General features: G+C 32.6%; 102 protein-coding genes, 1 other RNA gene, 10 pseudogenes and 2 riboswitches (2 of these 115 cut by a window edge). Of the genes and pseudogenes, 63 read left to right on the top strand and 50 right to left on the bottom strand.

Features of this window, described 5'->3' with window-relative positions; all coding sequences use genetic code 11:
• The 3 genes from FD18_RS07205 to FD18_RS07195 form a co-directional block, all read left to right on the top strand.
• A protein-coding gene (locus FD18_RS07205) for an amidohydrolase (RefSeq protein ID WP_057719259.1) crosses the window boundary here: on the top strand, positions 1-1,058 show its 3' portion. 130 nt of this gene lie to the left of the window's left edge; only the last 1,058 of its 1,188 coding nucleotides appear in the window; its start codon lies beyond the left edge, outside the window; the stop codon is at positions 1,056-1,058.
• Positions 1,059-1,163: 105 nt separating this feature from the next.
• Complete coding sequence (locus tag FD18_RS07200; protein WP_235499906.1) at positions 1,164-1,919, top strand: Fic family protein; 756 nt, start codon at positions 1,164-1,166, stop codon at positions 1,917-1,919.
• Positions 1,920-2,147: 228 nt separating this feature from the next.
• Positions 2,148-2,597, top strand: a complete 450-nt coding sequence (locus FD18_RS07195; RefSeq protein WP_057719257.1) for a hypothetical protein — start codon at positions 2,148-2,150, stop codon at positions 2,595-2,597.
• Between the two features lie 67 nt (positions 2,598-2,664).
• Here the strand turns inward: FD18_RS07195 and FD18_RS07190 are convergent, their stop codons facing one another.
• Positions 2,665-2,997 carry a putative quinol monooxygenase gene (locus tag FD18_RS07190; protein WP_057719256.1) on the bottom strand — a complete coding sequence of 111 codons (333 nt, stop codon included), beginning with the start codon at positions 2,995-2,997 and terminating at the stop codon, positions 2,665-2,667.
• Positions 2,998-3,135: 138 nt separating this feature from the next.
• Positions 3,136-3,630 carry a thiol peroxidase gene (tpx, locus tag FD18_RS07185; protein WP_057719255.1) on the bottom strand — a complete coding sequence of 165 codons (495 nt, stop codon included), beginning with the start codon at positions 3,628-3,630 and terminating at the stop codon, positions 3,136-3,138.
• 208 nt (positions 3,631-3,838) lie between these two features.
• Here tpx and FD18_RS07180 point away from each other — a divergent pair, with 208 nt between their 5' ends.
• The 6 genes and pseudogenes from FD18_RS07180 to FD18_RS10225 form a co-directional block, all read left to right on the top strand.
• On the top strand, positions 3,839-4,690 hold the full coding sequence (locus FD18_RS07180) for an ABC transporter ATP-binding protein (RefSeq protein WP_057719254.1): 852 nt from the start codon (positions 3,839-3,841) through the stop codon (positions 4,688-4,690).
• A complete protein-coding gene (locus FD18_RS07175; protein WP_057719253.1) occupies positions 4,690-5,544 on the top strand; it encodes an ABC transporter permease in 855 nt (284 codons plus the stop codon). The genes FD18_RS07180 and FD18_RS07175 overlap by 1 nt, the downstream gene beginning before the upstream one ends.
• 3 nt (positions 5,545-5,547) lie before the next feature.
• Positions 5,548-6,000 (top strand): LytTR family DNA-binding domain-containing protein, encoded by a 453-nt coding sequence (locus tag FD18_RS07170; RefSeq protein ID WP_057719252.1) that lies wholly within the window; start codon positions 5,548-5,550, stop codon positions 5,998-6,000.
• A gap of 1 nt (position 6,001) precedes the next feature.
• Positions 6,002-6,397 (top strand): DUF3021 domain-containing protein, encoded by a 396-nt coding sequence (locus FD18_RS07165; protein WP_057719251.1) that lies wholly within the window; start codon positions 6,002-6,004, stop codon positions 6,395-6,397.
• Positions 6,398-6,443: 46 nt separating this feature from the next.
• A complete protein-coding gene (locus tag FD18_RS07160) occupies positions 6,444-7,163 on the top strand; it encodes a Fic family protein (RefSeq protein ID WP_057719250.1) in 720 nt (239 codons plus the stop codon).
• 104 nt (positions 7,164-7,267) lie between these two features.
• Positions 7,268-7,540 (top strand): annotated as a pseudogene (locus FD18_RS10225) (cupin domain-containing protein); the annotation flags it as partial.
• A gap of 273 nt (positions 7,541-7,813) precedes the next feature.
• On the opposite strand, the gene uidA reads toward FD18_RS10225, so the two are convergent.
• Entirely contained in the window at positions 7,814-9,610 is a 1,797-nt protein-coding gene (uidA, locus tag FD18_RS07150; protein WP_057719249.1) for a beta-glucuronidase, read from the bottom strand.
• A 219-nt stretch (positions 9,611-9,829) separates the two neighbouring features.
• Here uidA and FD18_RS10440 point away from each other — a divergent pair, with 219 nt between their 5' ends.
• The 9 genes and pseudogenes from FD18_RS10440 to FD18_RS07110 all read left to right on the top strand — a co-directional run bounded on the left by FD18_RS10440 (position 9,830) and on the right by FD18_RS07110 (position 20,388).
• Positions 9,830-9,934 carry a MerR family transcriptional regulator gene (locus FD18_RS10440; RefSeq protein WP_347283687.1) on the top strand — a complete coding sequence of 35 codons (105 nt, stop codon included), beginning with the start codon at positions 9,830-9,832 and terminating at the stop codon, positions 9,932-9,934.
• 44 nt (positions 9,935-9,978) lie between these two features.
• Positions 9,979-10,482 (top strand): regulator, encoded by a 504-nt coding sequence (locus FD18_RS09470; protein ID WP_200953892.1) that lies wholly within the window; start codon positions 9,979-9,981, stop codon positions 10,480-10,482.
• 33 nt (positions 10,483-10,515) lie between these two features.
• A pseudogene (locus tag FD18_RS07140) lies at positions 10,516-13,027 on the top strand (ATP-binding cassette domain-containing protein).
• Positions 13,028-13,130: 103 nt separating this feature from the next.
• A riboswitch (M-box (ykoK) riboswitch) is annotated at positions 13,131-13,297 on the top strand.
• A gap of 75 nt (positions 13,298-13,372) precedes the next feature.
• Positions 13,373-16,051: a magnesium-translocating P-type ATPase gene (mgtA, locus tag FD18_RS07135; protein WP_057719248.1), complete on the top strand. Its 2,679-nt coding sequence runs from the start codon at positions 13,373-13,375 to the stop codon at positions 16,049-16,051.
• Between the two features lie 21 nt (positions 16,052-16,072).
• Positions 16,073-17,092: pseudogene (locus tag FD18_RS07130) on the top strand (ABC transporter ATP-binding protein); the annotation flags it as partial.
• A 260-nt stretch (positions 17,093-17,352) separates the two neighbouring features.
• A complete protein-coding gene (locus tag FD18_RS07125) occupies positions 17,353-18,174 on the top strand; it encodes an aldo/keto reductase (RefSeq protein ID WP_057719247.1) in 822 nt (273 codons plus the stop codon).
• Positions 18,175-18,326: 152 nt separating this feature from the next.
• Positions 18,327-19,304: a Gfo/Idh/MocA family protein gene (locus tag FD18_RS07120; RefSeq protein ID WP_057719246.1), complete on the top strand. Its 978-nt coding sequence runs from the start codon at positions 18,327-18,329 to the stop codon at positions 19,302-19,304.
• Between the two features lie 36 nt (positions 19,305-19,340).
• A complete protein-coding gene (locus tag FD18_RS07115) occupies positions 19,341-19,805 on the top strand; it encodes a VOC family protein (RefSeq protein ID WP_057719245.1) in 465 nt (154 codons plus the stop codon).
• A gap of 16 nt (positions 19,806-19,821) precedes the next feature.
• Entirely contained in the window at positions 19,822-20,388 is a 567-nt protein-coding gene (locus FD18_RS07110; protein WP_057719244.1) for a sugar O-acetyltransferase, read from the top strand.
• Here the strand turns inward: FD18_RS07110 and FD18_RS07105 are convergent.
• Positions 20,385-21,182: a MurR/RpiR family transcriptional regulator gene (locus FD18_RS07105; RefSeq protein ID WP_057719243.1), complete on the bottom strand. Its 798-nt coding sequence runs from the start codon at positions 21,180-21,182 to the stop codon at positions 20,385-20,387. The two genes, FD18_RS07110 and FD18_RS07105, sit on opposite strands and share 4 nt — an antisense overlap.
• Before the next feature lie 449 nt (positions 21,183-21,631).
• On the opposite strand from FD18_RS07105, the gene FD18_RS07100 reads away from it, so the two are divergent.
• From FD18_RS07100 to FD18_RS07090, 5 genes and pseudogenes are all read left to right on the top strand, one after another.
• Complete coding sequence (locus FD18_RS07100; RefSeq protein WP_057719242.1) at positions 21,632-21,976, top strand: hypothetical protein; 345 nt, start codon at positions 21,632-21,634, stop codon at positions 21,974-21,976.
• A gap of 313 nt (positions 21,977-22,289) precedes the next feature.
• Entirely contained in the window at positions 22,290-22,790 is a 501-nt protein-coding gene (locus FD18_RS10220) for an alpha/beta hydrolase (RefSeq protein ID WP_235499905.1), read from the top strand.
• A complete protein-coding gene (locus FD18_RS10215; protein WP_235499904.1) occupies positions 22,753-23,154 on the top strand; it encodes an alpha/beta hydrolase in 402 nt (133 codons plus the stop codon). The genes FD18_RS10220 and FD18_RS10215 overlap by 38 nt, the downstream gene beginning before the upstream one ends.
• A gap of 76 nt (positions 23,155-23,230) precedes the next feature.
• Positions 23,231-23,459: pseudogene (locus FD18_RS09465) on the top strand (alpha/beta hydrolase); the annotation flags it as partial.
• 275 nt (positions 23,460-23,734) lie between these two features.
• Positions 23,735-25,099: an FAD-dependent oxidoreductase gene (locus FD18_RS07090; RefSeq protein ID WP_057719241.1), complete on the top strand. Its 1,365-nt coding sequence runs from the start codon at positions 23,735-23,737 to the stop codon at positions 25,097-25,099.
• Between the two features lie 106 nt (positions 25,100-25,205).
• Here the strand turns inward: FD18_RS07090 and ribH are convergent.
• The 4 genes and pseudogenes from ribH to ribD all read right to left on the bottom strand — a co-directional run bounded on the left by ribH (position 25,206) and on the right by ribD (position 28,500).
• A pseudogene (gene ribH, locus FD18_RS07085) lies at positions 25,206-25,668 on the bottom strand (6,7-dimethyl-8-ribityllumazine synthase).
• Positions 25,668-26,855, bottom strand: coding sequence for a bifunctional 3,4-dihydroxy-2-butanone-4-phosphate synthase/GTP cyclohydrolase II (locus FD18_RS07080; protein WP_057719240.1), 1,188 nt, complete (start codon positions 26,853-26,855; stop codon positions 25,668-25,670). The pseudogene ribH and the gene FD18_RS07080 overlap by 1 nt, the downstream one beginning before the upstream one ends.
• A gap of 1 nt (position 26,856) precedes the next feature.
• Positions 26,857-27,453 carry a riboflavin synthase gene (locus FD18_RS07075; protein ID WP_057719239.1) on the bottom strand — a complete coding sequence of 199 codons (597 nt, stop codon included), beginning with the start codon at positions 27,451-27,453 and terminating at the stop codon, positions 26,857-26,859.
• Positions 27,446-28,500, bottom strand: a pseudogene (gene ribD / locus FD18_RS07070) (bifunctional diaminohydroxyphosphoribosylaminopyrimidine deaminase/5-amino-6-(5-phosphoribosylamino)uracil reductase RibD). The gene FD18_RS07075 and the pseudogene ribD overlap by 8 nt, the downstream one beginning before the upstream one ends.
• A 112-nt stretch (positions 28,501-28,612) precedes the next feature.
• Positions 28,613-28,726: riboswitch (FMN riboswitch) on the bottom strand.
• Between the two features lie 56 nt (positions 28,727-28,782).
• Between ribD and FD18_RS10210 the strand changes: the two are divergent.
• The 6 genes and pseudogenes from FD18_RS10210 to FD18_RS07045 all read left to right on the top strand — a co-directional run.
• A pseudogene (locus FD18_RS10210) lies at positions 28,783-28,899 on the top strand (ABC transporter permease); the annotation flags it as partial.
• A 372-nt stretch (positions 28,900-29,271) separates the two neighbouring features.
• A complete protein-coding gene (locus tag FD18_RS07065) occupies positions 29,272-30,204 on the top strand; it encodes a helix-turn-helix transcriptional regulator (protein ID WP_057719238.1) in 933 nt (310 codons plus the stop codon).
• 73 nt (positions 30,205-30,277) lie between these two features.
• On the top strand, positions 30,278-30,664 hold the full coding sequence (locus tag FD18_RS07060; protein ID WP_003648806.1) for a hypothetical protein: 387 nt from the start codon (positions 30,278-30,280) through the stop codon (positions 30,662-30,664).
• A 109-nt stretch (positions 30,665-30,773) separates the two neighbouring features.
• Entirely contained in the window at positions 30,774-31,427 is a 654-nt protein-coding gene (locus tag FD18_RS07055; RefSeq protein ID WP_057719237.1) for an ABC transporter ATP-binding protein, read from the top strand.
• On the top strand, positions 31,408-32,169 hold the full coding sequence (locus tag FD18_RS07050; RefSeq protein ID WP_057719236.1) for an ABC transporter permease: 762 nt from the start codon (positions 31,408-31,410) through the stop codon (positions 32,167-32,169). The genes FD18_RS07055 and FD18_RS07050 overlap by 20 nt, the downstream gene beginning before the upstream one ends.
• Before the next feature lie 177 nt (positions 32,170-32,346).
• Complete coding sequence (locus tag FD18_RS07045) at positions 32,347-32,868, top strand: methylated-DNA--[protein]-cysteine S-methyltransferase (protein WP_057719235.1); 522 nt, start codon at positions 32,347-32,349, stop codon at positions 32,866-32,868.
• 45 nt (positions 32,869-32,913) lie between these two features.
• On the opposite strand, the gene FD18_RS07040 is transcribed toward FD18_RS07045, so the two are convergent.
• The 3 genes from FD18_RS07040 to FD18_RS07030 form a co-directional block, all read right to left on the bottom strand.
• Positions 32,914-33,453 carry an NAD(P)H-dependent oxidoreductase gene (locus tag FD18_RS07040; protein WP_057719234.1) on the bottom strand — a complete coding sequence of 180 codons (540 nt, stop codon included), beginning with the start codon at positions 33,451-33,453 and terminating at the stop codon, positions 32,914-32,916.
• Between the two features lie 265 nt (positions 33,454-33,718).
• Complete coding sequence (locus FD18_RS07035) at positions 33,719-34,492, bottom strand: TIGR02452 family protein (protein WP_057719233.1); 774 nt, start codon at positions 34,490-34,492, stop codon at positions 33,719-33,721.
• 51 nt (positions 34,493-34,543) lie between these two features.
• The gene (locus FD18_RS07030) at positions 34,544-34,807 is read right to left on the bottom strand and encodes a DMT family transporter (RefSeq protein WP_094521239.1); all 264 of its coding nucleotides are present in this window, start codon (positions 34,805-34,807) and stop codon (positions 34,544-34,546) included.
• 425 nt (positions 34,808-35,232) lie between these two features.
• Between FD18_RS07030 and FD18_RS07025 the strand changes: the two genes are divergently transcribed.
• The 14 genes and pseudogenes from FD18_RS07025 to FD18_RS06955 all read left to right on the top strand — a co-directional run bounded on the left by FD18_RS07025 (position 35,233) and on the right by FD18_RS06955 (position 46,869).
• Positions 35,233-36,420, top strand: coding sequence for an ATP-binding protein (locus FD18_RS07025; protein WP_057719232.1), 1,188 nt, complete (start codon positions 35,233-35,235; stop codon positions 36,418-36,420).
• Between the two features lie 128 nt (positions 36,421-36,548).
• The gene (locus tag FD18_RS07020) at positions 36,549-37,637 is read left to right on the top strand and encodes an LLM class flavin-dependent oxidoreductase (protein ID WP_057719231.1); all 1,089 of its coding nucleotides are present in this window, start codon (positions 36,549-36,551) and stop codon (positions 37,635-37,637) included.
• A gap of 100 nt (positions 37,638-37,737) precedes the next feature.
• Positions 37,738-38,190 (top strand): GNAT family N-acetyltransferase, encoded by a 453-nt coding sequence (locus FD18_RS07015; RefSeq protein ID WP_186822401.1) that lies wholly within the window; start codon positions 37,738-37,740, stop codon positions 38,188-38,190.
• A 130-nt stretch (positions 38,191-38,320) separates the two neighbouring features.
• A complete protein-coding gene (locus FD18_RS07010; protein ID WP_057719230.1) occupies positions 38,321-38,812 on the top strand; it encodes a GNAT family N-acetyltransferase in 492 nt (163 codons plus the stop codon).
• A 1-nt stretch (position 38,813) separates the two neighbouring features.
• Positions 38,814-39,470 (top strand): annotated as a pseudogene (locus tag FD18_RS09450) (HI_0552 family protein).
• A 78-nt stretch (positions 39,471-39,548) separates the two neighbouring features.
• Positions 39,549-40,811 (top strand): replication-associated recombination protein A, encoded by a 1,263-nt coding sequence (locus FD18_RS06995; RefSeq protein ID WP_057719227.1) that lies wholly within the window; start codon positions 39,549-39,551, stop codon positions 40,809-40,811.
• 54 nt (positions 40,812-40,865) lie between these two features.
• Positions 40,866-41,777: an amidohydrolase family protein gene (locus tag FD18_RS06990; RefSeq protein WP_057719226.1), complete on the top strand. Its 912-nt coding sequence runs from the start codon at positions 40,866-40,868 to the stop codon at positions 41,775-41,777.
• Positions 41,778-41,794: 17 nt separating this feature from the next.
• The gene (locus FD18_RS06985) at positions 41,795-42,025 is read left to right on the top strand and encodes a hypothetical protein (protein ID WP_057719225.1); all 231 of its coding nucleotides are present in this window, start codon (positions 41,795-41,797) and stop codon (positions 42,023-42,025) included.
• 131 nt (positions 42,026-42,156) lie between these two features.
• The gene (locus FD18_RS06980) at positions 42,157-42,873 is read left to right on the top strand and encodes a Bax inhibitor-1/YccA family protein (RefSeq protein WP_057719224.1); all 717 of its coding nucleotides are present in this window, start codon (positions 42,157-42,159) and stop codon (positions 42,871-42,873) included.
• 277 nt (positions 42,874-43,150) lie between these two features.
• Positions 43,151-43,696: a hypothetical protein gene (locus tag FD18_RS10205; RefSeq protein WP_235499903.1), complete on the top strand. Its 546-nt coding sequence runs from the start codon at positions 43,151-43,153 to the stop codon at positions 43,694-43,696.
• A 25-nt stretch (positions 43,697-43,721) separates the two neighbouring features.
• Complete coding sequence (locus tag FD18_RS10200) at positions 43,722-44,252, top strand: hypothetical protein (protein ID WP_235499902.1); 531 nt, start codon at positions 43,722-43,724, stop codon at positions 44,250-44,252.
• A 6-nt stretch (positions 44,253-44,258) separates the two neighbouring features.
• A complete protein-coding gene (locus FD18_RS06965; protein WP_057719222.1) occupies positions 44,259-45,128 on the top strand; it encodes an ABC transporter ATP-binding protein in 870 nt (289 codons plus the stop codon).
• A 117-nt stretch (positions 45,129-45,245) separates the two neighbouring features.
• Positions 45,246-46,121: an aldo/keto reductase gene (locus FD18_RS06960; protein WP_057719221.1), complete on the top strand. Its 876-nt coding sequence runs from the start codon at positions 45,246-45,248 to the stop codon at positions 46,119-46,121.
• Between the two features lie 133 nt (positions 46,122-46,254).
• Positions 46,255-46,869 carry a sugar O-acetyltransferase gene (locus FD18_RS06955; protein ID WP_057719220.1) on the top strand — a complete coding sequence of 205 codons (615 nt, stop codon included), beginning with the start codon at positions 46,255-46,257 and terminating at the stop codon, positions 46,867-46,869.
• A 102-nt stretch (positions 46,870-46,971) separates the two neighbouring features.
• Here the strand turns inward: FD18_RS06955 and plsY are convergent, their stop codons facing one another.
• The gene (gene plsY / locus FD18_RS06950; protein WP_057719219.1) at positions 46,972-47,628 is read right to left on the bottom strand and encodes a glycerol-3-phosphate 1-O-acyltransferase PlsY; all 657 of its coding nucleotides are present in this window, start codon (positions 47,626-47,628) and stop codon (positions 46,972-46,974) included.
• Between the two features lie 99 nt (positions 47,629-47,727).
• On the opposite strand from plsY, the gene parE reads away from it, so the two are divergent.
• The 8 genes from parE (at position 47,728) to xerS (ending at position 59,906) form a co-directional block, all read left to right on the top strand.
• Positions 47,728-49,686, top strand: a complete 1,959-nt coding sequence (parE, locus tag FD18_RS06945) for a DNA topoisomerase IV subunit B (RefSeq protein WP_057719218.1) — start codon at positions 47,728-47,730, stop codon at positions 49,684-49,686.
• Between the two features lie 16 nt (positions 49,687-49,702).
• On the top strand, positions 49,703-52,183 hold the full coding sequence (gene parC, locus FD18_RS06940; RefSeq protein ID WP_057719217.1) for a DNA topoisomerase IV subunit A: 2,481 nt from the start codon (positions 49,703-49,705) through the stop codon (positions 52,181-52,183).
• A 238-nt stretch (positions 52,184-52,421) separates the two neighbouring features.
• Complete coding sequence (locus FD18_RS06935; RefSeq protein ID WP_057719216.1) at positions 52,422-53,375, top strand: LysR family transcriptional regulator; 954 nt, start codon at positions 52,422-52,424, stop codon at positions 53,373-53,375.
• A gap of 119 nt (positions 53,376-53,494) precedes the next feature.
• A complete protein-coding gene (locus FD18_RS06930; RefSeq protein ID WP_057719215.1) occupies positions 53,495-54,430 on the top strand; it encodes a manganese-dependent inorganic pyrophosphatase in 936 nt (311 codons plus the stop codon).
• A 72-nt stretch (positions 54,431-54,502) separates the two neighbouring features.
• On the top strand, positions 54,503-56,296 hold the full coding sequence (recQ, locus tag FD18_RS06925; protein WP_057719214.1) for a DNA helicase RecQ: 1,794 nt from the start codon (positions 54,503-54,505) through the stop codon (positions 56,294-56,296).
• A gap of 60 nt (positions 56,297-56,356) precedes the next feature.
• The gene (locus FD18_RS06920) at positions 56,357-56,944 is read left to right on the top strand and encodes a peptidylprolyl isomerase (RefSeq protein ID WP_057719213.1); all 588 of its coding nucleotides are present in this window, start codon (positions 56,357-56,359) and stop codon (positions 56,942-56,944) included.
• Positions 56,945-56,977: 33 nt separating this feature from the next.
• Positions 56,978-57,676: a YoaK family protein gene (locus FD18_RS06915; protein ID WP_057719212.1), complete on the top strand. Its 699-nt coding sequence runs from the start codon at positions 56,978-56,980 to the stop codon at positions 57,674-57,676.
• Positions 57,677-58,835: 1,159 nt separating this feature from the next.
• A complete protein-coding gene (xerS, locus tag FD18_RS06910; protein ID WP_057719211.1) occupies positions 58,836-59,906 on the top strand; it encodes a tyrosine recombinase XerS in 1,071 nt (356 codons plus the stop codon).
• Between the two features lie 175 nt (positions 59,907-60,081).
• Here xerS and FD18_RS06905 read toward each other — a convergent pair whose 3' ends face one another.
• The 3 genes from FD18_RS06905 to FD18_RS06895 all read right to left on the bottom strand — a co-directional run bounded on the left by FD18_RS06905 (position 60,082) and on the right by FD18_RS06895 (position 62,703).
• Entirely contained in the window at positions 60,082-61,194 is a 1,113-nt protein-coding gene (locus FD18_RS06905; protein ID WP_057719210.1) for a hypothetical protein, read from the bottom strand.
• A 94-nt stretch (positions 61,195-61,288) separates the two neighbouring features.
• A complete protein-coding gene (locus tag FD18_RS06900) occupies positions 61,289-62,176 on the bottom strand; it encodes a DegV family protein (RefSeq protein ID WP_057719209.1) in 888 nt (295 codons plus the stop codon).
• Positions 62,177-62,292: 116 nt separating this feature from the next.
• A complete protein-coding gene (locus tag FD18_RS06895; protein WP_057719208.1) occupies positions 62,293-62,703 on the bottom strand; it encodes a MarR family winged helix-turn-helix transcriptional regulator in 411 nt (136 codons plus the stop codon).
• A 184-nt stretch (positions 62,704-62,887) separates the two neighbouring features.
• Between FD18_RS06895 and FD18_RS06890 the strand changes: the two genes are divergently transcribed.
• Positions 62,888-64,579 (top strand): Rqc2 family fibronectin-binding protein, encoded by a 1,692-nt coding sequence (locus tag FD18_RS06890; RefSeq protein WP_057719207.1) that lies wholly within the window; start codon positions 62,888-62,890, stop codon positions 64,577-64,579.
• Between the two features lie 86 nt (positions 64,580-64,665).
• On the opposite strand, the gene FD18_RS06885 is transcribed toward FD18_RS06890, so the two are convergent.
• Genes FD18_RS06885 through FD18_RS06860 form a run of 6 tightly spaced genes read right to left on the bottom strand, consistent with a single transcriptional unit; the run spans position 64,666 to position 72,306 of the window.
• Positions 64,666-67,830, bottom strand: coding sequence for a carbamoyl phosphate synthase large subunit (locus FD18_RS06885; RefSeq protein ID WP_057719206.1), 3,165 nt, complete (start codon positions 67,828-67,830; stop codon positions 64,666-64,668).
• Positions 67,831-67,833: 3 nt separating this feature from the next.
• On the bottom strand, positions 67,834-68,889 hold the full coding sequence (locus FD18_RS06880; RefSeq protein ID WP_057719205.1) for a carbamoyl phosphate synthase small subunit: 1,056 nt from the start codon (positions 68,887-68,889) through the stop codon (positions 67,834-67,836).
• Between the two features lie 3 nt (positions 68,890-68,892).
• Complete coding sequence (locus FD18_RS06875; protein WP_057719204.1) at positions 68,893-69,807, bottom strand: RluA family pseudouridine synthase; 915 nt, start codon at positions 69,805-69,807, stop codon at positions 68,893-68,895.
• 14 nt (positions 69,808-69,821) lie between these two features.
• Positions 69,822-70,286, bottom strand: a complete 465-nt coding sequence (lspA, locus tag FD18_RS06870) for a signal peptidase II (RefSeq protein ID WP_057719203.1) — start codon at positions 70,284-70,286, stop codon at positions 69,822-69,824.
• A complete protein-coding gene (locus FD18_RS06865) occupies positions 70,286-71,965 on the bottom strand; it encodes a formate--tetrahydrofolate ligase (protein WP_057719202.1) in 1,680 nt (559 codons plus the stop codon). The genes lspA and FD18_RS06865 overlap by 1 nt, the downstream gene beginning before the upstream one ends.
• Entirely contained in the window at positions 71,962-72,306 is a 345-nt protein-coding gene (locus FD18_RS06860; RefSeq protein ID WP_057719201.1) for a hypothetical protein, read from the bottom strand. The genes FD18_RS06865 and FD18_RS06860 overlap by 4 nt, the downstream gene beginning before the upstream one ends.
• 133 nt (positions 72,307-72,439) lie before the next feature.
• On the opposite strand from FD18_RS06860, the gene FD18_RS06855 reads away from it, so the two are divergent.
• The gene (locus tag FD18_RS06855) at positions 72,440-73,363 is read left to right on the top strand and encodes a DegV family protein (protein WP_057719200.1); all 924 of its coding nucleotides are present in this window, start codon (positions 72,440-72,442) and stop codon (positions 73,361-73,363) included.
• A gap of 40 nt (positions 73,364-73,403) precedes the next feature.
• Here the strand turns inward: FD18_RS06855 and FD18_RS06850 are convergent, their stop codons facing one another.
• The 5 genes from FD18_RS06850 to FD18_RS06835 form a co-directional block, all read right to left on the bottom strand.
• Positions 73,404-74,636, bottom strand: a complete 1,233-nt coding sequence (locus FD18_RS06850) for a metallophosphoesterase (RefSeq protein WP_057719199.1) — start codon at positions 74,634-74,636, stop codon at positions 73,404-73,406.
• Positions 74,637-74,638: 2 nt separating this feature from the next.
• On the bottom strand, positions 74,639-75,763 hold the full coding sequence (locus FD18_RS06845; RefSeq protein WP_057719198.1) for a THUMP domain-containing class I SAM-dependent RNA methyltransferase: 1,125 nt from the start codon (positions 75,761-75,763) through the stop codon (positions 74,639-74,641).
• Positions 75,764-75,836: 73 nt separating this feature from the next.
• Positions 75,837-76,204: RNase P RNA component class B (gene rnpB / locus FD18_RS09445), an RNA gene on the bottom strand.
• Positions 76,205-76,228: 24 nt separating this feature from the next.
• Complete coding sequence (locus FD18_RS06840; protein ID WP_057719197.1) at positions 76,229-76,672, bottom strand: DivIVA domain-containing protein; 444 nt, start codon at positions 76,670-76,672, stop codon at positions 76,229-76,231.
• A 203-nt stretch (positions 76,673-76,875) separates the two neighbouring features.
• Positions 76,876-77,445: an SLOG family protein gene (locus FD18_RS06835; RefSeq protein WP_057719196.1), complete on the bottom strand. Its 570-nt coding sequence runs from the start codon at positions 77,443-77,445 to the stop codon at positions 76,876-76,878.
• Positions 77,446-77,512: 67 nt separating this feature from the next.
• On the opposite strand from FD18_RS06835, the gene recU reads away from it, so the two are divergent.
• Entirely contained in the window at positions 77,513-78,124 is a 612-nt protein-coding gene (gene recU, locus FD18_RS06830; RefSeq protein WP_057719195.1) for a Holliday junction resolvase RecU, read from the top strand.
• Between the two features lie 12 nt (positions 78,125-78,136).
• On the top strand, positions 78,137-80,521 hold the full coding sequence (locus FD18_RS06825) for a PBP1A family penicillin-binding protein (RefSeq protein ID WP_057719194.1): 2,385 nt from the start codon (positions 78,137-78,139) through the stop codon (positions 80,519-80,521).
• 75 nt (positions 80,522-80,596) lie between these two features.
• On the opposite strand, the gene nth is transcribed toward FD18_RS06825, so the two are convergent.
• From nth to FD18_RS06790, 7 genes are all read right to left on the bottom strand, one after another.
• Complete coding sequence (gene nth / locus FD18_RS06820; protein WP_057719193.1) at positions 80,597-81,226, bottom strand: endonuclease III; 630 nt, start codon at positions 81,224-81,226, stop codon at positions 80,597-80,599.
• Positions 81,227-81,234: 8 nt separating this feature from the next.
• Complete coding sequence (locus tag FD18_RS06815) at positions 81,235-81,879, bottom strand: DnaD domain protein (RefSeq protein WP_057719192.1); 645 nt, start codon at positions 81,877-81,879, stop codon at positions 81,235-81,237.
• A gap of 60 nt (positions 81,880-81,939) precedes the next feature.
• Positions 81,940-83,238, bottom strand: coding sequence for an asparagine--tRNA ligase (gene asnS, locus FD18_RS06810; protein WP_057719191.1), 1,299 nt, complete (start codon positions 83,236-83,238; stop codon positions 81,940-81,942).
• Positions 83,239-83,306: 68 nt separating this feature from the next.
• A complete protein-coding gene (locus FD18_RS06805) occupies positions 83,307-83,801 on the bottom strand; it encodes a PepSY domain-containing protein (RefSeq protein WP_057719190.1) in 495 nt (164 codons plus the stop codon).
• Entirely contained in the window at positions 83,794-86,610 is a 2,817-nt protein-coding gene (locus FD18_RS06800) for a helicase C-terminal domain-containing protein (RefSeq protein WP_057719189.1), read from the bottom strand. The genes FD18_RS06805 and FD18_RS06800 overlap by 8 nt, the downstream gene beginning before the upstream one ends.
• A 24-nt stretch (positions 86,611-86,634) precedes the next feature.
• Positions 86,635-90,249, bottom strand: a complete 3,615-nt coding sequence (addA, locus tag FD18_RS06795) for a helicase-exonuclease AddAB subunit AddA (RefSeq protein WP_057719188.1) — start codon at positions 90,247-90,249, stop codon at positions 86,635-86,637.
• A complete protein-coding gene (locus FD18_RS06790; RefSeq protein WP_057719187.1) occupies positions 90,250-93,726 on the bottom strand; it encodes a PD-(D/E)XK nuclease family protein in 3,477 nt (1,158 codons plus the stop codon). It lies immediately after the preceding gene.
• Between the two features lie 86 nt (positions 93,727-93,812).
• On the opposite strand from FD18_RS06790, the gene mvk reads away from it, so the two are divergent.
• From mvk to fni, 4 genes are read left to right on the top strand one after another with little or no spacing between them, the layout of a single operon-like run.
• A complete protein-coding gene (gene mvk / locus FD18_RS06785) occupies positions 93,813-94,730 on the top strand; it encodes a mevalonate kinase (protein ID WP_057719186.1) in 918 nt (305 codons plus the stop codon).
• Between the two features lie 11 nt (positions 94,731-94,741).
• Entirely contained in the window at positions 94,742-95,707 is a 966-nt protein-coding gene (gene mvaD / locus FD18_RS06780; protein ID WP_057719185.1) for a diphosphomevalonate decarboxylase, read from the top strand.
• A gap of 34 nt (positions 95,708-95,741) precedes the next feature.
• On the top strand, positions 95,742-96,815 hold the full coding sequence (locus FD18_RS06775; RefSeq protein WP_057719184.1) for a phosphomevalonate kinase: 1,074 nt from the start codon (positions 95,742-95,744) through the stop codon (positions 96,813-96,815).
• 26 nt (positions 96,816-96,841) lie between these two features.
• Complete coding sequence (fni, locus tag FD18_RS06770; RefSeq protein ID WP_057719183.1) at positions 96,842-97,867, top strand: type 2 isopentenyl-diphosphate Delta-isomerase; 1,026 nt, start codon at positions 96,842-96,844, stop codon at positions 97,865-97,867.
• A 133-nt stretch (positions 97,868-98,000) separates the two neighbouring features.
• Here fni and FD18_RS06765 read toward each other — a convergent pair whose 3' ends face one another.
• Together FD18_RS06765 and FD18_RS06760 are read right to left on the bottom strand one after the other, a co-directional pair.
• Positions 98,001-99,584: an ATP-binding cassette domain-containing protein gene (locus tag FD18_RS06765; RefSeq protein ID WP_057719182.1), complete on the bottom strand. Its 1,584-nt coding sequence runs from the start codon at positions 99,582-99,584 to the stop codon at positions 98,001-98,003.
• Positions 99,581-101,164, bottom strand: a complete 1,584-nt coding sequence (locus FD18_RS06760) for an ATP-binding cassette domain-containing protein (RefSeq protein WP_057719181.1) — start codon at positions 101,162-101,164, stop codon at positions 99,581-99,583. Before FD18_RS06760 ends, FD18_RS06765 begins: the two co-directional genes overlap by 4 nt.
• Positions 101,165-101,546: 382 nt before the next feature.
• Here FD18_RS06760 and FD18_RS10435 point away from each other — a divergent pair.
• Positions 101,547-101,920: pseudogene (locus FD18_RS10435) on the top strand (MFS transporter); the annotation flags it as partial.
• Positions 101,921-102,246: 326 nt separating this feature from the next.
• On the top strand, positions 102,247-103,056 hold the full coding sequence (locus FD18_RS06755; RefSeq protein WP_057719180.1) for an AAC(3) family N-acetyltransferase: 810 nt from the start codon (positions 102,247-102,249) through the stop codon (positions 103,054-103,056).
• Between the two features lie 53 nt (positions 103,057-103,109).
• Here the strand turns inward: FD18_RS06755 and FD18_RS06750 are convergent.
• From FD18_RS06750 to FD18_RS06720, 7 genes and pseudogenes are all read right to left on the bottom strand, one after another.
• Positions 103,110-103,625: pseudogene (locus tag FD18_RS06750) on the bottom strand (histidine phosphatase family protein); the annotation flags it as partial.
• Between the two features lie 80 nt (positions 103,626-103,705).
• The gene (locus tag FD18_RS06745) at positions 103,706-104,155 is read right to left on the bottom strand and encodes an ASCH domain-containing protein (protein WP_057719179.1); all 450 of its coding nucleotides are present in this window, start codon (positions 104,153-104,155) and stop codon (positions 103,706-103,708) included.
• 148 nt (positions 104,156-104,303) lie between these two features.
• Positions 104,304-105,068 carry a nucleoside phosphorylase gene (locus FD18_RS06740; protein WP_057719178.1) on the bottom strand — a complete coding sequence of 255 codons (765 nt, stop codon included), beginning with the start codon at positions 105,066-105,068 and terminating at the stop codon, positions 104,304-104,306.
• Between the two features lie 29 nt (positions 105,069-105,097).
• Entirely contained in the window at positions 105,098-105,859 is a 762-nt protein-coding gene (locus FD18_RS06735; RefSeq protein WP_057719177.1) for a nucleoside phosphorylase, read from the bottom strand.
• Between the two features lie 19 nt (positions 105,860-105,878).
• Positions 105,879-106,343, bottom strand: coding sequence for an NUDIX hydrolase (locus FD18_RS06730; RefSeq protein ID WP_057719176.1), 465 nt, complete (start codon positions 106,341-106,343; stop codon positions 105,879-105,881).
• Positions 106,344-106,345: 2 nt separating this feature from the next.
• Positions 106,346-107,161 carry a phosphotransferase gene (locus tag FD18_RS06725; protein WP_057719175.1) on the bottom strand — a complete coding sequence of 272 codons (816 nt, stop codon included), beginning with the start codon at positions 107,159-107,161 and terminating at the stop codon, positions 106,346-106,348.
• Positions 107,162-107,163: 2 nt separating this feature from the next.
• On the bottom strand, positions 107,164-107,664 hold the full coding sequence (locus tag FD18_RS06720; protein ID WP_057719174.1) for a kinase: 501 nt from the start codon (positions 107,662-107,664) through the stop codon (positions 107,164-107,166).
• Positions 107,665-107,748: 84 nt separating this feature from the next.
• Here FD18_RS06720 and FD18_RS10195 point away from each other — a divergent pair, with 84 nt between their 5' ends.
• Both FD18_RS10195 and FD18_RS06710 read left to right on the top strand, forming a co-directional pair.
• On the top strand, positions 107,749-108,018 hold the full coding sequence (locus FD18_RS10195; RefSeq protein ID WP_008470295.1) for a hypothetical protein: 270 nt from the start codon (positions 107,749-107,751) through the stop codon (positions 108,016-108,018).
• On the top strand, positions 108,015-108,362 hold the full coding sequence (locus FD18_RS06710; RefSeq protein WP_057719173.1) for a type II toxin-antitoxin system mRNA interferase toxin, RelE/StbE family: 348 nt from the start codon (positions 108,015-108,017) through the stop codon (positions 108,360-108,362). Before FD18_RS10195 ends, FD18_RS06710 begins: the two co-directional genes overlap by 4 nt.
• 46 nt (positions 108,363-108,408) lie before the next feature.
• Here FD18_RS06710 and FD18_RS06705 read toward each other — a convergent pair whose 3' ends face one another.
• From FD18_RS06705 to FD18_RS06665, 8 genes are all read right to left on the bottom strand, one after another.
• Positions 108,409-109,122, bottom strand: coding sequence for a coenzyme F420-0:L-glutamate ligase (locus tag FD18_RS06705; RefSeq protein WP_057719172.1), 714 nt, complete (start codon positions 109,120-109,122; stop codon positions 108,409-108,411).
• Between the two features lie 2 nt (positions 109,123-109,124).
• Entirely contained in the window at positions 109,125-109,520 is a 396-nt protein-coding gene (locus FD18_RS06700) for a cytidine deaminase family protein (RefSeq protein WP_200953891.1), read from the bottom strand.
• A complete protein-coding gene (locus FD18_RS10190; protein ID WP_057719171.1) occupies positions 109,510-110,703 on the bottom strand; it encodes an MFS transporter in 1,194 nt (397 codons plus the stop codon). Before FD18_RS10190 ends, FD18_RS06700 begins: the two co-directional genes overlap by 11 nt.
• Positions 110,704-110,728: 25 nt before the next feature.
• A complete protein-coding gene (locus tag FD18_RS06690) occupies positions 110,729-111,511 on the bottom strand; it encodes an alpha/beta hydrolase (protein WP_057719170.1) in 783 nt (260 codons plus the stop codon).
• Positions 111,512-111,523: 12 nt separating this feature from the next.
• On the bottom strand, positions 111,524-112,144 hold the full coding sequence (locus tag FD18_RS06685; protein WP_162257038.1) for an NUDIX hydrolase N-terminal domain-containing protein: 621 nt from the start codon (positions 112,142-112,144) through the stop codon (positions 111,524-111,526).
• 264 nt (positions 112,145-112,408) lie between these two features.
• Positions 112,409-112,891 (bottom strand): GNAT family N-acetyltransferase, encoded by a 483-nt coding sequence (locus FD18_RS06675; protein WP_057719168.1) that lies wholly within the window; start codon positions 112,889-112,891, stop codon positions 112,409-112,411.
• Complete coding sequence (locus FD18_RS06670) at positions 112,882-113,427, bottom strand: GNAT family N-acetyltransferase (RefSeq protein WP_057719167.1); 546 nt, start codon at positions 113,425-113,427, stop codon at positions 112,882-112,884. The genes FD18_RS06675 and FD18_RS06670 overlap by 10 nt, the downstream gene beginning before the upstream one ends.
• 141 nt (positions 113,428-113,568) lie before the next feature.
• A protein-coding gene (locus FD18_RS06665) for a phospholipase D family protein (RefSeq protein ID WP_057719166.1) crosses the window boundary here: on the bottom strand, positions 113,569-115,343 show its 3' portion. The gene runs 421 nt beyond the window's last position; only the last 1,775 of its 2,196 coding nucleotides appear in the window; its start codon lies beyond the right edge, outside the window; the stop codon is at positions 113,569-113,571.

Raw genomic sequence — 115,343 nt, 5'->3', positions numbered from 1 at the left:
TTAAGAACTACTATCGGGATTTAGATTGTAAAGTACATGATTGTGGTGACGGGTATGGCATTGTAGTAGATATTAATGTAGATAAACCAGGTAAAAAATTAGCCTGGCGTGCTGATTTTGATGCACTGCAGATACAAGAGGATAATGATTTACCCTTTAAATCACAGAATCCTGGTGTAATGCATGCTTGTGGGCATGATGGACATACTGCATATTTATTAGTTTTAGGGAAATGTCTAATTCAATTAAAAGACAAAATTAATGGTAGTATTCGCTTAATTCATCAACCGGCTGAAGAAGTGGCACCTGGTGGTGCTTTATCAATGATTAAAGACGGTGCCTTAGATGACGTTGATGATATTTGTGGTATTCACGTGATGAGCACGATGCCTACGGGAACAGTTCAGCTTCATGCAGGACCAACGCAAACTGGACGAGCAAACTTTGATCTTACTTTTACTGGTAAGGGTGGACATGCTTCAATGCCACAACTAAGCAATGACGCAATTGTAGCTGGTTCGTATTTTGTTACTCAATTACAGACAATTGTCTCAAGAAGATTAAATCCATTTGAAGTGGGAAGTATAACTATCGGTTCCTTTGATGGAGTAGGTAGTTACAACGCAATTAAAGGTCAAGTTAAACTCAAAGGTGACGTGCGAGTAATGAGCAAAGAAACTCGTAAAGTAATTAAAGAAAATATTGAGCAGATTGTTAAAGGAACTGACGTAACTTTTGGTGTGAAGTCAAAACTTGATTATGACGATAATTATCCTGTTTTAATTAATAATCGTGACCTAACTAAGGAAGTAGAGACTTGGATTAAGGAAAGCGATATTCCAGAAGTAAGGGCCGTTAAAGATAGCGGTGTAGTAAATGCCTCAGAAGATTTTGCTTATTTTGCTCAAAAAAAGCCAGCTTGCTTCTTTTATGTAGGTTGCCAGCCTAAAGATGGTGGAATTTATCCGCATCACAGTCCTAAGTTCATGATGAATGAAGATTGTCTAATTATTTGTGCAAAATCTGCAGCAAGTGTGATTTGTCATTATTTTGCCTAAATAATAAAAACCTCCAAAACGGTATGAATCATAGTTAATCGATTAACTATGAATTTTGTATCAATTTTTGTTATAACGAAATTCAGAGTATTTCATCTCAGACCTTTGACTAAAGACGAGATCAAATCAATTGAAAAGGAAAAGAAATTTGATCATGTGTGGTCTTCTAACGCTATAGAAGGCAGTTCTTTAACTAAATATGAAACTGCTGCATTGTTAGAAACTGGATTAACCGTTCATGGTAAACCATTAGCTGATCATTTGGCTGCTATAGATTTGAGTCGTGCATACGATTACGTTCAAGAATTAGCTACTGGTAAATTACCTCTGGATGAAATTGCAATTCGAGATATTAATCGTTTGGTTACATATTTTGATGATCCTACTAAACGACAAGCAGCAGGGCAGTACAGACAAATTGAAGTATGGTCCAATGGAGTGCCTGAAGTGCATTATGCAAAAACGGCTGAAGTACCGAATAAGATGCATGAACTTCTTGAATGGTATCACTCTATAGAAGATAAAGAACATCCCGTTAAAATAGCTGCCTTACTTCATTTGAAATTTGTGACCATTCATCCTTTTAGAGATGGCAATGGCAGAATTGCAAGACTGTTAATGAATTTTGAATTAGTCAAGCATGGCTATTTGATTATTAATATTCAACCAGATAAGGATAGTCGTACTGCTTATATGAAAGCATTACGGGTAGCACAAGTTAAGAAACAAAATGATGAATTTTTAAATCTAGTTGCTGATTATGAAGAGTTTGAGTTGAATGATCGTATTCAATTGCTAACTAGAATTGAAAAGGAAAGAAAGATTGCAGCAAAACAAACTAGGTTAGATGATTTTAAGTAAAAATAAAAGGTGAAGACTCAATCTATGAAGTGCCTCATGACATATTGTTTTACTACTATTTCCATCCTACGACTAGAATAAAAAATAGTGAATCAACTATCCCGTCGGATAACTAATTCACTATTTAGCTTAGAATGTTTTTCATCCTTGTTAATTAGTTAAAATTGTTAAATAATTTTGTATAATAAAGTGGCAATTCAGTAAAGTTTGAGAGGATGGAAGCATAGTATGGAAAAGATAAAAGCAATTCAATTTAATTTTGAAAATTGTGAGTCTGAGCAAATTCCAATTGAGTATATTCCTTATTTTAATTTTAAAAATGTATATACTAACTTCAGCCATCGCTGGGACCATGAAGAAGATAGTGATGTCCTTAAAACAGGCCTTGAATGTGATGGGTTTACTATGATTGCTGACTGGGATAGAGTAAATACCATTGAAACTTCGGAAGAATATAATTTAGCTGACCGGATTTCTAAATTCCATGATTTAGTTGATGTAGATTTGATTTTTAAATCTGGAAAAACTAAAAATATTTATATGCCTTGGGAAGATGCTAACTACGGTGAATCTAACGCTTTAATGATCGTCCTAAAATCTGATTCTAGTTCCTACGCTATTAATAGAAAGTTCAGCAATAGTACATTTTTAGAGGTTTATATAGAGAAAAAAGCGTAAGCCAATATCTTTTTTAGATGTTAGGCATACGCCTTTTTGTTAGTCTTTGAATATAGTTAAAACTCTATTATTTTCTAATAAATTTTTGATCACTACTTGGAACACCATTTTTATCAGAAATGTAACGCTCTACACGCATATGAAGATCATACTTATTACGTAGATCGGCTAATTCTTGCATTATTGGTGAAGCGTGGTGAGCATCAAGAGATTCTTGGTTTTTCCAGCTATCAATTAGAAGAATAGTTTCAGGATCATCTAATGGTATAAAGTACTCATATTTTTCATTTCTTGGTTCTTTTCGAATACGATCAGCTACACCACTACTTTCCATTTCTTCAGCAAATTTCCGTGCACTTCCATTTTTACCGGTATAGTAAAGATTAACCGTTAATGACATATTTAATCCTCCTTAATCATCCATCGTAGTTCCTTAGCACTTTTATATTAAAATTTAATAAAGAAAAAAAGAAGTGCTTATCGTTAAGATTTGAAAAAATCTGATAAGCACTTCTTTTATAAACTAATTTTGTTAATCTTAATGTAATTGTTTTAATTCATTTAATACTGCATCATAATTAGGTTCATGTGTAATTTCATCAACTAATTCACGGTATAAGATTTTACCATTCGGATCAAGGACCCAAACCGAGCGAGCAAGAATGCCAGATTCTGGAATCAATAATCCAGTGGCCTTACCAAATGACAAATTTTTATCCGACATCAATTGCATATTTTTAACATCTTCAGCTGCACACCAATTTTGTTGATCTTGGATAGTATTAGTTGAAATAGTTAAAAAATTAACATTTGGAAATTGATCCATTGTTTGGTTAAAAGTTTTAGTTTGAATGCTGCAGACAGGTGTGTTGATATCCGGTACAACACTGATTAAACTAACTTTACCTAATAAATTATCTTTAGTAACTTTATGCTTATCTTTATTTAAAACTGTAAAGTTTGGCATACTATCGCCAACTTCAGGTGGGATGCCGATTAATTTGACTTCTTTACCTTTAAAAGTAACTTTCATAAGATCACACTTTCTTTAATAGTTAATTCAAATATAGCAAATTAACTGTATTAACTTAAATATTATGCTTACTGATATTGATTTTAAAAAAATTTTGATTTTAAATTTATGCATCTTGTATTTTAAATTTAACCACTCATTTAAATAATGAATTATTTAAGTCTTTCTTTCTATATTCTAATAGTGAATTCAGAAAGGAAGACTTTTTATGTTAATTGAAACTTATAATTTAGCTAAGAAATATGGTAAGAAATTGGCTTTGAATAAAGTTGATTTGAAAGTTGATCGTGGTCAATTAGTGGCTTATCTGGGAACTAACGGAGCAGGAAAATCAACGACGATTAATATTTTAACTGGCTTGTTAAAACCAACCAGTGGCACGATAACTTATGCTAAGGATTTGAAAATTGGCGTTGTTTTTCAAAATAGTGTTCTTGATGATGTCTTAAGCGTAAAAGATAATCTAAATTTGAGAGCACAGATGTATCATGATATTTCTAAAAATTGGCTTGAGCAATTAATTGATTTAATTGGAATTCGAAAATTCCTTAATCAAAAGTATGGCACTCTTTCAGGCGGTCAAAAGAGAAGAGTAGATATTGCACGAGCTTTAATTGATCGTCCTAATATTTTGTTTTTGGATGAACCAACTACTGGGTTGGATTTACAGACTAGAATTGTAATCTGGAATCTCCTACAGAAACTTCAAAAAGAGCAGGGATTAACGATTTTTCTAACAACGCACTATTTAGAAGAAGCCGAAAATGCAGATCAAATGTATATTTTAGAAAATGGACAAGTGTTAGCTAATGGATCAGCTCATGAAATTAAGAATAAATATGCTCCAAGCAAATTAGTAATAAAGCTAAATGAAAATCAACAGTTAACGACTGCTTATACTGTTATTGCCAAAGATAAGCACATTGAACTTAATGGACTTGATAAAGATGAAGCGATTATGCTTCTTCATCAAAATCAAGCTAAGATAAAGTCTTTTGAATATCGACAAGGTTCAATTGATGACGCCTTTATTAATATTGCTGGAAAGGAGCTACAATAATGTTTGCTTTAATTAAAAGAAATACTAAAATTTACTTTGCTAATAAACCGGGAGTAATTATGTCATGCTTTGGAGCATTGATTTCATTTGTAATTTATATTGGGTTTTTACAGCAAAATCTTGTTAGCTCCTGGCAAAATGTTCATCATGCAAAACAGTTGTTAGATCTTTGGATGCTAGGTGGAATTGTATCAATTGCAGGCATTACCACGTCTTTTCAAGCACTAGGTCAAATGGTGAGAGATAAAGAAAGTCATGCAATTGATGATATGAAACTTACTGCCTTAACGCCGGTTAGTGAAAGTATGGCCTATGTTGTATCAGCTACTATTGTTAGCTTTTTAATGCAAATCATTACATTTGCTGTTATGGCAGTATATTTTTCAGTAGTTGATAAAGCAGATGTAGTGCATAGTGCATATTTACCTTGTTTAGGATTCATGCTTTTGGGAGCACTTAGCGCAACATTATTAAATTTGATCATTGTAATGTTTATTAATTCTTCGACTACTTTTAGCCGTTTATCAGCTGTGGTTGGTGCAGCAGCAGGATTTATGGTGGCAACTTATATGCCATATGGAACTTTATCAAAAACTGCTCAAAATATAGTAAAATTATTTCCAAGTAGTTATGAGGCAGCAAGTTTTAGAAGCTTGCTTTTGAATAAATTAAGTCAGCAAGATGTGCCAGCTAGAATGCGAGATCAATTAATTGAATATTTAGGAATTCATTTTAAATTTGGATCTTATCAACTAAATAATTTTGATAATGCTTTAGTGATTTTAGGGATGATTGTTATCTTAGCAATTGTTGGATCAATCTTGGCACTTTTGCTTAATAGAAAGAAGAAATAATACGTGGATGTTGAATTTCAGCTGAATCCTAATTTAGAAGATGATCAAATTGAGGTTAAAGTGGTTTCTGCAAGTCAAACGTCTAAGGTGAATAATCTTTTAGCATATATCAAAAACTTTGATAAAAAAGTAGATTCACTTTTACCTGTAAAAACTGAAGATCGAATTTTAACTATTAAGATAGAAGAGATTATCAAAGTAGAAGTTGAAAAGACAGAATTAAGTTTTTATACGACTAATGCTGTAATTAAGACTAATGGTCGTTTGTATCAGGTTTTAGAAAAGCTAAATAACGATTTTGTTCAAGTATCAAAGCATGGAATTATTAATTTGAATTATCTTGAATCGCTTGAAGCGGGTTTTACTGGTAATATGATTGCAAAGCTAGCTTGTAAACAGAAGACAGATGTTTCAAGAAGATACTTACCTAAGTTAGAAAAGAAGTTGGGATTATAAGATGAAAACATGGCAAAAAGCTTTAGATTATTTTGTGACAGGCATGGGATTTGGTGCAATTATCTATTTAGTAATTTTGGGAGTAACTTATGAAAATATCGGGGATCTAAGAGTCCCCTTAAACAGTGTATTCATAGTATTTGTATGTAGCGGATTAATTGGAGAATTGAGTTTCTTATTTGAAACAACTTTATCATATTTCTGGGCATTGATTTTACATCTGATAGGAACTTTTGTATTGTTTTCAATAATGATGCTTTTAAATCATTGGTTAATTAACTGGCAAACTTTACTTATTTTTGTTATTACATATGCGATTATTTGGCTAATAATTAGATTAATTCAAGAAAAAGACATTCGCCGGATTAATCGCCAAATTAAGAAGCGTAATGGTTGAGTGATAAAATATTATTAAATAATAGCTGATAGAAAGTGGCGTAGCAATGTATCCTGATAAATTTCATTTAACTCAAGAACAAAATCGACGTTTTGCAAAGAAAAATTTAGTAAGATTAGTTTTTACTACTTCACGTTTTGAAGGCTTAAATACTACATTACCACAGACTCAAACTATTATTGACGGTATGAGTGCAGCAGGAGTTTCAATTGACGATACTAACGTGATTGTTCAATTAAAACGTGGCTGGCAATATGTAATTAGGGAAGATAAGCCTTTGTCTTTAAATATTGAGCAAAATATTAATTTGCTAGTAGCACGCTATGATTCATTAGATCCTGGTAGTTTTCGTACTGGAAATGTAACAGTAGAATTAGGAAATGATAATGGAGAATGGCAGCCATCAGAAATTAATTTTGAACAAGAAAAGAAGTACTTTAATGAACTGATGCAAAAAGATACTTCTACTACTGATAAAGCTATGACTTTGATGTATCACAATATGAGAAATCAACTTTTTTGGGATGGAAATAAGAGAACTGCTACTTTAGCAGCTAATAAGTTAATGATTGACAATGGCGCTGGATTAATTAATGTGCCATTAAATAAATGGGATAAGTGGAATGAATTAATTAGTGAATTTTACTTAACTGGAAAAATGGATAAGTTAAAAGATTGGACTTATGAAAACGGAATTCAGGGAATTGAGTTTTCATTTGATCCTGGCTTACCTAGGCCAACTATTAATCCAGAAGATTATGAATAATCTGCATTCATGCCTTTAACGTATAATACAATATTACAAATAAATATTTTGCATGACATCATTTCTACTCTAAAATAAAAGCAAAGTTAGAAATGAAATAATAACATGTCAAAAATGAAGAAGAAGTAAAAAATAGTGTTTTTGATTTTGGTGATTCAAATAAAGCTTTTGCCAAATTCTTTAAGGGTATAAGGTATCTCAAGGCCTTAGAAGAGGGAAAGGCTGCACAAAAGATGCTTCTAGGCGATGTAGTAATTGCAAATCCTAATACTAAGTATTGGCATGGAGCTACTAAAGATTCATGGTTTGCTCATGTTGCTGTGAGGGTAGGTGATAGTAAGAACACATGGCTTGAACCTGTTTCTGATGAAGAATAGGATAAATTAGACTGATATTAACCAGAAAATCCAGTATATAAATTATAATTAAACAGAAAAAATCCTCCTGAAGTTAGATAAATATAGTTTTGTCTTCTTTAAGAGAATTTTTTTATTTTAATTAGTTTTATAAATTAATGGAATATTTTTTAGTTAGAAATTATCATTAAAATCAATAAAAAATCGTGCTCATAATTAAATAATCGATATCAACTGTACTAAAATGATATCGATTATTTTGATTGAGCACGATTTTTTGTAACAACTAAAATATTAATTTAGTTGTTGCCATCTCTTTTTCAATGTAAAGGCAATATCTTTAGGTTCACGATCACGAGTAAAAATTCCTTTATCGTTACCACCAACGCGCATGATTCCTTCACTCGTCTTAAAGTCAGCAAAATTCCAAACTAATTCACCGTAAATAAACGGATATTTTTTAAATATATCAAAATACATTTGATAATATTCATTTTGATATTCTTGGCTCCACATTTCGTCAGGAAGACGATGAGACGAAGATAAAGTGTCAGCACCAAACTCTGTAAATACAAATGGTTTATTTAGCTTTAAGTTTTGCCAGCCGTCTAGTTCATCTTCTAGCATCTTTTTAGCATTAACGATTTCAGGACCACCAGCAACGTACCAACCATAGTAACGGTTTAAGCAGACAAAGTCACAAAGTGGGTGAAGCTTATCGACTTTTGGACCGCTACCCATAACTAAAGTTCCAGTATATGGGCGATTTTGCGGATCTAATTTTCTGGCAAAAGCAAAAATGTCTTTGAAATAGTCATAAGATTCTTGAGTAGTTGATTCTGGTTCGTTGAATAAGCTCCAGGCAATCACTGAAGGATGACGTTGATCACGATCAATCATTTCCTTTATTTCTTGTTCATGAACCTTTTTTAATTCAGGCACAGTTTTCGAAGCAAAAAAATGCGATTGATTAGAATTAGTAACATTAAGAAAGTTGGTTATTGAGCGATTAAGACCAACGGCAGGAACCTCATCAATAATCAAAAAGCCATATCTATCGGCATATTGATACCATTCTTCGGCGTAAGGATAGTGACTGCTTCTAAAACAGTTAGCGCCAATCCATTTCATGCATTCGTAGTCGCGTTTGATGATGCTTTCGTTAACTGCTTTGCCTAAAACATTAAAATCTTCGTGCTTGCCAAAGCCTTTTAAATAAATTGGGTGATTATTGAACAAGATTTTATCATTCACAATTTTAATTGTACGAATACCAATTTGATCACTATATTCGTCAATTGTTTTTTCATCTTCCAGCATTTCAATCTTTATTTTATATAAATAAGGATCGTTTAAACTCCAAAGGTGTGGATTCTTAATTGTTAAACTACCAGTATTTTTAGAAGTAACACGTGCGACTTCTTTTTTATTGTCTAAAAGCGTAACTTTAAATTCAGCCTTATTATTTGCTTCGATATTGTACGTAATGGCTGCCTTATTATTTGCTAATTGATAATTTAGTTTAAAATTAATGATTTGATTTTGTGGAAGTGCCAATAACCAGACATTACGCATAATGCCAGAATAATTGAAGAAATCAAAGTATGGTTTAGCAAGTTTTTGTCCATTATCTAAAATTTCTTCGGTCCCACAAGGAATAGCTTTTTCCGATAATTCATTGTTGACTAAAACAGTAATTCGATTTGCTTGATCATATTGAATATAGTCAGAAATTTTTACTTGAAATGGCAAAAATCCACCTTCATGCTGCCCAACTTCTTTTCCATTAATAAATACTTTTGCGCGATGGGTAACAGACCCAAAGCGAATGTAGAGATCTTTTTCTTTTAAAAAGCTAGGAATAAAGAAGTCTTTTTGATACCAAAAATCTCCAGTATAGTACTTACGGTCTCGCTTAGTAGTTAATTCTGCAAACGTACCTGGTACAGGCATTTCTTCAGGATCAGGCAACTCTTTATTCCATCTCTCGTCAAGACCAACAGAATTAGGATCAGCTTCAAATTTCCAAGTGCCATTCATTAAAGTGTTAAAGCGATATTTATTTTGAATTGGATATAGTGCAGATTCCATAGATGAGTTCCCTTCCTAATAAAACTTTTCTCTTATCTATATTGTACGCTTGGAGAGAGTAAATAGATTTGAAAATGGTTTAATAAAGTAAAATCTCTCGACTGTAACCTTGCGTTACAGTTTATTCTATTTATAGGAAATAATTAAGAAAGAGATGTTGAGAGTGGCAGACGATAAATTATTATCGATTTCTGAATTTGCTAAACTACCAGACGAACTTTGATTTTTTATGATCAAAAAGATATTTTTAAGCCATTGGAGACCAAGGAAAATGGTTATCGCTATTATAGCTATGAACCACTATATCAAATTGGTTTATCTTAGGATTACGCAATTTAGGGCTTTCAGTAGAAGAAGTTAAGGATTATTTGAGTGATTCGAGCAGTGACGCCCTGAATAAAAAATTAGTTCCTTTAAAGAATAAGGTTGAACTTCGTATCCAAAATTTAAAGCAAGTTTTGGATATTTTGCGGCAAAAAGAAAATGACAACTTTCAATTAACTAATGTCGATTTTTATGTTGTGAAAGAATGTTTTTTACCTGATCACGACTTTTGGTGTTTGGATTTTAAGGCTGATTGTTCTGAAGCAAAAATTGCCTCTTCATATAGTCAGTTTTACCAAGAACTAGGTGCTGGTGTCATGGCTAATAAGAACTTATCTGGTTTCATTACAGACTTACCTCAGGCAAAAGTTGATACCTATGCAAATTCTGTTGCAGGAATTGAAAAAGGTTTAGCTGTAATTAGAAAATATACCAAAGAAAATAATTTAAAAATTTGCAATGACTTGTGGCAGTTCAATATTGGCTTAAATATTGAAAAACTTGGTCTAACAAAAAATGGTATTTTAGCATATAAAATTTTAAAATAAAGAAGAAATTGAAGCTTTAGATAGGAGTTTAATTTGGAATTACCAACTCAAATAGAAATTAAAGGTGCAAGAGTCCATAATTTGAAAAATATTGATGTAAATATTCCACTTCATAAATTTGTTGCTATTTCAGGCTTGTCTGGTTCGGGTAAGTCTTCTTTAGCGATGGGAATTTTATATGAAGAAGGATCAAGAAGATATTTAGATGCACTTTCTACATATATGTGTCGGAGAATTAAGCAAGGCGCATAAGCTGACGTGACTTCAGTTAAACATATTCCGTCTGCTTTAGCTTTGCGCCAGCGTCCAAGTATTCCAAATGAACGGGCAACTGTTGGGACAACAACCGAAACATTTAACGTTTTACGTTTGATTTTTTCGAGATTAGGTTCGCCAGTTTGTCCTAACGGTCACCGCGTAGCTCCAAGTTTAGATATCGCGGAAGCTATGTCTAAGTCAGGTGAAGAAATGGGACAAATTACTTGTCCAACATGCGGTGTTAAGTTTTATGTACCAAGCGCTGAAGATTTTGCTTTTAATTCTGATGGTGCTTGTCAAGAATGTGGTGGAACTGGAAAAGTTCGTCAGCTTGATGACAGTAAACTAATTGCTGATCCTAATTTATCAATTGAGGACGGAGCAGTTGCTTCATGGAGCTTGCCAGGAAGAAACTTTATGCCAAGCGTAGCTCAACATGCTGGAGTAAGGATTGATATTCCTTATAAGGATTTAACGGATAAAGAAAAAGATTTTGTCTTAAATGGTCCTGAGAAAAAATATAAGATGGACTTTTTGTCTGGAACAGGTCGGGTATTTCATGATTTTAATGCTTTATATGAAAATGCCCACCAAGCAGTTTTGCGCTCAGCAAAAAGTAGTAAAAGTGAACGTGCACAAAAGAGAATTGCAGAATTTTTCACTTATTCAACTTGTCTGGTTTGTCATGGTACGCGTCTTCGTCCAGAACTTTTGAAGCAATTAGTTAATGATAAAAATATTTATCAAGTCGAGCAAATGCAGCTAGGGGATTTGCCAGCTTGGAGTAAGGAAGTATTAGCAAAATTGCCTGAAGATATGCATAAAATGGCTAGCTCTTTGATCAATGAATTTCTTAATAATTTGCAGCCGTTGCTTGATTTAGGACTAGATTATTTAACTATGGAGCGAGCTGGCAACACTTTATCAACTAGTGAACTTCAGAGAATTCAATTAGCGAGAACACTACGTACAGAAACAACTGGCGTTTTATATGTCTTAGATGAACCGTCGATTGGCTTGCACACAGCTAACGGTGATGGCTTAATTAAAGTTTTGCGCAAATTAGTTGATCAGGGTAATTCTTTAGTAGTTGTTGATCACAACGTTGATATTATTAAAGCTGCTGATGAGATTATTGAAATTGGTCCAGGTTCAGGTGAACAAGGTGGTCAAATTTTGGATCAAGGAAGTCCTGAAGAAATTAAGAAAGATAAGCAGTCGCTAATTGCACCATATTTAAATGGAAAAGCTCATTTAATGGCTAGAAAAGTTAGTGATCAGGTTAATTCAGATCAAATTGGTTTTGAAGTAGAAGATTACTTCAACTTGAAAGATGTTCAAGCAGGTATTCCTTTAAATCAATTAACTAGTGTGACAGGCTTTTCTGGAGCCGGAAAAACTAGTTTGATTTTAGATTCATTAGTTCCTGCAATTAAGGCACAAGGTAAAAAAGAAGCACTCCCTAAACAGATTAAGAGTTTTGATTGTCCAATCAATAATGTGGTTAGCGTGGATGCTTCACCAATTGGCAAGAGTACGCGTTCAACAGTTGCAACTTATACCTCAATTATGGATAATTTGCGTAAACTTTTTGCAAAACCAGTCTTTGGCTAAAGAAAAACATTATACGCCAAGCTATTTTTCTTACAACAATAAAGAAGGTACTTGTCCAACTTGTGGCGGAACAGGAATTGTTACTTTAGATATTCAATTCTTGCCTGATATGCAGCAAACTTGTACGACTTGTCATGGCGACCGCTATAATCCTGGAATTCAAAAGATAAAGTGGCATGATATGTCAATTGTGGATGTTTTGGATCTTGATGTTAACGAAGCGATTCCTGTTTTTAAGCGTGTGCCAAAGATTGAACGTGATTTGCAGTTGCTTAAAGAGGTTGGTTTAGATTACCTGCACTTAGGTGAAAGTACGCCAACTTTATCTGGTGGAGAAGCACAGCGTTTAAAATTAGTGACTCACTTAAGTCATAAGCAAGACGATACTTTATTTGTCTTTGATGAACCAACAATTGGTCTGCATCCCCTGGATGTTAAAGTCCTAGTTGAAGTCATGCAAAAATTGCTTGATCAAGGTGCAACTATTATTACGATTGCACATGACCTGAATTTAGTTGTTAATGCAGATTATATGCTAGATCTGGGACCACGAGGTGGTGAAAATGGTGGTCAGATTGTGGCCAAGGGGCAGCCATTAGAGTTAGTTAAAAGGCCGCAAAGTTTAACTGTAGAGTATTTAACTAATTATCTAAAACAATTTAACTTAGATTAATTATTTGATGTATGGATTTAGAGTAAAAGTAAAGAATTTATAAACATCCTTGAATAATAAAGAATAATTGTTTAATCTAGTAACTGTTAATTGAATAAAGAAGCAAATGAACTGTTAGGTGAGACTCCTACGTAAATATACGCTGATGCCCAGCAACATCTAGAGATGCCAACGGGTTAAACAGGAATTGTCGACTTAAGGCTTTTCCCAGTCAGCTAGTTGAAAAACTTCACGTTACGTAGTGTTAAAACTGAACGACGAGTATAAATCGCTAAGTTAAGACCAATGCAGTTTTTGTGTTGGTCTTTTTGTTTGTTTGCCGATTTTTTAGAGGGAGAGATTACTATGTTAAAATTCAACTCTAAAGATCGCGTAGTAACTAATGCGACTTTGGCTAAACAAATTGCTAGACAAGAAAAAAATGAAGTCTTAAAGCAATTGCATACAACAATTAATGGATTAAATCCTGTTCAAGCAAAACAACGCTTGGAGCAAGATGGCTTAAATGAGGTCTCGAATAAAGAACATCATCCAAAATTACATTTTTTAATCGATGCTTTTATGACACCTTTTACTGGTGTGTTGTTATTTTTAGCAGGTTTATCTTTTTTAACTAACTATGTTTTTGTGCCAGCTGATCAAAAAGATTTGAGTACCGTAATTATCATGATTATGATGGTTCTGATTTCAGGAATTACTAGTTTTATTCAAAATGTAAAAACAAGTGATGCGGTTGATTCATTGCTAAATATGGTTTCTGTAACTACAAATGTTAAACGAGCTGGCGAAGATAAGGAATTACCAACTAAAGATGTAGTAGTTGGCGATATTATTAATTTAGCTGCTGGAGATTTAGTGCCAGCAGATATTTATTTGTTAAAGAGTAAAGACTTATTTTGTTCAGCGAGCTCATTAAATGGAGAGTCAAGTCCAGTTGAAAAGATGGCAGATCAGAAGCCAAAAGAAAGTGATAATTACTTAGATTATCCAAATATCCTTTATGAAGGAACAAATATTGTTTCTGGTTCTGGAATGGGCGTCGTTTTTGCTACAGGTGATAAAACCGTTTTTGGAAATTTGGCTCGTACTCTTGCTCAGAATAAAAACAAAGAGACAACTTTTGACATTGGGATTAAAAATGTTTCTAAAATATTACTAATTATGACAGCTGTAATTGCACCACTAGTGTTTTTGATTAATGGTTTAACTAAAGGCGATTGGCTAAATGCTTTAATTTTTGCTATCGCAACGGCTGTTGGTCTGACACCAGAAATGTTGCCAGTTATTGTGACCAGCAATTTAGTTAAGGGGTCTGTTGAAATGGCTAAGCATGAAACCATTGTTAAAAGAATGAATTCAATCCAAAACTTTGGCTCAGCTGATATTCTTTGCACTGATAAGACTGGTACCTTAACACAAGATAAAGTGGTTTTGGAACGACACTATAATTTAAACTTAGAAGAAAGGCCAAAAGTATTAGAGCTTTCATACTTGAATAGTTATTATCAAACAGGGATGAAAGATTTAATTGATAAAGCAGTTATTGATGCTGCTCAAGGAGAGCTAGATACAAAAAAAATTAATCAAAACTACCAAAAGATTGATGAAATACCTTTTGATTTTAAGAGAAGACGCATGAGCGTTGTCGTTATGAACCAGCAACACGAACATATTTTGGTAACTAAAGGTGCTGCTGAAGAAATGCTTGCTTGTTCTAATAGAGTAGAAATAGATGGTGCAATAAGTCCACTTGATGAAGATCAACGTCAGAAAATTTTAACTGAAATTGGTGTGATGAATCAGGATGGCTTACGTGTTGTTCTTTTAGGATATAAAAAAAATCCTGCTCCTGTTGGTGAATTTAGCATTGATGATGAGAATGAATTAATTTTAGTTGGATTTTTAGCATTTTTAGATCCACCAAAAGACAGTGCTAAGGCAGCATTGACTGCCTTAAAAGAAGATGGCATTATAGTCAAAATTTTAACTGGGGATAATGAAGCTGTTACGCGAAATGTAGGAAAGCAAGTAGGTTTAAATATTGATCGAGTTTATCAGGGAAAAGACCTTGAAAATAAGACTGACGCTGAATTAAAAGAAATGGTGCAAGCATGCGATGTTTTTGTAAAATTATCTCCACAACAAAAAGCTCAGATTATTGACTTGCTTAGACAAGATGGTCATACCGTAGCTTATATGGGAGATGGAATCAATGATGCTCCTGCAATGAAAGCGGCAGATGTTGCTATCTCAGTTGATACAGCGATGGACATTGCTAAAAAATCAGCAGATATAATTTTGCTCCACAAAGATTTAATGATTTTAGAAAAGGGAGTACAAATTGGCCGTCAAGTATTTGGCAATACGATGAAATATATTAAAATTACGCTTTCTTCTAATTTTGGCAATATTTTATCAATTTTAGTAGCTTCTTCATTTTTGCCATTCTTACCAATGCTTCCAATTCAACTTTTAATTTTAGACTTGATGTATGGAACTAGTTGCCTATCTATTCCATTTGATACTATGAATAAGCATTATTTATCAGAGCCTAGAAAGTGGAGTACAAAGAAGTTACCGAAGTTTATGTTCTACTTTGGTCCAACGTCCTCTATTTTTGATATCATAACTTTTGCTTTGCTTTTCTTTGTGGTTTGTCCGCAAGTAACTGGAACTAGTTATACAGCAGCTAGCGCAACGCAAAAATTAATTTTCTCAGCCATCTTTTGTACAGGATGGTTTATTGAATCACTTTGGACCCAAGAAATGGTTATTCATGCACTTAGAGATCCCAAACTACCATTTATTAAGCAACATGCTACAGCAATTGTTACTTGGGCAACGATCGGGATGGCAGTGGTGGGAACTGTCTTACCATTTATTACACCAATAGCTAAAGCAATAAAATTTGGTCCAATTCCAATGTACTTTTTAGCAATTGTATTTCTTTTGTTAATCTTATATATTGCTTTAACTACTTTAGTAAAGAAGTGGTATTTGAAATCAGAAAAATATTTGATTTAATCAACAAGAAATATTTTCTTTAAAGAATCATGGGTTGATTCTTTAATGCAACCAATTTCTAACATGTTAATGATGATTTTGGTAATCGGGATTTTAACCTATGGTGCAATTCGGGTAATGCAAGGCAGTCTTACCATGGGTGCCCTCATTTCATTTTTAATGTACTTGTTCCAATTAATGGGACCAGTAATTATGGTTAGCCAATTCTTTAACGAATTAGCCAAGACATCAGGTTCAACTGAGCGTATTCGTGAAATGCTCAATGAACCCATTGAAGAATCTGCTGATGATCAAAAAGTTGATGTTGCTGGTAAAGAATTGCAATTGCAAAATGTCAGCTTCTCTTATGAAAAAGATAAGCAAATTTTGCATAACATTAATGTAGTGGCTAAACCAAATATGGTTGTCGCTTTTGCTGGACCATCTGGTGGTGGTAAATCAACAATTTTCTCATTGATTGAACGCTTCTACAAACCAACTTCAGGTAAGATTACGATTGGTAATGAAAATATTGATGATGTCGATTTAACTAATTGGCGTCATCAAATTGGTTTAGTTGGTCAGAATTCTGCAGTAATGCCAGGAACAATTCGTGAAAACTTAATTTATGGATTAGATCATGAAGTAAATGATGACGAACTATGGCGTGTACTAAAGATGGCATATGCTGATAAATTCGTAAAAGAATCAGAAGATGGCTTGGGTACTCAAATTGGTGAACGAGGGGTAAAACTTTCTGATGGTCAAAGACAGAGAATTGCGATTGCTCGCGCATTCTTACGTGATCCAAAGATCTTAATGCTTGATGAAGCAACTGCAAGTCTTGACTCAGAATCGGAAGCAATGGTGCAAAAGGCTTTAACTAGCTTAATGAAGAATAGAATGACTTTAGTCATTGCACACCGTTTAAGTACGATTGTTGATGCAGATAGAATCTACTTCATTGATCATGGTACAGTTTCTGGTTCTGGTACGCACGAAGAATTAGTTAAGTCAACATCGCTTTATGCTGAGTACGTTCATAATCAATTTAAGAAATAATATATAGAAAGAAGCTGATTTTATATCTAGGATTTCCAATTGTTAGTTTTATTGTTTCAATGGGACCTAAGCCTGGTCCTAGACCTGAGAATGATAAAAGTAAATAAACTAACTTAAAGAGTTGCTTGAAAAAAGCAGCTCTTTTTTGTGTATAAGTTAAAAAATGGATGAAATTGGGTAAAAGTTTAATAGAAATAAATAATCATTTTTAATATATGATTGATTATAGAAATAAACTGAGAAAATATATTGAGGTAACTATGAAGCAATTAACATTAAATAATGGCGTTAAAATTCCAATTTTTGGCTTTGGAACTTATGAAATTAGTCCTGATCAAACAAAGCAAGCAGTATTATCAGCTTTTGAAGAAGGTTATCGCTTAATTGATACGGCGCAATATTATCAAAATGAACAACAAGTTGGCGAAGCAGTGAAAGCAAGCAGTCTAAATCGTGATGAAGTGTTTATCACAACTAAAACGATGACTGATGGTTATGAAGATACTAAGATTGGTTTAGATGAATCATTGAGAAGAAGTGGACTAGATTATTTTGACCTGGTTTTAATTCACTGGCCGATGGGACATGATATTGATACTTGGCATGCTCTTGAGGCAGCATATAAAGCAGGAAAGACGCGCGCAATTGGAATTAGTAATTTTAATAGTCGACAAACTTTAGATCTAATTCACCAAAGTAGTGTCCGTCCAATGGTTGATCAAATTGAAACTCATTTACTTTTGCAACAATGGAAGATGCACGAATTTTTAGAAAAAGAAAGTATTGTGCATGAAAGCTATAGTCCTCTTGGTAATGGTCAGCAAAATCTAACGAGTAATCCAGTTTTAAAAGAAATTGGCGAAAAATATGGTAAATCACCAATTCAAGTAATTTTGCGTTACTTGGTCCAAAACGATGTTGTAACTATTCCGCGTTCGACTAATCCAGCTCATATTAAATCAAATATTGATATCTTTGATTTTAAATTAGATAGTGACGATCTTAAGAGATTACGCGTTTTAGACGAACGTAAGCCAATTGATGGTTGGCCTGCAGAAATGCGTGAAGATGAAGATTATTAAGTCAAAATTGAACTAAAAGTTCAAAATAAAAGCCACATTTTGGTAAAGAAATGAACATTCTTACCAGAATGCGGCTTTTGTATTTTAGTATTGTTTAAGTAAATTGATAATAAAGTTAATAAGAATGAATTATTTAAGGAGAGAGCATAATTATGAAGTTATTAATTGCAGGAGCAGGCTTTATTGTCAGTGATTTTTTGCCAATTACTAAGGACTTAAAGAATACAAAATTAGTTGGAATTGCTGGGACAACTAGTGATCTTGATCATATGAAAGAATATCAAGCGAAATATAGTATTGAAAAAATTTATACTGACTATGATCAAGCGCTTAAAGAAACAAATGCAGATACAGTTTATGTCGCAGTACCTAACTCTCTTCATTATTCTTTTGCAAAAAAAGCTTTATTAGCAGGCAAGAATGTTATCTGTGAGAAGCCTTTTACTGTTAAGTATGATGAATTCAAGGAATTGAAGCAAATTGCTAAAGAAAAGCAATTGATTTTAGTAGAGGCGATTACTAACCAATATTTGACTAATTACAAAAATCTAAAACAAAGTTTATCTGAAGTAGGAGAAATAAAGATCGTTTCAATGAATTATTCGCAATACTCTCATCGCTACGATGCTTTTGAACAAGGTAAAGTTCTACCAGTCTTCGATCCCAAAAAGGGTGGTGGTGCCTTGATGGACTTAAATATTTATAATATTCACTTTTTGGTGGGATTATTTGGGATGCCTAAAAAGGTTGAGTATCATGCAAATATTGAACGCGGAGTTGATACATCGGGAATATTGACTTTAGATTATGATAATTTTAAGGCTGTCTCAATTACGGCTAAAGATGTTGCAGCACCGGTCACTTCTTTGATTGAAGCTGAAAAAGAAACTATTATTGTCAATGGACCAGCTAATGTCATGAATTCGTTCGATATTGTGAACCATCAAAATAAAATCCAACATGTTGACGATAAGATCTATATTCATCGCATGTACGAAGAATTTGTAGCTTTTGAAAAGATGATTGATAACAATGATTTAGATAAAGATAAAAAAGCGCTAGAACATAGTGATCAAGTAATGCAGATTGTAGAGCAAGCTGTTAAAAGTGCAGGATTGAAGTTGGATTAGGAGAAGAAAAATGAAATTTAATGCCTTAATGCCTTAATGCATGTTAATATTCGCGTTAAAGATTGGGATAAAATGATTGATTTTTATCAAAATAAACTTGGTTTAAAAGCTAAGGTAATTGTGAAATATAAAGAATATTTGCACAGCGATAATAGACAAATTGAAAAAGAATTTGCCCAAAAAGATCCCGAAAAGGTAATGTATGGTTATTTTGAAGTAACGCCAGGACAATTCATTGAAATGTCGCCAGCTATGGGTAACGAACAAGATGATGTTGAATGGAATAGTCGTTTAGGTTTGAATCATTTTGCTTTAACCGTTAATGATATTCAAAAAACTTATCAGGAATTTAAAGCTAAGGATATTCCAGTACTCGGTGAATCAAGTAAGGGACCAGCTGGAACGTGGAAGTTTTGGAGTCATGATCCCGAGAATAATTATTTTGAAGTAATGCAATATACTAAGGATTCATATCAAGTTAATGGACATGTTGATGAATGAAAAGGAGTAAATATAAGTGACTAAAAGTGAATTAGAAAAACTTGAAGCTGGAGAATGGTACAAGGTTAATGATGAAGAAGTGGCTAAGCGTAAATTAACTGCTGTAACATTGTGTCAAGAATTCAATGCAATTTCTGAAAATGAACCGAAAAAACAAGAAGCTAAAGCGAGAGAAATCTTTGGTTCTGCTGGAAAAAACTTGGTTGTTCATAGTAGGTTAAATGTTGATAATGGTAAAAATATTCATGTCGGTGATAATTTTCTTGCTAACTACAATTTAACGGTTTTAGATATTGCACCAGTTAACATTGGTAATAATGTATGGATTGGGCCTAATACCGACATCTATACAGTTAACCATCCCTTAACTGCCAAAGGTAGAAGAGAAAGATTAGGTATTGGCAAGCCGGTTAATATTGGCAATGATGTCTGGATTGGCGGTCATTCAACGATTTGTCCTGGTGTCACTATTGGCAGCGGTGTAGTTGTTGCGGCAGGATCTGTTGTTACCAAGAACATTCTTGATAACGTAGTGGTTGAAGGAGTGCCAGCTAAGATTATTAAGAAGATTGAGCAGAATTAATTTAGCATTTTCGCTTGATATAGCACTGAAAAAATCAAATTTAAAACAAAGTGAAAAGCAAATTGAGAGTAAAAAGTTGCTACTTTATTTGATTTTTCTTCATTAGGAATAGCAATTCCTACAGTAGCTTGAGCAAAAACAGCAGGATCAGTATTAGCTGTGATAATGATAAAATTAACATGTTTCTTTTTTAGAATTTCAATTTCTTCATTATATTGGGAGGCATATTTATCATAACTAATGAAAATTGCTAAATCATGCTCATTCATTCTGGTAGTAATATTATTTTCCTCACCGTTTTCAGTTGCTAAAATTGGATAAATGGTTAACTTGTTCACCTTATTAATAAAGCTTTTACTAGTAATTCCAGTATCTCCGTTAGCAAAAATAAACGTATTTTTACTAGTTAGAATTAAATTAGCTACTTTCTTAATATCTGACATTTTAATTTTGTTGCGCAAAAGTGTTAAACCATTTAAATATAGATCAGTCATGGAATTCTTAATTGTATTGAGATCATCAATGGGTGAAAATGGAAAACTAAAGTCAACTTGATTATTAGTAAAGCGATTAGTTTCAATATTTTTAATTATGTTAACTTTTAGATCTTTAAAGCCGTCATAGCCTAATTTATGACTGAGACGAATAATTGTCGCATTAGAAGTTAAAGACTTTTTAGCTAAGTCAGTAATAGTTAATCCGTCTATTTCGTTAAGATGATTTTCTAAATACAAAATTACCACTTTTTCAGAAGTAGTGAAGTCGATTTGATTTGAAAGAATATCTAATTTCATAATTTTCTCCATAAATATAGCCTAGAATGCTTAGTAACATTCTAGGCTTTTTCTTATTTTAAGTATAATAACCTAACCTTCATTGCGCAATTAATTTATGAAAAGTCTATTTACGATAAATATGCTTCGATTGAATATTTCGAGGTACCCGAACAAAATATTCCTTATCAAAAGCGTTGGCGTAAAAAGATGAGAGTTCCTTTTTCTAAGAGAGAAATTTATGAGATGGCTTGACCATTAGCTAGTTATCAAGATAAATCTATTTATGCAACCAAGTTAGAAATTGGGCAACTAAAGTGGTGGGATTACGGATATTTAGTCAATTTGCTAAGTTTTGTTGATCCTGAATATAGCAAAAAAGTTGATTTTCAGTTTGAAGTAATTTGGTACGGCGGAATATCCGAGTATAAACGCTCGCAAGAGCCGGAATATGAAAAGGAGTTACTTGCATGGGGAAAGAATTATCAAAATATGGTAATTCATCAAAAATTGACGAAGAAAAATATCCTGCATTAAATCAACTAATTCCTGTGGAGGTCATGGAAAGAGAAACTAATGAAGCGTTAAGTAAATTTACGGATGATTTTATTGACTGGTTAAAGGCCTATCCTGATTTTCAGCCAGTTGTTGCAGTATTCTGGAAGGTATGTGCATCTCAAATGGCAAAAAATTTACTTAGTGTAGATGCAGACTTATATGGTAAGCAGATGAGACGAGCAAGTAAAGCAGTGCTAGGCCATGACTGGAATAGCATGAAGATTGAATTAATGAATATTACTGGTTGGTGGGACTAGTATTTTTCAATACCATATTAAACTTTAATACTATAAATCATATTTATACTACCAATAATTATTTTGATTTTTAATATATTTTCTGCAGTAATATACTAATCAATGAAGTTGGTAAACAGATATTTCTTCTATAGATAAAAATATAAAAAAGATAATTGTTTGCTAAAGATTATATGATTTAAAATTATTAATAAAATAAAATTTAAAAGGAGATTTCTAATATGGCATATGGATACATTCAATCTTTAAGTAACAAAATCCAAAGAGATCATATTAACTTTTATAATCCTACAGTTATAAGTTGGTAGAAGATTTGTATTACACTAAAGACATTGATTCAAGAAAACAATATCCAGCTTTAATTGTTGGTGCACCATATGGTAGTACCAAAGAACAGGGCCCATGCGTTTGGGCCAATGAACTAGCGCAGCGTGGATTTGTTGTTTTAACATTTGATCAAGTAAATATGGGTGAATCAAGCGGTGAACCTCGTCATGTTTCTTCACCTGATTTATTTGCTGAAAGTTTCTCTGCAGCAGTTGACTATTTGGGTGTGCAAGTTCCATTTGTTGATCGTGAAAGGATTGGTGTAATTGGAATTTGTGGTTCTGGTGGCTTTAGCTTAGCCGCTGCAGCCGCTGATACTCGAATTAAAGCAATTGCAACTGCATCAATGTATGACATGACTGATGTACGTGGAATGAACAATTTCTCAAAAGAGCAACTAGATGAATTTAAGGATAAGCTTACGCGTCAACGCTGGGAAGATTACGCAAATGAGATGCCAGAATATAAGCCTTTCTTTCCCCAATAAACCTTATGCAAATGTTGATGCAATTCCAGATATGGATCCAATTACCAAAGAATGGTTTAGATTCTATGCTGTACCACGTGGCTTCCACCAAAATGCTCGCGGTGGTTTTACAACTACTTCTGATTTATCAATGCTTCAATGGAGCAATTTAACTTATGTTGATGAAATCACACCACGTCCAATTTTATTTATCGTAGGAGATCATGCTCATTCAAAGGCATTTAGTGAGCGTGCCTATAAATTGGCAAATGAGCCAAAAGAATTATACGAAGTAAAAGATGCTGAACATATTGATCTTTATGATAATAGAGATAAAATCCCGTTCGATAAGGTGGAAGATTTCTTTAAATCTAACTTGAAGTAATAGAGTCAAATAAATGCAGTATAAAAAGCCTGATTAGCAATAACCTGGCTTTTTGCGTGGAGAAAAATAAGTTCTAAGAGTAAAACTCCCTAAGAACTTAGTTGTTTATTTTGTGGTGGGAACTGAAACTTATAACTCTGATGGGTTGGTGCCAGCAGGGAGCGTTTTTGCTGGTAGATATATTTATCAGGGCGTTGTTAAACGATTTACAACGATTTCGGTTTCTGGTTCAAAATGCCCAGCATTCAAGTTTGCCGCAGAATGAACAGATTGTGGATTTGATTAAACGATATATTTTAGATTGATAATGAAAAATGGAGCTTTGCTTTTATAGTGGGGCTCTATATTTTTGTAGAAAAATGGGAGAATGTGATTTATTTTTGAAATTCTTTTCTTTTTTCGCAGGTTTTAGCTTGAAATTAGAATCTAAGCATAAGAGTAATTCGCTAGAATCTCCCATAATTTTCCTATTCAAAATTTTATTTCTTTTCATTAGTTTTGAGCAAAATATGATGGATATTAAATAATAAGTGTTACCATTAAAACTGTAAAGAAGAAACTATTGTGTTAGGAGGATTTTATGGATAAACGTAAAATTGTAATTGTTGGTGCTTCACATGGTGGTCATGAATCAGCAATTGAGCTGTTAGATAAATATAATGATGTAGATGTAACTGTTTATGAAGCTGGCGACTTTATTTCATTTATGTCCTGCGGGATGCAATTGTACTTAGAAAATAAAGTTACAGCAGAAGATGACGTTAGAAACTTTGCCCCAGAAGATGTTGAAAAGAAGGGCGGTCATGTTTATGCCAACCATGAAGTAACTGCTATTCATCCTGAAAATAAGACTGTTACAGTTAAGGACTTAACTAATAATTCTGAAGAAGAAGTCCAATATGATAGGTTGATTCTTTCTTCAGGCGTAACTCCTAAAGTTTTACCTGTGCCAGGTAATGATCTCAAGAATATCTATTTGATGCGTGGACGTGACTGGGCTTCTAAGTTGATGAGTGCTGTTAACGATCCAGCAATTAAAAATGTTGCTATTGTTGGTGCTGGTTATATCGGTACTGAAGCTAGCGAAGTATTTGCTAAAGCTGGCAAGCGTGTAACCTTAATGGATATGATTGATCGCCCATTAGGAACCTATCTTAATTCTGAATTACTCGATGTTTTGGAACCTACCTTTAAGAAAAATATGGACTTGAAGATGGGTGTCAAGATCGAAGGCTTTAACGGTAATGGAAAAGTTGAAAGCGTAAAAACCGATCAAGGCGATGTACCAGCTGACCTAGTTGTCGTTTCAGCTGGTGTAACACCTAACACTGATTGGCTAAAGGGCGTAGTTGACTTAGATCAAAGAGGCTGGATTAAGACTGATCCATACTTGAGAACTAATGTGAAGGACGTTTACGCCATTGGAGATGCAATTTTGCCACTTTCAATTCCAGCTGGTAAACCAATGCCAATTGCCTTAGCCACTACTACTAGAAGAGAAGCTCAATATGTAGTTGATCATATCTTCGAAGATAAGCCAGATCGTGCCTTCAAGGGTGTTATCGGTGCTTCAGCTCTTAGTGTATTTGACTATCACTTTGCTACAGCTGGATTAAATCAATTCTCAGCTGCTAGAAATAAGATTGATTATCAAACTAGTTTCTACGAAGACCATATGCGTCCAGCTTATGTTCCAGAAGCAGATAATCCTAAGGTATATGTCAGCTTAACCTTTAATCCATACACTCACCAAATCCTAGGTGGTGCAGTACTTTCCAAGTATGATATTACTGCTCAAGGCAATGTTTTAGCTTTAGCAATTAGTCATAAGATGCGTTTGGAAGACTTAGCTGAACAAGACTTCTTCTTCCAACCAGGATTTGATCGTCAATGGAGTTTGCTTAACTTAGCTGCACAACATGCCTTAGGTATGGCAAGATTCTAATTTAGTCATTAATAAAGATAAGTTATCAAGAAAAACTAGTCATGTTTTTACAACATGGCTAGTTTTTTTGTTGGACTTAGTTGTGTTTGGATAAAATAGTTAGTAATTACAATTGCTCATTGAGGGAGATCATTTCAAGTAAACTTTGGGCAGTAGAAGAGCCTTCGTTGCCTGCTTTTAAGCCCGCCCTTTGCAAAGCTTGTTCAATATTTTCTGTAGTTAAAATACCAAAAGTGACTGGAATTTTAGCTTGTAAATTCATCTGCATAATCGCATTAGTTACGTTTTGAATAATCATGGCATAATGATCAGTTTCACCCCTTGATTACTGCACCGAGAGTCATAATTCCAGCATATTTATCAGATTTAATTAGTTTTTGAGCAGTGAAGTCTATTTCAAATGCTCCTGGTACCCAGATGACATCAATTTCATCGTCTTGGATTCCGAATTGATGAAGTGTTTCTTTAGCACCGCGAACCAAATTTTTAGTAACAATTTCATTAAATTTAGCTACGACAATCGCGATTTTTCCATGAGTATTAGTGAAGTTTCCAGTATATTCAGTCATTATTCAGCCTCCTTGAGTTCTAATAAATGATGAAATCTCTTTTTCTTAGTTTGTAGGTAAAAACGGTCAACATCATTAGGTGCAATTTCTAATGGAATACGTTTATTAATCTTAATACCGTAATCGTTTAATTGGTCAATTTTATCAGGATTATTAGTTAGCAAATTGATTTCTTTGATCTTCAATTCTTTGAAAATTGTAGCGGCAACATCATAATTACGCTCATCAGGTGCAAAGCCTAACATCTGATTTGCCTCGTAGGTGTCATGGCCTTGGTCTTGTAAGGCGTAAGCACGCAACTTGTTAGTTAAACCGATGCCACGACCTTCCTGATTGAGATAGATGATTAGGCCAGAGCCATTCTTTTCGATTTCTTTCATAGCAGTATGAAGTTGCGCACCACAATCACAACGTTTAGAACCAAAGGTATCACCAGTTGAACATTTAGAATGTACACGCGTTAATACCGGTTTGGAAGAATCGATTTTTCCTTTAATCAAAGCTACATTGCCGTGACCATAACTTTTAATCTTAAAGTGACCATATTTTGTTGGGAGATTTACAAAGTCTGAGCGACTACTCGCTTGACTATTAATGTATTCTTGTAGTTCCGCAATTGTTAAGAATGGAAGGTGATATTCCTTAGCAATTTCTCTTAATTGAGGACGGCGTGCCATGTGTCCATCACTCTTCATTACTTCACAAATATAAGCTACTTCTGGTTCACCAGCTAAGTGGGCTAGTGCAATTGAGGCTTCAGTGTGACCATTTCTATGCTTAATTTGATCATCCTTGGCAACAAGTGGGAAACAGTGACCAGGTCTAAAGAAATCTTCTGGTTTACTGTTAGGATCGGCGATTGCTTTAATTGTTGCAGCACGATCATAGGCAGAAATACCTGTAGTGGTCGTCTTATAATCAACACTGATGGTAAAAGCCGTACCATATGGATCGGTATTATCTTGTTCCATTTGGTGCAAATTTAATCGTTGGGCAATTTCCTTACTTACAGGTGTACAGAGCAAACCACGGGCATGTTTGGTCATAAAGTTGACATTTTCTGGAGTAACTTTTGAGCCTAATCCAATCATGTCTCCTTCAGATTCACGGTCTTCATCGTCAGCCACGATTACTAAACCACCATTTTTCATCCATTTGATTGCGTTTTGAATTTTTTTGACATCCATTTTAATTTCTCTTTTCTAAGTTCTTGACAACATATTTACCTAAAATATCTGTTTCAATATTAACTTCTGAACCAACTTTTAATTGAGCTAAATTGGTTTCATCCTGTGTATGGGGAATTAAGCCTACGGAAAAGGTATTGTCTTTAGTATCCATCACAGTTAAGGATACGCCGTTAATAGCAATGCTACCTTGTGGCACAATTTGCTTTTCTAAGCGATCAGGGAAGCTAAACCAAATTTCGATTGCATTTTTGTTTTGTCTAATTTCTTTTACCTTGGCAACGTCGTCAACATGGCCAGTTACAATATGTCCTTCTAATTGCTGACCAACTTGTAATGATCTTTCAACATTTAACTGCGCTCCAACATTCAAATCTTTAAATGTTGTTTTTTGATAAGTTTGCGGCATCATGGTGACTGTGAAAGTATTAGAGGTGAAGCTTTCAGTGGTTAGGCAAGTACCATTAATTGCAATAGAATCGCCAATTTTTAAATCCTTGATAAAATCGGGAGCACATCTAACAATTAACGTAATAGTTTCTTTATCTTTATCAATTTGGGCAATTTTTGCATCCCCACGTACTAAACCACTAAACATCAATTTCACCTGCAATTCTTAAATTACCTGATAGCTGTTCAAATTTTACATTTTTGAGCATTATTTTACAGCTTGGCAGAATACCGGCAGTTCCAGCTTTACCTAAAAAATGAGGACTTAAGTACTCAATTAGTTCATTAGCTAACTCATCATTCATAAAAGCATTAGCTAATATCGGACCACCTTCAACGTAGACAGATTGAATACCTTCTTCAGTTAAGGTTTGAATAATCTCAGAAAGTTGATCTGTTTTCATTAACCAAACTTTGACTTGCTCATTGGTTAAGCTGTTTTGGAGTTCAGCATTTCGGGTAAATATCCAAGTTGGAGCTTGTCCATCAGTTAACAGCTTTAGATTTCTGTGTTGCAGTAGCCGTCCACGACGATCAATAACTATTCTAATTGGCGGATAATCAGTTGAAATAGTCGTTAACAAGCTAGGATTATCAACTATGGCTGTATTAGAACCAACTAAAATTGCTTGATAATTTGCTCGTTCTCGGTGCACCCGATCGTAAACAGATTGATTAGTGATTGCTGTGCGAGTATTTACCTGATTGTTAACTCGATAATCAAGACTGACTGCTTAACGGTAATCCAAGGTTGGTTCTTTTGATAAAAATAAGTATAAAACCTATTAAGTTCTTCAGCTTCATGAGCTAAAACACCAGTTATAACTGCAACTCCGTTTGCTTTTAATTTAGCAATTCCTTTACCAGTTACCAATTTGTGTGGGTCAACCTGGGCAATAACAACGCGATTGATCTTACTCTGCACAATCAAGTCAGAACAGGGAGGTTGTTTGCCATAATGATTGCAAGGTTCAAGTGTGACATAAAGAGTTGAATTAAATAATTGTTCTGGGGTTAATTTAGAAATGGCATCATGTTCAGCATGGCTTTTACCATAGTGAATATGATGACCAGTAGCTAGTACTTGATCGTTTTTGACAATCACAGCACCAACCAAAGGATTCTTCCAAGTTTGGAAGCGTCCTTTTTTAGCTTCTTGTAAAGCTAAATTCATATAATATTGGCCTTTTTCCATTTAAATCACTTCCTAACAGAACAAAAAAAGAACCTCGAAGCTAAACTTCGAGGTTCAGAAATAGTATGCAAGTTAAAAAATAATTCAAGTACGCAAATAAGCGTAGATTAAAATTATCCTTCTTCCATCTAGACTATAACTATCGGTACCATTAAGGGTTCAACCGCTTGCGCGGGTTGCGGACTTTACCGCCGGTCGGGAATTTCACCCTGCCTCGAAGAACATTTATTTAATTCTCATTCAGCATAAAGCTGTTTTTCTTTTTTGTCAAATGATATTTATATGGCTCTTTTAAAGAATTTACTGAAAAGTAAAGCAACGATTGTTTTTATTGCACATAACTTCAATGAAGGGATGCATAAATTATTTGATCGTGAAATCCATTTGGTAAAAGAATAAACGAAACATCACAAATTTCAGTGGATTGATACTGGAGTCTGTGATGTTTCTTTATGTATAAAATTTGAAATTAATTATTGATTTTGATTATTCTTATCAATTTAACTGCTAAAACTCAAACTTTCTCATAAAGATTGGGTGAGTTTGGTGGTATAGGTAACTAGCGGTTTTAGGCGTGATTTCTAAAACACCTAAATCTTTTTTTACTGCCTCAACATCGTCAACGTAAATTTCATTTAAATGAGAATTTTTGATTGCTGGTTTGTTTAGTTAAAATATCTACCATAGTATGACCTTCCTTGTCCTGAACGCCTATCAGCATTATTATAGAATAGAAGATTGACATTTTTTGACAGAAAAGCTTGCACAACTATGAAAAAATCTGAACGACTTAATCAAGAACTACTATACTTAACCGATAAAAAGATCTTTCATTTAAAAGAACTAGAAGAAAAATTTGCAATTTCTGAGCGAACAGCTTTGCGAGATATTACCGATCTAGAGCAGTTAGGCTTAGCTTTTTATAGTGAAACTGGGCGTAGTGGTGGTTATCACATTACTAATAGTAAGTTACTATTGCCCATCCGTTTTAATACGCAAGAGATCAACGCTATCTTTTTCGCTTTACAGGCAATAAAAAATCTTAGTGAAACGCCATACAGTAATGAATATCAAAAGATTCAGACTAAATTACTAAAGAATCTACCTCAAAAAGTACAAAACCAAATTAGTCTTCAAAAAGAATTTGTTCACTATATTAGTCAGCCAAGCTTGAATGAAGTACCTTTTTTTACTTTGCTACTTAAAGCTTGTCTGAATAATAGCGTGATTTTAGCGCGAAATTTTCAGTTTATTAAAGAAGAACAAAAATTGCAGTTGCTTGATATATTCTATCAAGCAGGGAATTGGTTTTGTCATGCTTATAATTTGGATTTAAAATGTTGGTTTGTCTTGCGGCTTGATAAATTTGAAACAGTAAAGCTACTAAATATTAAACAATCGGTGATGAATAAAGAGCAATTACTTGATAGCTTCCGGCAATATGAACGGGAGCATTATTGCATCCCTTATCAATGTCAGTTAACCAAAATCGGTGAACAAAAAGTTGAGTATAATTCATACCCAATCATGCAAATTGACCATAAGCATGGAAAAATATATCTGAATGGTAAATATAACAAGGAAGAACTACATTATTTAGTCGACTATTTGATATCTCTGGGTTCTGAAGTAAAAGTATTAAAGCCAAAAGAATTAAAGGATAGATATTTGGAAAAGTTAAATGAAATAATTCAGCAATATTAATTTGCTAATTCTGACATAGGTTGTCAGGATTAAGGAATAAAGTAAAACTGAAAGGTTTTAGGAGGTAGAATTTATGACAAAGATAATGAACGAAGATTTTTTAGACGTTTTAGAAGATAAAGGACCAGCAACGATTATTTCCATCAATGGCAATCCAGCTAGTGTGGTTAATACTTGGTCACAATATATTAATGTGGTTGCGGATGATACTATTTTGATTCCGGCTGCTGGGATGCATTCAATTGAACAAGATTTCAAGAAAGATCCTAAGCATGAATTAACGATTACGATTGGTTCTTATAATTATCAAGGAACTGCTGGTATGGGTCGCGGGTATCATATTCACGGTAGTGGTCAATTTATTAATGAAGGCGCATATTTTGATCAAATGAAAGCACAATTTGATTGGATTCGAGCAGTATTAGTGGTTAAAATTCATGATGTTGAACAGAAAATATAGTAAAAAGTTTGGAAATTAGCTCCAAACTTTTATTTTTTATGCTTTTTCACTTAAATCTTGATTATGCAAAAGTACTATAATTGAAAGAAAAGATTTAAAGGAATAATCAATGACAATAATTGAACTGAAAAACGTTGATTATCAAATGGGAAAACGAACTATTTTAAATAATCTATCTTTTGGGATAAAAAATGGTGACTTTTTAACTTTAATTGGTCCATCGGGAGCGGGAAAAAGTACAATTCTAAAATTAATTGCGAACTTAATCAGTCCCAGTTCGGGCACTATTTTTTATCATGGTAGCGATATTCAAAAATTAGACCCAATTAAGTATCGTCGACAAGTAATGTACTGCTTTCAGCAGCCGGTTCTTTTTGGCAAAACTGTTAAAGATAATTTACCTTTTCCCTATCAAATCAGAAATAAAGAAGTAGATTTAGACAGGCTAGATTCATTATTAAAGATTGTAGATTCACCAGCTGAATTTTTAAATAAAGAAATAAATTCTTTGTCAGGCGGTGAAAAACAAAGAGTTGCTTTAATTCGAAGTATTGTCTTCTTACCCAAAGTGCTATTACTTGATGAAGTTACAACGGGATTAGATGGAAAAAGTAAAGAAATAGTTCATCGTTTGATTGAATCTGTCCATCGACAAGGGACAACTATTGTACAAGTGACTCATGATCAGAGTGAAATTCAAGTAGCTAAAAATGTTTTAGAAATTAAAAGTAGGGGCTTAGTAAATGAAAAATGTAACGGTTAGCAACTTATCCTTAGTTTTAGCTTTTGCGCTAGTATTAGTATCAATTGCAATTTCCGCAAAAGAAAAGCTGGGATTAACCAAAGATATTTTAATTAGCGTAATTCGGGCAATCATGGAATTAGTGATTATCGGTTTTGTTTTAAAATTTATTTTTCATATAGATACCCTTTGGTTAACGGCTTTTTCGACCTTAATCATTATTTTTAACGCTTCTTGGAATGCCAATGAGCGGAATCCTGATTCGCATAAAAAACTGTGGAGTTCAATTATTGCGGAAGCTGTTGGGACTTATGTGACCCTAAGTTTGTTAATCGTTTCCGGTGTAATTAAGCCAATTCCCATGCAAGTAATTCCCATTACTGGGATGATTGCTGGTAATGAAATGGTGACAATTGGCCTTTGCTATAAAGCTCTTAACGAAAGTTTTCATGATTTACGTCAACAAGTTTTAGAAAAGCTAGCTTTAGGGAGCGATATCAAAATGGCTTCAATGCCAATTATACGTAGAAGTATTAAAACTGCGATGCAGCCGACAATTGATTCGGCGAAAACCGTTGGTTTAGTCAATTTGCCGGGTATGATGTCTGGTTTAATCTTCGCGGGAGTGAATCCGATTTATGCTATTAAATATCAGATTATTATTACCTTTATGTTGCTATCAGCGACTGGGTTAGGAGCAGTGATTAGTGGCTACCTAGCATATAAACAATACTTTAATGAGCAGATGCAATTAAGAGATTAGTTAATATAGTTGATCAATTGTTGGTAAGAGCTATTAAAAAGTTAGAAGAAAAGTAGGAAAATGAGCTTCACTTTTTGGTGTAAAGCTCATTTTCCTTTTTTATGATAATTTTTGATATTAAAATGATATTTTAATTATCTAAATCACGTATCACTATTAATGGAAAGAGGTGATAAAATGCAAAAAATTGCTTATTATAATTCTCCCGTTGGTCAAATTTTACTATCTAGTGATGAGCAAGGCTTAACTGGCTTGTGGCTTCGTAGTGATCGCTTTTATGCTGATAATTTAGCTAAAGATCATCAACTTGGTAAAAATAAATATTTAGATGATGCTATTAGATGGCTTGATCTCTATTTTGCAGGAAAGAATCCTAAGTTTTTACCTAAATTACATTTAATTGGAACAAATTTTCAAAATCAGGTCTGGTTAGCCTTACTAGAAATTCCTTACGGTGAAGTTACTACTTATAAAAAAATTGCAGAAAAAGTAGCTGGGCGAGCAGATCATTTACCCATTCGAGCAGTAGGGAGTGCAGTAGGTAGAAATCATATTGCTTTAATTGTACCTTGCCACCGTGTAATTGGTAGTAATGGCAATCTTACCGGTTATGGTGGTGGAATTGACAAAAAAATCCAACTTTTGCAGTTGGAAGGAATTGATATTAGTAAGTTTTCACTACCGGCTAACTATAAATGACGACTTTGTTTAAGCGGTAGTTGCGCTAGTTTAAGATTTTTCTACTTATAAAACCTTATAGCTAAGTTCTGGCAGATTATCTTTTTTAATTAGTTTTTGATATTCAGTTGCACGTGCAGTTAATTCAGTATTTGTAATATAAAGACTGCCATCGATGATAAATGGTTGAAGAATTTTCATTCGAGTCGAGGCAAATGTGGCAAATAGAGGTAATAGATATTCATTAATCGTGTGATTTTGCTTGGAGCCAAATTGATAATCAGCTAAACGAGCACCGGTACTGACTGCAATGAGCACTTCTTTATTATCGAGTGCATGGCCTTTACTGCTATAACCCCAACCATGTTCGAGGACCAAATCAAACCATTTTTTCATAAGTGGGGGAACGCTGTACCAGTACATTGGAAACTGAAAAACAATTCGGTCACTTCTTAATAGGGCATCTTGTTCTGCTTTAATGTTGATATTTTCATCTGGGTAAAGTTCATAAATATTTCTAACTTCTGTTGTCATATCTTTAATTAGCGCTTGGTTTACGCTGGACTCTTTTAAGTCGGAGTGAAATAGAAAAATTGTTGTTTTCATTTTGTTATCTCTCCTAATTCAATTTTAGTCAGTATAAAGTGTAACGTTGCGTTATAGTCAAGAGAGTAATTAAAAATAGATTTTTTAAAGTAGCATTAGGATGATAGTATTTTTAAGATTTTGAATCAAAAATTAATGGTAAAGATCTGGATATATAGACATCTTTATGTTTGTTATATTTGGTTGAGATATATGTCTAAGCATATTTTTGATATTGTTGACGGCATTCATTAAAAGTTTAAAAGATTCAAATTCAATTTAAATATTATGAAAATTCAGCTTCAAAAATATCTACATTATTGGTACTTATATGCTCAATAACTGCAAAACAAACGTTTTCAACAGAAGAGGACTCTGCCCAAATTTGATGCCACATTTTGGCCACTTCTTTTCCTCGAAAGCCGAAAGCGCCGGCGCCCCAAGCTCCTAGGATTAAATTATTTACGTGATTTTCTTCAGCAATTGTTTTTACAAAATACATTCTATTTTGTAAAACTTCGCATGCTGTCCTATAAGAGATATTATCAAAGTTTGCACGGTTATAACACGGTGCAGCACAGGTTATAACATCGAATTTATTTACTAATGTACCGTCTAAATTAGTAAAAACAATATTTGGACTGTATATTGCACGATTTTGGTACAGATGATGATTAATGTGTTCACGATTCCATTGATAAAAATCAGTAAAATTAGTTAATACTGAATATAAATTAGATTCATGACATAGCACTTCTTCTTGAGCTCCTGAACCATTTAAGTAACCACCTCCAGGAGTTAGATAATCTGCAAAATTTAAAATTGCTGTTTTTAAATTAGGGTAAATATTTTTCAAATTGTTTGCAGCATGGGCTGTATTTTCCTCTTTAAAAGATAAATTTGCATAATGAGTATATTTTATATGTGGTTTTTGTAAAAAATCTTTTGGACTATAAATTTTACTTTGCTTAATACTTAAATTAGTTTCATTAGTATATTTGTTTTCCATTATTTTTAAGTGGCTTTTAGCCATTGCAATGCGTTTAGCTACAATTCCCATATAGAATCTCCAAAATTAAAAAAGATATTTATTGATTTATAGATATTACTTTTAATGTCCAGCAGTAAGTTTAATTCCGATAATTGAAACAATTAATAAAATGACAAAAATCCAGGTCATCATATTCATTTGATCATGAAATAAGAATACACCAACTAGTACTGATCCAACAGCTCCAATTCCTGTCCAAACTGGATAAGCGATTCCAATTGGTAAATGTTTCGTTGCTATAATTAGCCCTGCAAAACTAGCTATCATTCCAATAATTGTTGCAATTGCCCAACCAACTTTAGTAAATCCTTGGCTCAATTTCATCGTCGTTGACTATGCAACTTCGAAAATTCCTGCAATTACTAAATAAATATAAGTCATATAAATTCCTCCAAAAGAAAAGAGCAATTGTATATCTCTTCAAAGGCCTAATGAGATATATTTGTTTACTTCCCGGCGGAAGTGTTTATTTAATTACGGTTATCTTAGCAAACTTATTATTAGAATTCTAGTTATTCAGTGAATCTCTGTTAGTTGACCAGCGACTCTTTTTTTAAAATTACAATATTATGATCCGTTATTTTAAATAAAGCAGATCATTCAATAGGAGTAACCTGATTTTTGTTACCAGAAGATTTTAATTAGTTTAAATTTTATTATAAAAGTACTAGAAGATTTTAATTAACTTAATTTGTTTGCTAAAATGAGACTAGATTTAAATTAGCTTAGTTTCTTAGTAGGTGATAAAAATGATTCCTAGACAGACTTATATCGATAAACTAAATAAATTGCGCGATAAACAGATAATTAAAGTTTTAACTGGCGTTCGTAGATCAGGTAAATCAACGATCTTGCAGTTATATCAAGATGAACTTTTAAAAGACGGTATTCAAAAAGATCAGATTCAAGTTTTGAATTTTGAAGATTTAGGACTAGCAAGCGTAAATGATTATTTAAAACTTTATCAATATATTAATGATCGGCTAGTTCCAAATAAAATGAATTATATATTCTTAGATGAAATTCAGGATATTCCTAACTTTGAAAAAGCAGTAGATAGTCTATTTATCAAGGATAACGTTGATCTTTATATCACTGGATCAAATGCTTTCATGCTTTCTGGTGAATTAGCAACATTATTAGCTGGGAGATATATTGAAATCCCGGTCTATCCATTTTCTTTTAGTGAATTTATTAATACAGTTCCTGATTTATCTAGGCAGGCTGCCTTTTTACGTTACTTAGATCGGGGTGGTTTTCCTTTTGCTACTGAATTAGATGATGAAAATACATACTTGTCTTATATTCAAGGGATAATTAACACCGTCTTAGTTAAGGATATTTTGGCAAGAATGCAGCGAGGTAACGCAACTTTATTAGAACAAATTGCGACATTTTTAACTGAAGCCAGTGGTAACTTGATTACTCCAGCTAAGATTGCAAATACTTTAACTTCTAATGGTATTAAATCAACTAATGTGACTGTTATTTCATATTTAGAAAAATTAGTAAATTCATATTTGTTTTATCGCTGTGATCGCTATGACATTGCTGGGAAGAAGTACCTTCAAATTAATAGTAAGTATTATGCTGTTGATTCTTCTTTGAGAAGAGCATTATTAGGTCAAAAGCGTCCTAATATGGGTAGTCGACTTGAAAGTATAGTTTATCTTGAATTGAAAAGACGTGGCTATGAAGTATATGTTGGCAGCCTTGGCAATAAAGAAGTCGACTTTGTAGCTATTCACGATGGTCTAAAAGAGTACTATCAAGTTAGCTTGACGGTTCAAGATGAAAAGACATATCAAAGAGAAATTGCACCATTTTTGGAAATTAAAGATAATTATCCCAAAATTCTTTTGACTCAAGATCCAGGAAGTTATGATGATAATGGTGTTAAACAAATTAACATGATTGATTGGTTGTTAAAGAGCTGATACATAAGATGTCTATATTTACATATATTTCCGTGTAAATATAGACGTTTTTTCATCTCTTGCATTTCAAAAAATCATATGCTATTATTTTGCTTACAAAAAGTAAGTAAATTTAGGAGCTGATAAAAATGAATATTGAATTAGGTATCTCATCATTTGGTGAAACTACACCATTAGGAACAACAGGAAAAGCAATTAGCCATGATCAAAGAATTAGAGATTTATTAGAAGAAATCATTCTTGCAGATAAATTGAATATTGATGCATTTGCAATCGGTGAACATCATCGCAAAGACTTTGCTGTCTCAGCACCGGAAATCATTTTAGCAGCAGCTGCTTCGAAAACTAAGCAAATCCATCTTTCAAGTGCTACTACAAATCTACCAACAATTAATCCAATTAGAGTTTACGAACAATACGCAACAATGGATGCAATTGCGCCTGGTAGAGTTGAAGTCATGGCAGGACGTGGATCATTCACTGAGGCATTTGATTTATTCGGCTATAATTTAGATAATTACGATGAATTATTTATTGAAAAGCTCAAAATGCTACTTAAAATGAATAAAGAAGAAATTCTTGATTGGCCAAAAGGGAAATTTACACCTAGAGTTGATCATAAAGAAATTTACCCGCGTACAAAAAAGCCAATTACTATTTCTGTTGCTACTGGTGGAAGCATAGAATCGACTATTCGCACTGCAGAGTTAGGTTTGCCAATTGTTTATGCGATAATTGGCGGTGATCCTTTGCGCTTTAAACCACTAATTAAGTTGTACAGAAGAGTTGCAGAAAAAGTTGGCAATGATTTAACGAAGATGCCGATTGCTGCTCATTCTTGGGATTGGTTAGATCAAGATAAAGAAAAAGCCATTAAAGATTATTTCTATCCTACTAAATTGTTAGTTGATCAAATTAGTACGGAAAGACCGCAATGGAACGGAATGACGTATGAACAATATCTTGAATCGGTCGGAGAAAATGGTGCAATTTTTGTTGGTGATAGCGAAACTGTTGCAAACAAGATTATCAAAGTAATGGAAGAGCTTGGTTTGACTCGATTCTATCTTCATTTACCGATTGCTTCAATGCCACATGAAGATGTTATGAACGCAATTAGAATTTATGGAGAAGAAGTAGTTCCTAAAGTTAAGACGTATTTTCGGGAAAAAGATGAAAAAGAACGTCTCAGATTGAAGTGGAAGAATAATAAGTAAAGCTGTGCTGTAACTAAGAACTCGTTTTGCTGAGTTACCAATGGTAGAATTATCATAATAGATAGAAATAATTGGTGAAAGCAAAGAGGATATAATTGTTGTGGATAAACTAGAGATTAGAGAATATCATGAAGCTGATTTTGATAGGTTATGTCAGATTCATGATCAAGCAAGAAAACAAGAACTAGAAGCTGCTAATTTAAGTGAGACTTTTAAGCCCTTAAAAATTGCAGCATATGAAGAAGATCTATTTTCGTATAATATTTATGTTGGACAAAAAGATAAAAAAGTTATTGGTTTTGTAGCGTTTAGTGATGATGAACTTGCTTGGCTTTACGTAGATCCAAATTTTCAAAAACAAGGAGTTGGGAGTAAATTAATAGAGTTTTCACTAAGTAAAATGAAACGACCAGTTTATTTGGAAGTATTAACGGGTAATCCAGCAAAAGAATTATATTTGCACAAGGGATTTAAGTTCTGTAAACATGAATCAGGAAAGATGCCAGGAAACGAAGATTTTAAAGTTGAAGTGGATTTATTAGCTTACAGGTAGAAAAAAGAGTTAAAGATATTTAGTAGGCACAATAAGCTACAAGAGTTACTAACTTTTGTAGCTTTTTTATATTGAAGATAAAACAAGATGATGATATTTTTTAATTAAAAGATAGGAAGAAGTGAATACCATGATTATTCGTAGAGTCATGATGGATGATTTAGAAGAAGTAGTAAATCTAGAATCTGCTGCATTTAAGATGACTAAACAGCAAACCAGAAACGATATGGTTGGACGGATTGAAAATTATCCTGATACCTTTTTAGTTGCGCAAGAGGATGGAAAAGTGATTGGTCATATTTTTGGTCCTGCTTTTAGTAAATGCTATATTGAAGATGAATTATATTTAAAAAATCATCCTAATCAAAAAAACGATCACTATCAAATGGTCTTAAGTTTGGCAGTTTTGCCTGAATATCGCAAACAAGGCGTAGCGACAAAATTAATTGAAGCATTAGCGCAAGAGGCCATAAAGCAAAATCGTCAAGCTATATCTTTAACTTGTTTACCGAAATTGATTAAATTTTATGAAAAACGTGGTTTTCATAATGAAGGCGAAACTAATGACGATATTCCAGATCCAACTGGTGTTACTAGTGTAAATATGGTAAGGACTTTATAAAATGACAGAGTTAACTGAAGAAATGTATGCAATTTTTGATCGGAATGAATTTTCTTTTAAAAAATTGAAGCAGCAATATTCTGAAGATGAATTAGCGCAAGTAAAAACAGATTTTAAAGAAGTTTGGCAGACCTGGAAAGAGGTAAACTCAAATGTCTATCAAAAATTACCACAAGATAAATTTGCTAAAGTTCATGTCGAAAGCTGGACAAATGGTTGGAACTTACGCGATCATTATTGGGCAGCTTTTCGCGTAAATACTATGGCTGATAAAAGTCCATGCATCGGCGTGATGCTTGATAAAAAACAATTACAAGTTTATTTAATGTTTCAGCATTATAAGAGTGAAAAACGTGGCGATAATCCGGAACAATATAATGAATTACTCGCGGATATTCCAACTTAGGCCAAGAATCGCAAAATTAATAATTGGTACTTATGGGATAAAAATGAGATGGAATTTGCTGATCATTTATCTTTGAGTGAATATTTAGCAGATACAAAAAAGCAAACCCTATTTAATGAAGAAGCCGTTAAAACTAGTTTCTTGCTTGGAAAGTTTGCTTTTAGAAATCAAGATCAAGTTAAGGATATGGAAGAGTTTATTTTGAACGGGATTGAGCAGTTATTGCCACTATATGAAAAGTTAGAATGCTAGATAAGTTTGTCTGAAACAAGCAACTGTGCTAATAATTAGGTAAGATTATAATTTACTATAAGTAAGCGAGTGAATTTTATGCCAATAAGAAAGCCATTAGCAGATTTAATTAGACCCAAGGATTTATCACAGTTTGTAGGACAAAAAGATTTAATTAAAGAAGGCCAACCTCTTTATCAAATTATTAAAAAACATGTGCCAATCTCACTGCTTCTCTGGGGACCACCAGGAACGGGAAAAACTAGTTTAGCTCAAATTATTGCTCGTGAATTTAACTATCAATTGGCAAATTTTAATGCTTCAATTGATAATAAAGCTAAGCTGACCCAGATCATTAATACGTATCCTTATCAATCTTTTGTTTTATTAATTGATGAGATTCATCGCATGACATCTACTTTGCAAGATTTTCTTTTACCTTACTTAGAAAGTGGCCAAATTCTTTTAATTGGTGCAACTACTGAAAATCCAATTATGTCAATTGTCCCAGCTGTGCGATCACGATGTCAGATTTTTGAATTTAAGGCTTTAAGCGACCATGATATTGAGCAAGTTTTGATACGAGCATTAAAAAAAGTCTTTAATTTTAAAGATGAAAATATTGATCAAGAAGCAATTAAGATTATTGCAATTTCTGCTGATGGCGATTTACGTGTGGCATTAAATCTTCTAGAAACTATTCATGCAGTTAATGGCGAGGACCTTTCTGTTGAAAATGTTAAGCAATTTGTTAAAGGCCAACATTTTGCCTATGACCGAAAAGCTACAAAACATTATGATTATTTAGCTGCTTATTCTGATTCGATGGCCGGTTCTGACACTGATGCTGCTTTGTATTATTTAGCAGTTTTACTTAAAAATGGCGATCTTCCTTCAGTAGTCAGACGTCTGCGTGAAATTCCTTATACATATATTGGCTTAGCTAATCCTGAGCAAGCCACACAAATTGTAATTGCAACTAATCAAGCAGAAAAAATTGGGATGCCTAAGGCAAAATATCCTTTGATGTTTGCCACCATACTGATGTGTTTATCGCCAAAATCAGGTGCTTTTGATGAAATTTGGCAAAAAATAGATGAAGACAGTGAGTATCCAAGTAAGCATCCCATGCCGCGAGGACTTCGCGATATGCATTATAAGCATTCAGAAGAAATAACTGGTGGCGGACTAATAGATAATCCATTTGCGCAGCCCTTTCAGATTGCAAAACAAAATTACATGCCTAAGGGTCTTGAAGGAAAAAGATATTATTTTGCAAAAGATAATGTTAATGAGAAAAAGCTAGAGCAACAATATTTGAAACTTCATAAATATATTTATGGTAAGGAATATGGAAAGTAGGTCATTTTAATAATTATGCTAAAATGAAGGTGAAAGAGAAAAGAAGGTAATATGATGAAAATAGATGCATTTGCACATATTTTAACACCTGATTTTTATCAGACTATGTTAAAAATTGATGCTACAATTCCGCAAAAATATCCTTTTATAAAGATAGAGACTCTAGTTGATTTAAATCAAAGAATAGCTAATTGGCCGGATAAAAATACTAAGCAGGTAATTTCATTTGCTAATATCAATTCGGAAGACTTTGTAGATGGAAAGAAAGCTAGTCAAATTGCACAAGAAGCAAATCAAGAACTGTCCACTATTGTAGCTTCTTATCTTGATTATTTTGAAGCGGGAGTAGGGATGCTAGCGTTAAATAATGTTCCTGCTTCGCTCGAAATCTTAGAGAATATTAAGGCCGATAAAAACTTAGTTGGCGCACAGATTTTTACTCGTCATTTAGGTAAAAGCATTGCTGATCCTGAATTTGAACCAATTTTATTGAAAGCAGCTGAACTGCATCTTCCTTTATGGCTACATCCCGTTTTTGATAATCGAAAGCCAGATAATAATCTAGTATTTTCTTGGGAATATGAACTATCGCAAGCGATGCTGCAATTAGTACAAAATGATATCTTTAAAAAAGCACCTAACTTGAAAATTTTAGTTCACCATGCAGGTGCTATGGTTCCCTTCTTTAGTGGTAGAATTAATCACATTTTAGATCCAGAGCATGCTGAGATGTTTAAGAATTTTTATGTTGATACGGCTATTCTAGGTAATACGCCAGCTTTACAATTAACAATAGATTATTTTGGCATTAATCATGTCTTGTTTGGAACTGATGCTCCGTTTGCAGTAATGCCATCGGGAGCTGATGAGATTGTATCTAATGCAATTGAAAATCTAGATATCTCGGATTTATATGATAAGAAAATATTTGAAACTAATTATTATCATATGCTTGAGAGACAATAAGGGAGAGAGTGAGTATTATGACTGCAAATGAAAAAATTATCGCACTAGTTAAGCCAGAATATTTAAATAAAATACCTAAGATTTTTCGTAAGCACGCAACTGAAAATACTTGTAAATTAATTGCGAGGGAGCATTCCGATTTATATAAAGCTTTTGAAGAAGAAGCTAGTGCGGAAGAAAAAGAAAAAATGAAAAAAATAGTAAACGGTATTTTCGAAGAACGAATGAAAAAACATAAAATGTTGTAAAAGCAATCTTCAGCAATTCTTACTGATGATTGCTTTTTATTATTCATAAAATAATAGCTCATATTTTTATTTGAATACACTAAGTGCTACATTAAAGATAAAAGAATAATAGGACAATTGGAGGAATGGTTATGTATAATTTTGACCAAGAACCAGAACGTCGCCACTTAGTTGACGAATCTGGATTAAATAGCTTTTTAAGTAAAATTTACGGTTATATGGCTCTTGCAGTTTTTGTATCTGCTCTGAGTGCTTACTTAACGATGACTGTATTTGCTAGACAAATGGTTTCTTTAATGATTCATCATCCATGGACGATGTGGCTTTTATTATTAATTCCGATTGTTCTAACATTTGCAATTAACTTTCAAGCTACGAGAAATCCAGTAGCAAGTTTTATTTTATTGATGATTACAGCGATTATTTATGGAGTAACTTTTGCTTTTATTGCAGGCACATATACCGGACAAGATATTGCTTCTGCTTTTGTTGCATCTGCAACCGTCTTCGTTGTAATGGCCATTTTAGGTACGGTTACTAAAAAAGATTTGAGTAGGTGGGGCTCCTATGCGTCAGCAGCATTAATTGGTTTAATTGTTGCTATGTTAATCAGCTTGTTTTTAAAGAGTTCAGCAGCTAATTACATCTTTTCATTCATTGCAGTTATTATCTTCACTGTTTTAACTGCTTGGGATGCACAAAGAATGAAGAATATCTATTTACAATTTGGTGGTGAGCTTCCTACTAATGGATTAGCTATTGTGGGAGCACTTCAGTTATATCTAGACTTTGTTAACCTATTTTTGCAATTTTTAACTATTTTTGGTTCAAATGATAATAATAATTAAAAATCTTTGTTTATAGTATTTACGATATTAGCGATATATTAATTAATAGACTAGAACTATCCTTTGAGTAGGATAACTGAAAGCTTATTGAGAGATTTATCAGTAAATAAAAGCCCATGTTTTACATGGGCTTTTTTGTTGATCAATAATTGTCTGATTGGTCTGATTTAACTAAAAATAATACGAAAAGATAAAAAATATGAAATATTAATTTTTTAATACTTTTACTATTTTATGCTAATATTATACTAAAACAAATTTTAAGGAAGTTGCACCAATGAATCTAACATATCTTAAATCCAATTTATTAATTGTCTTAAAATCAAAGAAAAACCAACTTCTTATTGTTATTCTTGTCCTATTTTTCACCTTTTCTTTATTTATAGTCGAAAATCAAAAAATAGGAGATGGAACTAAAAGCTGGGAAACTTATAGCGAATCCTTGCAGGCTAATTCTAATTATTTTGATAGTGAAATGCTAAAAAAATCTACTTATAAGAATACCTATGACAATTTAAATAAACAAGCTCAAGAATTAGCTAGTTTACAAAATAGTCAAGTATTTACCGATCCTGTGCAATATTTAAACAGCTATCGCAATTTGCTAACTACTATGCAAGCAGGCTATACGAACCACTATGCTGGAGCTAATACATTAAATGTACCATCACAATTTTTTATTAGTAAAGAATTGAATCGGATTAATTATTTAATTAAGCATAAGATTCCGATTGTAATGAATAATGAAAGTTCAGCAACATATTTAATTTATGTTTTATCATTTTTAGGTACCATTATCTTCTTTTATATTTCTTTTAAGTAAAAGTTCTATCCTTTGGATTAAAACAATGGTAGTTGAAATAGGCGTAGGGATAAATTTTTTACTAGCTTTAGTGATAATTACTTTATGTACCGCTCCAAAATACGGCTTTGGCTCATTTAATTTGAGAACGACTTTTTATATGGGAAGATTGTATTTTTTACAGCCTTTTAAATATCCAACTTTAGGAGAATATTTTGGGCAGTTTGGGATTTTTGCCATTTTAATTGTTTTTTTGTTTATTAGACTCACGATTTTATTTTCTATAATTTTTAGAAATGAATATATTGCTGAAATATTAGCAACTATGTTTGCAGTTAGTGGAAAAGTTTTCTATTTTTCTTTAGGAATGGGATATGTATATCCATTTTTACAAAATCTACCAATGACATATTTCTCTATTGGAGAAAGTTTAACTGGAAATTTAGCATATTTAATGGATTCTCCAGGATGGGGATTTGTAGCAGGACTTTATCCTCTTATTTTTGCTATTTTAATAGTTGAAATTTGTATGATAATTATTAGTCACTCAAATAGAGTTTCATTAGTAAAGGGATGAAATTAAATGCTTAAATTAAAAGATATTACCTTGTCTTTTGGTAATCATATTGTCTTAGATGATTTTAATTATAATTTTCAAAATGGAACAATTTATGGCTTAGTTGCACCAAATGGTACAGGAAAATCGACTTTGATCAATGTTATATTGAACAATCTGAAACCTCAAAAGGGATACGTAGAATATAATGAATTACAGTATAATAACGAAAAGACAACAGTTAAATTGCATCAAGAAATTTGTGCTTTTCCCGACCAAAGTGAACTTTTTTCTTTTATGACTGGGAGAGATCATTTAAAACTTTATGCTAACTTATGGCATAATGATCCGCAAAAAGTGGAAGATATTATTTCAACCTTAAAAATGGAAACTTATATTGATCGTAAAGTAGAAACATATTCACTAGGGATGAAACAACGTTTATGTTTTGCAATGGTAGTGGCTACCAATACGTCAGTCATGCTTTTAGATGAAGTAATGAATGGATTAGATCCCCAAAACGTTCAGTTAATTTCGCATGTATTGTTAAATTTACGGGCACAAGGTAAGTTAATAATTATGGCCTCACATTTGTTGCAAAATTTACAGCAATATGCAGATCAAGTTTTATTTTTAAAGAATGGTAAAATAATTGAAAATCTAAACAATAAAGCTGAAACAAAAAAATATCTAGAATTTCATGATTCAAGTTTGATTAATGATATTCTCGAAGAAAGTAATTATCAAATTCTACCCAATCAAACGATTCTTTTATCAATTGATGAATTAAGTCAAGATAAATTTGACTCAATAATTCATATACTACTTGAAAATAACATTTCATTTACTGTTGAGAAAATTTCACTAGAAGACTTATTTAACAAGTTTTATGAGTAACTTAGCCATTATTTCACTGACCAAATCAAAGATAATGAAAAATAAGCTCTATTAGTTTATTTATTGCATTTTTAGACTTAGAATGAAGGAGAATGAGTAGAAAAGGGAGGACTTAAAATGACAGAAGTTCCAACAATTACATTAAATGATGGCAATAAAATGCCTTTACTTGGTTTAGGCGTCTTCCAAATACCAGATCATGAAAAAGCAAGACAAACAGTAGAGATGGCGTTAGCAAATGGTTATCGGATGATTGATACTGCAGAAGTATATGAAAATCAAATTGCTGTAGGTGAAGCAATTGCAGAAAGTGCAGTTAATAGAGATGATATCTTCTTAACTACAAAAATTTGGGTTTCAAACATGTCATTTGAAAAAGCTACTAAAGCAATTGATCATGACTTAAAAGAATTAGGAACGGATTATTTAGACTTAGTATTACTCCACCAACCATATGGCGATACATTCGGTGCTTGGAACGCTTTGGCTGCTGCTAAGCGCGCTGGTAAAGTTCGTTCAATTGGTTTATCGAACTTTTATCCTGATCAATACATGAACTTAGAGCTTGCTCATGAAGATAAGCCAGCAATTAATCAAATTGAAATTAATCCATGGTTCCAACAAACTAACGATGTTAAATTCTTCCAAGGAAGAGATGTAGCTGTAGAAGCTTGGGCTCAATTTGCAGAAGGAAAACATGATATTTTCAATAACAAGACATTGAAAGAAATTGCTGAAGCTCACCACAAGACCACTGCTCAAGTTATTTTGCGTTGGCTTACCCAACAAGATATTGTTGTTATTCCAAAATCTGTTCATGAAAAACGTCAAAAAGAAAATCTTGATATTTTTGACTTTGAATTAACTAAGGATGAAATGGATAAGATTAAAGGATTAGATAAGGGCGAAAGTCAATTCTTTGACTACCGTGATCCAGCAGTAATTGATGATATTTTCGGCGAAAGTCTAAAGCAATTACGTGATTCAGAATAGCCAGTACTATTAATCTAATAGAAATAGATAGAAGCATTATTTATGTTTCTATCTATTTTTTATTCACTATAATTCCAATACCAAATATGATATTTTAAAGATATTAAAAAGCATAAGAAAGTAAGGTGTAAAAATGGAAGAAAATACTAAAAATATGCTAGCAGGATTACCTTATCGTCCAGACACAGAAGAATTAGGAGAAATCTCAACAAAAGCGCATCGCTTAAGCCGAGATTATAATCAAACAGCAGATGAAGATAAAGAAGTAAGAAAAGCAATTATTGATAATTTATTTCCAGACCATGGAGAAGGAGTTTACCTTCAAGGACCAATTGAAGTAGACTACGGTAAATTTACAAAATTAGGTAAAAATTTTTATGCTAACTTTAATTTGACTATTTTAGATACTTGTCCAGTTACTATTGGAGACAATGTAATGTGTGGTCCCAATACTTCATTAGTAACGCCTCTGCATCCCTTATTGCCAGAGCAAAGAAATGCTCGTCTTCAGGCAGATGGAAAGATAGCAGATATAGAATATGGCGCACCAATTAAGATTGGTGACAATTGTTGGTTAGCAAGTAACGTAACAGTTTGCCCTGGAGTAACTATCGGAAACAATTGCGTTATTGGAGCTGGCAGTGTAGTTACTAAAGATATTCCAGATAATTCTTTAGTTCTAGGTGTTCCTGGAAGAGTAGTAAGAAAAATAACCAATAAAGATCGTTTAGATAATTATCCATATTAATAATTTGCTATAATTTTATCTTGCGAACATTTGTTTGAATAAAGTATAATAATTATGAAAAAAGACTGTTCAAGGATTAACCTTAACAGTCTTTTGTTCTGATTATTTATTTTTAGCATTCTTTTTTAGTAAGCCATGAGACTTCTTGTACCAATACCATAGTCCAAAAGGAACAATGTTTTCTTGATGGTTAATCAAACGCTTAATGTTAGAACGGTGTCTTACAAAAAGTAAAATCATCATAATCCCAGTAATGGTCGTGAGGAAAATATCATGAAACCAAAAAGAACAGATAAAAATTATTACTATTGAGATTAAGCTAGATAAGCTTACATAAGAAGTAATAAACAGCATTGGTAAAAATACTACAGCACAAAGTCCAAAGAATTTTAAACTATAGCCTAGAAATACTCCTGCACTAGTGGCTACCGCTTTTCCTCCCTTAAACTTTAGGAAGATTGAGAATGTATGACCTAAAATAGCACAGGCTCCGGCAACTAGTAATAAATATTTTGGACCCTTTAAATGGAAAATTAATGGCAAGTCAGTAGCAAGTGTTCCTTTTAATACGTCAATAATTAAAACTACACTACCAGCTATTGGTCCCATTACTCTAAATGAATTAGTAGTTCCAATGTTTCCTGATCCGAAATTTCTTATATCTTCATGAAAAAATATTTTTCCCATTAACACACCTGTAGGAAAGGACCCTATTAAGTATGCTAAAATAAAAATTAGTAAATAATTCAACGTAGACATTCACTTTTCAACCCCATTTAGAATCTAAAGCTATTTTAACAAAGATTATAATAGCTGTGGGGTTGATTTTGATCGTCTGTTAAAAATGGAGGCATTTATTTGGCTAAAACAAATAAAACTACCAGTTCATATGATGATTCTTCGATTCAGATTCTTCATGGACTAGAAGCAGTAAGAAAACGTCCAGGAATGTATATCGGTTCAACTGATCGTCATGGTTTGAATCAATTAGTTTATGAAATCGTCGATAATTCTGTTGACGAAGCAATGGCTGGTTATGGTAAAGAAATTAATGTAACTATTCATAAAGACAATTCTGTTACAGTTCAAGATTTTGGGCGTGGAATGCCAACAGGGATGCACGCATCAGGAATCCCCACTATTGAGGTTATCCTTACTGTTTTACACGCAGGTGGTAAATTTACTGAGAAAAATTATCAAACTTCAGGTGGATTACACGGCGTAGGCTCTTCTGTTGTAAATGCTTTATCCTCATATTTAAAAGTAAGAGTTGTTAGGGATGGTCAAGCATACGAAGAAGAATTTGAAAATGGTGGTCATCCAATTGGAACACTTAAGCATTTAGGCAAGACCAAAGATAAGAATGGGACAACCATTACGTTTAAACCTGATGCAACTATTTTTTCAACGACTACTTATAATTATGAAACAATTCAAGAAAGAATTCGTGAATCAGCATTTTTACTAAAGGGCGTTAAGTTTACTTTAACTGACGAACGTGATCCTGAACATCATGATGAATTTCTTTATGAAGATGGGATTAAGTCTTTTGTGTCCTACCTAAATGAAGATAAGGATACAATGGGGGATGTTTTCTACTTTTCTGGAAAACAAAATGGCATTGAAGTAGAATTTTCTGGTCAATATAATGATGGCTATTCAGAAAACTTTGTTTCATTTGTAAATAATGTTCGTACTGCTGACGGTGGTAGTCATGAGGCTGGTGCTAGAAGTGGATTTACCAAGGCTTTTAATGATTATGCTAAAAAGCAAGGACTTCTTAAGAATAAAGACAAAGGATTAGAAGGTAGCGACTATCGAGAAGGACTAAGTGCGGTTCTATCTGTTAAAATTCCTGAAGAATTACTAGAGTTTGAAGGACAGACTAAAGGTAAGCTAGGAACTCCTCAAGCTAGAAGTGTGGTAGATAGTATTGTTTATGAACAACTTTCTTACTACTTAATGGAAAACGGAGAATTTGCACAAAGTCTAGTTCAAAAAGCACAAAAAGCTAGGGATGCACGGGAAGCCGCTAAAAAAGCAAGAGATGAGAGTAGAACTGGAAAGAAGAGACGTAAGAAGGAAATCCTTTCTGGAAAATTAACTCCTGCTCAGTCACGTAATCCAAAGAAAAACGAATTATTCTTAGTCGAAGGGGACTCAGCCGGTGGTTCTGCCAAGCAAGGAAGAGATAGAAAATTCCAAGCTATCTTACCTTTACGTGGTAAAGTTTTGAATACGCAAAAAGCTAAGTTGCAGGACATCTTCAAAAATGAAGAAATTAATACTATGATTCATACAATTGGCGCTGGTGTTGGTTCAGATTTTCAAATTAAAGATGCCAATTATGACAAGATTATCATTATGACAGACGCAGATACCGATGGTGCCCATATCCAAATTTTACTTTTAACTTTCTTTTATAGATATATGCGTCCAATGGTTGAAGCAGGTCGGGTATATATTGCTCTACCTCCTTTATACAAATTACAAAAGGGTAATGGAGCAAAAGCTAAGATTAAGTATGCTTGGACTGATGAAGAATTGAGCGAAGACTCTAAAGACATGGGTAAAGGTTTTGCTCTGCAGCGTTTCAAAGGTTTGGGTGAAATGAATGCTGATCAATTGTGGGAAACAACCATGAATCCAGAAACTCGTACATTAATTAGAGTTAAGATTGACGATGCTCAACTTGCTGAAAAGCGTGTAACAACCTTAATGGGAGATAAAGTGGCTCCTAGAAGAAAATGGATTGATGAAAATGTTAAGTTCCGTATGGGTGAAGACGGCTCCATTCTAGAAACAAGTAGAGATTAAGAGGTTAGATTTTTAAATGTCAAAAACAACAGAAAGAATTAGAGAATTACCTCTTGAAGAAGTTATGGGAGAACGTTTTGGACGATATTCGAAATATATCATTCAAGAACGTGCCCTTCCTGATATTCGAGACGGTTTAAAACCGGTTCAGCGTCGTATTCTTTATGCGATGTATAAAGATAATAATACATATGACAAACCATATAAAAAAGCTGCTAAAGCTGTCGGAAATGTCATGGGTAATTTTCACCCTCATGGTGATAGTTCTATTTATGGTGCTTTAGTTCACTTGTCTCAAGATTGGAAGATGCGTGAACCATTAATTGAAATGCATGGTAATAATGGATCAATGGATGGGGATGGTCCAGCAGCTATGCGTTATACAGAATCTCGATTAAGCAAAATTTCTAATTTGCTACTTCAAGATATTGATAAAGAAACAGTTCAAATGATCTTGAATTTCGATGATACTGAATACGAACCTACTGTTTTACCAGCGCATTTTCCTAATTTATTAGTTAATGGTTCAACTGGTATTTCCGCAGGATATGCTACTGAAATTCCGCCACATAATCTGGCTGAAGTAATTGATGCAGCAGTTTATTTGTTAAAGTATCCCGATGCTACAACAGATGAGCTAATGAAGTTTGTTAAGGGACCTGATTTTCCAACAGGTGGTATCGTCTTAGGAACTAAGGGAATTAAAGAGGCCTATGAAACTGGTCGTGGAAGAATTCAAGTTAGATCTAAGACTACAATTCAAGAAATTAAAGGTCATCGTCAGCAAATCGTTGTAACTGAAGTACCTTTCGGTGTAAACAAAGCAATGATGGTTAAGAAAATTGACGAAATTCGTTTAAATAAAGAAATTGACGGTATTTCAGAAGTAAGAGATGAAACTGATCGTCACGGTCTTTCAATTGTAATTGAACTTAAAAAGGGTGCAGATAGTCAAAACATTTTAAACTATCTATTTAAAAACACCGACTTACAGGTTTCATACAATTTCAATATGGTGGCTATTGACCGTATGACCCCCGTACAAGTTGGATTAAAGCGTATCTTATCTTCTTACTTAGCACATAAGAAAGATGTTGTAACTAAGAGAACAGAATTTGATCTAAAAAAGGCTAAACAACGTCTAGAAATAGTTGAAGGCCTTATTCATGCATTAGATATCCTAGACCAAGTAATTAAGACTATTAGATCTTCTAAAGATAAAAAAGATGCTAAAAAGAATTTAATTGCTAAGTATGATTTCACTCCTAACCAAGCGGAAGCTATAGTTTCTTTACAGTTATATCGCTTAACTAATACTGATGTTAACCAACTTAAAAAGGAACAAGCAGATTTAAATAAAAAAATCGAAAAGTTCAATGAAATATTAAGTGATAACAAGGTTCTTGAAAGAGTTGTAGTTAAAGAATTAAATGCGGTAAAGAAAGAATTTGGTTCACCAAGAAGAACAGAAATCACTGCTAAAGCAGCTAAAATTGAAATTAATGAAAAAGCTCTTGTAGCTGATGAAGATGTACGAGTACTAGTAAGCAAGGACGGGTATTTGAAGCGCTCATCTCTTCGCTCATTCCAATCAACTGATGATGAAGAGAATGGATTGCCTGCTGGTGATAAGGTTGTCTTTGAAAAAACAATGTCTACTTTGGATAATCTTTATATTTTTACTAATAAAGGAAATCTAATTTATCGTCCCGTGCATGAATTAATCGAAACAAAATGGAAAGAAACAGGCCAGCACCTTTCTCAAGAAATTGGACTTGATAGTGATGAAGAAATTATTCGTGTATTTGAAGTTAATGATTTAAATGCAAGTTTGAACTTCTTGATTGCTACAAATGATGGATATATTAAACAAGTTACATTAGCTGATTTACAGCCTACGAGAACATATAAGTCTCGTGCCATTACTGCTATTAAGCTTAAGAGTAATGACAGTAAAGTTGTAAGAATTGATCAAGTTAAACCAGATAGTAAGCAAGAAATCACTTTAATTACTAACCAAGCATATGCAGTAAGATTTGATATTAATGAAATTCCTACTTCTGGTTCAAAAGCTGCAGGTGTTAGATCAGTTAATTTAAAAGTTGATGACTATATCGTAAATTATGTGCTTGCTGATTCTAAATTTGTTGATTTAATTAATATTGGGATTATTACTCAACGTGGTGCATTTAAACAGCTAAAACTTAAATTAATTAATAAAGTCACACGTGCGAAACGTGGAGTTTTAGTATTACGTGAACTTAAATCTAAACCTCATCGAATTATGGCAATTAGTAGTTATGGTGAAAATCATATTCTCAATCTAACTACGTCAAGTGATCGTCATATTGAAATTAATACTTCTGAATTTCCATTAGGGGATCGCTATTCAAATGGATCATTTGTATTAGACCCAATGACAGATGGAACACCAGTAACACTAAGTCTTGGTAGACCATTAGCAGATGGAAGAGATAAAACTGAAGAATTGTTTTAGATAACAAAACTATAAATAGTATTTTTAAGCTATTTATAGTTTTTTTGATAATACAAATAATTATAGGAAAATAGTTTGTATTTTATGTAAATATTTTCATTATGTAGATACAGGTGTTATTATAAGAAGTATAGGATGAATAGTAAGCTTTTATACAGGGCTATCAGAGAATAATTACATACATTTTAAATTATATTTATTAAATATTATTCCAAATTTATATAAGAGGCATTCAATCATGAAAACAAATACTGATGCAGTTTTATCCGCAAAATCATTACGTTATTTTCTACAATTAATTGATAGTATGAGCTATACTCAAGCTGCTCAAATATTAGGAATTACTCAGCCAGCTTTAACTCAACAAATTAAAAAACTAGAGCGAGCAGTTGGCTCACCCTTATTTGGTCAAATGGGAAAGAAATTATACTTAACTGATGCTGGACTAAAGATGGAAGAAACAGCCAAAGCATTATTTTCAACGGTAAATAATGCAGTTGATAGTATTCAGCAATATACTAAATCTGATACTGGCGCTATTTCTTTAGGTATATTATCAACTGTTGAAGCTAGAGTAATTGATCAGTTTTTAATTGAATTTAATCAAAAATATCCAGATATTACATTACATGTCGGCTTTTATAATAGAACAGAACTTTGGGACAAGCTAGATAATAATCAGCTAGATTTAGCAGTTCTTTATCTGCCAGATCACAATGCGACAGTTAAGAATATGAAACAATATATGGCTAAACAAATCTATTCTGAATCGGTTGTCTTTTTAACACATGATCCTGAAGATAAATTCGATAAGATGACTCATCATAGATGGGTAGCATATCCTAAAGACTATTATTTACCACAAATTGTTCATCGTTTCTATGCTGGTCAGTTTGTAGATGGTAAGTTGAGCACGCCAGTAACGTTTACTTCTCCTTACCAATTAATAAAATTTGCTGAACAAACAGATTATGATACTTATGTTTCAAAGAGCTTCTACAAGGCTCATCAAGCTGAAATAGCACTTTCACCGGTAAGTACCAAAGATGAAACCAATTTTGAAAGTTGCTTCATTTATCGTAAAAACAAGAGTGAAATACCTCGATTAGCTAATTTCTTGAAAGAATGGGATAAATTTATTGACGAAAGAGACTACGATAGTCGTTTAAAAAATGTTAAAGTAAGTATCTAAATTAAGAAGCATTGCTTTTGTTAAAAAGGCAATGCTTTTAATGTGAGATTGATTTGCTTAAGTGTAACATTTAATCTAAAATATTAGATAGATATAATTTTTAAAGGAGCTCAATGTAAATGGCAAAAGAGTTAATTTTCGGTCATCAAAATCCAGATACCGATGCAATCGGAACTGCAATTGCATATTCATACTTACAAAACAAATTAGGCTACGACACGGAAGCAGTTGCTTTAGGTGAAGCTAATGATGAAACTAAATATGCTTTAAATAAATTTGGTTTTACAGCACCTCGTGTAATTAAAACTGCTTCTAATGAAGTTAATGCAGTTATGCTTGTTGACCACAACGAACCACAACAAAGTGTTTCTGATATTGACAAGGTTAAAGTTACTCACGTTGTGGATCATCACCGTATTATGAATTTTAATACTGCTGATCCTTTATACTACCGTGCTGCTCCAGTTGGTTGTACTAGCACAATTATGTGGCAAATGTACAACGAAAAAGAAATTGAAATTCCTCAAGATATTGCTGGAATTATGCTATCTGCTATTATTTCAGATACTTTGCTTTTAAAGTCACCAACTACTACTGACCAAGATAAAGAAGCTGTAGAAGCTTTGGCTAACATTGCTGGAGTAGACTACAAGGAATACGGTCTTAAGATGCTCAAAGCTGGTACTAACATTGCTGATAAGTCAGAAGAAGATTTAATTGACTTAGATGCTAAGAGTTTTGAATTGAATGGTAGTAATGTTCGCGTAGCTCAAATTAACGTTGTTGATTTACCAGAAGCTCTAGAACGTAAAGATGCTTTCTTAAAGGCTATGGATACTGCTTCTAAGAGTGAAGGCTATGACATGTTTATGCTTTTGATTACAAATATTCTTGATTCAGATTCTGAAGCTTTAGTAGTTGGTAGTGATGAATCAAAAGCTAAATTTGAAAAAGCATTCAATACTAAATTATCAGATTCAGAAGTTAAATTGCCAGGTGTTGTTTCAAGAAAGAAACAAGTTGTTCCGCCTTTAACTAACGCTTTTGAAGCTTAATAGCTATTAGTTGTGTTTTTAGAGAAGACAGGTATGATCTTTCATACTTGTTTTTTTATTTAGTAGGAAAAAATGAAATCATCACTAGAAGTATTAAAAGATGTATTTGGTTATACTTCATTTCGACCAGGGCAAGAAGAAGTTATTAATCAGGTTCTTAACAGAAAAAACATTCTAGCCGTAATGCCAACTGGTGCCGGGAAGTCAATGTGCTATCAAATCCCAGCTTTAGTTAATCCAGGTTTAACTTTAGTAATTTCACCTTTAATTTCGTTAATGAAGGATCAAATTGATTCATTAAAGCAAAATGGAATCAGCGCTGCTGCTCTAAATTCGGCTACACCTCAAGATGAGGTTAATCCTATCTTAAGACAAGCTTACGAAGGAAAAATAAAACTTTTATATGTTACTCCTGAACGTTTAGCTATGGAATATTTTCGCTATCAACTGAACTTTTTAGATATTTCATTAGTGGCAGTTGATGAAGCGCACTGTATTTCTCAATGGGGACACGATTTTAGACCTGCCTATCGTCAAATAATGGAGGGCGTTAACTCCATTAAAAGTAAGCCTAATATTTTGGCTTTAACTGCGACAGCTACACCTTCAGTACAAAAAGACATTGCTGAACAACTACACATCCCACCAGAAAACTATGTTATTACTTCTTTTGCCAGACCAAATTTGAGTTTTAAAGTAGTTGATAATCCGGTAAATACGGAGCTATATCTCTTAGACTATATCAAAAAGCATTCCAAGCAGTCTGGGATTATTTATGCTAGTACAAGGAAAAACGTAGAAGAATTAACAGATTATCTTGCACAAAATGGAATTTTAACTGCTAGTTATCATGCAGGTTTATCAAATAAAGAAAGGGCCGATGTACAAGATGCTTTTCAATTTGATAAAGTTCAAATAATCGTTGCTACAAATGCCTTTGGAATGGGAATTGATAAAAGTAATGTTCGTTTTGTTATTCATGCTAATAGTACACCAAACTTAGAATCATACTATCAAGAAGCGGGAAGAGCCGGGCGAGATGGAGAACCTTGTGAAGGAATACTGATTTATCATCCAAAGGATATTCGACTATATCGCTGGTTCATTGAACAATCTGATTTAGATGATGAATATAAGAAAATTCAATATCAGAAATTAGCTATGATAACTAGATATGTTAATACAACAGAATGCTTGCAACAGTTTATTGTTAGCTATTTTGGTCAAAATTGTAATCCGTGTGGTAAATGTTCAAACTGTTTAGGAACATTCATAGAGAAAGATATTACCAATGACAGTAAGAATATAATTTCAGCCATTTATGAACTAGATAGTCGCTTTGGTAAAACAGTGATTGCTGATGTAGTTACTGGGGCAAAGAATCAAAGAATGAATGAAATTCATGCTCAAAATTTGAAGCATTATGATAGTTTGAAGCGGAGTAAAAAGTCAGTAATTGATCTTATTAATTTTCTAATCAGTCATAATTATCTTACTCTAACTGATAGCCAATATCCTGTAGTACATGTAACTAATTCAGGCTGGGACGTACTAGATGATAAAAAGAAAGTAATACAAAAAACATCTAAGAATACTAAAATACCTAAAAGAATTACTAATTCCGCTGAAAAAGAAAATGACTTATTCATGCGCCTGAAAGAGATTCGTTTATCTCTTGCTAAAAAGCAAGGAATACCAGCATTTTATATTTTTTCAGATAAATCTCTAAGGGAGATGTCACTACAGAAGCCACAAACACAATCAGAATTTTTAAATATTTCAGGAGTAGGGCAGGCAAAATTAAAAGCATATGGTCAGATAATGATTATGGCTATAAGAAATTACTTAAAAGAAAAGATAGATTAATGAAGTATAGACAAATAAAGGGTAAAATAGATAAGGTAATATGGAATTAGGAGGATAAAAATGGAATATCCACAATTAAATTTAGAAAATGTACAAGGCCCCAAAGCTCTTATTCAAACTAATCATGGAGATATTGAAGTCCAATTATTTGAAAAAGAAACTCCAATGACTGTTGAAAATTTCGTTCGTTTAGCAAAAAAGGGTTACTATAATGACACTACTTTTCATCGTGTAATCAGTGACTTCATGATCCAGGGTGGAGATCCTAAAGGTAATGGTACTGGTGGTGAAAGTATTTGGGGTCATCCATTTGAAGATGAATTTTCAAATAAATTATTCAACATGCGTGGAGCACTTTCAATGGCCAACTCTGGTCCAAATACTAATGGAAGTCAATTTTTTATTGTTCAAAATAAGAATGTGCCTAAAAGAATGATCAAAGAAATGGATACAGCAGGCTATCAAAAAGAAGTCGTTAAAGCATATAAACAAGGCGGAACACCTTGGCTTGATGGCCGTCACACTGTTTTTGGACAAGTAATTAAAGGTATGGATGTTGTTGATGAAATTGCAAAAGTTCCGCGTGATAAGGCAACCGATAAGCCAAAGGAAGATGTAATTATTAAAGATATTCATATTGAAGACTAATTTAGATTCATTAACGTGGGAGAATTTAATTTTATGAATCTATTTTTTAACGATAAATATTGTCCATCCGAATCAAGAATTTTAGCAACTGCTTTAACCTTTTCAGCTGGATTTATTGATGCTTACACATATATTCAAAGGGGACACACTCTATCTGCGGGTCAGACAGGAAACGTTATCTTTTTTGCGTCAGCATTGGCTGATCATAATGTCGCTGGCATGTTAAACCGTGCTACAACATTTATTGCATTTACGTTAGGTCTTTTATTAGTAGGTCTTTTCCATAAATACGTAAAAAGTAATTATTGGCGAGTATTTTGTCTATTTCCAATATTACTTATTTGTTTAGGAGTAGGATTTGTACCTAAAAGTGTTCCAAACTACTATGTGGTTCCAGTAATTGCTTTTGGCTTAGCTGTTCAAAATGCATCCTTTAGTAAAATTGAAGGTATGGGCTATAATAATGCATTTACAACCGGTAATTTAAAAAAATCTGTAGTTGCTTGGAGCGCATATTTCTTTGGTGAGGATAAATCTCAGCATAACGCAGCCGTTAACTATATGTTTTTAGTAATTGCTTTCGCCTTTGGGGCAATTGTGTCTGCATTACTACAGAAAATTTTTGTTTTAAAAACGATTTGGTTTGCAGTTTTGCTTTTGGGAGTGATTAATATTATTTATACATTTTCATTAAGTAAACGAAAGAAATTTAAATTTTCAGAAAATAAATAAATTTAATGAAGTTTTGAGTAAAAGTTTAACTCTCAAAACTTTTTTTATTATTGGCGAAGTATTCTTAATTGAGAGGTTATTACTTTACATATACTTCGTGTAATATATATTATGTAAAGTAGTGTATAAAAATGAAGAGAACAAACTACCAAGATACTTAACCATCATCAATTTAACTTAAATACAGATATTATTAATTTTATTTCTTACAAACGGTTTGATTTATATTTATTTTTTAATACACTGAAGCATTTTTATAAATCACAATTTAAAATTTTGATTTCGTTCAGTCTAAGTATTATAGATTATTTTTAAAATTTATTTTTACCGAGTATGATAATTTCTCTATCAATAATTACATACTGAGACGGCCATTCTACAGCTTCTAAATCATCTATTGATTAATAAGTTAATAATTAAACGACAATATCACATAATATTCCATAAGTTTATTATCACTAAATTTAGTTATCTAAATAGCTTATATAATTCCTGGACGTAGAATACAAACAAAGTCCATAAAATCTACATTTTACTACTAGAAATAAGAGTAATTCCATTAATAGTACCTATCATTAAAACAATAATTTTACTGATAGGTATACACTTATACTATTGAAATTATAGCTTTTTAAGCTATATGTCTTTTACTTTTAAAAGTTAATTTTCGTAAATAATTATATAAAATCAGAAATTTTAAGTAAGCTATGATCTATCTTGAATAATTTTTTACCAATCTAATCAATTAATTTATTGCAGTAAATTATTGTAAAATTGAAAAAATACACTTTTATTATGGCTCTCCTTCTCTGATAAGAGAATAAAAACAAGCTAAAGTCTTGTGTATAAGCAAAACTAAACTAATTTTACTTTTTATATTCGCACAGTACATAAAAAAGTATTAAATCATCAATGATTATTATATATTGTTTAATTATATAGTTATTTAAGACTTTTAAACTTATTTTTGAGAAATTTATCTTAAAATCTTCATAGACCAATGATAAAACTTTACTAAGAATCATTTTTCAGTATTTATCTACCGACGACACATACTCCGTCCCCCTCTCTCCTACTTTGCCAAGATTAGGGGATAATAGCAAAGAATTGGCAAATAAGATATAATATATACAAACCTACGTTCGAGGAGACCGAAAAATTGGAAACTAATAGATACCTATCCCTTATTAATCAAGAATTAGAAAATATGCCAAAATTTGTAAAAGAATATAATCTTGGTACTACTCATTCGTTAACTACAACATATCAATATTTAACTGAACTTCGACGTTTTTTTGATTGGTTAAGAGAAAGTAGGATTTCTACAGTTTCTTCCAACAAGAAAATAAGTGTGTCTACTTTAGAAAATTTACAGCGAAACGATGTTATGCTTTATATTCATCACCTAAAGCATATGAAAAATCAACAAGGAAGACTAAACTCTCCTACTACTATTAATAGATCTATCAATGCGTTGCGTTCTCTCTATAAGTTTTTGACAATTACGTCTGATAATAACCAGGGCGAGCCATATTTTGATCGTAATGTAATGTTAAAAATAAACTCACTAAATGATACTAAAACTCTAAACTATCGAGCTCATGTTCTAGAATCACATATGTATATGGGGGATTTAAAGTTTAAGTTTTTAGACTTTATCGAAAATGAGTATGAACACAAATGTAATAAACAATCATTACCTTCTTTTAAAAAAAATCATGAACGTGATATGGCAATAATTGCACTGATTCTAGGAACAGGTATTAGAGTTTCTGAATGTGTTGGCGTAAATGTACGTAATATCAATCTTAAAGATGCTATGCTTGACGTAATACGAAAAGGCGGTCAAAAAGATAGTGTGCCTATTGCTGATTGGACTATTCCTTATTTGAAAAAATATAAAGACATACGTGCTGATCGTTATCACGCTGAAAAAGCAGATGTAGCTTTCTTTTTAACTAGATGGCATGGAAAAACTAGACGGATGACAACGAATGCCGTTGAAAAGATGGTCAATAAGTATTCAGCTGCTTTTGGAAAACCTCTTACTCCGCATAAACTGCGACACACACTAGCTAGTGAATTATATGAAGTAACCAAAGACCAAGTTTTAGTAGCACAGCAATTGGGGCAAAAAGGAACAACGGCTACCGACCTATATACTCATGTCGATCAGAAAAAACAGAAAGCTGCTCTAAATAAAATTAATAAGTATAACCTATCTGATTAATTTAACTATAATAATAGAAATAAATAGTTTAATTGAACGAAATCGAATATTGCTAATCTTTTCCTTAAATTAATGCGAAATTCTATAAAAAAAGAAAATTAAAAAAGCTTTGAAATTATCCAAAATGTAGTAACCCACAAAAATTGGAATTTCAAAGCCTTTTTATTACTAAATACTAATGACTCTGACTAGATGAAGCTTGTTGATTATTCTGTGCTTGTCCTTGGTGTTGGTTGTTATTGGTATGTGACTCATTATGTTGTGGTTGTTGATTAGATTCTTTATTGTCTGATGACTGCGCTGGTGTACTACTTTGACTTTGACTTTGACTCTGACTCTGAGATTCTTGTTTTTCATCTTTATGTTCTTCAGATTTACTGCTCTGCGTCGAACTAGATTGCTGACTACTTGAGCTTGAACTAGATGATTGACTAGACTGACTATTTTCTTTTGCTGTGTCAATATTAATATCAAAACTATCATCAGCTTTTGGATGATATACTCGATGACTCTTCTTTGAAGTCTTAGATTTTAATGCACTTGGGGTACTTACCTTTATAGCATTAATTTGAGTGTATGTACCTTCTTGAGAAATGTCGTAACCAGCGTAAGCAAAGTGAAGATAGAATGTAAAGCTAGTTAAGACTAAATGTCCACCTTTCTCTTTTAAGGTATACTCAACCTTTAATTGTTTAAGAGCACCTTCATTGTCTAAACCTGAAGCATTACCTTTAAGCTTTTTGATCAACTTACTATGTGTTTTATTCCAAAAGCGTAAACTATTGCCGCTGTAACTTACTTTGTAAATAGAGCCTGATTTTTTAAGCTTCATATCACTTTTAATAGCCTTACTACCGCTTAGAATAATAGCAGGATCAAACTGACTCACAACCTTATTAGGAGTCATAGTAGATGAAGCTTTCCATTTAGGACTACCAGTATTATCCCACATCTTTTGATATACTTTGTCATCATTAAGCCACATAGAGGTTTTATCAACTTTAGCTTGAGCTTTTAAGGGATCATTTTGATATTCTCCCGTCCAAGTTCGAGTTGCCTGAATACCAGGTGAGTTTTTAACTTTAAACCTATAGCTTTTAAAGTCTGTATTTAATGCTTCAGCAATTATCTCTTTATCACTACTATTACTTGTTGCTGAATTAACAGTTGCTGGACTTGAGTTTTTTATTGTATTTGTATTCATTGTTAGAATTACTTGAAAAACAATTACTAATCCCAATCCTACAGCTGCAACTAAGCCTAAAATCCTTAAAAATTTACTTTTCATTTATTTACAGTTCACTCTCATCTTTAACATTTTTTAGTGTATATCTTTATAAAAAAATAGGAAAGCAACTTTAGCCTTCCTATTTTTGATATGATTATTTTTTACTAAAGTCCATTTTATCTATATCTGCCATCCAAGTAATGCCTAGAGATTTTTCTCCTAAATATGTGGCAATTACAGAACTAAAGTTGAACATCTTAATGGTCATATTAGGAAAAGCGGCTTGGAAGTCATCTTTAACTTTAGTAGCTTGATCTAAATCGTTTGAATTGTAAACTGTTAATGCTAAGTTATCTTTAATTGGTGAATTGTTAATCCGTTCAATAGTTATATTTTCAGCCTTTTTAACAGCTCGCTTCATTGAACGAACCTTATCAAAACTTACAATTTGATAATCATCTTTTTTAAAGGTTAACAAAGGTTTAATTTGAAGCATGGTACCAATAATCGCACTAGCGTTACTCAAGCGACCACCGCGAACTAGATTATTTAAATCATCTACAACAAATAGAACATCAATTGTATCTCTAATTTTGTCTAATTTGGCTAAGATTTCCTTAGGTTCCCATCCATTTTTGATCATTTTAGCAGCTGCAAGTACTAAATTTCCCATAGAACGAACTGTCATTGCAGGATCATAAGGATATAAATTAAATTCAGGATGATTATGAGCCAAAGTAACTAAACTATTATAAAAACCAGAAATTCCAGATGTTAATGGAATAGCAATAATAGCTTCATATCCTTCATCTTTTAATTTTTGGCATAACTCAAGCATAGTACCTGGGCTAGGTTGAGAAGTCTTAGGAAAAGGTGCTCCATCGCGCTCCAACTCAAAAAGTTTCTCTGCAGTCATATCTACCCCATCCATATACTGTTTATCACCAATAATAACTGGAATAGGTACTACAGTAATATCGTTGGCCTTGGCTTCTTCTGGGCTTATATCACTAGTACTATCTGTAATAAGTGCTATCTTCACGTGTGAAAACCTACCTTAAAATTTAAAATGGCAGCATTAAGTTGCATGCTGCAATACTACTTATCAAAATGAAATTATATCATAAAAACGAATGATTTTTAAATATAATCGATGATTTATACTTCTTCTGCCGAAAGATTATTTACAATAACTTGCAATTTATTATCAAAATCCTGAATATCTTCATCGCTCCACGTAGAAAATATTTGTTCTTCGATCTGTTTTAAAACTTTTTTCAGTTCTTGTGCCTTAGCCAATCCATCATTATTTAAATTTAAAGACTTGCTAGAATCTTTTTTTGATCGTTCTACTGTAATCAAAGCTGCAGTTTTTTTCTGCTTAATTTGTCTACTAAGGGTAGAAAGCGATATACTTAATGCCTGTGCTAATTCTCCCATTGTTAAAGTTTCATTCTTATGACGATCGAAGAAGAGTAATAAACGAGTTTGCGATAGATTTAACCCACACTTTTTATTAATAACTCGCTTAATATTCTCACGAACGCTATTAAATATTAAGACATTCATGTTATTTACCACCTATACTTATTTTCCCAATTTTTCTAATTCAACAATAATTCTAAGACATAATTTAAATTTTCACAAGATTTGTGAAGATTTAACAATATTAGTGAAGAAATCACATTGTTGAATGAAACAATTCTTTACATTAAAGAGTATAATATATGTACTATTTTTAAGGAGGATACTTATGGCTTTTGATGGCTTATTTATTCATAGTCTTTTACAAGACCTCTCTCCTACCCTAGTTGGAGGAAAGCTTACTAAAATATACCAGCCTTTTGATCAAGATTTAGTTCTGAATTTTCGAAAAGACCGTAAAAATCAACGCTTACTTATTTCAGCAAATGCTCAAACACCTCGTTTTTATCTTACAAATGATTCTATTGTTAACCCTGATGTTGCCCCTACATTTGTAATGGTATTAAGAAAGTATTTAGAGGGTTCAATTCTTAAAAAGATCGAACAAGTTGGTGTAGAACGAATCGTTAATTTTTATTTTTCCAATCGTAATGAACTTGGCGATGAAATGAAACTTGTTTTATCAGTCGAATTAATGGGTAGGCATAGCAATGTTATCTTGTATAATAGTGAAGATAATAAGATTATTGATTTACTGAAAAGAATTAATCCTGATGAGAATCGTGCTCGGTTGTTATTACCACATGCACCTTATGAATTACCACCACTTTTGCCAGGAATTAATGGATTTGAACTATCTGCTGATCAATTTAATGATCTAAAAAATAAATATCCTGAAGCCATGGACTTTGTAAAACAATTCAATGGACTAGATGGGGATGATAAAAAAGAATTTACTGGCTATTTAGAAGATGATTTTTCTTATAGTTCATTGCAGACATTTTTTAATCAATTTGCACGTCCTAAGGGCTATGTTTTACAGACTATTAAACATAAAGATCGTGTATACACCTATTTACCATATCATCTTGACTTAAAATTAATTTACTCAAATGATGACGTCAACAAGGTTCTTGATGATTTTTATCGTGAACAAGCTAATCGAGAATGGGTAAAACAAAAATCTAAACGAATTGAAAATATTGTTAATAATGAAATTAAAAAACTTAAGAAAAAGATTATTAAGCTTCGTAAACAATTGGATCAAGCAGAAAATTCAGAAGAATATCGCATTAAGGGCGAATTACTTAATGCTTATTTACATGAAGTAAAGGCAGGTATGACTAGTATTGATTTACCTAATTATTACGAAAATAATCAGCCTTTAAGTATCAAACTTAATCCTGCCCTCTCTCCTGCTAGAAATGCGCAAAAATATTTTACTCGCTATCAAAAGTTAAGAAATTCTATTAAGCATGTTAATGAACAAATTAAACTTGCAAATGAAAACCTAGACTATTTTGATTCAATTCAAACTGCTATTGATAATGCAGATCCACAAGATATTGATGCTATAAACGACGAGTTAATTAATCAAGGCTACTTAAAATCTCAAAATCATAATCGTCGTCGTAAGAAGAAAATTAATGAAAAGAATTTAAATACCTTTAAATTAAGTGATGGTAAAAAAGTTCTTGTTGGTAAAAATAATTATCAAAACGATTGGTTAACTTTAAAGAAAGCCGATAAGCGAGATTACTGGTTCCACGTTAAAAATATGCCTGGTTCCCATGTTATCTTACAAGACAGGGATCCAAGCGATAAAGATATTGCTGAAGCCGCTGAAATTGCTGCTTATTTCTCAAAGGGTAAAAACTCTAGTCATATTCCTGTTGACTATGTTCAAGTTAAAAAGATTAAGAAACCTAATGGTGCTAAACCTGGTTTTGTAATTTATACTGGTCAAAATTCAATTGAAGTTACACCAAATGAACAAGATGTTTTAAATAAAAAAATATAAAATTAAAAATGCTCAAGTGATAGAAGTTGCCTCTGTTACTTGAGCATTTTTTATATCTATATTACATAATAAAAAATATTTAAATATTACAATGGCTGTGTAGTCATAGCTAAAGTTTCTAGAACGGCTAAGATATCTTGTGCTGATTGTAAACTAGAAAAGACAGGAATATGTGTACTCAAGGCGGCATCTTTAATCATAATGGCATCATGACTAGCCGAATCCGAGAGACTTGTGACGTTAATTACGAGATTAATTCGATGTTGTCTAATCTTTTCAAGCAAACTATTACTTCCTTCTTGTACCTTCCCAATAATTCCCGTTGTAATACCTTCTTCAGCTAATACATTTGCTGTTCCTTCAGTTGCTAAAAGTTTAAATCCTAATCTATGAAATCTAGCAGCGATTTTAATCGCGTTATGTTTTTCTGAATCTTTAACTGAAATAAAGACCGTTCCATAAGTTGAAATCATCAAATCACTGCCTGCGTAACCTTTAAATAAAGCTGTAGGTAAATGTTTAGCACGTCCCATTACACTACCAGATGTTTTCATTTTAGAATCAAATGTATTTTCACTCTGATAGGATAAATATGAAAGGACAGGCATCTTTACATGAATTAAATCATTCGAAGGCCAAATATCACTTGATAATTCTAATTCAGATAATTTTTTACCAAGTAAAACTTGCATAGAAATTGACGTAATATCTCGTTTTAATGCCTTAGTTAGAAAAGCAACATTATGACCAGAATAGCTTTTTATTTGTAGCAAATATATTTGATTATTGGCAAGTAAAAAGTGTAAATTAACTGGTCCTTTTAAATGTAAATTAGTAGCAATACTAATTGCACTATCCCTCAATCTACGTTGATCATTAGTAGATAGATTTTGCGGACGATAAACGGCAATTGAATCACTGGCATGAGATCCAGTTTGTTCAAAGTGTTCAATAATTCCAGGAATAGTAACATTTTCTCCATCAGAAATAGCAGTCACTTCATATTTTTTACCTTCAATAAACTTAGAAATACTTATGTGCTCTAATGCATTTTCAGCAATGTATCTTTGTAGTGCAGGTAAATCAAAAACAACTGCGGATTTTTGCTTCTTACCATTGCTTGAACCGCCAATTAAAACAGGAAATCCAATTTGCTTTACAAAATCAAAAATTTTATCTTCATTATCACATTGAAGTGCAGGAACTGGTTTAACGCCTGCTTGATATACTTCATTAGAATGATCCTCTTTTAAGATCTCATTCAAGTTATTTTGTGCCAAAATTGCTAATCCATGTTCTAGTAATTGAAGTCGATACTCATTAATTTGTTTACCAGAAAATTGAGTTACAATTTCTTTAATATTTTCCTTATTAGCTACATCTAAGATATTTTCTAGCGTAATCGGTTCAAAATATACTCGATCACATACATTGTATGCTGCACTAATACTTTCAGGATTGTTACTAATAATAACTGGGCTTATTCCTTGCTCTTTTAGAGTCTCGGCAGCATGATAAAGCATATAATCAAATTCATCTGTTAATGATACCTGAAATGGCTTTAATCCCAAGAGAAGGCACTTCTTTGCATTAGAAAGTGGTTTTATTTCATCCTCAATTCCATAACTACTATAGACAGCTTGAATATTAGGATGAATTAAACCAGCTGTCCCATCAATTTCAATATAACTTGGTTTAATTGACCATTTTTTACATAGGTTAGAAATGTCTTTTTCGTCTTGATGCGTTACTTCAGCAATTAATCGATTAGAAAAGCCATTTTTTTTCACCTTAAGTAGTAAATCAGCAGTAAGTTCATCATTTTGCAATTTCTTAAGTAAAATCAAAATATGATTAAACTTTTGCAAAAATACTAGGTGCACATGCAAAACCTTATGCAAAGTATGATAACTAATTCCTTTAGCAATAGCTGCCAAAAGAATAATTAAATGTAGTTCAGTAGGTTTACTTAGATCTTGCAATAATTGCTCTTCACTTTTTTTACACTCTTTTTCAAAGGTTTTTATATTATTTGAAAAACCTGTAGTAGCTTGCAAAGCTTTTAAAAATGCACTTTCAAAGTTGCGTCCTACTCCTAATGCTTGACCTCCAGAAGCAGTTTTATTATTGAGAAAATAGTGATTATAACCAGCCTCAGTAAATGACCAATATGGTAGTTTTACAAAACAAGCATCTTGAATCGGATCAACTGCTGCTGATATTCCAGACTGTGGATCAGTAATTTCATTTAAGTTATACCCAAGCGCAACCTTAGCAGTTACATACCCAATTGAATATACGCCACTTCGATACGAAAGTAAGCTAGTTTGTGTTAAACGTGGTTTTACGCTTAATACCTTAAAATTAAAGTCCTCACCTGCTTGTTTAACTGCAAAATGAATACTCAGTGCTCCATGTAAATTAAGGCAATTAGCAATCTTACGACAGCAATTTCTTAATCGCTGAATTTGATTATTATTTCTGGTTAAAATCGGCGTTACTAATAACGAGTCAGATGAATTGATACCAACAGGCTCCAAGCTTCCAGTATTTCCAACAAAGCAAAAATTACCATTATTATCTCGAATAATATCAAAGATCAATTCTTCCCAATTTGATAGATCTTCGCTTATACGATAATCTTTCCACTGAAAATGATCGTCATTTTCTTCATCCAAAAAATATTGTTCTAATTGCTTTAAATTCTCTAATGAAATCGTATTATCAGGACGATAGTGTTGTTTTTTTGCCAAAAGTAATGGAAAGTGTGCATGTTCAATTACACGCTTTAAATCATCTTCTTTTTCAAGAAGCCATTGATTAGCAACCGAAATCTTATTAGCCTTAAGAAAAGTATAAAAGTTATGTGGGCTTGATAAGCTAAGAGCTAAACTATTGATTGTTAACAACTCAATATTCATTTGAGTTAAAATACCAGACTCTAATAGTTCTTTAGTCAGTTTTAAAGCTGGCTTTCCACCAAAAGCAGGAATAATTGCATCTGGTTTTTCCATTCTAATAATCCGCTTAACAAAAGGTAGCGTCATTGGCTCAAGATATACATTTACATTAGCTCGAGGATCTGTAGTAACAGTTGCTGGATTAGGATTAATTAAGACTACTTGAACATTACTCTCTGCAAATGCTGTTAAGGCTTGTTTAGCAAGAATATCAAGTTCTGAAACTTCTCCAACAATACTTGGCCCAGCTCCAATGACAAGTACTTTATTAATTTCGTTATGTAAAGGCATATTTTACTCCATCATATTCATAAACTGATCATAGATACTAGCAGCATCAAAATTTCCGGGTGAGCCTTCCGGATTAAACGCAGCCGCTAATACTTTATCTTCCTTAATACAATAGCCAGCTAAAAGATCTGATCTTAGGTCAAAATACTTACGAGATAAATTTAATGACAAACTATCAGGAACAACTAACTGATCGATATTCATGGCTGTTTGCCAAATACGATTATTAGTTTGTTCAATAACTGGGAAATTACTGCCATTATAAGCGGGAATTAAATCTAATAATTCTAAATTCAAATAATTACTAATAGCTAAAAAGCCTAACCCAATTCCTAAAATAGGTAATTTACCATAAAATTTATCAAATACTGGCTTTAAGAAAGGTGCTATCTCTTCTACTCTGCTTGGTCCATTAGAAATAACAATAGCGTCTGCACGAAGACTAATAATGTCATAAATTGATGCATTATACGGTAAAACAACACTGTTAATTTTGCGCAAAGAAAGCGAGCGTAATAATGAGTGCTTTAATCCTAGATCAATAACTGCTACGGTTTTTCCAACATTTGGTGCCGCATAGGGATGAGTTGTCGAAATTTGTGCCGTTTTATTTTTGGGTAAGACAAGAGCCTTAATTTGATCGAAGGCATGTGCATCGTCAGTATCCATAATTGAGGCCTTAATTACCCTTTTATTTTTTAACTTTTGGACTAAAGCTCGGGTATCAACTCCATAAATTGCTGGTATCCTCTTTTCTTTTAAAAAATCGTCTAGATCTTGAAAAGTTGGATTTGCAGAAATATGAAATGCAATGTCATTAGCAATTATTCCTCTAACACTTGGATCAATCGATTCATAATCAATTGCATTTATTCCACTACCGCCAATCATTGGAGTTGTAAAAGCTAAAATTTTACCAAAGTTTGCTGGATCTGAAATTGCTTCTTGGTAACCAAAGTTACTGGTTTGAATGGCTAATTCACCTGTTGCAGTAATTGGTGCACCAAATCCATGTCCCGAAAAAGCTGTTCCATCTTCAAGAATCAAATATCGTTTCATAAATTAATGCTTCATTTCTTGTCGTAAATTTTCTAATTGTTTTTCAAAAATTGTTGGTAATGGTGCAGTAAATTCAAGCCAATCGTTAGTTGATGGTTGATAAAAACCTAAAGTTTTAGCATGTAAAAATTGTCCATGACCAGCTAACGTCTTCTTAGGACCATACAGTGGATCTCCTGCCAGAGGGTGCCCAATATATTTCATATGAACTCTAATTTGATGAGTTCTTCCTGTCTCAAGAATACACTTAACTAGACTATAGTTTTTAAATTGTTCTAGTACTGTGAAATGCGTTACTGCAGCTTTCCCTTTAGGATTAACCGCCATTTGCTTTCTATTATTAGGATTTCTACCAATAGGCGCATCAATAACTCCATTTTTAGTTTCAAAATTACCATGTACAATTGCTAAATATTCTCTTTTATTAATCTTTTTAGCCAATTGCTTTTCTAAACTTTCGCGAGCACGATCGTTTTTAGCAACCATTAATAAGCCAGAAGTATCTTTGTCAATTCGATGTACAATTCCTGGGCGAAAGCTTTCAAAACTGTCAGCTAAATTTTTGGTATGGTAGAGCAAACCATTTACAAGAGTATGATCAGGGTGACCTGCTGAGGGATGAACAACCATCCCTTGAGGCTTATTAACAACTATTACATCTTCATCTTCATATACAATATCAAGATGCAAATTTTGGGGTTCTAAAGTCAATGGCTTAACCGGAGGAATTGTAATCTTAATTACATCCCCAGACTGAACTTTATAAGATACCTTTTCAGCTTTATCATTAACTAAAATATTTTGATCATTTACCAATTCTTTAATTTTAGTTCGACTCAAATCGGTGACTTTATCCGCAATAATTTTATCTAAACGTCCCTTTTCTCCGTTAATTACTAACCTATAATCTTTAGTCATTTAATTCTTGTCCTCTAGTCCTTTTCACTAATAAATATTAAATAGATAAAAACTAGGATAATTCCAATGGTAATCGCACTATCCGCAACGTTAAAAATATTAAAATTAATAAAATCTAACTGCAGCATATCAATTACATATTTGAGATGTAAGCGATCAATAAAATTACCAATAATTCCGCCTAAGACTAAGGCTAAACCAGTATCAAAGAGACCATTTTTATATCTGGGATTAAAAAGATAATAAATTACAACTGCAATTGCAGCGATACTAATCAAATAGAATAAAACTATTTGACCGCTAAAGATATTCCAGGCAGCCCCATCATTTTGTAAGTAAGTAAATGATAAAATACCCGGAATAACTGTTTTTTCTTCACCGATTTTAAAATTTGAGACGATATAACTTTTTAAAACCTGATCAGCTATAACTACTAATAAAGAAATTATTAAATATAAGGCTTGTTTAGCTTTATTCATTAGAACAATCCTGAAATCTTTCCATCATTATCTACATCAATATCTAAGGCAGCAGGATGTTTCGGTAATCCTGGCATATCTAAAATTGAACCAGTTGCAACAACGATAAAACCAGCACCATTTTTTAATGCCAGATCTTTAACATGCAAAGTAAAGTCTTCTGGTGCTCCTAAAATCTTCTTTTTATCAGTAAAGCTATATTGCGTCTTAGCAATAATTACTGGTAAGTGATTTTTATCAATTTTCTTAATTTCAGCTAATTGCGTCTTAGCCTTATCTGAATATTCAATATCCTTAGCATGATAGATATTATGAGCAATTTTACTAATTTTCTCTTCAACAGAATCTTCTGACTGATAAACGGAGGTAAAGTCACCAACTTTATTAGTTAACTCTACTACCTTCTCAGCTGCCTTAATTCCGCCTTTAGAGCCTTCATCATGATAAGAAACAACTTCACATTCAAACCCATCCTTTTGAACAAGTTCTTTTAGCTTAGACAGTTCTTGATCAGTATCGCTAGCAAATTTATTAATTAACACCATTACCGGTACACCATAGTGTGCCATATTTTCCATATGACGTTTTAAGTTAGCAAATCCCTTCTCTAGTGCTGGGATATTTTCTTCATCTAAGTGATCAGTTGTTCCTTCAGCTTGATACTTCAATGCTCTAACAGTTGCAACAACGACAACTGCATCTGGACGCTTATCTAGGTGATTTGAAACAAAATCCATAAATTTCTGTCCACCAAGATCTGCGCCAAAGCCAGCCTCAGTTAAAACATAGTCACTTAAATGTAAAGCTGTATTAGTAGCAATAACTGAATTTGCACCATGTGCAATATTTGCAAATGGTCCACCGTGAACAATTGCAGGAGTATGTTCAAGCGTTTGAACTAAATTAGGCTTTAATGCAGTTGCTAAAAGAGCAGCAATAGCTCCTTCAAACCCTAAGTCTTTAACATAAACAGGTTCATCTTTAACAGAAAAGCCAACTAAAATATTTCCAATTCGTTTCTTTAGGTCATTAATGTCAGTTGCTAAACATAAAATAGCCATCAATTCATTAGCTACTGTAATTGCAAAGCTGGCTTCATGTTCAATTCCATTAAAACGTGATCCTTGTCCAATAGTGATTTTCCTTAAAGTACGATCATTAACGTCAATTCCACGTTTTAACAAAATTCGATTTGGATCTAGCTCTAAGCTATTATCCTGATAAATATAGTTATCAACTAAAGCAGCTAAAGTATCAATAGCACTAGTTAGAGCATGCATATCTCCTGTAAAGTGCAAGTTAATATCTTCCATGGGGATAATTTGCGCATAACCACCACCAGTAGCTCCACCCTTTAACCCAAAAACAGGTCCCATTGAGGGTTCTCTTAATGCAATTAAGGTATCTTTGTGAAGTTGGTTGCTAATCGCATCCCCTAACCCAATAGTAATGGTTGACTTCCCTTCACCAGCAGGAGTTGGACTAATTGAAGTGACTAAGATTAGCTTACCAAGCTTATTATTTTTTTTAATTCGCTTAATACCACTCCAGCTAATCTTAGCCTTATCGCTGCCATAAAGTTCAATTTCTTCAGGCTTAAGGCCAATTTTTTTGGCAATTTCTGTAATTGGTAATTCCTTAGTACTTTGTGCGATCTCGATATCTGACTTCAAATTCATTTCTTCTTTCTTTTAAGTGCTAAAAACAAATAAGTATTAATTTTACTTTTTGCTTTATAGATTACGAATGCCTTCCATTGACATTTAATTTCTAAACTTTGAAGCTTAAATTTTTGACGGTACGGTAGTTTTACCCAAAAATCATCTGTTTCTTTTTGAAAGTAAGAATTAAGCCAAGTATAGATAACAATAACCACAAAAATAGCTCCTAAAATAATTGCAGGATAGCTAATTGATTTATTGCTTTCATATCCAATGATAAAGGCTACAAAAATCAGTGCTAAGAGCCAAGAGTAATAAATTACTCCAGGAGCTCCTAAAAAAATAAAATGTTTTTTCATGATTTAGAATTTAGGTCACACCCTATTTATTGATTACCTTTATTGTAACAAATAATAACGCAAATTTACGTTTTTGTTTAAATAGGCTTTCTAGACTATAATGTTAAGCAAACATATGGAGGTAAATAACTTTATGAAGATTGGCGTTTTAACTGACAGTTCATCCTATTTAACTAAAGAACAATGTGAAAAATACGGTATTGATGTATTACCGATTCCAATCATCTGGGACAAAAAAGAATATCTAGACTTAATTGATACTGGTTTTCATGAATTTTATGAGAAGCTAAATACATCTACTACTCTTCCTACTACGTCTCAACCTTCAGTCGGAACAGTTAAAAAGTATGTTGATAAATATGTTGATGAGAGTTACACAGATTTAATTATTATTACGCTCTCAAGTGGAATCTCTAGTTTTTACAATAATGTATTAAGCGTAGCAAATGAAGAAACACGGATTAAGATTCATCCCTTTGACTGTAAAATCACCTGTGCGGGTGAAGCAGATGCTGCTATTTTAGCTGGGCGACTAGTAAAAGCTGGTGCTGATATTGACTTAATCATGCATGACCTAAAAGACTTAAGAAACACTACAGATGTAAGATTTATGGTAGACAACTTAAATCATTTGAAGAGAACAGGTCGTTTATCTAATGCGGCTAGCTTTGTCGGTTCTATTCTAAAAATCAAGCCCATTTTATCAATGGATGTACAAAACGAAGGTAAAATTTCTGCAATTGCTAAAGAAAGGCAATACAAGCGTGCCTACAATCATATTAAAAAGGACTTTGATAAGCTAACGTCGAATATGCCTTATCCAATTCAATTAACAATTTTCCATGCAGATGATGCAGAAAGGGAAGCTGAATGGATTAACGATTATCAAACAAGTTTTCCTAAAGTTAAGGTTGATCAAAGTATTATCGGTCCAGTAGTTGGAGTTCATGTTGGTCAACACACAATGGCAATGATTTGGTGTCGAGACTTAGATTCCTATTTTGATGAAAATGGTAAACCACTTCTAAATGTTAATTCTCAGGCAGTTAAAGATTAAAAAGGCGAACACTACAAATCTCATGTAGTATTCGCCTTTTTTAATATCTAATTTTCACATGTAAATTATCATGCGTAGACGTATCGTAGAGAGTCTGTAAATAGAGTTCATACTGTGGATTTTCTGCAATTAATCGTCGATAAATTACAGACTTTTTAAGTTTTTGCAGTTCCTTTAAGTCAATATGATTCTTCCCGGTAAAGAAATGATAATTCATCTCGCCAAAAAGACGTCCCATTTGTCGAACGGTCATTAAATCATCGTGATTTCGATACAATTCATTCTGCATGAGTTCAGCTGAAATAGTTCCCAACTGAATATTTTCTAAATAATCATGAAAATGAGTTAAAGTCCAGTTCTGTTTTTCTTTATCAGTTAAATAGCCATCCATTTTAAAATGATGGCAAGTGTAGCTAATTTCTTTAGGAGAAACCTTAACTACACCATAACCTTGATCATTAGAACAAAAGCTAGCTGTGACAATTTCAGTAGCCGGACACGAATTTTGTGGTGGCATAATATTTTGAGCATGAATATGACCAGAAAAAACTAGCTTTACATTATATTGAGCCAATAATTTACGTAGTTCTCGATAATCGTCAACTACATATCCCTTATTTACCGCTAGATTATGAGCATAAAGATTGTGATGCATACAAAAAATCACGCGTAAATTATTTTGACTCGCATATTGAAGTTGTTCTTTAATCCATTTTCTTTGTTCCTTACCTAAAAAACCTGCTGTAGCTGGTGCAGTAGATGATTCTTCTTTTCCGTAATCATTAGAATCGGCCAAGATCAGCAAATAATCAGGATTAAGCTGAACACTATAAGCTAACGAATTGCGATCTATACTAAGTGCATTTTCATATGATTTCTTAAAAATGTTGCGCCACATTCTAGGACTTATTTGACCAGCATAATATTGTTTCTTACCACGAAACTCTCTAGCCCAACTATCATAAATATCGTGATTTCCAGGAACAACTAGTAATTTTGTCTTAGTCAGTGGTTTAAAAAGCTCAGCGAATTTTTCAGCAGAAACTCTTTCTCCATTAAAGGTTATATCCCCAGTAACAATAATTGCTGCTGGCTTCTTTTCTTCTGCCATTCTTGCAAAAGCGCTGAGTGCTATTTCTTGATAATAAAGATCTTTACCCTGACTAGTTTTTTGCATTTGTGAAAAAGCTTGCCCATGGTCATGTAGACTATCGGCAATTAAATGCGTATCGCTAATGACCCAAAAGCTTGTCTTTTTATCTTGCGTTAACATTCTTATCTCTTATTTGCCCAATATTGATAATAATCCGTTCTTAAATTACCATTATAGAATTTTCTCTTTTTAGTGGCCTTAGCACCAAAATACTTTTCAAATTGCGGATCAGAAGTTAAATAGTATTGGCTAAACGAAGAAAGTCGTCGTAAAGTTTGTCCCATCTCTTCATAAATTTTTTCAGCTGCTTCACGATCTTTAAGTCGTTTACCGTAAGGAGGGTTAGCAATAATAACGCCATTTTCTAAGTCAGTTGAAAAGTCCTTTACAGCAACTTGTTTAAATTTAATGTCTTGTAATACTCCAGCATTATGAGCGTTAACCTTTGCAATTTCTAAAATTGATTGATCAATATCGCTTGCTAAAATTGGTGCATGATCTTGCTTTTCTTGAGCTTTTGCTTTTTCTACTAATTCAGGATGAAGTTTTTTATCAAACCAATCAAAATTATCAAAAGCAAATTTTCTCCAAATGCCTGGGGCCACATTCTTAGCTTTTAAAGCAGCTTCAATGGCAATTGTTCCTGATCCAGTCATTGGATCAATAAAGGGATGTGTACCATCAAATGGTGTTAATTCAATTAATCCTGCAGCAAAATTTTCTTTTAAAGGTGCACCACCATGTTCAACACGATACCCACGTTTAAACAAACTTTGTCCAGTAGTATCTAAGCTTAGACGTGCCACATCTTTATAAATATGTATATCTAATGGATATTCGGCACCACTTTCTGGTAAAAAGCCACGTCTACGATATTGATCTGTTAGCTTATCTACGATGGCCTTTTTTACAATTGATTGTACATCTGGCTCAGAATGTAATTTACTACGTACACTTCTTCCTTTTACCGGGAATTGAGCATCTACTGGTAATAATTCTGCCCAATCATAACTATAGACTTCATCATATAGTTGATCAAAACTAGTAGCTTTAAATTCTTTTAGCAAAATTTTTACTCGATCAGCACTTCGAAGCCACAAGTTTGTTTTAACAATATCTTCCTGTGTTCCTTTGAAAAAGACACGTCCATTCTCTGTACTTGTTTTATAGCCTAAATTATTTAACTCTTTAGCAACAACGCTCTCAAAACCAGCTCCCATTGTTGCATATAATGTATATTCTTTCATCGTTATTTTCTCTATCTTCTTAAACTTTTCTATAAAAAAAGGTTGAGCCAAAGCTCAACCCTAACCTACAAATTTCTATAAGCCACGTTCTGTTCCAACAGGATCCGGTTAAATCCTATCTTCAGCGACCATCTATCTTCATAAAAATGACTTTGTCTTTAGTTCATTTGCTTAGACAAAAGCGCCCCTACCAAATTTGGGTTGCCCGCTTGCAGGGTTTACCTCGTTCCACCAGTAAAGTTTCCTTTACTGCTTCGTCACTGTGGCACTTTTCAGGATAGTCACACATGTCAAAAAATGATTTAGTGCTTTTTCCGCCGTAACTTGTTAAAAACAAGTCCCCCAGCTTATTGGGCTGAGTACAAAAACTACAAGCATCTCAGCTTGTGCGTGCGTGGACTTTCCTCAGCTAACATAAGTTAACCGCGATCGCTCGAAATTTGCAATAACTATTATATCATAGTTTTAATTAGCTTGGTAAGTTCTATCTTGTTGATTCATTCTTTGTTCAAGATTGTAAACTTTACGCTCTAAAGTAGAAATACGTTGAATCATAGCAACATTGGTAGTTAATTCTGGTGTTTCCTTGTCATCAGTATTACTACTGATAGCAGGCTTTTGTACAGTGTGAGGCGTATAAGTTTTAACGTCATCTTCAATTTCTTCATTTTTAAAGTCTAATTTTGGCGCTGTACTTTGACTTGATGCTTGATTATTCTTATTTTGTTCTTTTAACTCACTAATTTGAGTTTGTAAATCTTCGATAATTGTAGCAAAGGTACTATAATCAGAAATAATTGTATCAAGATATGAATCAACTTCGTCCGAATCATAGCCCTTCATCTTAGTTCTAAATTGTTTTTTTAAAATACTTTGTGGATTTAATTGAATATCATTTAAACTTGCCATTTGTTTCGTCAAACTCCTTATTTGCAGACAATTGTCTGTTTTTTATTTAGGCGATAAAGTGTTAACTAGTTTATAGCTCAATGGCACTCACTTTATCGTATACAACTAGTATAAGTTATAAGCTTTCTTCAAGCAATAATAGTGAGATTTTCTAAAAGATTTTTTATTATATTAGATTTATATTTTTAAGTATCGATAAATAATCAATAAAAATCATTTTCTTGTCGATGATTTTCTTCATATTCCTCTGCAGCTTCTTGCAAATCATAAAAATCAATTATATCAACTGGATAATCATGTTGTTCTTGATATTTTTCTATAACATCATAATCGTACTTAGGCTTACCAGGATGCTCTGGGTCATAGATTAAAACCGCACGATCAGTATGCCCCAGCATAAAATTCTGATAATTTTTTAATTGAGATGGACTCATATAAGGATAATTCGACGTAGAAGCTGTAAAATCAACTTGTTCGAGTAAATTTTGATATTTCGTTTGGTTATTTTCATTCCATCTTTTAGAAAATTCAAGATATGGCGTCATTAAGGCTGTATGAATATCATATTCATCTTGTAGTTGAACTGCTGTTTCTAAAGCCCACTGTTCAATTCCAAGATTTGCCCCGCTAATTACCCAATCTATTTTTCCTTCTTCAAGTAATCTTTTAAAATAATTATTTAGTGCATATTTAATTACAGCTAATTTTGGATCTTTATCACTAAATATACTTAATTCATAAGAACGATATCCAGTAACCCACAAACGCTTCATTACTGATTCCTCTTTCTCTAAAAATGATTTAAAATCTTTGCTATAATTCTAAACAGGAGTGATGTTGATGGTAAAATATCCAACAGGCAGTTTAACACATTATACTAAAGATCAAACTGACCTTTTGCATCCAAGAAAACAAAAACATCGCAAAGATGTAGTATTCTCTGATCGTGGAATGAACCTTGAACAGCAAATAAATGAATCAAATAAATATTATCTTCTTGAAGATATTGCTGTAGTTCACAAAAAGCCAACTCCGGTTCAGATTGTTAAAGTTGATTATCCTAAACGCTCCCGTGCAGTTATTAAAGAAGCATACTTTCGGCAAGCCTCTACAACGGATTATAATGGCGTATATCAAGGAAAATATTTAGACTTTGAAGCAAAGGAAACCAGAAATAAAAGATCGTTTCCTTTAAAGAACTTCCATGAACATCAAATTATTCATCTTGAAAGATGTTTAAAGCAAAAAGGAATCTGCTTTACAATTATTCGTTTTGTAACTCTTAATCGCTACTTTGTAACTCCTGCCAGCTTCGTAATTGAGGCTTGGAGAACACCGCATAAGAGTTCAATGACCCTTCAAGAATTGATTGATAATTCTGTTGAAATTGAGAGTGGATTTCAACCAACGCTTCCATACTTGGATGCAATAGATAATTTTATAGATAGATAGGAACAAAAAAGAATGGCAGATAATAATCAAAGGCCAACTAATTCTAGAATGGCAAACCTTCACCCTAATAAAGGTAAGTCTCGCAAACGAATTTGGCTACAAGTAATTAAGTGGTTCTTTATTGTAGCAATGTTAGTTGTTGTTTCTGGCATAGGTTTATTTGCATACTACGCTAAAGATGCACCAAGCATTTCGCAAGCTCAACTTCAAAGTGGAGGGACAAGTAGTCTGTACACCAGAGATGGTAAGTTTCTTCTTTCTTTAGGATCTGAAAAACGAACTTATGTTAATAATGAAGAGATTCCTAAAGAACTTAAAAATGCCATCATTTCCGTCGAAGATAGACGTTTTTATAAAGAAGGCATTGGACTTGATCCCATCAGAATTATCGGTTCAGTTTTAGTTAATGCTAGAAGTAAAGGTGTAGCCGCTGGTGGATCTACTATTACTCAGCAATTAGTTAAACTCTCAGTCTTCTCTACAGCTGCTTCTCAAAGAACCCTTCGAAGAAAGGCTCAAGAAGCTTGGCTTTCAATGAAGGTTGAACGAGAATTTAGCAAAGAACAAATTTTAGAATTCTATATTAATAAAGTATATATGAACTATGGTAATTACGGTATGGGAACTGCCGCAGATTATTACTATGGTAAAGATCTAAAAGATCTTGATTTAGCACAAACTGCTCTTCTTGCAGGCATGCCTAATGCTCCTGTTACTTATGATCCATATGTATATCCTGAAAAAGCTAAATATAGACGTGATATTGTTTTAAAATCAATGCTTAGAAATGATAAGATTTCTAAAGCCCAATACCAAGAGGCAATTAATGAACCAATCACTCAAGGATTACAACCTAGAAAAAATAATGCTACTTCAGAATTAAGAAAAGTAGATGATCCATATATTAAAGAAGTAATTAGTGAGGTTAAGAGTAAAGGATTTAATCCTTATAACGATAACTTAAAGATTACTGTCAATATTGATCAAGATGCTCAACAAAAACTCTACGATCTAGTAAATGATGGTTCTGTACCATTTACAAACGATAAGATGCAAGTTGGTGCTACAATTGTTGATCCAAGAACAGGACATATTATTGCTATTATTGGTGGACGTAAACTTCCATCAGTTCAATTAGGTTTAAATCGTGCGGTTCAAACCGGGCGTTCTACCGGTTCTACTATTAAGCCTGTCTTAGATTATGGTCCAGCGATTGAATATTTAAATTGGCCAACATCTCACATGTTAGATGATTCTAAATATGTCTACCCTGGTACTAATATTCAGCTATATGACTGGGATAACAAATACGAGGGAAAAATAACCATGCGTCACGCCCTAGAACAATCTAGAAACGTACCTGCAGTTAAAACTTTAAGTAAAGTTGGTGTTGCACGTGCCTCACTATTTGCGAGAAAAATGGGTGTTAATGTTCCCTCTGATTCAGGCTTATCAGTTGCGATCGGTGCAAATGCTTCTTCTCTGCAAATGGCTGGTGCATTTGCAGCATTTGCTAATAATGGTATTTACCATAAACCACAATTTGTTTCTAAAATTGAAACACCCGATGGCTTGACTAGAAATTATGATAGCAATGGTACTAAGGTTATGAAAGAATCAACAGCTTACATAATGACTGATATGCTGAAAGGCGTTTTAACTAAAGGCTCAGGAACACAGGCACGAATTAAAAATCTTTATGAAGCTGGTAAAACAGGTACAGTTAAATATTCTGATGAAGAATTAGTGAGATATCCTCAATATAAGAATTCTCCAAAAGATTCTTGGTTTGTTGGCTATACTAAACTTTATTCAATAGGAATTTGGACTGGTTACGATAATTTGAAAGATGGTACACCATCTGGCGTTGGTGCCTCATCGGCTCAACTTTTATATAAACAAATGATGTCCTACCTAATGAAAGACAAAGCTAATAAAGATTGGAACAAACCAAGTACAGTTGTTAGACGCAGAATTGCTAATGGTACACAGGATAAAGTTGTTTCTCCAAATGCAAGTAACTCTAGTTGGCAATTATTTGTTAAGGGACATGCGCCAAGTAATCCATACAGCGAAGTAACTGTTGACAAACGTAAAGATGAAGAAGACGATGACATTGATACAAGAATTGATACTGAAGATGATACTTCTTCTAAGGGACAATCTCATTCCCAAATTAGCTCTTCATCATCAAGTAGATCTCAACAATCTTCTAGTCAAAAACAATCATCTACTTCTGAAAATCGTAATTCTAATAATCAGAATAATAATCAACAAAACGAAAACAGATCTGACAATCAACAAAATAACAACAATTCGCAACAACAAAACCAAAATAATCAAAACAACAATCAAAACCAACAACAGAATCAGAAAAGCAACTCCAATAATCACTAAAATATAGCAAAAGAAATACCACAGAAGCGATAATAAACTTCTGTGGTATTTTCTTATTTTGTACTTAAAATTAAGCTATTTTAATGGTGGCAAAAAAGAATATGGATCTTGATTTTTAGTTCTAGCTGGCATTGTATACCGACCAAATAAAATCATGGCATGGTGTGTTCTAATCCATTCATCTTCTGGCAACAATTCTTCTAGTCTTTTTTCTACTTCATGTGGCGTAGCCTTCTCATCCACTATTTTAAATCGCCTAGAGATACGGGAAACATGTGTATCAACTGCAATTGCAGGTACTTTAAAGCCCTCAGCTAAAACAACATTTGCAGTTTTCTCTCCTACCCCAGGAAGAGTCATTAAAACTTTTTTATCCTTGGGAATTTTACCATTAAATTTTTCTGTAATAATTTGTGCTGTCTCTTTTAAATGCTTAGCTTTAGTACGATATAAGCCGATTGTCCGAATATGATCTTCAATATCTTTAATATCCGCTTGAGCCAAGCTTGCACTATCTGGATAATCGCTAAAGAACTTAGGCGTTGCTTTGTTAACCATTTTATCAGTTGTCTGTGCACTCATTAAAACAGCACATAACAAATGAAACTTTGTATCCCAGTGTAATTCACCTTTTGCGTCTGGATAAAGTGCAAGAATTCTTTTTAAAACTAATCGTGCCTCTTCATCAGATAAAAGCTTTTCCATCTAATCACCTAGTTTCGTTGAAGAAAGTTCTTAATTTGATCTGGTGTATTAAGACCATGACGTTGCCAATTCAATAAAATTCGATCAACATATTTAAAATTATACACTTGAGCCAAAATAGCCTCTCTAAGTGCTAATTTTACAATTTCGGGATTATAGTGGTCGATATTAAGCCACGCTGCGATTTCTTGCTTTTCTATTGGGCTTAAAAGTCGTCCAAATTCAATTTCAAATTGTCTAACCAATTCTTGAAGAGGATTTACTTTTCTTTTTTCTTCCACGTCAGAAGTTAGATTAAATTGATCGTCATTATTTGCGTCATTTTCATCAATAATTTTATCTAATTTTTGATACAAGAGATTTAAATCATAAAAATTAGTAATCCTACCCTCTTTATCCCTTTTTTGACCTAGTTCAATTATTTCCTTATCGATTAAATCTTGAATTATTTGAGAAATCTCAACAGGAGATAAGTTCATTCGTTCAGACAATTCATTATCACTAGGGAAAAAATTATTTGCCTGTTTAAAAGCTTCTAATTGCAATAAAAGCATAGCTTCGATTTCAGATAATTTTAAAGTCGGGTAATATCGTAAAAGACTATTAGAAATAACTGTAAAGCCTTCTTTTTGAATAGTGGCAAAAGATGCCATATGATTTTCCTTTCAAAAAAAGCTGAACTAACTTAGTTCAACTTTCTAAATTATATTAAATTATGGTTGCATTCTGTTAATTAGTCTTGGGAATGGAATTGCTTCACGAATATGATCAAGGTGACATACCCAGGCAATAGTACGTTCAAATCCCATACCAAATCCTGAATGAGGAACACCACCGAACTTACGAAGATCAAGATACCATTGATAATCTTTAAGATCTAAGCCAGCTTCTTCAATTTGTTGCTTCAAGATTTCGTAGTTACCTTCACGTTCAGAACCACCGAAAATTTCACCGTATCCTTCTGGTGCAATTACATCAGCACATAAGTATTCTTTAGGATTATCAGGATTCTTCTTCATGTAGAAAGGCTTAATTGTGGTTGGGTAGTTAACGATGAAGACTGGACGATCAAATTGGTCTGAAATGTATCCTTCATCAGGTGCACCGAAGTCATCGCCCCATTTAATATCACGGCCAGCTTCTTGAAGCATTTTAATAGCATCATCATATGAAAGACGAGTAAAGTTACCTTCTGTTGTTGGACGTAATTTTTCAGGATCTCTACCTAAAATCTTTAATTCGTACTCATTATTTTCAAGGACTTGTTTAACCATATAAGCCAAGTATCTTTCTTGGATATCTAAAGATTCATCTTGATGCATCCATGCCATTTCTGGTTCCATCATCCAGAATTCTGTCATATGACGACGTCCCTTAGATTCTTCTGCCCTGAATGTTGGTCCAAAAGTAAAGATCTTTCCATACGCCATAGCACCAGCTTCACCATATAATTGACCGGATTGTGACAAGTAAGCGTCATTGTTGAAGTACTCAACATGGAATAATTGAGTGGTGCCTTCTGGAGCAGAGTGCATAAAGATAGGAGCATCAAACTTAATGAATCCTTCTTTTTCGAAGAAATCAATAGTTGCTTTAAACATAGTATTTCTAATTTGCATAATAGCAAATGGACGCTTAGATCTTAACCATAAATGACGATTATCAAGTAAAAAGTCAACACCATGTTCCTTATTACCAATTGGGTAACCTTCGTTGTTAGAAACAATTTCTAAATCTGAAATTTGAATTTCATAGCCGAAGTGGGAACGCTTATCTTCGTGAACAGTACCAGTGATATAAAAACTAGCTTCTTGACGCAAAGATTTAGCAGCTTCGAAAACTTCTTCAGAAACATCATTCTTACGAATAACGCCTTGGAAAAATGCTGTTCCATCACGTAATTGTAAGAAGATAATCTTACCACTTGAGCGTTTATCAGTTAACCAAACATGCATTTTAACTTCTTGGTCTACATGTTTAGAAGAATCTTTAATTGAGATTAATTCTGTCATTACTTACCAACCTTTTTAATTAAATTCAATTTTATTATACTAAAAAATCACTCTTTAGTTTAACAAATTTATAAATTGTCTGCATAGACTAATTCTTTTCCAGTTTTGAAGTCGTAAATAACATACCCATAATTTCCATTTTCCTTTTTATATGTTATTTCCCATACAGGTACTCCTTTATACCAGCCTAGTTCACACTTAACTTTACTGTGCCCTGGATGAGCGTCATTAAAAATTTCCTTTATTTGTTCTTCACTTTTACCTTTACTTGCTTGGTAAAGATAGGCTTTTTTACTATGAGGAAGATAGATAAAGTAATACTTTTTACCTTTTTCACTAGTACCGACTAAGCTATTACTTTCAACGCTGCGACTTAGATGATAATTTTTAGTAATTGTTGTAATTGGCGTTTTTTGAAGGGCAATATCATTTGTTTGCTTAATACTATCGCTCATAGGTTTAGTTGCAAAGTAAAAAATAATACAGATAAATAAATAAATTACTGCAGCTACTCCGACTACAATTCCTGTAATTTTAAGACTCTTTTTCACATATTTATTCATTTTGTTTGCTATTCCTTAAAATATTTAGTAATTGTTGCTGGCTTACCTTTTTAGCGCTCACAGGAAGACCTGCTAAAAATTGTTCACCATATGACTTATTCCAAACACGTTGATCTAAAACCACAAAGGTCCCATGATCACGTTCATTTCTAATCAATCTACCACATCCTTGCCTAAATCGTAAAATGGCACGCGGAAGAGTGTCAGCATCAAAAATTTTATCGGCTCCTATCTTTTTTTTCAACGACTCAGTTCGTAGTTTTACTTCTGGCTGATCAGGCGATTCAAATGGAAGACGCGTAACAATAGCTAAATCAACACCATTGTGCTTAAAGTCTATTCCCTCCCAAAAACTATTTGCTCCAAGTAATAGTGCTTTTTCTGCTATTCCGAATCGTTTAGCTATTTTTTCGTTAGAACCAGTTAATCCTTGAGCTAAAATTTCATAATCCTTCAAAGTATCAGTATCTTCACTTAATCTACTAAAGACGTCTCTAATCACATCTAAGTTTGTAAATAATACTAAAATATGATCATAATTTTTAATTTTAGTCAGCAAATTACTTACAAATTCTTCATATTCAGGACTATTTGGATTTTCAGGAGCATTAATATCAGAAAGAGCATAAATTTTTAAATGCTTTTCTACTTTAAAAGAGGGTTTTGCTCGATAAGTTAGTGTCTTTTTAGGATCTAAATATAAATTTTTAATTGTGTAAGAGAAATTATCTTGTTCTGCTAAAGTAGCCGAAATAAATAATTTTTTGTTGAAATAATGATATAGTTGTTGAACTTCCTCTTCAGGATCAAGCATTAACCAAGTTAAATTTGTAGACAAAGGATCGTCTTTATTACTTATTTCCAAGACAAAGCCCTTATGATCTAGTTTTTTAGGTTCACTTAGTTGATCTAGCAATAAGTAATTCTGTTCTGAATAATAATCGAGATGATCAACCTCATCTTGCAAATCTTTTATTAAAACATCATCGCTAGTCAATAAATTCTTTTGTTGATGATAAAGTAAAAATAAAATTTGGTTTGTTTCTTGGCGTACTAATTCGATATTATCCTGCATTTGATTTAACAAATGCCTAAATTGAGGGATGTCCCTGAATAAATCTTTACCTTGAAAACCTAAGCTGATAGCATTTTGGCGGTTTTCTTCCCTACTTGTCGCAAAACGTCGATTGTCATAAAGTGCATTCTGAACATTATTTATGGCATGAATTAAATCGGTAGTATGATCTTCCAGTTTATCTAGAATTAACTTGAATTCTAATTTATTTCCAAACCTAACCTTAGCACTATCATCAGCATAAAAAAGTAAATTACGTAAGTGACTGCACATACCCCAAAAACTTTCAAATTGCAGCGAATCATTTCTAGAACTTGCAACATTTTCTACAAATCGGTGGGCTTCATCAACTACTAGAAATGGATTTTGTCCCCAAATTGAATCCATATAATGATTAGCAAGATAGGCATGATTGGTAATTAAAATATCTGCTTGTTCTTGACGACTGCGAGCTAAATTCCAAAAATCATAGTCTGCAAAAGCTGTTCCAATTCTTGCATCTCCAGGATGTTCAATTGACGTAAATAATGGAGCTTGATAATTAGTTAATTGTAATTCGTCTAAGTCACCAGTTTCAGTCTCAGTTAGCCAAATTAATATCCCCATTTGCAGGATTAATGTTTGCTGAATAGGATTATCAGTTTGATAAAGAGAATTATAGAAACCATCTAAATCTAGATAATGACTACTTGATTTAACAATTTGAGCATCTAAATCTAGATGCGTAATTCTTAAAAGTTGCGGAACTTCTTGCTTTAAAATTTGTTCTTGTAAAACCTTAGTTGGGGTAGCTACTACTAATTTTCGACCAGAATAAAGCTCATAGGCATATGCCATCAAATAACTAAAAGTTTTTCCACTCCCATTAGGCGCTTCAACAACTAATGAATCATCAGAATCGCTATATACAAAGTCATGTAGTCTATTAATTAAACTAACTTGACCACGCCTAAAACGTAGGTGCTTCTTGAACAACTCCTTCTTTTCATCGTCACTTTGAGGAAATGAGCCCTTAGTTACAGCTTCATTATTACGAACAGCTATATTTTGCCGTTTTAAAATCAAATGCTTTACCTGAATCAGATCTTTGTCTAATGGCCTTTTTGTTTGACGAGCAACCTGACCTATTTCATGAAAAATATAATCTGTGTCTCTTAAAAGTCCTTTTGATAATGACGTTAAAGTATTAAGAGTCGCCTGAGGAAGATTTTCCAACTTTTTAATTACTTTTAATAATAATTTAGCCGTCACTAAGGCATCTGAGTCAGCGCGGTGAGGATCCAAATGTTTAATTTTTAAGCGACTAGTAAGGTCTCTTAATTTATACGAAGGAAAAGTTGGAAAAGCAATTTGGGCTAATTCAACTGTATCAATTGCTTTTCCAGTGAAAGGCTCTAATCCTGCACTAACTAGTTCATAGTTTAGAAATGGAAGATCGAAATTTACATTATGAGCAACAAAAATCGTGTTTTCTAAAATTTTACGAATTTTAGGCGCATAATAACGAAAATCATGAGCGTCAGCTACATCTTCATTACTAATATGAGTTAAATTTTCAACAGCAGGAGGGATCTCACGATGAGGATTGATTAAGAATGAATATGTTTTTACTACCTTACGCTTTTTGATGATCGCACAGCCAAATTGAATAATATGATCGCCTTGGTTACGTTGCGTGCCTGTAGTTTCTAAATCGACCACAGCAAAAACATCATCTGTAAAGGCTTTTTTCATAATAATCTCCCTTCTATTCTGTCTCTAGTCTACTGGGACTACTTTCTTTGCGTCAAGCAAAATTAAATATTTTCCTATAACCTTTTTACTATCCGTCATTTCATTTAAGGCTTGTTCATATAAACGCAATTGACCAGTATATTTTTGCTTAATTTTTTTGATTGCTTGTTCTTCATGCTTTTTATCAACAAAGTCAGTCTTGTAATCAAACAAAATCAGTCCTTCATCTGTTTCAAAATATCCATCTACTGTCCCGTGGACTAAAATTTTTGCCGCAGGATCGGAGAAGTTATTAAATAATTCACTCGCATTAACTAAACTAGAAAACTGACTTTCTCGATGTAGGTTAGCTGGTTTTTTCCAAAAATCTTTAGCGAACTCACTCATTACAAACCAATTTAAAGCGTCTTTAGATAAATAAGGTACCATTAGTGGATTTAGCTTACCTAGTTCAACAAGCTTTTTGATCTCTTCTTCTAGATTTTTCTCGTTTTTACTGCCTTCATAATTATAATATTGTAAAACCAAGTGCATTGCGGTACCAATTTCTGCTCCAGTAAACTTCTGTTCTTCTAAAAAAGTAGGCGTTTCATCAATTGGTTGTAGATAGCGATTACTTGAGGAAATCAATCTTGAGTTTTCAAGTTCGGTGTCCATCGGATCATTGAAAACCTTTTTTATTTCAGAAACTGATTGATAAGCCGTCGTTTTTGTTGCATCCCCAAATGGATAATAAAAGTCATAAAGATCTTTAACTACCGTGTTTATTTTAGAACTTAACTCTTGAGTATCCTCATTATGGGTCCTTATCTCTTCTAACTTAAAATCAAGATTAAATTTCAAATAATATAATCTATCTTGTTCTTCTAATGCCAAAGTCATATCATCAATTTTTTGATCAAATTCATGCTTTTGTTCTAATTTTGGTCCTAAAAAGTCTAAAGGAGATTGAGCATTAATTTTTTTAACCAAAGGCAGAGTATTAGTGCGTTGATCAATTTCACTTAACCATTTCTTCTGTTTGCTTTCAAGATCATTAACACTTGCAACCAAAATTAGTTTCTGCTGCGCTCTAGTTAAACCAACGTACAGAATTCTTGCTTCTTCTTCCAGCATTTGTTGTCGCTTCTCTACATCGGCAACAGACTTAACCAAAGAATCAATGCGATAATCTTTTTCCTTTACTGTCAGGCCTAGCGAATCTTTACCGATAGTAAAATTACCACTTAAATCCCTAGTTTGATATTTATGGCCTAAACCCATAACAAAAACAACTGGAAATTCTAATCCTTTAGATGCATGTATTGTCATTAATTTTACAGCGTTATCTGCCTTATCACTTAAAAGTGGCTGAGCTAAATCTTTCTGATTTTTTCTCATTCTTTCAATAAAGCTAATAAACTGATATAACCCTTTAAACCCTGCACTTTCATAAGAAGTTGCTCTTTCATACAAAGATTCCAGATTAACTCTACGTTGTTGCCCATTTGGCAATCCTGTAACGATCTCTAATAGATGTGTTTTTTCATAAATACTCCAAATTAATTCAGAAATTCTATGCGTTGCCGCAAAATTTCTTAAAGTTTCAAGCTGTTGTAAAAATCCTTTACATTTTTTACCAAGATCAGAATTAACTGAAGCAAAACTTGCTAACGCAGTATAGAAATTACCACTTCTGCTTTTAACTCGAATTTGGGCGAGTTCAGGTTCTTTAAAATTAAAAAGCGGTGATCTTAAAACTGCTACTAGAGGAATATCTTGTTGAGGATTATCAATTAATCTTAAATAATTCATAATCATGATTAACTCAAAAGTTTGAAAATAGTTTTGAGCATCAGTAACAAATAATGGTAAATCAGCTTTTGCAAACTCCTGCATTACTTGTAAGTTGTCGCTTCTAGTTCGTGTAATAATAGCAATGTCAGAGTACTCCAGAGGACGCTTAAGCTGAGTTCTTCGATCCCAAATTTGAAAATTTTCTTTCTTTAATTGTTTGATTCTAGCAATAACCATCTGAATTTCGCTAAAATCTATTTCATCCCCATATTTCTCCTCATAAGCAGATTGTGTACGCTTCTTATCACTAAAAATATACTCACTTGCTGTTGGTAAATCAGCAGGATAATAATCAGCACCAAATTGCAATTGACCTTCTTTTTTATAATCTATTCCACCAAAATTCGTTGTTAAAATTGGATCAAATAGTACATTAACTGTCTCAGTTACTCTCTTTGTTGACCTGAAATTATCTGCTAAAACAATTCGTTCACTATTTTCATCTTGTCCGTAAGCATGGTATTTACTCAAAAATAGATCAGGACGTGCTTGTCTAAAACCATATATTGATTGCTTCACATCCCCAACCATAAATAAAGTGTTCTGTCCTTTTTTCTTGATAGCCCTAATGATATTTTCTTGCAGAGCATTCACATCCTGATATTCATCAATCAAAATCTCATTGAATTTTTCTTGATAATATTCTCGCGCAAGATGTGCATTAGAGGTATCAGTAGTTAGAATATTAAAAGCGAACTGTTCCATATCACTATAATCAATTAAATTCTGCTCTCTTTTTAATTGACTAAATTTTTTAATAAGTTTCTTCTCTACTCCTATAATCGTTTCAACTAGCTTTTCAGACTTCTTGAGAACTTTTATTTGCTCTTTTTCCTCTACTACAAAAAAACTAGCAAAAATCTTCTTTAATTGATCATTCAAATCTGATTTTAGATCTTGACTTTCTTGATAAACGGCAATACTATCTTCTGACCATTTTTTTGATTTTCGAACAGTTTTTTCAAATTTGCAGTTCATCAGGCTAGCACGAATTTCATTATAAGAATAATCATCTTCTAAAGCTTTTAAAAATTCATCTAATCTATTAGCAAATATATCATAATTTTCTTTTACCTTACTTAAATCGGCTCCATCTATTTCTGGAAAAGTAAATAACTTTTTAACCTCATCTTTCAAATCACTGACTTCTTTGATCAGCAAAGGTTTTATTTGTGTTTGCCATAATGAAGATTCAACTAACTTATCTTTTACATGGTAATAATTTGCTAAGTTATTAAGAAAATTCTCATAGTTGGGTTCAGAAGTGGCAGTGTTATAAAGTTGCAACAATAAGTTTCTAGCACCTTCTGCGTCTCGATCGCCTGAAAAATTATCATAGAAGTCTTGAAAGTCCTGATTATCCTCTTCCAAATATTCACTTTCTAGCTCACGCAATGCACGCTCTTTTAAAAGTTCAGCTTGTGTTTCATCGGTCAAAACACTAAATTGTGGATCAAGATCAATAACATAATAAAAGCGTCTAATTATGTCTAAACAAAAAGAATCAATCGTTGAAATATTAGCGGTATCAATGTCTAATAATTGATTTCTTAAAAACTGATTGTCAGGTTCTATTTCAAGCTGATCACTTATTTTTTGTTTAATACGCTCCTTCATCTCACGAGCAGCAGCTTTTGTAAACGTAATGATTAAAAGCGATGAAACTGGCGTACCTGAAAGAATACGTCTCAAAACTCGTTCAACCAAAACTGTAGTTTTACCAGATCCAGCAGATGCAGAAACTAAGATATCTCTTCCATGATCATTAACGGCTTGATTTTGTTCTCTAGTAAAATTTGTCACCTATTCATCACCATCCAAATTTAGTTTTTCTTTAATTAAGTTCAATAAGGTCTTTTTATCAATTGCTTTAATTTTATGGTAATTATTTTCTTTTAACATGGCATCAAAAAAGAAGATATCTTTAAAGTCAGAATAAGTAAGGGATGTCTGTTGACCATAAGCGTAAGGATCAAGTTTAATCTTACCTGATAAAATCTCACTACCTGCATTTTTAATTAGGTAAGAATTATAAGCTAACAATAATTCAAGTTGATCAGGAGTAAAGCTTTGATTTCGTGGCCAACTAATATCACCGTTTGCTTTTCGCTTAACACTATTATATAGCTCAGAAGTTGCTCGATCCTTTTCCATTCCTGGTTCAATCAAATCAAGCATTTCTTCATCTGCGATTAAAATTCCGTTATACATTAATTTCTTAGTGCTTTCTTTGATTAAGTCCTTAATTTGATAGTTACTTAAGATCATTTTGTCGCTACTTAAACGATCTAAGCTACTAGTTATATTCTGGTAAAAGGCACCTAAAACGTCTAAATCTTTACCTTGAGCAAAAAACTTATTATTCTTTTTTAAAACTTCAAGATAAGAAATCATCTGCATTGAAATTCCATTTGCAAATAAACCTAAATCAAATTTCTTAGCAGAAGATTTATAATCAATTACCTCTCCTAAAACGCGGTTATTTACTTTGGCTAAATCAACACGATCCATCTTTCCACGAAGATCGACAACCTTCTTTTCATTATTATCATCTTTCCAGTCATAAGAGAGACCTTCTACTCTTTGATTTTTACCAAAACTTAATTCCGAATATTGCGGTCTAAAGGCTGTTTTATTTGCATTACTGTGCCAATAATACGCAACATTAGAAGTTGTTTGGTCAAGCTTATGGAACAGATATTTATTAAAAGGATCATTCAAAAGTTGCCGATATCTTCCCTTTTCTTTTAACTCCTCTCTTACCTCAATTAATAGTTCTGCTAGCTTTTCTTCGGTTAAATCAGCAAAATTTAAATCTTTTTCTTTTATCTTTTTAACCAGATAATCAAAAGTTTCATGATAATAATTTCCAGCTTGAATTACATCTAGCTCATTTTCAAAACGTTTCTTTAGATGCAAGCCATAATTCAAGAAATATTCAAAAGAATTTTGATAATAAGTTTCTAACTGAGAAACTGAAGTTTCAATTCTATTTCCATATAATTCTTGAGCTAACTCTGGAGATAAATCTTCAGGAACATTTTTAAAATTGCTGCCTTCAACTACATTTTGTGTCACTTTGCCTATTTTTTTCTCAGTCAAATCTAACAGAGAATCTACATTTACATCCTCTTTGCCCTTTAAATAGGTTAGATAGCCTAGACTTGCCTCAGGATTAGTCATAAACGTTAGCACATCATCACTATTAGTTGGTAAATCATGCTGTGCAAATTCTTCCGCCTTCGTTAATCTTAAGAGCTGTCTATAAAAAATAGAAGGTTCCAATTGTTCGTTAGCTGTATTAATTACGGGATAGGAAATATAAATTTTATCGCTAGCTAAACTTAAAGCATTTCCAAATTGATAATTCTGATCTAAATTATTAATTTTCTGCTGATCTTCTAAATAACCACTAGCATTAATTCCATCGTTTAATTGTTCTAAGTTTTCTGAACTAAAGAAACCAGGTATTTTTTCAATTTGCGGTAAATTACTACTAGTTGCACCAATAATAAAGACTTGTTTATAATCTTGCCCTTGAACCATTCCTAATTCAGAAATATTAACTGCATCAAGCGTAGATGGAATTTGTGAGAAGTTTGCTTCGCTAAAACCACTAATTAGCAATTCAAAGAACTGATCTAATGAAAATTCTTTTGCTACTAATAGATAATCTTTCAATAAATCATTTAAAGTTGACCAAACTTGTTCTGGCTGCTGAGCAAGTTGCAAATCTCCAGCATCGTTTGCTTCTTTTCGCCAGGCTTCTAGTCTTTTAGCTACTCGATTTTTTATTAAAAAGTTCCAAAAGATTGTAACTGCTGTCTGAGGATCTTTTTCGTCTTCTAAATTTTTAAAGAAAGTACTTAAAATATCAACGAAATATTTTCTTAAGTGATCTAGTTCCTCTACTTCTTGTTCAGATTTATCTAAGGCAATTACATTGGCATCAACAAAGTTCTTTAGTGGTTTTGTCCAGAGAGTACCTTTAATTCCATGTGCTAAAACAAAATTTTCAAGTAAGTCAACATCATTTTGAAAGCGCGCAGAACTTTTATACCATTCAGGGATGAAAAGCTGCGTTTTCATTAAAGCAATTACATTATCAGTTTGAAATCCGCGATTAAAGATTTGCTGTAAATTTTCAACAGCAACCACTAAGGGATGATATTTCATCTCTTTTTGTAAGTCATTAAAGAATGGAATATTATTCTGACGTAAAATCGGTGTTAGATATGTTTCATATTCACTTAAGTTAGGTGCCAAAACTAAAAAATCCTGATAGCGATAATTATTTAAAGCTACTTGTTGATAGATTGTTCGAGCCACGAAATAAGCTTCTGCATAACGTGAATCTGCCTTAACTGGCTGTAAAAACTTACTTACTTGTTCATCAAAATTACCGGTTTTAGTCCAAATTCCGTTTAATAAAGAACTTGGACTAGATGAAGATAATGGGAATTCTTGACATTGATAATCTAATTCCTGATTTTGCCAAAAATGTTCTAATTGTTTAATTGTCCGTTGAACTACGTAATCATAATCTCCTGGTTCAGTATTTGTATTTATTTTTCCAATTTTTGTTTTAAAAGCTAAAGTAGTATTATTAGCCTTTTTTGAAATTAACCGCACTGAGGTTAATTCCTGTAGAGAAAAGTGTGAAAAGTCAGAAAAATAGAAATCCATCTTACTTAAATTATTACTTTTAGCTAAAAATTCGTTAAGTAATAACTGCATTTCATCTTTTGTAGCAAATTTTTCTGATAATCGTTCGATAAATTCATCATAAACAATTTGAAGATCATGAATTTTGTAACGCATTTCTTCATTTAATTTTTCATTATCAATATTATCTAGTTCAATATTTCCGGCTCTAACAGATAGAATAGCCTCATACATTTGTTTTAATGCACCAGATGTAATTTGTGTTTTATTCTGGAACAACTTTAATTCATCTTGATAGTCAGTAACAATTTGTTCTAAAAGCATTACACTAGCGGCATCATCAAGAATTTGAGGCAATCTAATTGCTTCATCTTTTAAGAAATACCAAGCTAATCGTGAAAATGAAAGAATATGCAATTTATTAACTGCTACTTGTTTTTTATTTGTTAAAACAGAGAGCTTGCTAAGTGCGCGTACTTCTGTGGTAAACTTAATATGGTTTGGCACGATAATAAATACATCGTGCGTTTTATCTTGGTAATATGACCTAACAGCTTGATCAATTATTTCATTTTGCAAGTTGTCTACTTGTCTACCAGTAATTACATTAATCATAAGTCTCGTGTCTCCTTAGCAAATATTTTAGCATATGGAGCAAAACAAAATAGACTAATGAAATTTATAATATAGGAAAGATAATTGTGAATAAAAAAACAGAAATTAAAGCACATGGAAAAGTAATTCTTATTGGCGAACATTCAGTAGTTTATGGATATAATGCATTGGCTCTTCCAATTCAAGCCTTAAATATTACCACTACTGTTGAACAAACTGATGGAGCTACTTGGATGGACACAAATCATTACCATGGTGCTTTTTTTGATGCTCCAAGTGAATATGATGGTATTAAATACATCGTTAAAACGCTACTTGAAAAAGTAGAAGATGCACCTAACGTTAAAATTACTTATACCGGTGAAATTCCTATGGAACGCGGATTAGGTTCTAGTGCTGTGGTAGCTTTAAGCACTACAAAAGCTCTATCACAATTTTTAGAATTAAATCTCACGCAAGATGAGGTTATGGAAATCACAAATCATGCAGAAATGATCAATCATGGTAAGGCTTCCGGACTGGATGCTGCTACAGTAAATTCCAATTATTTAGTTTTCTTCAATAAACAAGATGGACCGAAACAATTATCACAAAAATTAGGTGCTACTCTTCTAATTATGGATACCGGTGAACTTGGCAACACCAAAATTGCAGTTCAATCAGTAAAAAAGCAGATGGATGAAAGTGAATCTAAAAAGAAGCAAATTGCCCGTCTTGGTGAACTTGCTACTGCAACTCAGACAAATTGGCTTAAACAAAATGCTGAAGAAGTAGGAAAAATATTCGATGAAGCTCAAAGTATATTAGCATCTTTCAAACTTTCTACTAAAAGAATTGATAATATTTGTAAAATTGCTAATGAAAATGGCGCTTTAGGTGCTAAATTATCAGGTGGTGGTCTTGGCGGAATTGTTATTGCATTATGTCCTGACCAAAAAACTGCCCAAGAAATTGCTAAAAAGGCTAGTGCTAATTTTGATAACTACTGGATTGAGGAAATTTAGAGGATTATTTAATGAAAAAAACTGCACGTGCGCACACAAACATTGCATTAATTAAATATTGGGGTAAAGCAAATTCTGCACTTAAAACGCCATTGATGTCTAGTCTATCAATGACTCTAGATGCTTTTTATACTGATACTACTTTTAACCACGATTCATCTCTTATTGAAGATACTTTTATTTTGAATGGCAAAAAGCAGACACCAGAAGCTAGTAAACGAGTTTTTAATTATATTCATTTATTGCAAGATCGCTTTGGTTTTAATGATCATTTTACAATTGAATCTACCAACCACGTCCCTACTTCTGCAGGTCTTGCCTCATCTGCTTCCGCCTTTTCAGCTCTAGCTACAAGCTTTGCAGCAAGTTATGATTTAGATCTTTCAAAAAAAGAACTTTCAAGATTGGCTCGACTGGGTTCTGGTTCAGCAACTAGATCAATTTATGGGGGCTTTGTTGAATGGCAAAAAGGAAATGATGATGCAAGTTCTTATGCTATTCCAATTGATGAACATCCTGATCTTGATCTTTCACTTTTAGCTCTTGAGGTTGATACTAAACAAAAGAAAATTTCTTCAACAGAAGGAATGAAATTAGCACAAACTTCCCCTTTCTATGAGCCTTGGATTAAAAGAAATAAGCAAGAAATTGCTGAAATTAAACAAGCTATTTCTGACAAAGACTTTACCAAAATTGGAGAACTAAGTGAGCTGAGCGCCAATGAAATGCATGCTTGCAATTTAACAGCAAAAGAACCCTTCACTTATTTTGAACCAGAGACAATTAAAGCTATTAAACTAGTTGAAGATTTAAGAAAAAAAGGTATCGAATGTTATTACACAATTGATGCTGGTCCGAATGTCAAAATTCTCTGTACCTTAAGAAATAGAAAAGAAATCATTTCAGCTGTTCAGAAAACATTGTCTAATGTTAAAATAGTCGTTGCGAGTTTCGGCCCAGGCGTTACTCTGCTTTAGTAATTTGAAAATAAAAAGATTAGAGGAATATTCGTTGATTACAGAACAAGCACCAGGAAAGTTGTATATTGCGGGAGAATATGCAGTTCTTGAGCAAAACTGCCCTGCCATTTTAGTTGCAGTAAATGAATTCGTACGTGTTTCTATTGCAAAAAGCACAGGTTCGCGTGGCTTAATTCACTCTAAGCAATACTCTCAAGATTCTATTCACTGGATTCGTAAAGGCAATCAAATGGTTATTGATAATCGTGATAATCCATTTGAATATATTTTGTCAGCTATTAAATTTACTGAACGTTTTTGCTTAGAACAAAAAGTTCCGATGTCTTTATATGACTTACATGTTAATTCTGACCTTGATTCAGCAGATGGTAAAAAATATGGTCTTGGTTCTTCAGCAGCAGTTACTGTAGCTACCGTTAAAGCTATTCTTAATTTCTATGGTTTAAATTGTACTAAAGACCTTATTTTTAAACTTTCTGCAATCTCACACTATAGTGTTCAAGGAAACGGGTCTGCTGGCGATATTGCAGCAAGCGTTTATGGTGGTTGGTTAGCTTACCAGACTTTTGATAAAGCATGGCTTAAGCAAGAATTAGCTACTAAATCTCTTAGCGAGGTATTAAATGAGGCATGGCCTGGTCTTAAGATTCAATTATTAACACCACCTGAAGGCTTGAACTTAGTAATTGGTTGGAGTCAAAAACCCGCTTCTACTTCTCAATTAGTTGATAAAACTAACGCTAAGAAAAAGTTTATCAAAAATCAATATGATACCTTCTTAGAGGAATCGCGAGCATGCGTTCTTGACATGATCAGAGGATTTAATGAGAAGAATATTGCTTTAATTCAAAAGCAAATTCGTTTAAATCGTCAATTACTGAAAGAATTTGCTAGTCTCAATCATATTGCTATCGAAATTCCACGCCTAACAAAATTAATTAATATTGCTGAGCAATTCAATGGTGCAGCTAAAACTTCTGGCGCCGGAAATGGTGATTGTGGAATTGTAATTGCTGATGAACAAACAGACATTGAAGAAATGAAAAATAACTGGCGTAAAAATGGAATTATGCCTTTAAACTTTTTAGTGCACTCAATTGCCTAATAAATTTAAATACTAGGAAACAATATATGTCACAACGATCTCAAAGAAAAGAAGAACATCTAGCATTAGCTAAGATGTTTTTTAATAGTAATAAAACCAATGATTTTAATCATATCCACCTTATTCGTCCTGCTCTTCCAGAAAGTGCAGTAAGCGAAAATAGTATTGTAACTGAAATGTTTGGCAAAAAAATTAGTGCTCCATTCTTTATTAATGCTATGACTGGAGGTTCAACTTCTTCTTATACAATCAATAAACGTTTAGCTCAAGCTGCTGCTAAAGAAAATATTCCGATGGCTCTAGGTTCTGCTAGTATCCTTGAAAAAGAAGTTGATCAAATAAAGAGTTTCAAAATTGCACGTCAAGAAAATCCAGATGGATTAGTTTTTGCTAACGTAAATCCAACTACAAATCCTAAAATAGCTAAGGAAATTGTTGGTGCATTAGATGCCAATGCACTGCAAATTCACCTGAATAGCGTTCAAGAAGCTGTAATGCCTGAAGGAGATCGTGATTTTCACTGGCTTGATAATCTAAAAGCAATTCGTGAAGTAATTGATGTTCCAATTATCATTAAAGAAGTTGGAATGGGTATTGATCCAGAATCTTTACGTACCCTTCTTATTAATGACTTTTCAATTATTGATTTAGGTGGAAGTGGCGGAACAAATTTTGCTCAGATTGAAAATGAGAGACGTAAAAATCAAAAACTAATGTTTTTAGAAGATATTGGACTCTCTACAGTAAAAACTCTCCTTGCGGCTCGAACTATTCCAGTTAATAAAACCATTATTGCAGCCGGTGGAATTACGAATGCTCTCGATGTTTTTAAATCTTTAGTTCTAGGTGCTAAATATGTTGGTATAGCAAATTACTTTTTGCAATTTGCTAGCCAAGATTTAGACTCATTAATTGTCGCTATTCAAAATCTAAAATATGAATTAAGTCTTCTAACTGCTCTTTTCGGTATAGATAATATTGCTGAGGCTGATGAAATTAAATATTATTTAGATATTGATCTATACAATTTTACTAAACAAATTTATAATTAGTGCTGTTTCTAGGATGGCTGCGTATGCAGCCATCCTTTTTTGGTTTATTTTAATATTGATGTTAAAGTAACAATTACATTGCTATATTTTTTGTAACAAAAAAGCTTTCACACTTTGCGAAAGCTTTTTTCGTTTATTCCTTAACTAAATGAATTTCTCGATCAAATAGTTCTCTCATTTTGGTATTAAAGTTATGAGCTATAAATACAATAGTTGCTTTACTCTTCAATAAGTTATGTAGGATATCCATTGTCGCCTTTTGATCAATTGCACTGGTTCCTTCGTCAATCAAAATAATGTCGCTATCATGAACTTTAGCACGAGCTAAAACAATCTTCTGTCTTTGACCTCCTGAAATATTTAACTTATCCAAATCAATTTTCTTCTTTAGACCTTCATCAAACTTTTCAAGATCCGAAGCCAAATTCACTTCTTCAACTGCCTTACCTACTCTACTATCTAGTTTTTCATTAAACATTGTGACATTATCTAAAATTGAAGCTGGGAAAACTACCGGATCTTGAGGAAGATATCCTATCTTCCTTAAATCAGGAACAATTTCATTTCCATCTTTATCTTCAAATATTATTTCCCCTCTGCTTGGTTTTATGTCTCCAAGAATTAACTTAAACAATGTTGATTTTCCAGCACCCGAATCACCAGTTAATAGTATTTTTTCACCTTGATTAATTTGTAGATCAGGATAAGATAGACTCTCTCCATTTGAAAACTGCAGACCTAAACCTTTTGTTTTTATTGTTGCAGGAGTAGTAAACCCACTTTTACGCAAATTTTGTACTGGCTTTGTAGATTCATCTATTTCTGTAATTAAATTTTTAACTCCTTTCATCTGACCTCGAGCATTAGAAATCTGATTAATAGCTTGATTTAGATAAAATCTAAAATTACCAACAACCATAAGTGCACTGATCTCTAATAAACCATTCTTAACTAAAACACCTGACAATAAAAAGATAATTAAGCCAAAAATTGCGGAGGCAATCCCAGTAATGGCATTAAGTAATTTAGTATAAGTGGTCTGTTTAACATTTGCATCTTCAAGTTTTTTACTTGCTAACTGAGAAACTGAAAATAACTTTGCTCCAGCAGCAAATTGTCTTAATTGTTCTAACCCCTGAAGCCAATTATTCAAAGTATCTAGATAAACTTGATTGCTATCAGAAATAAGCTGATTTGCTTTTTGTAGTGGTTTCTCAATTAGTTTTGGAAGAATTAAAGTAATTGCCACAATTAAACAAATCGTAAGTAACAAAATCCAATTTAACATAATTAAGTATATGACAATTGAAATGATCATAACACTACCATATAGTAAATTAAAAATAGCACCAATATAGTTTTCATTAACCATTTGTAAATCATTAGTTAGTCTATTTTGCATTTCAGGAACTTGATGTTTTTTGCCATCGTAAAAATAGTGCTTAACAATCTTATCTCTAACTGAATTATTTAAGTCTTGTGCTTGATAAGTAATCAAATATTGACTGATATTTATAAATACATAGCCCAAAGCAAAAACTACTAAGCTTACTGCTGAGATAATCAAAAAATTACGTAAATTACGTGAAAGAAGAATTGCTGTTTCAAGCTGAATTAGAGTCGTACTACTAATTATTGTAATAGGAGTTAAGATAGTAATAATTATAAAAAGCCAAAACCTAACTGGATTAGTTTTTATAAGTTCCTTTAAACTCATTTTCTTGGCACTCCTTTCTTTTCTAGTTTTATTTCATGATCAAATTTAGCCTTTAATTCTGGCGTGAAATTATGTGCAATCATTAAAATTGTTTGATCAGTATTTAGCAGCTCATCAATAATTTTTTCAGTAGCCTTTTGATCGATCGCACTCGTTACCTCATCCATCAGAACAAATGGCTGACGATGTATTTCACTTCTTGCTAAAACTACTTTTTGTCTTTGTCCACCTGATAAATTTTCATTTTTCAAATCAACAATTGTGTCAACTCCAGCTGGCATTTTAGCTAAATCAGTACTTAGTTGAACTTTATTAACTACATTAAGTATTTGTTGTTCAAACTTCTTAGCAAACATCGTAATATTTTCCTTAATTGAAACTGGAAAAACTATTGGATCTTGTGGCAGATAACCTACTGTAGCATTTTCAAGTGGCTGATTATTTTTGTCTAAGTAAGTAACAATTCCATTTTGTGCCTTCAACTTTCCAAGCAAAACTTTAAATAATGTAGACTTACCAGTTCCTGAATCACCAGTCAGTAACACTTTTTCTCCAGCCTTAATTGTAAAGTCAGGATAAGAAATGGTTTCACCTTGGTCATATGAAGTCTTCAGATTTTTTACTGAAACACCATATGCGCTTGCTTTGACTGGTCGCTTCTTATTGCGACGTAATTCAGAAATTTCTTGACGTAATTCTTTTGTTGACTTAATTTGTGTGATTGCACTAGTAATTTCCCAAATAGCTGAAAAAACTGTAAATCCAAATGATCCAGCAACCGCAAATTCACCAAAAGAAAGTGCACGATTTATAAACAAAATTCCAGCAAAGAAAGACAAACCTACTTGTGCTAGGGCATTTGCCCAGCCATTTAAAAGATACGAAATCGTATTATACTTACAGCTTTCCTTACTTGCTTTAACATAATCATCACTCGTTTGATGAAGTTGTTTTTTTAACCGTCCATAAGCACTAAAGCGTCTTAATTCTTGCAAACCGCCAAGCCAATGCTCGATCGCATTGAGTAATTTCTCATTTTTAACGTTAACTTTCTTAGCAGCCTGTGCAGTTTTCTTTTCCATAATCTTAGGAATTAGAAAATTAATCCCTAACAATATTGCACTAACTAACACCAAACTCCAATTCATCTTAAGTAAAATTCCTATTGAAATAAACATTTCAAGCACTCCACTTAAAATAGACACCCAAGGAGTAGCAAAATCAGTCGTTAACATTTTTAAGTTTCCTGTTAACTGATTCTGCATTTCAGAAACCTTTTCATCATTACTAGTATTATAGTAATGTTGCATAATATCTTCTCTAATATGATGTAAATAGCTCTGTGTTTGTTTAGTAAAGGCAATTGTTGCAATTGGTAGTAAAATTGCGGCTCCTATTTCCATCCCTGCTTGAATAAAAGTCCAATAAATATACCCATTCAAATTTCCCTTAAGTATATTATTCAATGAATTTTTAAATAGATATTCTCCTAATGCACCTGCAATGGCATAAAGAATATATAAAGCAATGATTAAGATTGAACGTGGAATATTACTTTTTATTAATTCTTTAAATGTCATTATTTTTCCTCCTTCGCTTTAGTTATTATTAATTTTACTAATACTTTTTTAATTTTCAATCATATTTTTTTAAGTGGTAATATTTTTTAACTAAGCGGTAATTCTAAGCTACTTTGTACTATGGTATACTAACTTTATCTAAAAAAATCGAGGTGAAAACTAGGTGTTTATTCTAAATAACTTAGGATTAAGCTTAAAACTGAATTCTTTTCTTTCAGTTATTAAGCTGTATTTAATAAACATCCCCAAATTTGATGAAGGTTTGGGGGGATTGTTAACTAAATAGCTAATTTTTCCCTGAACTTTCAAAATACAAAAAAATAAGTATTCAAAAGGAAATGGAAAATGTTTAAAAAACTTAACTAAGAAAAATGATTTTACGATTGTTAATTTACTTATTGGCCGAATTGGAACAAATATTGTAGATTCACTTTTTTACATGGCAATTCTTTGGTATTTCAAAAGTCATTTTCATTCACCAATGTTGCTCTCAATAATTTTCATTGCGGGATCAACAATTGATATGTTTTCATTTACTCTGGTCCGATAATTGATCGAGTAGATATTAAAAAATCACTTCAGATAATAACTATTATTCAAGTAGGACTTAGTCTGGCAATTGTTCCTTTATTAAACGATCAAAAATTACATACTTTTGCAATTTTTCTTTTAATTGTTGTCTACATTTTATCTACTATTGGCCCAACCTTAATCTATTCAGCTGAAGATAAAATATTACCTATTATTGTAAAAAAATAAAAATTAACTAAAGTTAGCAGTATTGTTAATTGCATGATTCCCGTGGGATCTTTTTTAGATGGGATTATCATCAAGGACTTTGGTGCACGACCATCTATTATTCTTGAAGGAATTGCTCAAGTAATAACGGCATTTTTCTATTTGGTTCTCTTTATAAAACAAAAAAATAAATCATAATTCTTTTCTAAACACTTAAATTGAATAATATATGGAGTTAAAAATGAGTAATAAGAAAAATAAAACAAATAATGCGGAAATTAAAACAAGAGTAGTTACATATCGTCCTAGTCAATAATTAATTAAATTTAAGAAAAGAGAAAATCATGACTCAAGATATAATTACTACTATTACAACAAAACATGACTTTGAAAAAGCTTTGATTGCTGCTAATATTAGCTCAACTGACAAGGTTATCGTCCATACTGCTTTAAGTAAATTTTACTATGTGCCTGGTGGCCCTGAAAGCTTAGTTCAGGCGCTAAAAGGAGTAATAACTCAAGGCACAATTATGATGCCATCAGAAGTCAGTACTAACTGTGATCCAGCAAGTTGGGAATATCCTCCTGTTAGAAAAGATTTAATTCAAGTAGTTCGTGACAATATGCCTCCATATAACCCTGATACTTCTCCAAGTGAAGGTTTAGGTATCACGCCAGAATACTTTCGAAAATTACCAGATGTAGTTCGCAGTCCTCATCCCTATCTACCTATCGCTATTTGGGGTAAGGATAAAGATAAAATTGCTAAAAAACAGCCACTTGACCTACCTTATGGTATTAATAGTCCGCTAGATTATCTGTACCAAAATAATGGTAAAATCCTCTTTCTGGGAACTAATTATGAAACTTGTACAATGCTCCATTATGCTGAATCAATAATTGAAAGAAAAACAGAAACGTATACTGCAGCAACGGGAATAGACCAAGATGGTAAAACAATTTGGACAAGCTATCAAAATATTGATATGGATATATATGATGACTTTAATGATTTAGGTTTAGCTTTTGAAACACATAATTCTAGTGAATTTAGACAAGTCAATTTAAATAATGGCTTTATTAAATCTATTAATGTAAAACCATTAGTAGATTTTGCTAAAACTTGGTTTAGACGAAAAGATAATAATTTATAGCAAAAAAGCAGGAGCCCTCCTGCTTTTTTCATATTATGTATTTACTATTGCTTTTAGCTGTTGTTATAGGGACAATAATTAGCAAAATTTATATAATACTTATCTCCTTCTATTGTCCATTCATGCACACAGGCATCTCCACTTCCAAATTTGATTTTAGAATCTATGGGAAGTTTTAATAATGTATGATATAGCTGCGTAATTGCTCCACCATGCGTAACAATTACGATTGTTTGATCATCAGAATTTTGGCTAAGAATTTCAGATAAAATAGATTCTATTCTCATTCTAAAATTTAATTTACTTTCTTGTCCATAATGTGAAGCATGAATTGGAAGCTCGACTTTCGGATACTTTTTATATGCTTCATCATATGGTAAACCTGCGCGAAGTCCATTATTAAATTCTTTTAGTTTATCTGTTTTTATTGCACTAAGACCAGTCAATTTTTCTAAATATTGTGCAGTTTGACACGCTCTTTTTAAGGAGCTTGTATAAATTTTATCTACATGATAATGTTTTGACACATATTTGCTCATTGCTTCAGCTTGTTTATGTCCACGTGGAGTTAAACTAAAGTCTGCTCATCCTTCACAAACTTTTAAAATATCCGCTTCACTTTCACCATGTCTGATAATTAAAAGCTTCATTATTCTACCTTCTCAAAAACTTCACACACCATTGGTGCTTGCGGATAAAATTCTTTCCCTATTTCCTTATATTCACGCGTAAAAAAATCATCATGAACTCTGCGCCAATATTCATAACTACGATCTCCTTCGCCTTCATGATAAGCATGTTCTTTCGAAATTAAATTATAAGGGATAATCTCTACACAGCACTCTCTAATTACGCAAACTGGCTGCTGGTTTCCATCTAAAATAATGCTCCATTCGCCTGCCTTAGGAACTGCTTCATCTTTACTATACAATTCATATGCTGAAGTAGTAGCCGTCTTAATGCCTTTATCTACCAAAGAAGCTAGTTCATTAGCATCTTTTTGTGTTGCTCCAAAAGCCCAAGCTTCAACAGGAGTTTCATAGTCTAAATTATGGCTTCGACAAAATCCATGCCAATATTGTTTTATTTGTTCACTCATTAAATCTACCAATAACCAATTAAATTTAGCTTTTGTATAGTATACATTATATATCTAAATATTAACATGCAATTTGGAGATAACTCCAAATAATGACCAAAAAAAGTAAAAAGGTTTGGAGTTAATTCCAAACCTTTTTAACAAACTACTATTTGATCTTAGTCAGAACCTTAGATCCAATTTCTAAACCAAGGCTATGTGATTCACTGCCCCAATCACGTTCATCATAATTTTCCATATCAGCTAAGGTATCGGCGGTAAATAGGATTTGCGCACAATCCACTTTTCTAAACTTCGCACATGCTGCCAACCCAGCGCATTCCATTTCAACAGTTGCTGCTCCTAGCCGACGAAATTGTGCTACTTTTTTAGGCGTTTCTCTAAAGAAACCATCAGTTGTCCAAGTAGTGATCTCATCATATTTCAAACTTAATTCAGATAATACGCCTTCTACTTGATTCAAAAAATCACGATCTAAGTCAACAAACTGTCCTGGCTCCATGTAATGAAAAGATGTTCCTTCATCCCGGATCGCTCTTTTAACTAAAAGCATCTCATTTTCTGGTAAGTCATTCAAGGCACCGCAAGTACCAAACGTTAAAACTTTTTTTACGCCATAAGCAATTAACCATTCAAGCAATTGCACAGCTGCTGGTGCTCCTAAGGGTGCCTGACACAAAGTAAACAATTCATTATCAATTTGAACTTCATAGATTTTTGGATTAAAAGAGCATGATTCAAATTCGCCTAAAGTGCGATGAAGATGTTGATCTAAAAATGCTTTAATTTCTTTTTCTGGCACAAACGCGTAAAGCAATCTTGGATGAAAATGAAATGGTTCTTGATCGTGATTTGGTTCAAGAACAGCATGCGGATTTTTGTCAAAGTCTAAAATAAATGGTTGTTCATTCATAGTTTTCCACTCCATTTTTAGTTGAAATATTATAAATTCACTAATACCTGAGATCCAATATTCAAACCAACACTATATGAATCATGGCCCCAGTTACGTTTATCATAATTATCCATATCAGCCAAACTATCGGCAGTAAACAAAATTTGCGCAAAATTTATGTTTCTGAATTCTGCACAAGCAGCTAAAGCTGAGCACTCCATTTCGACAGTTTTTGCACCTAATTCTTTGGCTTGTAAAACTTGCTTGGGTGTTTCTCTAAAAAAGCCATCGGTTGTCCAAGTTATTCCTTCTTCATATTTAAGACCTAATTTCTTTATTTCACTTTCAACGCTTCGCACAAACTTTTCATTTAATGTAATCATCTTACTTGGTTCTTTGTAATAAAAGGATGTACCTTCTCCGCGAATCGCTCTTTGTGGAACAAATATCGTGTTTTCAGGCAGATCAGTCAGTGCCCCTGCATTTCCAACAGATAAAACTTGTTTAACTCCATAATTAATCAACCAATCCAAAAATTTAGTTGAAGCTGATGCTCCCACTGGGGCTTGACATAACGTAATTAGTTGATTATTGATTTCCACTTCATATACCTTAGGCCTAAACGAAACAGTTTTAAATTTGCCCAAAGTCTTATGAGAGTGTCTATCTAAAAAAGATTTAATTTCATCATCTGGAACAAATGCAAAAAGCAATTTTTCATGAAACTTATACTGTAAATTTTCGACTCCAGGTTCTATTACAGCTTGTTTATTTAAATCAATATCTAAAATAAATGGTTGTTCATTCATGTATACCCTCTCCCCCTCCTTAATCAATAAATGGATAGTCGCCATTAAAGTAATGATCAATAAAAAGCTGATGTTGCTTGTTAAAAATCTTGGGTAATTTATCTTTAGAAAAATATTTCAAGTCAAGAGTTTCAGAGCTGACTTCTTTTGATGTTTTTTCTACTAGTTCAACAATAAATTCAATAGTTACTGCCTGTGCTACATCTTGATTTGGATAATATTGGATAAAATTAGTTGAAAGGCCTAATAATGATTTAGTTCTTACTTTTAAGCCAGTTTCTTCTAAAAATTCTCGAACGCATGCTTCTTGGGCTGATTCTCCAAATTCTAAAGCACCACCAGGTAAGCCCCATGCATTAAAATCTGATCTTTTTTGAAGTAAGATTTCATTCTGATTATTAGTCAAAATTCCACCGGAAAAATTTAAAATAATTGGTTCATGACCAACTTTTTTGCGTAAAGTTTTAATGTAGTCTTGAGTCATTGCTAGTCCTCTATACTGGCGAGCATTCGCTCACCAACTTTTTTAAAAGCCAGATCTTCAATTTTTTCAGTATAATTAAATATTCCAATTGCTGTTGTGAAAATTAGATATTGTTTAGTCAAACTCAATAATTGATAGTTCAAGTTTTTAGTAGAATATCCTTTTAAAAATGAGTCAATTAAATCTGGATTCAATGAGAAATCTTGATAAAACAATTTGATAAAGTCTTGATATACGGGACCAAGACGTGCTTTTTCAAAATCAATTAAAGTCAACTTCCCACCGATATACTTATAATTTCTGATTCCTACATCCCCATGTAAAACAAAATGTGAATTGTTTTTCAGATCTTTTTGAATTTCATTTTTATGCGTCATAAATTTTTTTGCTACTTTATTTAACTGATTTCTATAGAAAGAATCTTGAAAAGTATCTATCTCTGACAGATAGTCATCAAATTGATTTCGTACAATCTTAATTTTAGGAAATGGTTTAATTTGCATATGAAACTTACCTAAAACTTGTCCCATTTTGAAAGCTAAATTTTGATCAATAATGGAGGAAATGTCTCTAGGTTCAACGTCTTTTAATACTAAAATATATTTATTATCAATTGAAAAAGTCGTTATCATTCGATCATTCATTTGTTTTGTAACTATTTCTTCTGTATAACATCCTTGCTCTTTAGCAAATTGTTTTACAAAAACCGATTCATGATACAAATTACTATACCCAATAAAAGTTTTATTAAGAGATTCATGATCGATTGGCTTCAGATTACTTTGTAATTTTTGATTTAATTTTTCAATCAAAATCATTCTCAGTCTCCTGCTTGAATGTCATTCATTACAATTGAGATTTCATCAGCTAAATGTATCTGACTAGTAAAAGCATACTCTGGAATAAAGCCAATATAATCTTTTTCATTCCACCATGAGCGCATTTTTTCTTTACCAAAAGAATATTCATGCCGTGTTTGATACCGCTTCATTGTTTCTTCAAATGGAATATCAAAATAGTAGGCATAAATTTGGCTACCAAAAAGTTCTTGTGCTTCTTTAAATAAGTCAGCATACCATTTTGCATTTAGGATTCCTTCTAAGATAGTGTAAGAGCAGTGATGATAACCGTATTCAAGCAAGTTTTCTAATAATGGCAAAGCAAATGTCTTTTCTCCGTCTTTAACATTCAGCATTTCCCTTCTAACTGTATCTTGCGGAATCAATAGTGTATTGTGCGGCAATCGATGGTGAATTTCTTTAGACAATGTAGTTTTGCCACTGCCAGAGTTTCCACGAATTATAATTAGTTTTGATATCATTAGAATTCCCTTCACAATAATTAAATAATTTTGATATATTTAATAAATGTAATACAATGGTATTACAAATAAGGAGATGATTTTATGGATAATATGATAGTAAGAAACAGTAGTGCATCTACTCGTGTATCAAAATCTGTTAAAGATAAGGCCATAAAGAATTTAGCTAAACGAGGAATAACACTTTCAGAATTTCTAAGATTCGCAGTTGGAAAAGCTGCTGATGATGATATTGAGTTACTTAATTTTCTCGATACACCAGAAGCTTTACAAGGAAAATCTGAAGTAGAAAATGGCAATATTGAAAAAATAGGTTCTTTAGACGATCTAGATAAATGGATGGATAACTTATGAAACAAGTAGAAGTCTATTTTTCTCCAACTTATAAAAAAGAATTAAAAAAACTAAAAAAGAAAAACTATCCAATTAAATTAATTACCCAGTGTTTAAAAGCAATAATTGCTCAAGATAATAAAATTCTAAAGAAAATTAAGCACCATTCTCTGCAAGGAAATTGGAAGGGATTTAACGAATTTCATCCTGGACGTTTAAGTTCTAATAGTAATCTGAATTATGATCAATGGATTGTAATTTATACTTTTTCAAAAAACAAATTAATACTTACCTTAGTTTCTACAGGCAATCATGAAATTCTTACTAAACATAAGCCAAAGACACTATTAAATAATAAACTTTGAAGATCAATTTCAATTAGAAGTTGATCTTTTTATATATGATAAAAAATTAGTTCACTGCATCTTTAACTGTTGCAGTCTTGCCAAACACATAATCCATACCGTGAATTTTAACAATAGGCAGCCTTTTCCCTCTTTGCCCCATCAATAAGCCTGCAGAACCCGCTAACATATCACAGATAGTTTCAACATTAGTTTTATCTTCATACCGACTTTTTCTTAAGCCAGAAATACCATACAGTCCAACTGCTACTTGAGTAGCACCTTTTTTATCAATTCTCCCATCACTATCGGTAATTATGATAGCTACTCTGACTTTTAATTGATCAAAAATATCTTCACTAATTTTCTTAGCAATTTCATCACAATTTCGGGGTAAAACCATTGCAGTATTCGCATCAAGTTTATCTACTCCTGCACTGGTTAAAAACAACCCATTCGGCAGCCACCCACCAATAAAGTTCTTAGATATCTGTAGTTTCTTACCATTCTTATCTTCGGTTTGATCAATTATAACCTGAATTAGTCTTGGATCTTTTCTGGGTATTTGCTGATGCAAACGTAAGGTTAATTGACTTGGATTAATAGATTTTAAATCAATAAACAGACCTGCAGATTTAGAAATCAACTTAGAAGCAATACATAAAACATCATTATTATGAAGAATAAAATTTTCATTTTTGATTGTTTTAATTATTTCTGTACCTAAATTGCAATTTTTCTCTATCTTAGGGAAATTATGCAATGCTTCAATTGTAATCATGACTATAACCACCAATCAGGTGTTAACCTGCCCAGAGTAGTAATTTCTTCCCTGTCGTAATCCATCAATACTTCAATATTTTTATAGTCTTTTTCCATAAGCTGTACCATAAATTCACGACAAGCTCCACACGGTGCGCCATTCTTTCCATTAGACATGATGGCTAAGACTCTCTTGAAATGATTTTCACCACAAGTGATCATGCTGAATAAAGCATTGCGTTCTGCACACACTCCTAAAGTACAAGCGGTATCAATACAAACCCCTGTATAAATTTTTCCTGTATTACTCAAAACAGCAGCTGCTACTCCGCCTGCTTCTAGATGATCAGATATTTGTCTAAATCCCTGTACACTTTTAGCTTCTTCATACATCTTTTGCCAAGTTTTATCTAACATTTTGTTTTTCCTTTATTAAAGGTATTGTTAGCAAAACAACACCAAAATACACTGCGGAGACAAAAAACATTACTTTTAAATCTCCAAATACTTTCATAATACTATTGCTTATAAATAATGAAATACTAACTAAGATCTCTGCAATAAATGAAACAGTTGAAAGCATAGTCGACTTATTGCTTTCTCCATAAATAGCTTCATTACTAGTAGCTGAAATTTGTCCTGACATCATTCCCATTAATAATTCAATTAATAGAAAAAGGCAAAGCAGTAAATATTTATTTTTTAGAGTCCCACTTAATATAAATGCTCCAATCATACTTCCAGTATTTAACAAAGTAATTCCTTTTGAATTAAGGAAAGTAGAAATTCTACTAAATAAAACCGAACCTAGAATTAGTGCACACATAAATAACGTATAAACCAGTGAAAGATTAAAGCCTAATTTCTCAACATAAATAATTGACCAATAGATAAGGATAAATTGCGTTCCACAATCATAGCCCACATTCAGCAACAATAATATCCAAAAGTTTCTTTTTCTAAAAAAGCCAACAATATTTTTAATATTATATTTATCTTTCTTTTTACTAGAAGCTCTATTATCTGAAAAGGATAAGAAACTTATCATGAACCAAATAAGGGTTGGGTATAACACAAGTCCAAGCATTGCAAACCATATCGGTGCAGTGTCTTTAATTCCAAATAGCCAAGTACCAATATTTCCACCAATTAAAGTAGTTAAATTCAAAACGATTACTTGCATCCCCATTAGTTTGCTACTAGGAGCAATTTCATTTTGTTCCTGTAAATCAGTTATGTAAGCAAGCAAAGTACCTGAATTAAGTGCCAAGCCAATACCATATAAAAGCTCTGCCATTGAAAAGAAAAAGAAGTTTCTAAATAGAATTAGAATGAAAAAACTCGTGGCAATAACTAAAGATGATAAAGCTAGAACTTTCAATCTTCCAACTTTATCCGCCAAATATCCGGCTGGAAGAAGCCCAAACATAATACCGATGTTTTGAAAAGATTTTATTGAACTAATATTTGCATTTGGGATTCCATTTTTAGCATAAAATAATGAAAAAATTCCTGACATTGATGATCGGAAAAGTGTAAAAACTGCTGTAAAAACTAAAAATAAAACTACAATTTTAAAGCTTACACTCTTTAACCTCATAATCATCAACTCCTATTATTTTTTCTTAAAAATCTATAACCTCTTCAACTATTTCTGCAATTTTCTTTGGATATTCAAAATGAATATAATGCGAATTACCCAATGTTATGACTTTAGATTTCGAATTATTTGAAGCATACTCTGACCGCTTATATTCATTTTCACGGTACTTCTCTGTAATAACAATAGCTGGTGTTTTATCGCTTATCCTAGTATCAGCTTTCCAAAATGAATCATTTTCGTAAGCTGCTTGTGCATTCAAATTATCTTTTTCATCAAATTTTTTTGCATTTTGTTCTGTAATTGCCCAAAACTTTTTATTTTCTTCTGGAGTGAAAAGTTCTCTAAGATCAGCTTCAATTTTTTCTTGAAGTTTTGCCATGTTTTTATTTTTCTCAATATAAGCCGGTTCCTTTGGAGGATTTAACATAATTTCTCTAGTAGTTGGTTCAATTCCTACAAAAGCCTTTAAATTATTGATCTTATCTTTCATTTGCATAGCATATACACCACCAATGCTATGAGACAAAATAATAACTTTTTCTGCTTTAAAATCATTAATAATTTTTGCTAATTCAGTAGCTTCATCTGCTACCGTATAGTCCTTTAAAGACGTACCACTGAAGCCACTATTCAAATAATCCGGTGCAAAATAACCATACTCATTTGGCAAAGATTCAATTACTTTTAAAAAGGATTGACCTGTACCAAAGCTACCAAAGCCATTCAAGAAAACAACTAATGGGTCTCCTTTTCGATATGCAAAATTAATTTTACCTAATTCAGTTTCAATCTCTCTTCTCTGCATAATGCTCCTTTCCTATTCGAATTCCGCTTGCCAGGTAGGATTATGATATGCCTTAAAGCACATCTCTACTTGTTCTTTTGATCCCTTGTCTTCACTTAATTCAGGCAAATTATCTAATGCAAAATATCCACTAGCAATTGTTTCATCATTTTCTGTGAAACTACCGCCTGTTGGTTTACATGAGAAAAATACTGTTGTAATCCCATAAGGATACATTCCCTTATAATGCTTATTACTGTCATGGATCGCAATTAATCTTTCAACAGCAATATCAATTCCAGCTTCTTCCTTGATTTCTTTGATTACATTTTCCTTAACAGAAAGATTCACTTCACACCAACCACCAGGAATTGACCAAGTACCATCATTTTCTTGAACAAGCAGAATTTTATTATCTTTAAAAATAGCTGCCCGAGTTCCAAGCTTAGGTGTTTGATATCCCACTTCGTTGCAGAAAAGTTCTTTTACCTTTTCAACTGGCAAACCAGATTTTTCTGCCATCATTTCAGCTGAAATATCGCGAATTTCTTGATATCTCTCTAAGTCAAAATTATCTTTCCCATACGTTAAGCCAGCTTGCGCCAAACTTTGAAGTCTCTTTGCCCAGTCAATAAGTTGATCCTGCTTCATAATTTGCTTCTTCTCTTGTTTATCCAAAATGTTATTCCTCCATAAAAAAGAGTAAAAAGTAATAAACTAATATAAAAATTAGGTGTAATGCTGTTCATTGTTACAGTTCTTCCTTTTGATACGTCAATTATTAATTGTACGCCGAAAATATTCGAGATCTGAAAAACATTAAAATTAATGAATAAATTTATCACAAAATAGAACATTAATAGGACAAAACATATTCCTATTCCTTTAATCATTAATTTAGATAAAACTTTCATAAACTTATTTCTCCAAATCTAAAACTAAAACAACTTCTTCTTCAATTCTCTCACCATTAGGTACAAAACCAGCAGCCTTATATAACTGTTGAGCGGCAACATTTGAAGGAACGTAAGAAAGATACACTTTATTTCCATTTCCTAAAGGCATCGTTTTCATATATTTAATAAGTGTAGCTAGCGCATCTACTCCTAATCCCTGATCTTGATATTTTTGATCAATCATAAAACGCCACAAGCAATAATTATTACGAGCAACTTTTGGTGCACCTTCCCAGTTGCATACATTAAAGTTAATCATTGCAAAGCCAACCAAATTATCTTTTTCATAAACAGCAAAGGTTTCAACTTTTTCACCTTCATTTTGAGTTGCGTATGCTTCTAACAAACTAGTCGCATTATCTGCAACATATTCTTTTTGATCTGACTTAACTTTAAGATTTACAACATCCCAAAGATTTTGATTAGTTACCTTTTTTAGTTCCATGTTTCTGTTCTCCTAACATTATTTTTTAAGATAAACTTTTTATGACCATTATTATCATTTTTTTGATATTCAAATCCACTTCGCTTAGCCACATTCTGACTTGCAAAATTTTGAGGATGAGTTCTTAAAATTAAATATTTGAGCCCTAATTGTTCAAATGCATACTTTTTAAGAAATTCGACAGATTCAGTCATAATTCCTAAGTGCTGAAAATCATTCGACAGCCAATATCCAACTTCACCTGACTCTGAATTTAAGTCATGTAAGTCAATCATGCCAGCTGGAATTTCATCAACTAAAATTACCAAATTAAATGCTGTACCATCAACCATTTTCTGTTGAAATTGCTTAATTGAATCTACTTCCTTTTGAACAGAATCAATTTTGTCAGCCCAAACTAACCATTTAGAAAATTCAATTAAATTTTTCTGCAGCTGATCAAATAAGTCTTTTGCCTGCCAAGTTTCAGGTAAAACTAATTCAACATCATATTTTCTAGTTTTAAAATTATGTAAAATAAACGGATATTTTCCCAATTTGTTCACCTCATTTGTTTATATTTTTGATTTAAATTAAATATTACTTAAGTATAATAATTTTTTCAATAGATTACTTATATTTTTTTCAGGTATTAAAAAGCAGAGATTTTTTACAATCTCTGCTTATAACTTATTTAGCTAATGTTTAAATAAACGAGAAAAAAATCCTTTCCTATTTTTCTCTTCCTGTTGCTTAGTTAGCTTTTCCATAGTTTCTTGCATTACCTGTGTTTGTTTAGTCTGTATTTTAAGAAATTCTTTCATATCATCTTGCTGTGTTTCATCTTTGTGTAATTTCTTATAGTGATTTCTAATTAAAGGTTCACCAACAAATTTATCAAACTTATCGATGTCAAGACGCATCCCATTGCCGTACTGTTCGATTGCAATTCCGGCTTCACGAGGAAACATATTAAAATAATTATCTAAAGTCTGATTAATATTTTCATACCCATTGGCTTTAAAATCATTAAAAATTGCTTTTGAAACGTGGAAATATTTATCATCACCATCTGTAAAGGCAATGTGTTCATAGTGATCATCTAAAATTAACATCTTCCAAGTAATTCGATTACGATCAATCTTATAATCATAATTACTGCCTAAAATATCTTTTAATCTATCGTAATAACCATATTTCCTTAACAAGTTAGATAAAATTTTTTTAGTTAAACTTAAATAATCATCGATTAAATTAGCCTCTTCTTCACCAGTAAGATTGACAAGACGTTTATTCAATTCATAAACAACGTATCGATAAATATGGTCATTGTTATCGTTAATTAACATATTATAGTTAATCTCTTGCTGATTCGATGGAAGCCATGGAGCTTCAAACGATAGATAATAAACACGTTTCGTAATTTCTTCCAGATTATTGATTTCCCTACTACCAGCATTATGATTCATCGCAAAAATGTTAATATTATGAATTCCTTGAATAGTGTTGGACCATTGTTTAATTGCATTAAGTGCAACCTTACTGTGTAAGAAATTACTGTTTAACTCATCAACAATCATTGGAGAAATAAAACGAGCAGAGTGCAAATAATTATCTAAGAATTTCACTGCCTTATCAGTTCTAGAAGCATTTCCGTCATTAATTTCGGTATATTGTAAACTATGCGAATTGTCCCCGGTAAATTTCTTAAAATAATCACGAACTAATAAAGTTTTTCCAGTTGTCCCACGTCCGATTAATACCATAGAAAGCGGAATTTGATCAGCACTTTTTGAAAAATTAGACTTACGATATATTTCTCTAATTTTCCAAATCATTGGAGCAGTCATTAAATAGATAAACGCCGAGAGTGCTTGGTGACTTTCATTTTTTACTTTGTTAAAGCGAAAACTTTCGATTATTCTTACAAAAGTCCGCACATCATCTTCAGTTACAAGATTTTCATCTACTTTAAGCGGATGGAATAATTTATTTTCATCTTCAACAATAATCTTATCTTCTTGATGTGCCCAAATAGGCTTGGGATATAGTTCACTTGCTTTTATTACTCTATTTTCTGAAGAATCACTAAAGTCTTGAAAAACAATTTTCTTAACTTCTTCTCTTGCCTTTTCTTCGTTTCGACGCTTATTTCCTTTTTCAGTAAAAAGCTCCTTAGCTACTTTTTGGACAGTTTCAGGATGAAGTTCATAAGTTTGTTCCTTTTGCTGAGCATCGTTGGTTATCTTAACAACGTCTGCTGGATTTACTTCAACGATATTCTGCTGAATCTTATCTACAACTTCATCAGCGATAATTGCCGTGATTTGTTTTCTCGTCTTGCCGTAAAGATTATTAATAATCTTTCTATCTAGATAATCAACACTATCTTTTTCGAAATTATGCTTAAAAAGCTTTTGATGCTCTTCATAAATTTTTAAATCTTGTAAATCATTCTTTTTACCATGATACA

This window comes from Lactobacillus taiwanensis DSM 21401 (genome assembly GCF_001436695.1).
Taxonomy (GTDB): domain Bacteria; phylum Bacillota; class Bacilli; order Lactobacillales; family Lactobacillaceae; genus Lactobacillus; species Lactobacillus taiwanensis.
This window is presented reverse-complemented; position numbering and strand designations above follow the sequence as displayed.

Excerpts from the sequence above, each read along its gene's own strand:
- parC (WP_057719217.1), top strand. The coding sequence starts at position 49,703 with ATGTCAAAAACAACAGAAAGAATTAGAGAATTACCTCTTGAAGAAGTT.
- FD18_RS07040 (WP_057719234.1), bottom strand. The coding sequence starts at position 33,453 with ATGAAAACAACAATTTTTCTATTTCACTCCGACTTAAAAGAGTCCAGC.
- FD18_RS06850 (WP_057719199.1), bottom strand. The coding sequence starts at position 74,636 with ATGTTAACGCAAGATAAAAAGACAAGCTTTTGGGTCATTAGCGATACG.
- tpx (WP_057719255.1), bottom strand. The coding sequence starts at position 3,630 with ATGAAAGTTACTTTTAAAGGTAAAGAAGTCAAATTAATCGGCATCCCA.
- FD18_RS06920 (WP_057719213.1), top strand. The coding sequence starts at position 56,357 with ATGGAATATCCACAATTAAATTTAGAAAATGTACAAGGCCCCAAAGCT.
- mvaD (WP_057719185.1), top strand. The coding sequence starts at position 94,742 with ATGAAAAAAACTGCACGTGCGCACACAAACATTGCATTAATTAAATAT.
- FD18_RS07190 (WP_057719256.1), bottom strand. The coding sequence starts at position 2,997 with ATGTCATTAACGGTTAATCTTTACTATACCGGTAAAAATGGAAGTGCA.
- fni (WP_057719183.1), top strand. The coding sequence starts at position 96,842 with ATGTCACAACGATCTCAAAGAAAAGAAGAACATCTAGCATTAGCTAAG.
- FD18_RS06980 (WP_057719224.1), top strand. The coding sequence starts at position 42,157 with ATGTATAATTTTGACCAAGAACCAGAACGTCGCCACTTAGTTGACGAA.
- FD18_RS06800 (WP_057719189.1), bottom strand. The coding sequence starts at position 86,610 with ATGAAAAAAGCCTTTACAGATGATGTTTTTGCTGTGGTCGATTTAGAA.
- FD18_RS07090 (WP_057719241.1), top strand. The coding sequence starts at position 23,735 with ATGGATAAACGTAAAATTGTAATTGTTGGTGCTTCACATGGTGGTCAT.
- FD18_RS07115 (WP_057719245.1), top strand. The coding sequence starts at position 19,341 with ATGCATGTTAATATTCGCGTTAAAGATTGGGATAAAATGATTGATTTT.
- FD18_RS07030 (WP_094521239.1), bottom strand. The coding sequence starts at position 34,807 with ATGAAATTGAGCCAAGGATTTACTAAAGTTGGTTGGGCAATTGCAACA.
- FD18_RS07055 (WP_057719237.1), top strand. The coding sequence starts at position 30,774 with ATGACAATAATTGAACTGAAAAACGTTGATTATCAAATGGGAAAACGA.
- FD18_RS06790 (WP_057719187.1), bottom strand. The coding sequence starts at position 93,726 with ATGATTAATGTAATTACTGGTAGACAAGTAGACAACTTGCAAAATGAA.
- FD18_RS10215 (WP_235499904.1), top strand. The coding sequence starts at position 22,753 with ATGAGATGCCAGAATATAAGCCTTTCTTTCCCCAATAAACCTTATGCA.
- FD18_RS06890 (WP_057719207.1), top strand. The coding sequence starts at position 62,888 with ATGGCTTTTGATGGCTTATTTATTCATAGTCTTTTACAAGACCTCTCT.
- lspA (WP_057719203.1), bottom strand. The coding sequence starts at position 70,286 with ATGAATAAAGCTAAACAAGCCTTATATTTAATAATTTCTTTATTAGTA.
- FD18_RS07025 (WP_057719232.1), top strand. The coding sequence starts at position 35,233 with ATGATTCCTAGACAGACTTATATCGATAAACTAAATAAATTGCGCGAT.
- FD18_RS06825 (WP_057719194.1), top strand. The coding sequence starts at position 78,137 with ATGGCAGATAATAATCAAAGGCCAACTAATTCTAGAATGGCAAACCTT.
- recU (WP_057719195.1), top strand. The coding sequence starts at position 77,513 with ATGGTAAAATATCCAACAGGCAGTTTAACACATTATACTAAAGATCAA.
- FD18_RS06690 (WP_057719170.1), bottom strand. The coding sequence starts at position 111,511 with ATGCAGAGAAGAGAGATTGAAACTGAATTAGGTAAAATTAATTTTGCA.
- FD18_RS06985 (WP_057719225.1), top strand. The coding sequence starts at position 41,795 with ATGACTGCAAATGAAAAAATTATCGCACTAGTTAAGCCAGAATATTTA.
- FD18_RS06710 (WP_057719173.1), top strand. The coding sequence starts at position 108,015 with ATGAAACAAGTAGAAGTCTATTTTTCTCCAACTTATAAAAAAGAATTA.
- FD18_RS06930 (WP_057719215.1), top strand. The coding sequence starts at position 53,495 with ATGGCAAAAGAGTTAATTTTCGGTCATCAAAATCCAGATACCGATGCA.
- FD18_RS07105 (WP_057719243.1), bottom strand. The coding sequence starts at position 21,182 with ATGAAATTAGATATTCTTTCAAATCAAATCGACTTCACTACTTCTGAA.
- FD18_RS06875 (WP_057719204.1), bottom strand. The coding sequence starts at position 69,807 with ATGACTAAAGATTATAGGTTAGTAATTAACGGAGAAAAGGGACGTTTA.
- FD18_RS07035 (WP_057719233.1), bottom strand. The coding sequence starts at position 34,492 with ATGGGAATTGTAGCTAAACGCATTGCAATGGCTAAAAGCCACTTAAAA.
- FD18_RS06840 (WP_057719197.1), bottom strand. The coding sequence starts at position 76,672 with ATGGCAAGTTTAAATGATATTCAATTAAATCCACAAAGTATTTTAAAA.
- FD18_RS06745 (WP_057719179.1), bottom strand. The coding sequence starts at position 104,155 with ATGAGTGAACAAATAAAACAATATTGGCATGGATTTTGTCGAAGCCAT.
- FD18_RS07180 (WP_057719254.1), top strand. The coding sequence starts at position 3,839 with ATGTTAATTGAAACTTATAATTTAGCTAAGAAATATGGTAAGAAATTG.
- FD18_RS07165 (WP_057719251.1), top strand. The coding sequence starts at position 6,002 with ATGAAAACATGGCAAAAAGCTTTAGATTATTTTGTGACAGGCATGGGA.
- FD18_RS06845 (WP_057719198.1), bottom strand. The coding sequence starts at position 75,763 with ATGAAAGAATATACATTATATGCAACAATGGGAGCTGGTTTTGAGAGC.
- FD18_RS07060 (WP_003648806.1), top strand. The coding sequence starts at position 30,278 with ATGACAAAGATAATGAACGAAGATTTTTTAGACGTTTTAGAAGATAAA.
- nth (WP_057719193.1), bottom strand. The coding sequence starts at position 81,226 with ATGGAAAAGCTTTTATCTGATGAAGAGGCACGATTAGTTTTAAAAAGA.
- FD18_RS06720 (WP_057719174.1), bottom strand. The coding sequence starts at position 107,664 with ATGATATCAAAACTAATTATAATTCGTGGAAACTCTGGCAGTGGCAAA.
- FD18_RS07010 (WP_057719230.1), top strand. The coding sequence starts at position 38,321 with ATGATTATTCGTAGAGTCATGATGGATGATTTAGAAGAAGTAGTAAAT.
- FD18_RS06915 (WP_057719212.1), top strand. The coding sequence starts at position 56,978 with ATGAATCTATTTTTTAACGATAAATATTGTCCATCCGAATCAAGAATT.
- FD18_RS06815 (WP_057719192.1), bottom strand. The coding sequence starts at position 81,879 with ATGGCATCTTTTGCCACTATTCAAAAAGAAGGCTTTACAGTTATTTCT.
- FD18_RS06895 (WP_057719208.1), bottom strand. The coding sequence starts at position 62,703 with ATGAATGTCTTAATATTTAATAGCGTTCGTGAGAATATTAAGCGAGTT.
- FD18_RS07125 (WP_057719247.1), top strand. The coding sequence starts at position 17,353 with ATGAAGCAATTAACATTAAATAATGGCGTTAAAATTCCAATTTTTGGC.
- FD18_RS10205 (WP_235499903.1), top strand. The coding sequence starts at position 43,151 with ATGAATCTAACATATCTTAAATCCAATTTATTAATTGTCTTAAAATCA.
- FD18_RS06935 (WP_057719216.1), top strand. The coding sequence starts at position 52,422 with ATGAAAACAAATACTGATGCAGTTTTATCCGCAAAATCATTACGTTAT.
- FD18_RS10190 (WP_057719171.1), bottom strand. The coding sequence starts at position 110,703 with ATGAGGTTAAAGAGTGTAAGCTTTAAAATTGTAGTTTTATTTTTAGTT.
- asnS (WP_057719191.1), bottom strand. The coding sequence starts at position 83,238 with ATGACAGAATTAATCTCAATTAAAGATTCTTCTAAACATGTAGACCAA.
- uidA (WP_057719249.1), bottom strand. The coding sequence starts at position 9,610 with ATGGAATCTGCACTATATCCAATTCAAAATAAATATCGCTTTAACACT.
- FD18_RS07175 (WP_057719253.1), top strand. The coding sequence starts at position 4,690 with ATGTTTGCTTTAATTAAAAGAAATACTAAAATTTACTTTGCTAATAAA.
- FD18_RS06865 (WP_057719202.1), bottom strand. The coding sequence starts at position 71,965 with ATGAATTTGAAGTCAGATATCGAGATCGCACAAAGTACTAAGGAATTA.
- FD18_RS07120 (WP_057719246.1), top strand. The coding sequence starts at position 18,327 with ATGAAGTTATTAATTGCAGGAGCAGGCTTTATTGTCAGTGATTTTTTG.
- FD18_RS06805 (WP_057719190.1), bottom strand. The coding sequence starts at position 83,801 with ATGAATAAATATGTGAAAAAGAGTCTTAAAATTACAGGAATTGTAGTC.
- FD18_RS10195 (WP_008470295.1), top strand. The coding sequence starts at position 107,749 with ATGGATAATATGATAGTAAGAAACAGTAGTGCATCTACTCGTGTATCA.
- FD18_RS07020 (WP_057719231.1), top strand. The coding sequence starts at position 36,549 with ATGAATATTGAATTAGGTATCTCATCATTTGGTGAAACTACACCATTA.
- FD18_RS06755 (WP_057719180.1), top strand. The coding sequence starts at position 102,247 with ATGACTCAAGATATAATTACTACTATTACAACAAAACATGACTTTGAA.
- FD18_RS06675 (WP_057719168.1), bottom strand. The coding sequence starts at position 112,891 with ATGGAACTAAAAAAGGTAACTAATCAAAATCTTTGGGATGTTGTAAAT.
- FD18_RS07100 (WP_057719242.1), top strand. The coding sequence starts at position 21,632 with ATGGGGAAAGAATTATCAAAATATGGTAATTCATCAAAAATTGACGAA.
- mgtA (WP_057719248.1), top strand. The coding sequence starts at position 13,373 with ATGTTAAAATTCAACTCTAAAGATCGCGTAGTAACTAATGCGACTTTG.
- FD18_RS06960 (WP_057719221.1), top strand. The coding sequence starts at position 45,246 with ATGACAGAAGTTCCAACAATTACATTAAATGATGGCAATAAAATGCCT.
- FD18_RS06835 (WP_057719196.1), bottom strand. The coding sequence starts at position 77,445 with ATGAAGCGTTTGTGGGTTACTGGATATCGTTCTTATGAATTAAGTATA.
- FD18_RS07160 (WP_057719250.1), top strand. The coding sequence starts at position 6,444 with ATGTATCCTGATAAATTTCATTTAACTCAAGAACAAAATCGACGTTTT.
- recQ (WP_057719214.1), top strand. The coding sequence starts at position 54,503 with ATGAAATCATCACTAGAAGTATTAAAAGATGTATTTGGTTATACTTCA.
- FD18_RS07065 (WP_057719238.1), top strand. The coding sequence starts at position 29,272 with ATGAAAAAATCTGAACGACTTAATCAAGAACTACTATACTTAACCGAT.
- FD18_RS10200 (WP_235499902.1), top strand. The coding sequence starts at position 43,722 with ATGGTAGTTGAAATAGGCGTAGGGATAAATTTTTTACTAGCTTTAGTG.
- FD18_RS07195 (WP_057719257.1), top strand. The coding sequence starts at position 2,148 with ATGGAAAAGATAAAAGCAATTCAATTTAATTTTGAAAATTGTGAGTCT.
- FD18_RS06760 (WP_057719181.1), bottom strand. The coding sequence starts at position 101,164 with ATGACATTTAAAGAATTAATAAAAAGTAATATTCCACGTTCAATCTTA.
- FD18_RS06705 (WP_057719172.1), bottom strand. The coding sequence starts at position 109,122 with ATGATTACAATTGAAGCATTGCATAATTTCCCTAAGATAGAGAAAAAT.
- FD18_RS06880 (WP_057719205.1), bottom strand. The coding sequence starts at position 68,889 with ATGAAACGATATTTGATTCTTGAAGATGGAACAGCTTTTTCGGGACAT.
- FD18_RS06735 (WP_057719177.1), bottom strand. The coding sequence starts at position 105,859 with ATGAATGAACAACCATTTATTTTAGATATTGATTTAAATAAACAAGCT.
- FD18_RS07045 (WP_057719235.1), top strand. The coding sequence starts at position 32,347 with ATGCAAAAAATTGCTTATTATAATTCTCCCGTTGGTCAAATTTTACTA.
- FD18_RS06725 (WP_057719175.1), bottom strand. The coding sequence starts at position 107,161 with ATGATTTTGATTGAAAAATTAAATCAAAAATTACAAAGTAATCTGAAG.
- FD18_RS07050 (WP_057719236.1), top strand. The coding sequence starts at position 31,408 with ATGAAAAATGTAACGGTTAGCAACTTATCCTTAGTTTTAGCTTTTGCG.
- FD18_RS06955 (WP_057719220.1), top strand. The coding sequence starts at position 46,255 with ATGGAAGAAAATACTAAAAATATGCTAGCAGGATTACCTTATCGTCCA.
- FD18_RS06860 (WP_057719201.1), bottom strand. The coding sequence starts at position 72,306 with ATGAAAAAACATTTTATTTTTTTAGGAGCTCCTGGAGTAATTTATTAC.
- FD18_RS07075 (WP_057719239.1), bottom strand. The coding sequence starts at position 27,453 with ATGTTTAGTGGTTTAGTACGTGGGGATGCAAAAATTGCCCAAATTGAT.
- FD18_RS06885 (WP_057719206.1), bottom strand. The coding sequence starts at position 67,830 with ATGCCTTTACATAACGAAATTAATAAAGTACTTGTCATTGGAGCTGGG.
- plsY (WP_057719219.1), bottom strand. The coding sequence starts at position 47,628 with ATGTCTACGTTGAATTATTTACTAATTTTTATTTTAGCATACTTAATA.
- FD18_RS06730 (WP_057719176.1), bottom strand. The coding sequence starts at position 106,343 with ATGACTCAAGACTACATTAAAACTTTACGCAAAAAAGTTGGTCATGAA.
- FD18_RS06855 (WP_057719200.1), top strand. The coding sequence starts at position 72,440 with ATGAAGATTGGCGTTTTAACTGACAGTTCATCCTATTTAACTAAAGAA.
- FD18_RS06905 (WP_057719210.1), bottom strand. The coding sequence starts at position 61,194 with ATGAAAAGTAAATTTTTAAGGATTTTAGGCTTAGTTGCAGCTGTAGGA.
- FD18_RS06740 (WP_057719178.1), bottom strand. The coding sequence starts at position 105,068 with ATGAATGAACAACCATTTATTTTAGACTTTGACAAAAATCCGCATGCT.
- FD18_RS06700 (WP_200953891.1), bottom strand. The coding sequence starts at position 109,520 with ATGTTAGATAAAACTTGGCAAAAGATGTATGAAGAAGCTAAAAGTGTA.
- FD18_RS06995 (WP_057719227.1), top strand. The coding sequence starts at position 39,549 with ATGCCAATAAGAAAGCCATTAGCAGATTTAATTAGACCCAAGGATTTA.
- FD18_RS06990 (WP_057719226.1), top strand. The coding sequence starts at position 40,866 with ATGAAAATAGATGCATTTGCACATATTTTAACACCTGATTTTTATCAG.
- FD18_RS07080 (WP_057719240.1), bottom strand. The coding sequence starts at position 26,855 with ATGGATGTCAAAAAAATTCAAAACGCAATCAAATGGATGAAAAATGGT.
- FD18_RS06765 (WP_057719182.1), bottom strand. The coding sequence starts at position 99,584 with ATGAGTTTAAAGGAACTTATAAAAACTAATCCAGTTAGGTTTTGGCTT.
- FD18_RS06965 (WP_057719222.1), top strand. The coding sequence starts at position 44,259 with ATGCTTAAATTAAAAGATATTACCTTGTCTTTTGGTAATCATATTGTC.